The organism is Saccharothrix ecbatanensis (assembly GCF_014205015.1).
Lineage (GTDB): Bacteria > Actinomycetota > Actinomycetes > Mycobacteriales > Pseudonocardiaceae > Actinosynnema > Actinosynnema ecbatanense.
Map to the genome: position 1 here is coordinate 7,964,262 of NZ_JACHMO010000001.1, position 112,056 is coordinate 8,076,317.

The 112,056-nt window shown below is 70.7% G+C and carries 116 protein-coding genes and 1 pseudogene (2 of these 117 running past the window's edge); 62 read left to right on the plus strand and 55 right to left on the minus strand.

The window, feature by feature from the left end; translation table 11 throughout:
* The 4 genes from F4560_RS35035 to F4560_RS35050 all read left to right on the plus strand — a co-directional run.
* Window positions 1-1,189, plus strand: partial view of a xanthine dehydrogenase family protein molybdopterin-binding subunit gene (locus tag F4560_RS35035; RefSeq protein ID WP_184927388.1) — the 3' portion only. 1,256 nt of this gene lie to the left of the window's left edge; the window shows 1,189 of its 2,445 coding nt (coding positions 1,257-2,445); its start codon lies off the left edge, out of view; the stop codon is at window positions 1,187-1,189.
* Entirely contained in the window at window positions 1,186-2,040 is an 855-nt protein-coding gene (locus tag F4560_RS35040; RefSeq protein WP_184927389.1) for an FAD binding domain-containing protein, read from the plus strand. The genes F4560_RS35035 and F4560_RS35040 overlap by 4 nt, the downstream gene beginning before the upstream one ends.
* Window positions 2,037-2,675, plus strand: a complete 639-nt coding sequence (locus tag F4560_RS35045; RefSeq protein WP_184927390.1) for an SRPBCC family protein — start codon at window positions 2,037-2,039, stop codon at window positions 2,673-2,675. Before F4560_RS35040 ends, F4560_RS35045 begins: the two co-directional genes overlap by 4 nt.
* A gap of 74 nt (window positions 2,676-2,749) precedes the next feature.
* Entirely contained in the window at window positions 2,750-3,775 is a 1,026-nt protein-coding gene (locus tag F4560_RS35050; protein ID WP_312869656.1) for a CapA family protein, read from the plus strand.
* A 62-nt stretch (window positions 3,776-3,837) separates the two neighbouring features.
* On the opposite strand, the gene F4560_RS35055 is transcribed toward F4560_RS35050, so the two are convergent.
* The 6 genes from F4560_RS35055 to F4560_RS35080 all read right to left on the minus strand — a co-directional run bounded on the left by F4560_RS35055 (window position 3,838) and on the right by F4560_RS35080 (window position 10,485).
* On the minus strand, window positions 3,838-4,794 hold the full coding sequence (locus F4560_RS35055; protein WP_184927391.1) for an o-succinylbenzoate synthase: 957 nt from the start codon (window positions 4,792-4,794) through the stop codon (window positions 3,838-3,840).
* 32 nt (window positions 4,795-4,826) lie between these two features.
* A complete protein-coding gene (locus tag F4560_RS35060) occupies window positions 4,827-6,557 on the minus strand; it encodes an FAD-dependent oxidoreductase (protein ID WP_184927392.1) in 1,731 nt (576 codons plus the stop codon).
* A gap of 105 nt (window positions 6,558-6,662) precedes the next feature.
* The gene (locus F4560_RS35065) at window positions 6,663-8,573 is read right to left on the minus strand and encodes a thiamine pyrophosphate-binding protein (RefSeq protein WP_184927393.1); all 1,911 of its coding nucleotides are present in this window, start codon (window positions 8,571-8,573) and stop codon (window positions 6,663-6,665) included.
* A gap of 203 nt (window positions 8,574-8,776) precedes the next feature.
* Window positions 8,777-9,400 carry a hypothetical protein gene (locus F4560_RS35070; RefSeq protein WP_184927394.1) on the minus strand — a complete coding sequence of 208 codons (624 nt, stop codon included), beginning with the start codon at window positions 9,398-9,400 and terminating at the stop codon, window positions 8,777-8,779.
* A 42-nt stretch (window positions 9,401-9,442) separates the two neighbouring features.
* Complete coding sequence (locus F4560_RS35075; RefSeq protein ID WP_184929575.1) at window positions 9,443-9,610, minus strand: DUF397 domain-containing protein; 168 nt, start codon at window positions 9,608-9,610, stop codon at window positions 9,443-9,445.
* A gap of 5 nt (window positions 9,611-9,615) precedes the next feature.
* Window positions 9,616-10,485: a helix-turn-helix domain-containing protein gene (locus F4560_RS35080; RefSeq protein WP_312869657.1), complete on the minus strand. Its 870-nt coding sequence runs from the start codon at window positions 10,483-10,485 to the stop codon at window positions 9,616-9,618.
* Window positions 10,486-10,612: 127 nt separating this feature from the next.
* Between F4560_RS35080 and F4560_RS35085 the strand changes: the two genes are divergently transcribed.
* On the plus strand, window positions 10,613-10,870 hold the full coding sequence (locus F4560_RS35085; RefSeq protein ID WP_184927395.1) for a hypothetical protein: 258 nt from the start codon (window positions 10,613-10,615) through the stop codon (window positions 10,868-10,870).
* On the opposite strand, the gene F4560_RS35090 is transcribed toward F4560_RS35085, so the two are convergent.
* The gene (locus F4560_RS35090; RefSeq protein WP_184927396.1) at window positions 10,863-12,524 is read right to left on the minus strand and encodes a DNA repair helicase XPB; all 1,662 of its coding nucleotides are present in this window, start codon (window positions 12,522-12,524) and stop codon (window positions 10,863-10,865) included. The two genes, F4560_RS35085 and F4560_RS35090, sit on opposite strands and share 8 nt — an antisense overlap.
* 222 nt (window positions 12,525-12,746) lie before the next feature.
* Between F4560_RS35090 and F4560_RS35095 the strand changes: the two genes are divergently transcribed.
* From F4560_RS35095 to F4560_RS45800, 4 genes are all read left to right on the plus strand, one after another.
* Entirely contained in the window at window positions 12,747-13,322 is a 576-nt protein-coding gene (locus tag F4560_RS35095; protein ID WP_184927397.1) for an LppU/SCO3897 family protein, read from the plus strand.
* 82 nt (window positions 13,323-13,404) lie between these two features.
* Window positions 13,405-13,962, plus strand: a complete 558-nt coding sequence (locus F4560_RS35100; protein WP_184927398.1) for an LppU/SCO3897 family protein — start codon at window positions 13,405-13,407, stop codon at window positions 13,960-13,962.
* 83 nt (window positions 13,963-14,045) lie between these two features.
* Window positions 14,046-14,519, plus strand: coding sequence for an LppU/SCO3897 family protein (locus tag F4560_RS35105; protein ID WP_184927399.1), 474 nt, complete (start codon window positions 14,046-14,048; stop codon window positions 14,517-14,519).
* A gap of 63 nt (window positions 14,520-14,582) precedes the next feature.
* The gene (locus F4560_RS45800) at window positions 14,583-15,473 is read left to right on the plus strand and encodes an LppU/SCO3897 family protein (RefSeq protein ID WP_184927400.1); all 891 of its coding nucleotides are present in this window, start codon (window positions 14,583-14,585) and stop codon (window positions 15,471-15,473) included.
* 94 nt (window positions 15,474-15,567) lie between these two features.
* On the opposite strand, the gene F4560_RS35115 is transcribed toward F4560_RS45800, so the two are convergent.
* Window positions 15,568-16,434 (minus strand): ABC transporter substrate-binding protein, encoded by an 867-nt coding sequence (locus F4560_RS35115; protein WP_312869658.1) that lies wholly within the window; start codon window positions 16,432-16,434, stop codon window positions 15,568-15,570.
* Window positions 16,435-17,022: 588 nt separating this feature from the next.
* Here F4560_RS35115 and F4560_RS35120 point away from each other — a divergent pair.
* From F4560_RS35120 to F4560_RS35135, 4 genes are read left to right on the plus strand one after another with little or no spacing between them, the layout of a single operon-like run.
* The gene (locus F4560_RS35120) at window positions 17,023-20,331 is read left to right on the plus strand and encodes a sensor histidine kinase (protein WP_312869659.1); all 3,309 of its coding nucleotides are present in this window, start codon (window positions 17,023-17,025) and stop codon (window positions 20,329-20,331) included.
* Window positions 20,328-20,747: a roadblock/LC7 domain-containing protein gene (locus tag F4560_RS35125; protein ID WP_033442969.1), complete on the plus strand. Its 420-nt coding sequence runs from the start codon at window positions 20,328-20,330 to the stop codon at window positions 20,745-20,747. The genes F4560_RS35120 and F4560_RS35125 overlap by 4 nt, the downstream gene beginning before the upstream one ends.
* A 30-nt stretch (window positions 20,748-20,777) precedes the next feature.
* Window positions 20,778-21,536, plus strand: coding sequence for a DUF742 domain-containing protein (locus F4560_RS35130; protein ID WP_246477925.1), 759 nt, complete (start codon window positions 20,778-20,780; stop codon window positions 21,534-21,536).
* On the plus strand, window positions 21,517-22,122 hold the full coding sequence (locus F4560_RS35135) for a GTP-binding protein (RefSeq protein ID WP_033442971.1): 606 nt from the start codon (window positions 21,517-21,519) through the stop codon (window positions 22,120-22,122). The genes F4560_RS35130 and F4560_RS35135 overlap by 20 nt, the downstream gene beginning before the upstream one ends.
* Window positions 22,123-22,419: 297 nt before the next feature.
* On the opposite strand, the gene F4560_RS35140 is transcribed toward F4560_RS35135, so the two are convergent.
* The gene (locus F4560_RS35140) at window positions 22,420-24,666 is read right to left on the minus strand and encodes a helicase-associated domain-containing protein (RefSeq protein WP_184927404.1); all 2,247 of its coding nucleotides are present in this window, start codon (window positions 24,664-24,666) and stop codon (window positions 22,420-22,422) included.
* A 420-nt stretch (window positions 24,667-25,086) separates the two neighbouring features.
* Window positions 25,087-25,686, minus strand: coding sequence for a 3'-5' exonuclease (locus F4560_RS35145; RefSeq protein ID WP_184927405.1), 600 nt, complete (start codon window positions 25,684-25,686; stop codon window positions 25,087-25,089).
* A 61-nt stretch (window positions 25,687-25,747) separates the two neighbouring features.
* Between F4560_RS35145 and F4560_RS35150 the strand changes: the two genes are divergently transcribed.
* The 4 genes and pseudogenes from F4560_RS35150 to F4560_RS46750 all read left to right on the plus strand — a co-directional run bounded on the left by F4560_RS35150 (window position 25,748) and on the right by F4560_RS46750 (window position 28,914).
* Window positions 25,748-25,933 carry a hypothetical protein gene (locus F4560_RS35150; RefSeq protein ID WP_184927406.1) on the plus strand — a complete coding sequence of 62 codons (186 nt, stop codon included), beginning with the start codon at window positions 25,748-25,750 and terminating at the stop codon, window positions 25,931-25,933.
* Window positions 25,934-26,029: 96 nt separating this feature from the next.
* Window positions 26,030-27,418 (plus strand): NAD-dependent malic enzyme, encoded by a 1,389-nt coding sequence (locus tag F4560_RS35155; RefSeq protein ID WP_184927407.1) that lies wholly within the window; start codon window positions 26,030-26,032, stop codon window positions 27,416-27,418.
* 103 nt (window positions 27,419-27,521) lie between these two features.
* Window positions 27,522-27,992: a cyclic pyranopterin monophosphate synthase MoaC gene (gene moaC, locus F4560_RS35160; protein ID WP_184927408.1), complete on the plus strand. Its 471-nt coding sequence runs from the start codon at window positions 27,522-27,524 to the stop codon at window positions 27,990-27,992.
* Window positions 27,993-28,000: 8 nt separating this feature from the next.
* Window positions 28,001-28,914, plus strand: a pseudogene (locus F4560_RS46750) (molybdenum cofactor biosynthesis protein MoaE).
* Between the two features lie 138 nt (window positions 28,915-29,052).
* Here the strand turns inward: F4560_RS46750 and F4560_RS35175 are convergent.
* The 3 genes from F4560_RS35175 to moaA all read right to left on the minus strand — a co-directional run bounded on the left by F4560_RS35175 (window position 29,053) and on the right by moaA (window position 31,414).
* A complete protein-coding gene (locus F4560_RS35175; protein ID WP_184927410.1) occupies window positions 29,053-29,721 on the minus strand; it encodes a LysM peptidoglycan-binding domain-containing protein in 669 nt (222 codons plus the stop codon).
* Window positions 29,722-30,099: 378 nt separating this feature from the next.
* Entirely contained in the window at window positions 30,100-30,354 is a 255-nt protein-coding gene (locus F4560_RS35180) for a MoaD/ThiS family protein (protein ID WP_184927411.1), read from the minus strand.
* 1 nt (window position 30,355) lies between these two features.
* Complete coding sequence (gene moaA / locus F4560_RS35185; protein ID WP_184927412.1) at window positions 30,356-31,414, minus strand: GTP 3',8-cyclase MoaA; 1,059 nt, start codon at window positions 31,412-31,414, stop codon at window positions 30,356-30,358.
* A gap of 116 nt (window positions 31,415-31,530) precedes the next feature.
* On the opposite strand from moaA, the gene F4560_RS35190 reads away from it, so the two are divergent.
* Together F4560_RS35190 and F4560_RS35195 are read left to right on the plus strand one after the other, a co-directional pair.
* Complete coding sequence (locus F4560_RS35190; protein ID WP_184927413.1) at window positions 31,531-31,995, plus strand: MarR family winged helix-turn-helix transcriptional regulator; 465 nt, start codon at window positions 31,531-31,533, stop codon at window positions 31,993-31,995.
* Between the two features lie 18 nt (window positions 31,996-32,013).
* Window positions 32,014-32,808 carry an HAD-IIA family hydrolase gene (locus tag F4560_RS35195; RefSeq protein WP_184927414.1) on the plus strand — a complete coding sequence of 265 codons (795 nt, stop codon included), beginning with the start codon at window positions 32,014-32,016 and terminating at the stop codon, window positions 32,806-32,808.
* A 59-nt stretch (window positions 32,809-32,867) separates the two neighbouring features.
* Here the strand turns inward: F4560_RS35195 and F4560_RS35200 are convergent, their stop codons facing one another.
* Window positions 32,868-33,209, minus strand: coding sequence for a hypothetical protein (locus tag F4560_RS35200; RefSeq protein ID WP_184927415.1), 342 nt, complete (start codon window positions 33,207-33,209; stop codon window positions 32,868-32,870).
* Between the two features lie 152 nt (window positions 33,210-33,361).
* Here F4560_RS35200 and F4560_RS35205 point away from each other — a divergent pair, with 152 nt between their 5' ends.
* Window positions 33,362-34,147 (plus strand): metallophosphoesterase, encoded by a 786-nt coding sequence (locus F4560_RS35205; protein WP_184927416.1) that lies wholly within the window; start codon window positions 33,362-33,364, stop codon window positions 34,145-34,147.
* A gap of 7 nt (window positions 34,148-34,154) precedes the next feature.
* On the opposite strand, the gene F4560_RS35210 is transcribed toward F4560_RS35205, so the two are convergent.
* Window positions 34,155-34,529 (minus strand): YccF domain-containing protein, encoded by a 375-nt coding sequence (locus F4560_RS35210; protein ID WP_184927417.1) that lies wholly within the window; start codon window positions 34,527-34,529, stop codon window positions 34,155-34,157.
* 32 nt (window positions 34,530-34,561) lie between these two features.
* On the opposite strand from F4560_RS35210, the gene F4560_RS46350 reads away from it, so the two are divergent.
* Complete coding sequence (locus F4560_RS46350; RefSeq protein ID WP_184927418.1) at window positions 34,562-35,521, plus strand: Gfo/Idh/MocA family protein; 960 nt, start codon at window positions 34,562-34,564, stop codon at window positions 35,519-35,521.
* A 4-nt stretch (window positions 35,522-35,525) separates the two neighbouring features.
* Here the strand turns inward: F4560_RS46350 and F4560_RS35220 are convergent, their stop codons facing one another.
* Window positions 35,526-36,080 carry a TetR/AcrR family transcriptional regulator gene (locus F4560_RS35220; RefSeq protein WP_184927419.1) on the minus strand — a complete coding sequence of 185 codons (555 nt, stop codon included), beginning with the start codon at window positions 36,078-36,080 and terminating at the stop codon, window positions 35,526-35,528.
* A 35-nt stretch (window positions 36,081-36,115) separates the two neighbouring features.
* On the opposite strand from F4560_RS35220, the gene F4560_RS35225 reads away from it, so the two are divergent.
* Entirely contained in the window at window positions 36,116-36,760 is a 645-nt protein-coding gene (locus F4560_RS35225) for an HAD family hydrolase (protein WP_184927420.1), read from the plus strand.
* Here F4560_RS35225 and F4560_RS35230 read toward each other — a convergent pair.
* Window positions 36,726-36,920, minus strand: a complete 195-nt coding sequence (locus F4560_RS35230) for a hypothetical protein (RefSeq protein ID WP_184927421.1) — start codon at window positions 36,918-36,920, stop codon at window positions 36,726-36,728. The two genes, F4560_RS35225 and F4560_RS35230, sit on opposite strands and share 35 nt — an antisense overlap.
* 126 nt (window positions 36,921-37,046) lie before the next feature.
* Between F4560_RS35230 and F4560_RS35235 the strand changes: the two genes are divergently transcribed.
* The gene (locus F4560_RS35235) at window positions 37,047-37,433 is read left to right on the plus strand and encodes a cold-shock protein (RefSeq protein WP_184929578.1); all 387 of its coding nucleotides are present in this window, start codon (window positions 37,047-37,049) and stop codon (window positions 37,431-37,433) included.
* Window positions 37,434-37,588: 155 nt separating this feature from the next.
* Here F4560_RS35235 and F4560_RS35240 read toward each other — a convergent pair whose 3' ends face one another.
* From F4560_RS35240 to F4560_RS35250, 3 genes are all read right to left on the minus strand, one after another.
* Window positions 37,589-38,062, minus strand: coding sequence for a DUF2771 family protein (locus tag F4560_RS35240; protein WP_184927422.1), 474 nt, complete (start codon window positions 38,060-38,062; stop codon window positions 37,589-37,591).
* An 11-nt stretch (window positions 38,063-38,073) separates the two neighbouring features.
* Window positions 38,074-39,780 carry an MFS transporter gene (locus tag F4560_RS35245; protein ID WP_376775378.1) on the minus strand — a complete coding sequence of 569 codons (1,707 nt, stop codon included), beginning with the start codon at window positions 39,778-39,780 and terminating at the stop codon, window positions 38,074-38,076.
* A 104-nt stretch (window positions 39,781-39,884) separates the two neighbouring features.
* The gene (locus tag F4560_RS35250) at window positions 39,885-40,619 is read right to left on the minus strand and encodes a glutaminyl-peptide cyclotransferase (protein ID WP_184929579.1); all 735 of its coding nucleotides are present in this window, start codon (window positions 40,617-40,619) and stop codon (window positions 39,885-39,887) included.
* Window positions 40,620-40,691: 72 nt separating this feature from the next.
* Between F4560_RS35250 and F4560_RS35255 the strand changes: the two genes are divergently transcribed.
* Together F4560_RS35255 and F4560_RS35260 are read left to right on the plus strand one after the other, a co-directional pair.
* Window positions 40,692-41,483, plus strand: a complete 792-nt coding sequence (locus F4560_RS35255; protein ID WP_312869661.1) for a DUF3027 domain-containing protein — start codon at window positions 40,692-40,694, stop codon at window positions 41,481-41,483.
* Window positions 41,480-44,308, plus strand: coding sequence for a sacsin N-terminal ATP-binding-like domain-containing protein (locus tag F4560_RS35260; protein WP_184927425.1), 2,829 nt, complete (start codon window positions 41,480-41,482; stop codon window positions 44,306-44,308). The genes F4560_RS35255 and F4560_RS35260 overlap by 4 nt, the downstream gene beginning before the upstream one ends.
* A 295-nt stretch (window positions 44,309-44,603) precedes the next feature.
* On the opposite strand, the gene F4560_RS45815 is transcribed toward F4560_RS35260, so the two are convergent.
* Complete coding sequence (locus tag F4560_RS45815; RefSeq protein WP_312869662.1) at window positions 44,604-44,873, minus strand: DUF2530 domain-containing protein; 270 nt, start codon at window positions 44,871-44,873, stop codon at window positions 44,604-44,606.
* A gap of 295 nt (window positions 44,874-45,168) precedes the next feature.
* Between F4560_RS45815 and F4560_RS35270 the strand changes: the two genes are divergently transcribed.
* From F4560_RS35270 to F4560_RS35295, 6 genes are all read left to right on the plus strand, one after another.
* Window positions 45,169-46,662, plus strand: coding sequence for an NCS2 family permease (locus tag F4560_RS35270; protein ID WP_184927426.1), 1,494 nt, complete (start codon window positions 45,169-45,171; stop codon window positions 46,660-46,662).
* 50 nt (window positions 46,663-46,712) lie between these two features.
* Complete coding sequence (locus F4560_RS35275) at window positions 46,713-47,144, plus strand: MarR family winged helix-turn-helix transcriptional regulator (protein ID WP_312869663.1); 432 nt, start codon at window positions 46,713-46,715, stop codon at window positions 47,142-47,144.
* Window positions 47,145-47,148: 4 nt separating this feature from the next.
* On the plus strand, window positions 47,149-48,474 hold the full coding sequence (locus F4560_RS35280) for an MFS transporter (RefSeq protein ID WP_312869664.1): 1,326 nt from the start codon (window positions 47,149-47,151) through the stop codon (window positions 48,472-48,474).
* A 10-nt stretch (window positions 48,475-48,484) separates the two neighbouring features.
* Window positions 48,485-49,249: an ABC transporter permease gene (locus tag F4560_RS35285; protein WP_312869665.1), complete on the plus strand. Its 765-nt coding sequence runs from the start codon at window positions 48,485-48,487 to the stop codon at window positions 49,247-49,249.
* A gap of 156 nt (window positions 49,250-49,405) precedes the next feature.
* A complete protein-coding gene (locus tag F4560_RS35290; protein ID WP_184927428.1) occupies window positions 49,406-51,016 on the plus strand; it encodes an ABC-F family ATP-binding cassette domain-containing protein in 1,611 nt (536 codons plus the stop codon).
* A gap of 4 nt (window positions 51,017-51,020) precedes the next feature.
* On the plus strand, window positions 51,021-51,431 hold the full coding sequence (locus F4560_RS35295; RefSeq protein ID WP_184927429.1) for a hypothetical protein: 411 nt from the start codon (window positions 51,021-51,023) through the stop codon (window positions 51,429-51,431).
* Window positions 51,432-51,619: 188 nt separating this feature from the next.
* On the opposite strand, the gene F4560_RS35300 is transcribed toward F4560_RS35295, so the two are convergent.
* On the minus strand, window positions 51,620-52,150 hold the full coding sequence (locus tag F4560_RS35300) for a flavoprotein (protein WP_184927430.1): 531 nt from the start codon (window positions 52,148-52,150) through the stop codon (window positions 51,620-51,622).
* The gene (locus F4560_RS35305) at window positions 52,147-53,628 is read right to left on the minus strand and encodes a helix-turn-helix domain-containing protein (RefSeq protein ID WP_184927431.1); all 1,482 of its coding nucleotides are present in this window, start codon (window positions 53,626-53,628) and stop codon (window positions 52,147-52,149) included. Before F4560_RS35305 ends, F4560_RS35300 begins: the two co-directional genes overlap by 4 nt.
* Before the next feature lie 374 nt (window positions 53,629-54,002).
* On the opposite strand from F4560_RS35305, the gene F4560_RS35310 reads away from it, so the two are divergent.
* Window positions 54,003-54,578, plus strand: a complete 576-nt coding sequence (locus tag F4560_RS35310) for a bifunctional DNA primase/polymerase (protein WP_184927432.1) — start codon at window positions 54,003-54,005, stop codon at window positions 54,576-54,578.
* Window positions 54,575-54,892: a hypothetical protein gene (locus F4560_RS35315; RefSeq protein ID WP_184927433.1), complete on the plus strand. Its 318-nt coding sequence runs from the start codon at window positions 54,575-54,577 to the stop codon at window positions 54,890-54,892. The genes F4560_RS35310 and F4560_RS35315 overlap by 4 nt, the downstream gene beginning before the upstream one ends.
* 114 nt (window positions 54,893-55,006) lie before the next feature.
* Here F4560_RS35315 and F4560_RS35320 read toward each other — a convergent pair whose 3' ends face one another.
* Window positions 55,007-56,506 carry a glutamate-cysteine ligase family protein gene (locus tag F4560_RS35320; RefSeq protein ID WP_184927434.1) on the minus strand — a complete coding sequence of 500 codons (1,500 nt, stop codon included), beginning with the start codon at window positions 56,504-56,506 and terminating at the stop codon, window positions 55,007-55,009.
* Between the two features lie 162 nt (window positions 56,507-56,668).
* Here F4560_RS35320 and F4560_RS35325 point away from each other — a divergent pair, with 162 nt between their 5' ends.
* Window positions 56,669-57,445 carry a TrmH family RNA methyltransferase gene (locus F4560_RS35325; RefSeq protein WP_184927435.1) on the plus strand — a complete coding sequence of 259 codons (777 nt, stop codon included), beginning with the start codon at window positions 56,669-56,671 and terminating at the stop codon, window positions 57,443-57,445.
* 35 nt (window positions 57,446-57,480) lie between these two features.
* On the plus strand, window positions 57,481-58,098 hold the full coding sequence (locus F4560_RS35330) for a DUF2537 domain-containing protein (protein WP_184927436.1): 618 nt from the start codon (window positions 57,481-57,483) through the stop codon (window positions 58,096-58,098).
* Window positions 58,099-58,102: 4 nt separating this feature from the next.
* Here F4560_RS35330 and F4560_RS35335 read toward each other — a convergent pair whose 3' ends face one another.
* Window positions 58,103-59,953 carry an ABC transporter ATP-binding protein gene (locus F4560_RS35335; RefSeq protein WP_184927437.1) on the minus strand — a complete coding sequence of 617 codons (1,851 nt, stop codon included), beginning with the start codon at window positions 59,951-59,953 and terminating at the stop codon, window positions 58,103-58,105.
* Window positions 59,950-61,713: an ABC transporter ATP-binding protein gene (locus F4560_RS35340; protein WP_312869667.1), complete on the minus strand. Its 1,764-nt coding sequence runs from the start codon at window positions 61,711-61,713 to the stop codon at window positions 59,950-59,952. Before F4560_RS35340 ends, F4560_RS35335 begins: the two co-directional genes overlap by 4 nt.
* A 91-nt stretch (window positions 61,714-61,804) precedes the next feature.
* On the opposite strand from F4560_RS35340, the gene F4560_RS35345 reads away from it, so the two are divergent.
* Window positions 61,805-62,044: a hypothetical protein gene (locus F4560_RS35345; RefSeq protein ID WP_312869668.1), complete on the plus strand. Its 240-nt coding sequence runs from the start codon at window positions 61,805-61,807 to the stop codon at window positions 62,042-62,044.
* Here the strand turns inward: F4560_RS35345 and F4560_RS35350 are convergent, their stop codons facing one another.
* From F4560_RS35350 to F4560_RS35370, 5 genes are all read right to left on the minus strand, one after another.
* The gene (locus F4560_RS35350; protein ID WP_184927440.1) at window positions 62,045-62,473 is read right to left on the minus strand and encodes a hypothetical protein; all 429 of its coding nucleotides are present in this window, start codon (window positions 62,471-62,473) and stop codon (window positions 62,045-62,047) included.
* The gene (locus tag F4560_RS35355; RefSeq protein ID WP_184927441.1) at window positions 62,466-62,840 is read right to left on the minus strand and encodes a hypothetical protein; all 375 of its coding nucleotides are present in this window, start codon (window positions 62,838-62,840) and stop codon (window positions 62,466-62,468) included. The genes F4560_RS35350 and F4560_RS35355 overlap by 8 nt, the downstream gene beginning before the upstream one ends.
* Before the next feature lie 39 nt (window positions 62,841-62,879).
* Window positions 62,880-63,230, minus strand: coding sequence for a hypothetical protein (locus F4560_RS35360; RefSeq protein WP_184927442.1), 351 nt, complete (start codon window positions 63,228-63,230; stop codon window positions 62,880-62,882).
* A gap of 128 nt (window positions 63,231-63,358) precedes the next feature.
* Window positions 63,359-64,285, minus strand: coding sequence for a septation protein SepH (sepH, locus tag F4560_RS35365; RefSeq protein ID WP_184927443.1), 927 nt, complete (start codon window positions 64,283-64,285; stop codon window positions 63,359-63,361).
* Between the two features lie 145 nt (window positions 64,286-64,430).
* Window positions 64,431-64,730, minus strand: a complete 300-nt coding sequence (locus F4560_RS35370) for a sensor histidine kinase (protein WP_184927444.1) — start codon at window positions 64,728-64,730, stop codon at window positions 64,431-64,433.
* 59 nt (window positions 64,731-64,789) lie between these two features.
* Between F4560_RS35370 and F4560_RS35375 the strand changes: the two genes are divergently transcribed.
* On the plus strand, window positions 64,790-65,161 hold the full coding sequence (locus F4560_RS35375) for a hypothetical protein (protein ID WP_184927445.1): 372 nt from the start codon (window positions 64,790-64,792) through the stop codon (window positions 65,159-65,161).
* 95 nt (window positions 65,162-65,256) lie between these two features.
* On the opposite strand, the gene serC is transcribed toward F4560_RS35375, so the two are convergent.
* Both serC and F4560_RS35385 read right to left on the minus strand, forming a co-directional pair.
* Window positions 65,257-66,390: a phosphoserine transaminase gene (serC, locus tag F4560_RS35380; RefSeq protein WP_184927446.1), complete on the minus strand. Its 1,134-nt coding sequence runs from the start codon at window positions 66,388-66,390 to the stop codon at window positions 65,257-65,259.
* 138 nt (window positions 66,391-66,528) lie between these two features.
* Window positions 66,529-67,641, minus strand: a complete 1,113-nt coding sequence (locus F4560_RS35385) for a citrate synthase 2 (protein WP_184927447.1) — start codon at window positions 67,639-67,641, stop codon at window positions 66,529-66,531.
* A 184-nt stretch (window positions 67,642-67,825) separates the two neighbouring features.
* Between F4560_RS35385 and F4560_RS35390 the strand changes: the two genes are divergently transcribed.
* From F4560_RS35390 to pdxH, 7 genes are all read left to right on the plus strand, one after another.
* Entirely contained in the window at window positions 67,826-68,128 is a 303-nt protein-coding gene (locus F4560_RS35390) for an urease subunit gamma (protein WP_184927448.1), read from the plus strand.
* Between the two features lie 37 nt (window positions 68,129-68,165).
* Window positions 68,166-68,477 carry an urease subunit beta gene (locus tag F4560_RS35395; RefSeq protein WP_184929583.1) on the plus strand — a complete coding sequence of 104 codons (312 nt, stop codon included), beginning with the start codon at window positions 68,166-68,168 and terminating at the stop codon, window positions 68,475-68,477.
* The gene (locus F4560_RS35400) at window positions 68,474-70,171 is read left to right on the plus strand and encodes an urease subunit alpha (protein WP_184927449.1); all 1,698 of its coding nucleotides are present in this window, start codon (window positions 68,474-68,476) and stop codon (window positions 70,169-70,171) included. Before F4560_RS35395 ends, F4560_RS35400 begins: the two co-directional genes overlap by 4 nt.
* Window positions 70,171-70,821: an urease accessory protein UreF gene (locus tag F4560_RS35405; RefSeq protein ID WP_184927450.1), complete on the plus strand. Its 651-nt coding sequence runs from the start codon at window positions 70,171-70,173 to the stop codon at window positions 70,819-70,821. Before F4560_RS35400 ends, F4560_RS35405 begins: the two co-directional genes overlap by 1 nt.
* A 4-nt stretch (window positions 70,822-70,825) precedes the next feature.
* Window positions 70,826-71,503 (plus strand): urease accessory protein UreG, encoded by a 678-nt coding sequence (gene ureG / locus F4560_RS35410; protein ID WP_184929584.1) that lies wholly within the window; start codon window positions 70,826-70,828, stop codon window positions 71,501-71,503.
* Window positions 71,500-72,297 (plus strand): urease accessory protein UreD, encoded by a 798-nt coding sequence (locus tag F4560_RS35415; protein WP_184927451.1) that lies wholly within the window; start codon window positions 71,500-71,502, stop codon window positions 72,295-72,297. The genes ureG and F4560_RS35415 overlap by 4 nt, the downstream gene beginning before the upstream one ends.
* 127 nt (window positions 72,298-72,424) lie before the next feature.
* Complete coding sequence (pdxH, locus tag F4560_RS35420; RefSeq protein ID WP_184927452.1) at window positions 72,425-73,081, plus strand: pyridoxamine 5'-phosphate oxidase; 657 nt, start codon at window positions 72,425-72,427, stop codon at window positions 73,079-73,081.
* Between the two features lie 11 nt (window positions 73,082-73,092).
* Here pdxH and F4560_RS35425 read toward each other — a convergent pair whose 3' ends face one another.
* Genes F4560_RS35425 through F4560_RS35435 form a run of 3 tightly spaced genes read right to left on the minus strand, consistent with a single transcriptional unit; the run spans window position 73,093 to window position 76,332 of the window.
* Window positions 73,093-74,397: a DUF2079 domain-containing protein gene (locus F4560_RS35425; protein WP_221483751.1), complete on the minus strand. Its 1,305-nt coding sequence runs from the start codon at window positions 74,395-74,397 to the stop codon at window positions 73,093-73,095.
* 56 nt (window positions 74,398-74,453) lie between these two features.
* Complete coding sequence (locus F4560_RS35430) at window positions 74,454-75,680, minus strand: sensor histidine kinase (protein WP_184927453.1); 1,227 nt, start codon at window positions 75,678-75,680, stop codon at window positions 74,454-74,456.
* On the minus strand, window positions 75,673-76,332 hold the full coding sequence (locus tag F4560_RS35435) for a response regulator transcription factor (protein ID WP_184927454.1): 660 nt from the start codon (window positions 76,330-76,332) through the stop codon (window positions 75,673-75,675). The genes F4560_RS35430 and F4560_RS35435 overlap by 8 nt, the downstream gene beginning before the upstream one ends.
* Window positions 76,333-76,433: 101 nt before the next feature.
* Here F4560_RS35435 and F4560_RS35440 point away from each other — a divergent pair, with 101 nt between their 5' ends.
* Entirely contained in the window at window positions 76,434-77,672 is a 1,239-nt protein-coding gene (locus F4560_RS35440; protein ID WP_184929586.1) for an MFS transporter, read from the plus strand.
* The gene (locus F4560_RS35445) at window positions 77,669-78,178 is read left to right on the plus strand and encodes a hypothetical protein (protein WP_184927455.1); all 510 of its coding nucleotides are present in this window, start codon (window positions 77,669-77,671) and stop codon (window positions 78,176-78,178) included. Before F4560_RS35440 ends, F4560_RS35445 begins: the two co-directional genes overlap by 4 nt.
* Here the strand turns inward: F4560_RS35445 and F4560_RS35450 are convergent.
* Entirely contained in the window at window positions 78,172-78,330 is a 159-nt protein-coding gene (locus F4560_RS35450) for a DUF397 domain-containing protein (protein ID WP_184927456.1), read from the minus strand. The genes F4560_RS35445 and F4560_RS35450 overlap by 7 nt on opposite strands.
* A gap of 12 nt (window positions 78,331-78,342) precedes the next feature.
* Entirely contained in the window at window positions 78,343-79,182 is an 840-nt protein-coding gene (locus tag F4560_RS35455) for a helix-turn-helix domain-containing protein (protein WP_184927457.1), read from the minus strand.
* Between the two features lie 94 nt (window positions 79,183-79,276).
* On the opposite strand from F4560_RS35455, the gene F4560_RS35460 reads away from it, so the two are divergent.
* Both F4560_RS35460 and F4560_RS35465 read left to right on the plus strand, forming a co-directional pair.
* Window positions 79,277-79,513, plus strand: a complete 237-nt coding sequence (locus F4560_RS35460) for a hypothetical protein (protein ID WP_184927458.1) — start codon at window positions 79,277-79,279, stop codon at window positions 79,511-79,513.
* 82 nt (window positions 79,514-79,595) lie between these two features.
* Window positions 79,596-80,978 (plus strand): APC family permease, encoded by a 1,383-nt coding sequence (locus F4560_RS35465; RefSeq protein WP_184927459.1) that lies wholly within the window; start codon window positions 79,596-79,598, stop codon window positions 80,976-80,978.
* Between the two features lie 70 nt (window positions 80,979-81,048).
* Here F4560_RS35465 and F4560_RS35470 read toward each other — a convergent pair whose 3' ends face one another.
* Genes F4560_RS35470 through F4560_RS35485 form a run of 4 tightly spaced genes read right to left on the minus strand, consistent with a single transcriptional unit; the run spans window position 81,049 to window position 84,917 of the window.
* On the minus strand, window positions 81,049-83,184 hold the full coding sequence (locus F4560_RS35470) for a hypothetical protein (protein WP_184927460.1): 2,136 nt from the start codon (window positions 83,182-83,184) through the stop codon (window positions 81,049-81,051).
* 18 nt (window positions 83,185-83,202) lie between these two features.
* The gene (locus F4560_RS35475) at window positions 83,203-83,499 is read right to left on the minus strand and encodes a YiaA/YiaB family inner membrane protein (RefSeq protein ID WP_184927461.1); all 297 of its coding nucleotides are present in this window, start codon (window positions 83,497-83,499) and stop codon (window positions 83,203-83,205) included.
* 48 nt (window positions 83,500-83,547) lie between these two features.
* Entirely contained in the window at window positions 83,548-84,366 is an 819-nt protein-coding gene (locus F4560_RS35480; protein WP_184927462.1) for an MBL fold metallo-hydrolase, read from the minus strand.
* Window positions 84,363-84,917 carry a TetR/AcrR family transcriptional regulator gene (locus tag F4560_RS35485; protein WP_184927463.1) on the minus strand — a complete coding sequence of 185 codons (555 nt, stop codon included), beginning with the start codon at window positions 84,915-84,917 and terminating at the stop codon, window positions 84,363-84,365. The genes F4560_RS35480 and F4560_RS35485 overlap by 4 nt, the downstream gene beginning before the upstream one ends.
* Window positions 84,918-84,973: 56 nt before the next feature.
* Between F4560_RS35485 and F4560_RS35490 the strand changes: the two genes are divergently transcribed.
* Both F4560_RS35490 and F4560_RS35495 read left to right on the plus strand, forming a co-directional pair.
* Window positions 84,974-85,846: an aldose 1-epimerase family protein gene (locus tag F4560_RS35490; RefSeq protein ID WP_184927464.1), complete on the plus strand. Its 873-nt coding sequence runs from the start codon at window positions 84,974-84,976 to the stop codon at window positions 85,844-85,846.
* Between the two features lie 19 nt (window positions 85,847-85,865).
* A complete protein-coding gene (locus F4560_RS35495; RefSeq protein ID WP_184927465.1) occupies window positions 85,866-87,059 on the plus strand; it encodes an amidohydrolase in 1,194 nt (397 codons plus the stop codon).
* On the opposite strand, the gene F4560_RS35500 is transcribed toward F4560_RS35495, so the two are convergent.
* The 3 genes from F4560_RS35500 to F4560_RS35510 are packed head-to-tail and all read right to left on the minus strand — an operon-like array spanning window position 87,044 to window position 90,799.
* Window positions 87,044-87,352, minus strand: coding sequence for a hypothetical protein (locus F4560_RS35500; RefSeq protein WP_184927466.1), 309 nt, complete (start codon window positions 87,350-87,352; stop codon window positions 87,044-87,046). The two genes, F4560_RS35495 and F4560_RS35500, sit on opposite strands and share 16 nt — an antisense overlap.
* 21 nt (window positions 87,353-87,373) lie before the next feature.
* Window positions 87,374-89,611 carry a tetratricopeptide repeat protein gene (locus tag F4560_RS35505; RefSeq protein WP_184927467.1) on the minus strand — a complete coding sequence of 746 codons (2,238 nt, stop codon included), beginning with the start codon at window positions 89,609-89,611 and terminating at the stop codon, window positions 87,374-87,376.
* A gap of 45 nt (window positions 89,612-89,656) precedes the next feature.
* Window positions 89,657-90,799, minus strand: coding sequence for an acyl-CoA dehydrogenase family protein (locus F4560_RS35510; RefSeq protein ID WP_184927468.1), 1,143 nt, complete (start codon window positions 90,797-90,799; stop codon window positions 89,657-89,659).
* Between the two features lie 110 nt (window positions 90,800-90,909).
* Here F4560_RS35510 and F4560_RS35515 point away from each other — a divergent pair, with 110 nt between their 5' ends.
* The 4 genes from F4560_RS35515 to F4560_RS35530 all read left to right on the plus strand — a co-directional run bounded on the left by F4560_RS35515 (window position 90,910) and on the right by F4560_RS35530 (window position 95,426).
* Entirely contained in the window at window positions 90,910-91,506 is a 597-nt protein-coding gene (locus F4560_RS35515; protein ID WP_184927469.1) for a TetR/AcrR family transcriptional regulator, read from the plus strand.
* Window positions 91,503-92,441, plus strand: coding sequence for a carbohydrate kinase family protein (locus F4560_RS35520; RefSeq protein ID WP_184927470.1), 939 nt, complete (start codon window positions 91,503-91,505; stop codon window positions 92,439-92,441). Before F4560_RS35515 ends, F4560_RS35520 begins: the two co-directional genes overlap by 4 nt.
* Before the next feature lie 270 nt (window positions 92,442-92,711).
* A complete protein-coding gene (locus F4560_RS35525; protein ID WP_184927471.1) occupies window positions 92,712-94,022 on the plus strand; it encodes a citrate synthase in 1,311 nt (436 codons plus the stop codon).
* Window positions 94,023-94,136: 114 nt separating this feature from the next.
* A complete protein-coding gene (locus F4560_RS35530) occupies window positions 94,137-95,426 on the plus strand; it encodes a cryptochrome/photolyase family protein (protein WP_184927472.1) in 1,290 nt (429 codons plus the stop codon).
* Window positions 95,427-95,432: 6 nt separating this feature from the next.
* Here F4560_RS35530 and F4560_RS35535 read toward each other — a convergent pair whose 3' ends face one another.
* The 3 genes from F4560_RS35535 to F4560_RS35545 all read right to left on the minus strand — a co-directional run bounded on the left by F4560_RS35535 (window position 95,433) and on the right by F4560_RS35545 (window position 97,849).
* Window positions 95,433-96,620 carry an ABC transporter permease gene (locus F4560_RS35535; RefSeq protein WP_184927473.1) on the minus strand — a complete coding sequence of 396 codons (1,188 nt, stop codon included), beginning with the start codon at window positions 96,618-96,620 and terminating at the stop codon, window positions 95,433-95,435.
* Complete coding sequence (locus tag F4560_RS35540; RefSeq protein ID WP_184929587.1) at window positions 96,617-97,459, minus strand: ABC transporter ATP-binding protein; 843 nt, start codon at window positions 97,457-97,459, stop codon at window positions 96,617-96,619. Before F4560_RS35540 ends, F4560_RS35535 begins: the two co-directional genes overlap by 4 nt.
* Window positions 97,460-97,591: 132 nt before the next feature.
* Window positions 97,592-97,849: a helix-turn-helix transcriptional regulator gene (locus tag F4560_RS35545; protein WP_184927474.1), complete on the minus strand. Its 258-nt coding sequence runs from the start codon at window positions 97,847-97,849 to the stop codon at window positions 97,592-97,594.
* 193 nt (window positions 97,850-98,042) lie between these two features.
* Between F4560_RS35545 and F4560_RS35550 the strand changes: the two genes are divergently transcribed.
* The 3 genes from F4560_RS35550 to F4560_RS35560 are packed head-to-tail and all read left to right on the plus strand — an operon-like array spanning window position 98,043 to window position 100,464.
* A complete protein-coding gene (locus F4560_RS35550) occupies window positions 98,043-98,486 on the plus strand; it encodes a YbaB/EbfC family nucleoid-associated protein (RefSeq protein WP_184927475.1) in 444 nt (147 codons plus the stop codon).
* Between the two features lie 11 nt (window positions 98,487-98,497).
* Window positions 98,498-98,812, plus strand: coding sequence for a type VII secretion target (locus F4560_RS35555; protein ID WP_184927476.1), 315 nt, complete (start codon window positions 98,498-98,500; stop codon window positions 98,810-98,812).
* The gene (locus F4560_RS35560; RefSeq protein WP_184927477.1) at window positions 98,809-100,464 is read left to right on the plus strand and encodes a WXG100 family type VII secretion target; all 1,656 of its coding nucleotides are present in this window, start codon (window positions 98,809-98,811) and stop codon (window positions 100,462-100,464) included. Before F4560_RS35555 ends, F4560_RS35560 begins: the two co-directional genes overlap by 4 nt.
* A gap of 81 nt (window positions 100,465-100,545) precedes the next feature.
* On the opposite strand, the gene F4560_RS35565 is transcribed toward F4560_RS35560, so the two are convergent.
* Both F4560_RS35565 and F4560_RS35570 read right to left on the minus strand, forming a co-directional pair.
* Window positions 100,546-101,991 carry a glycerol-3-phosphate dehydrogenase/oxidase gene (locus tag F4560_RS35565; RefSeq protein ID WP_184927478.1) on the minus strand — a complete coding sequence of 482 codons (1,446 nt, stop codon included), beginning with the start codon at window positions 101,989-101,991 and terminating at the stop codon, window positions 100,546-100,548.
* The gene (locus tag F4560_RS35570) at window positions 101,988-102,554 is read right to left on the minus strand and encodes a TetR/AcrR family transcriptional regulator (protein ID WP_184927479.1); all 567 of its coding nucleotides are present in this window, start codon (window positions 102,552-102,554) and stop codon (window positions 101,988-101,990) included. The genes F4560_RS35565 and F4560_RS35570 overlap by 4 nt, the downstream gene beginning before the upstream one ends.
* Window positions 102,555-102,570: 16 nt before the next feature.
* On the opposite strand from F4560_RS35570, the gene F4560_RS35575 reads away from it, so the two are divergent.
* Together F4560_RS35575 and F4560_RS35580 are read left to right on the plus strand one after the other, a co-directional pair.
* Window positions 102,571-104,232 (plus strand): FAD-binding oxidoreductase, encoded by a 1,662-nt coding sequence (locus tag F4560_RS35575; RefSeq protein ID WP_184927480.1) that lies wholly within the window; start codon window positions 102,571-102,573, stop codon window positions 104,230-104,232.
* Complete coding sequence (locus tag F4560_RS35580; RefSeq protein WP_184927481.1) at window positions 104,222-105,418, plus strand: amidohydrolase; 1,197 nt, start codon at window positions 104,222-104,224, stop codon at window positions 105,416-105,418. The genes F4560_RS35575 and F4560_RS35580 overlap by 11 nt, the downstream gene beginning before the upstream one ends.
* Window positions 105,419-105,437: 19 nt before the next feature.
* On the opposite strand, the gene F4560_RS45100 is transcribed toward F4560_RS35580, so the two are convergent.
* A complete protein-coding gene (locus tag F4560_RS45100; RefSeq protein ID WP_184927482.1) occupies window positions 105,438-105,632 on the minus strand; it encodes a DUF397 domain-containing protein in 195 nt (64 codons plus the stop codon).
* Entirely contained in the window at window positions 105,629-106,699 is a 1,071-nt protein-coding gene (locus F4560_RS35590; RefSeq protein ID WP_184927483.1) for a helix-turn-helix domain-containing protein, read from the minus strand. Before F4560_RS35590 ends, F4560_RS45100 begins: the two co-directional genes overlap by 4 nt.
* Window positions 106,700-106,744: 45 nt before the next feature.
* Between F4560_RS35590 and F4560_RS35595 the strand changes: the two genes are divergently transcribed.
* Both F4560_RS35595 and F4560_RS35600 read left to right on the plus strand, forming a co-directional pair.
* Window positions 106,745-106,975, plus strand: coding sequence for a hypothetical protein (locus F4560_RS35595; RefSeq protein WP_184927484.1), 231 nt, complete (start codon window positions 106,745-106,747; stop codon window positions 106,973-106,975).
* Window positions 106,976-107,051: 76 nt separating this feature from the next.
* Window positions 107,052-107,702: a hypothetical protein gene (locus tag F4560_RS35600; protein WP_184927485.1), complete on the plus strand. Its 651-nt coding sequence runs from the start codon at window positions 107,052-107,054 to the stop codon at window positions 107,700-107,702.
* Here F4560_RS35600 and F4560_RS35605 read toward each other — a convergent pair.
* Window positions 107,699-108,709, minus strand: coding sequence for an NADP-dependent oxidoreductase (locus F4560_RS35605; protein ID WP_184927486.1), 1,011 nt, complete (start codon window positions 108,707-108,709; stop codon window positions 107,699-107,701). The genes F4560_RS35600 and F4560_RS35605 overlap by 4 nt on opposite strands.
* Before the next feature lie 54 nt (window positions 108,710-108,763).
* On the opposite strand from F4560_RS35605, the gene F4560_RS35610 reads away from it, so the two are divergent.
* Complete coding sequence (locus F4560_RS35610) at window positions 108,764-109,171, plus strand: GNAT family N-acetyltransferase (protein ID WP_184927487.1); 408 nt, start codon at window positions 108,764-108,766, stop codon at window positions 109,169-109,171.
* A gap of 5 nt (window positions 109,172-109,176) precedes the next feature.
* Here the strand turns inward: F4560_RS35610 and F4560_RS35615 are convergent, their stop codons facing one another.
* Both F4560_RS35615 and F4560_RS46355 read right to left on the minus strand, forming a co-directional pair.
* A complete protein-coding gene (locus tag F4560_RS35615) occupies window positions 109,177-109,608 on the minus strand; it encodes a hypothetical protein (RefSeq protein WP_184927488.1) in 432 nt (143 codons plus the stop codon).
* A protein-coding gene (locus F4560_RS46355) for an FtsK/SpoIIIE domain-containing protein (protein WP_184927489.1) crosses the window boundary here: on the minus strand, window positions 109,605-112,056 show its 3' portion. 314 nt of this gene lie beyond the right edge of the window; only the last 2,452 of its 2,766 coding nucleotides appear in the window; its start codon lies beyond the right edge, outside the window — the gene reads right to left on this strand; the stop codon is at window positions 109,605-109,607. The genes F4560_RS35615 and F4560_RS46355 overlap by 4 nt, the downstream gene beginning before the upstream one ends.

The window sequence follows — 112,056 nt, forward strand, 5'->3', positions numbered from 1 at the left end:
CGCCGGGCTCACCTACGACTCCGGCAACTACGAGGCCGCCACCGACAAGGCGAAGGAGCTGTTCGGCTACCCGGCGTTGCGCCGCGAGCAGTCCGAACGCCGCGCCAACGGCGACCCGGTGCAGCTCGGCATCGGCATCTCCACCTACACCGAGATGTGCGGGCTCGCCCCGTCACGCGTGCTCGGCGCCCTGCGCTACGCGGCGGGCGGCTGGGAGCACGCGGCCCTCCGGATGCTGCCCACCGGCAAGGTCGAGCTGATCACCGGCACGTCGCCGCACGGCCAAGGCCACGTGACGGCGTGGAGCCAGATCGTCGCCGACCGGCTCGGCGTGCCGTTCGAGGACGTCGAAGTGCTGCACGGCGACACCCGCGTCTCGCACAAGGGCATGGACAGCTACGGCTCCCGGTCGCTCGCGGTCGGCGGCGTGGCCGTCGTGCTCGCCGCCGAGAAGGTGCTGGCCAAGGCCCGCACGGTCGCCGCGCACCTGATGGAGGCCGGCGAGGGCGACATCGAGTTCACCTCGGGCAAGTTCACCGTCCGCGGCACGTCCACCGCCATGTCCCTCGGTGACGTCGTGGTCGCCGCGCACGTCGCGCACAACCTGCCCGACGGGATGGAACCCGGCCTGGACGCCGAGGCCACGTTCGACCCGGACAACTTCTCCTACCCGCACGGCACCCACCTGTGCGCCACCGAGGTCGACACGCGGACCGGCGCGGTGAAGATCCGTTCCTACGTGTGCGTGGACGACGTCGGCAAGGTGGTCAACCCGATGATCGTGGAAGGCCAGGTGCACGGCGGCCTGGCGCAGGGCATCGCCCAGGCCCTGTACGAGGAAGCGGTGCACGACGAGTTCGGCACCCTCACCACCGCCACCCTCGCCGACTACCTGCTGCCGTCCGCGGTGGACCTGCCGCACTTCACCACCGACCGCACCGAGACGCCCGCGTTGAGCAACCCGCTCGGCGTGAAGGGCGTCGGCGAGGCGGGGACCATCGCGTCCACTCCCGCCGTGGTCAACTCGATCGTGGACGCCGTGCGGCACATGGGCGTCGACGACGTGGAGATGCCGTGCACCCCGATGCGGGTGTGGAAAGCGATCCACCGCCGTGGTGACGGGGTGCCGACAACACCCGGCGCGGGCGGCGGGCTCGGTTCTCTTGACGCGCGGGGAGGTGCGGAATGATCCCGGCCGCTTTCGACTACATCGCGCCCACCACCGTGGACGAGGCGGTGCGCGCCCTCGCCGCCGGCGGTGAGGACGCCAAGGTGATGGCCGGCGGGCAGAGCCTCATCCCGGTGCTGCGGATGCGGCTGGCCGCGCCGACCCTGGTGGTCGACCTGTCCGGGCTGACCGAGCTGACCGGCGTGCACGACGACGGCGACTCGCTCCGGATCGGCGCCATGACCACGCACTACGAGGTGCAGCGCGACCCGTTGGTGCGCGAGCACGCCCGGTTGCTGTGCCTGGCCACGGACACCGTCGCCGACCCGCAGGTCCGGCACCGCGGCACGTTCGGCGGCTCGCTCGCCCACGCCGACCCGGCCGGTGACCTGCTCGCGCCCGCGTTGGCGCTGGACGCGGTGATGGTGTGCGCGGGGCCGTCCGGGACGCGGGAGGTGCCGGCGGCGCAGTTCTTCCTCGACTACTTCACCACCGCGCTCGCGCCCGACGAGCTGCTGACCCACGTGAAGGTGCCCAAGCTGACCGGTTGGGGCGCGCACTACGAGAAGTTCAACCGGGTCGCCCAGGCGTGGTCGATCGTCGCGGTCGCGGCGGCGGTGCAGGTGTCCGGCGGTCGGATCACCGCGGCGCGGGTCGGCCTGACCAACATGGCGTCCACGCCGGTTCGGGCACGTGGGGTGGAGGAGGCGCTGGTCGGGCAGGAAGCGACGGCCGAGGCGATCACCGCCGCCGCCACCCACGCGGCCGAGGGCGTCGACCCGCCCAGCGACAACAACGCCGACGCCGACTACCGGTCGCACCTGGCCCGGGTGCTCACCGAACGCGCGGTGACGGCCGCGGTGAGCGCATGAAGCTGGAACACAGGTTCACCGTTCCCGCGCCCGTGCCGGACGTGTGGGCGGCGCTGCTCGACCCGGAGAAGGTGGCGCCCTGCATGCCGGGCGCCACCCTCACCGGGGTGGACGGGCAGAAGTTCACCGGCACGGTCAAGGTCAAGCTCGGGCCGGTGACGCTGCTGTACAAGGGGACCGGCGAGTTCACGTCCGTCGACGAGCGGGTGCACGCGGCCGTGCTGAAGGCGTCCGGGAAGGACGCCAGGGGCAACGGCACCGCTTCCGCCACCGTGTCCGTGGCGCTGACCTCCACCGAAGGCGCTCCCGGCACCGAGGTGTACGTCGTCACGGACATGAACATCACCGGGCGTCCGGCCCAGCTCGGCCGGGGCCTGATCAACGACGTCAGCGGCCGGATCATCGGAGAGTTCGCGGAATGCCTGGCGACACGGCTCGCGCCGGCGGAAGCTGAACAGGTGACTACCGCGGAGACCGCCCCGCCCGCCCGGCCCAGGCTGCACGCCGTGCCGGACGAGCCGATCGACCTGCTCGACACCGCCGGTGTGCCCGTGCTCAAGCGGGTGCTGCCGGTCGTGGCCGGGCTGCTGGTGCTGGTGCTGCTGGTCCGCAGACTCCGCGGACGGCACCGCTGAACGGGCGTGGCGGGCGACCGGTCCTCGGGCTGGTCGCCTGCCTGGTCGTGCTGGCGGCCTGCACGGGGTCGCCGGTGGTGATCACCGCGCCGCGTGCGCCCGCGCCGACGACCACGTCTTCGGCGGTCCCCGAGCTGCCGTCGTTCACGCTGGCCGCGGGCGGGGACATTCTGATCCACCCGGCGTTGACCGAGCAGGCGGACCGCGACGGCGCCCGCGACTTCGTGCCGCTGCTGGAAGGCCTGCGCGAGGCGATCGCCGCCGACGTGTCGATCTGCCACCTGGAGACGCCGCTGTCCGCGCCCGGTGAGCCGACGTACGGGTACCCGGCGTTCAGCGCGCCGCACGAGGTGGCGTCCGCGTTGAAGGCGATCGGCTACGACAGCTGTTCCACCGCGTCCAACCACACGTTGGACCGGGGCGCGCCGGCGATCAAGACGACGCTGGACGTGATGGACGAGGCGGGGTTGAAGCACACCGGCTCGTTCCGTTCGCCGGAGGAGTCCGCGACACCGTTGCTGCTGGACGTGGGCGGGGTGAAGGTCGGGCACATCGCGTTCACGTACGGCTTCAACGGCATTCCGCTGCCGAAGCCGTGGATGGCGAACCAGCTGTCGACGGAGGGTGTGCTGGCGGCGGCGCGTGCGGCTCGGGAGGCCGGGGCGGAGGTCGTCGTGGCGAGCCTGCACTGGGGCAACGAGTACCAGCACGAGGCGACGCCGCAGCAGCGTGAGATGGCGCGGGCCGTGCTCGCCGACCCCGCCGTGGATTTGATCATCGGCACGCACGTGCACGCCGTGCAGCCGATCGAGCAGATCAACGGCAAGTGGGTCGTCTACGGCATGGGCAACGAGGTGGCCCGCCACTCCGAGCCCCGCGGCATCACGGAGGAAGGCATCATCACCCGCTTCAAGTTCGTCAAGGGCCCGTCCGGCTGGGCCGTCCAAGAGGCCACCTACATCCCGACGTTGGTCGAATTCGGCCCCCCGATCCGCGTGGTCGACCTGACCCGGGTCCCCGCCAACCCCCGCCGAACCGAAGCCCTGACCCGCACGGACACCATCGTCCACAGCCTCGGCTCCACCATCGCCCACCCCTGACCCCCGCGAGTCCTACGTTCAGAACGCGCGAGTCCTACGTTCAGGACCCCCGAGTTCAACGCTCAGAACGTGCGACCTGCGTGTTCGAGCACACCGCGGACCCGGTCCAGACGGGTGAGCCAACGGTCGGTTGTCTCGGGGTCCGCGGCGAAGTCGGCGAAACGGTCCGGTGCCGGGGCCTGCGCGGGCACGGGGAGCCAGCCGTCGACCGGACGCAGCGAGTCGACCGCCACGTCACCGTCCAGCAGCGCCAAAGTCCCCAACCCGCAGGCGAAGTCCAGCTCCGGCAACGCCCCCGCCAACGCCAGACCGGCCGCCATCCCCACCGACGTCTCCACCGCCGACGACACCACGCACGGCAGCCCGCACGCCTCGGCCACGGCCAACGCCCGACGCACCCCGCCCAACGGCGCCACCTTGATCACGGCCACGTCCGCCGCCCCCGCCACCGCCACCCGCAACGGGTCCTCCGCCCGCCGGATCGACTCGTCCGCCGCGATCCGCACGTCCACCCGACGCCGCACCGCCGCCAACTCCTCGATCGTCCGGCACGGCTGCTCCACGTACTCCAACCCCCGCGCCGCCCGCTCCAACGCGCGGATCGCCACCACGGCCTCGTCCACGTCCCACGCCATGTTCGCGTCCACCCGGATCGCCCCCGACGGCCCGAGAGCGTCCCGCACCGCCGCGACCCGCTCCAGGTCCGAGGCCAGCACCGACCCCGGATCGGCCACCTTCACCTTCGCCGTCGAACACCCCGACGCCGCCACGATCGCGTGCGCCCGCTCCGCCGACACCACCGGAACCGTGCAGTTGACCGGAATCCGCGACCGGACCGGCGCCGGCCACCCGTCCTGAGCCGACTCCAGGGCGCAAGCCAGCCAGGGCGCGGACTCGGCGTCCGAGTAGTCCTCGAACGCGCAGAACTCGCCCCACCCCGCCGACCCCTCCAACAACACCCCCTGACGAACGGTGATGCCGCGGAACCGGTTGCGCATCGGGATCGAGTAGACCAGCACCCGGTGATCGTAGAGGCGACCCGGATAGCCGATCAGGGACGCATCGCACGCGAATCCGGCACCCGGTGCACGACGGGCGGCTGCCGGCGTTCCGGGTCGGTCACCAGCCCCACCACGTACTCCGCCGACATCAGCGCGCCCTCCTGCCACCCCGGCAACGGCGACACCTGGTCCCCGACCACGTAGAACCGGCCCTTGTCCGGCGCGAGCAGCGTGCTGTAGACGATGGCCGCGCTCGGGTCGGCCGGGTTCCAGTGCGCCGAGACCCCCGCCTGGTAGGGGATGTGGTGCCACGCGATGGACAACCCGTTGGGCCGGACGATGTCCTTGTCCGCGAACTCGGGGTGCAGCCGGGCCGCCGACTCGCGGGCCACCTTCAACCGGTCCGCCGGCGCCATGTCGCCGAGCTTGATCGCGTCCGCGTCGAAGTTGTACGCGCCGGTCATCGTGCCCTTGTCGCCGAAGTAGTCGTTCGACGGGTACCAGACCTGGTTGATGATGTCATTCGTCCAGCTGATGCCGCCGTAGATCTGGTACTCGTCGTTCTCCCAGAACCGCTTGTCCGCCTGCCACCCCACCTTGCACGACGGATCGAACTGCACGTAGTCGATCGCCTTCAGGTAGGCCGTCGAGAACCCGCTCTTCTCCATGCCGCTGAGCACCGGCACCGGGATGTTGCTGACGACGTGTTGCACCTCCGCGGACGTGGTCTGGCCCTGCTGCCGCCACGTCACGCGCACCCCGTCGTCCAGGATGTCGATGGCGGTGACCGGCGCGTTGTAGGTGATCACGCCGTCCGGCAGCTCGGCGACCAGCGCGTCGACGATCTTGTCCATGCCGCCGACCGGCTGGAACATCGTGCCCTGCCACAGGTAGTCGATCGGGTTGTAGAACTGGTGGTCCCAGAACTTCGCGTCGACCAGTTCGGTGAGCGGCACGGGCGGTGGCGGCTCCGGGAAGATGTCCATGTCCAACGGCTTGCGGTAGCCGGCGCGGGTGGAGCCGGTGTACGCGTAGTCGTGGCCGCGGTCCAGGTCGCCGAACTTGACCAGCAGTTCCAGCAGGCGTCGCTGCTGGTCGGCGTCGAGCAGGGCGAGTTCGTTGACCAGCTTGCCCTTCTTGATCGCGTGGTGGAGCAGCGCGGCGAGGTGGCCGCGGATGTCGTTGGCCACGGTCCGATTGGTCTGCGCGGCGTCTTCGAAGCCGCCGGCCCACAGGTTGGCGCAGTTCTCCATGACGTACGGCTCCAGCTCCACACCCGTGCGCGTGCAGAACTCGATCACCCGCCGGTGGTGGTACGGGATCCGGCCGGGCCCGAGGTTGAGGTACAGGCCCTCGTCGAACGTGCACTCCTGCACGGTCGATCCGCCGCCCTTCAGCACCTCGACGACCTTGGTGCCCTTCCTGGCGGTGAAGTTCCGCCCACCCGGCCGGTCCAGCGCCTCCAGGACCTTGACGTCGTACCCCTCGTCCAGCAGCTGCCGAGCGGCACTCAGGCCGCCGATCCCCGCGCCGAGGACGAGCACGGTCTCGCCGTTGCGGGCCTTCCGCGGTGTGTCCCGCCGCCGAAGCGGCGCCGCCTCGACCGGCGCGGCGCCCGTCATGGACTGGAGCAGCGCGGACGACGCCGTCACCGCGCCCAGCGCGCCGAGGAAGCGGCGACGTGAGGTGCCGGCCTGCACCTCCGGCACGTCGTCCGGCGACGGGGTGACGGCGGTGCCGCCTGGCGTCGGGTCGTCGGAGGGTTTGTCAGTGGTGGGCACGATCGGATCTCCTCGCTGCGGTGCCGAACCTGGGTGCCGGACGTGGGATGCCGGACCGGGGTGCCGAAACGGACGCGGCGGTGGGGAGGGGGAGAACCGGTCGGGTCAGGCCGGGCCGATCCAGCCGAACGGGTCCTCGTCGCCGCCTCGCGCCGCGTAGAGGACGTCGATGCGCGGCATCTCCGCCGGTTCCGGCTCGGTCATCACTTCCAGCACGTAGGGCAGGCGTTCGTCCCGCACCACCCGCAGCGCCTTCACCAGCTCACCCGCGAGCGCCGACCGCGCGGACACCTGCGCACCCCGCTCCACCCCGAACGACGCGGCGATCCGCACGAAGTCGAGCTTCGGCGGCGGATCGATCCTCAGGTAGTCGGCGGGACCCGAGGGCTTCCAGCCGTACGTCGCCTCCACCACCTCCATCCCCTTGATCAACGTCTGGTACCGGTGGTTGTTGGTGATGATGTAGAGGATCGGCATCGAGAACTTCGCCGCCGTCCACCACGCGTGCGGGTAGAACAGCGCCGACCCGTCACCCACGATGTTGACCACGGTCGCGCCGTCGCCGAGCGCGAGGTGGGTGCCGAGGGCGGCCGGCATGGAGAACCCGAGCGACCCGCCCTGCGCCTCGAAGTAGTCGGTCGGCGCGCGGAAGTCGACGTACTGCTGCAACGCGGCCGAGTCCGAGACCGCCTCGTTGACCAGCACCAACCGGCCGATCACCTCGCCGTTCGCCCCGCTGTGGCCACGTTGCAGGTCACGCAGCGCGCGGGCGATGTCCGAACCGTGGATCACCTCGTCGGCCCGGTCCGACCGGCCCGCGTAGTCCTCGAAACGCTGCGTCCGGGCGTGCGACAACTGCCCGAGCTCTTCCCGCCGCTTCCGGGCACGATCCTCGTCGAACGTCCGGTCGCCGGGGATCTTCTCCAGGATCTTCGGCAACGTCACCTTGATGTCGCCGAGCACGGCCGCTTCGCCGAAGTGGTTCTTCCCGATCTGCCACGGGTCGTTGTGCAGGTACACCTGTCGGACGCCCTTGGGAATGAGCGGCCCGGTCGCCCAGTCGAACACCACGAGTTGTGCTTGGGCGTTGAACCCGCAGAAGAAAGCGACGTCGTGCACGCCCAGCTTGGCCCGCATCCCCTCCTGCGTGCCGGGCAATTCCCCCTGCCATTCCGGCCGGTCGTTGGGGTAGTTCATGTAACTGCTCAACTGTTCGGTGTAGACGGGCGCGCCGAGCTTCTTCGCCAGGGCTTCCACTTCGTCCCACGCGTTCGCGGCGCCGACACCGTCACCCGCGACGATCACCGGGGCGTTGGCGTCCGCGAGGATTTTCGCCAGTTTCGCCACTTCGTCCAGGTCGCCCAGGAATTTCCGCCCGATCCTGGTGAACCGGCCGTCGCCGCCGTCGGTCGGCTGCACGGGCCGGATCAGGAACTCCCACGGGATCGACAGGAACACAGGGCCCATCGGCGGCGCCATGGCGACCTTCAACGCCCGCTGCATCGCCATCGCCAACTCGTTCGGCCCACGCACCTCGTACGACCACTTGGTGTACTGCTCGGCCACCTTGACCAGGTCGGATGCCAGCAGCGGCTCCTGCAGCAGCAGGTTGCTGTGCTGCTGGCCGCAGAGCACCACGAGCGGAACGTGCGACTTCGCCGCGTTGAACAGGTTCCCGAGCGCGTGGCCGATGCCCGGCGTGACGTGCAGCTCCACGACGCCCGGGACGTCCTTCGCGCGGGCGTATCCCATGGCCGCGCCGAGCGCGATGTTCTCGTGCAGGCAGGGCACGTACTCGATGTTGTTCTCGGGCACGTCGGTGCCGTCGATCAGCGGGATCTCGTTCGTGCCCGGCACACCGAAGATGCGATCGACATTCGCATTCCGCAAATACCGGAATATCACATCCCGACCCAGCGTCAGTCCCGAGCCGACATCCCGGACGGCCTGCACGGGCACCGCCCCGTCGGGTGCCGCGGGCTCCTGGACGGACACCGGTTCTTCGAGTTGCGTCACAACGGATCCCTTTCACATCGGGGTGCTCCCTTTGTGGAAGGTATCCGGGAAGAACTGCCGCGAAAGTGCCGTCCCCCGCAAATCACGGCCTACCACCCGGTGGTGGAAACGGGATCGCGCTGGGTGTCCGGAATGCGGTGGCGTCGCCGCCGGAATTCACGACAGCCCAGTCAAGTGGACCCCTGGAGGTGACAGGCGGATCCCTAGTGCAACGGGTCGAGGGAGGCGACGCGGCGCAGCGCGCTGTCGGTCAGGTCCGGGTCGGACTCCTCCACGATCTCCTCCGCGACGATCCGCAACGCGTCCTCGAACTGGTCCAGCCGCCGGTCCAGTTCGGCGAGCTCACGGGTCGTCTCGGCGATCGCGGCGGCCAGACCGGGCCGGTTCTCGGCCCGCCGCAACGCGTCCCGCACGACCAGGCTGTCCCGCAACGCCACCAGCGCCCGCCACAGCAGCAGCTCCACCTGGGCGACCCGCCGTGCTTCCAGGCCGCGCAACGCGTCGAAGTGCACGCACAGCCGGCCGGCCCGACGGCGTTGGACCGGATCGGTGAACTGCCCGCAGTGCACGACATCCCGCGCGCTGCCCGCCAGCACCACGTCCCAGTCGGCTAATCGGACCGGTAGGACGGCGACCAACGCCAAGACGAGCAACGGCACGCAGGCCAGCCCGACCCACCACCACTTCGGCGCCGTCACCCCCAACACCCCGGCCAGCACGCCGGCCGACACGACCGCGAGAACGGCGACAGGCCGGATCCGGTCCCGTCTGGCACGGCGGGTGGCGGCACGTCGAGCCGGCCCCACCTCGGCTTCCGGACGCCACATCCACCAGCGGGGTAACGGCACCACCTGGTTCATGTCCACCAATCAGCGGGTCGCGAGGAACGCCCTGAACGCTTTGGGGGAGAAGGAAAGCACAGGGCTCGCGTCACCCAACTTGGAGTCCCGCACACCGACGACGGTGGGGGAGGACCCGATCTCGACACAGCCGTTCTGAGCTTCGCTGTAGGACGACTTACGCCACCGGTACTTCATCGAGATCACAAGTCCTTCGCAGTCTGCTTGACCCAGCGGGCGAAGTCTTCCGGCTTGTCCGCTTGGACCCGCAGGCGGGTCAACGCGTCCCGGTACAGCATTACCTGCGCGGGCTCCTCGTAGTAGACGCCCTTCGCCCTGGTTTCGGTGTACACGCAACCGGGGTCATGCTCAAGCTCGTTTGGGAACGTCAGCACTGTGAAGGCGCCTTCGGCGCCGGTGTGCGCACCGGCGGTCGCGGGCAGAACCTGCATCTCGATGTTCGGGTGCTCGCGCAGTTCCACCAGGTGTTCCAACTGAGCGTTGAGGATCGCCGGACTGCCGACCCGCAGGCGTAGCGCGGCCTCCGAGATCACCGCCCAGACCTGGGGAGCGTCTTCCTGGTCGAGCACCTCGTCCTGGCGCGCCATCCGCAGCTCTACCCGCTTCTCCACTTCGGTGGCGGGGAACTCGGGGCGGCCACCCCGGATGATCGCGCGGGCGTAGTCAGGTGTCTGGAACAGGCCGGGAACCACGATGGCGTCCCAGCTCTCGATCTTCACCGCCGACGACTCCAGCCCCAGGAAGAGCTTGAAGTACTCCGGCACCGCCGAGTCATCGAAGCCGATCCACCAGTCACGGCCCTTCTTCGCGCGCAGCCGCAAGTCGAGGAAGAATTCCGCCCGTTCCGGCACGCCGTACAGCTCCAGCAACCGCTCCAACTCCAGCGGTTTCGGCAGGGAGCGGCCGGTCTCCACATGGCCGATCGCGGGCACCGAGCCCTTGATCGCCGCTGCCGCCTCCTCCCGGCTGATGCTCCGGTCCTCGCGCAGTTTGCGCAGCTCGAAGGCGATCCAGCGCTTGAGCACGGTCGGGCTGCTGGACGAGGTCACCACGGACGTCTCCTCACTCGAATGAGCTATTTCAGACGTAGGATGCTCAGAACTATCGTCATCGACGATAGGTTGAGCGAACCGATGGTGATCAGATTACCGGCTCTACGGCTGAGGGAGAGGTGTCCACGTGTTCACGAATGGTGGAATCGCGGTCGACTCGTGGGTTCGAATCGAGAAGGGCTGCGCGATCGAGTGCGACGTGGTGGGTGACGAAGCCCAGTTCACCTTCGGCGGCCGGCGGGGCGGTGAGCTGAACATGATCGTCACCGAGGACGGCTTGGAGCAGGTGGTCGAGCACTTCCAGCGAGCGCTCGACCAGTTCCGGGCCAACCCGGCGCCAACGGCGGCGTCGACGCCGCCGTCGACCAACGGCAGCGTCAGCTGATCTCGGGCAGCTTCGGGCCTAGCAGGTCGTCCGCGTCCACGATCTTGTACGCGTACCCCTGCTCGGCGAGGAACCGCTGTCGGTGCGCCGCGTAGTCCGTGTCCAGCGTGTCCCTCGACACCACCGAGTAGAAGTGCGCCTGCCGCCCGTCACCCTTGGGCCGCAACAGCCGACCGAGCCGCTGCGCCTCCTCCTGCCGAGACCCGAACGTCCCCGACACCTGCACGGCCACCGACGCCTCGGGCAGGTCGATGGAGAAGTTCGCCACCTTCGACACCACCAACGTCCGCAGCTCACCGCGCCGGAACTGGTCGAACAGCGCCTCGCGCTCCTTGTTCTTGGTCGATCCCTGGATGATCGGCGCGTTCAGGGCCTCGCCCAGCGACTCCAACTGGTCCAGGTACGCCCCGATCACCAACGTCGGCTCGCCGGGGTGCCGGTCCAGGATCGCCTGCACCACGGGCAGCTTCGTCCGCGCCGTGGAGCACAGCTTGTACCGCTCCTCCGGCTCGGAGGTCGCGTACTCCAGGCGTTCGTTGTCGGTCAGCGTCACCCGGACCTCGGTGCACTCGGCCGGCGCGATCCAGCCCTGCGCCTCGATGTCCCGCCACGGGACGTCGTACCGCTTCGGCCCGATCAGCGAGAACACGTCGCCTTCCTGGCCGTCCTCGCGCACCAACGTCGCCGTGAGCCCGAGCCGACGCCGTGACTGGAGGTCCGCGGTCATCCGGAAGACCGGCGCGGGCAGCAGGTGCACCTCGTCGTAGACGATCAGGCCCCAGTCCCGCGAGTCGAACAGCTCCAGGTGCCGGTACTCGCCCTTCGACTTGCGGGTGATCACCTGGTACGTCGCGATGGTGACCGGGCGGATCTCCTTGCGCTCGCCCGAGTACTCGCCGATCTCGTCCTCGGTCAACGTCGTCCGCGCGACCAGCTCGCGCTTCCACTGGCGTCCGGCGACGGTGTTCGTCACCAGGATCAACGTGGTCGCGCCCGCCTCGGCCATCGCCGCCGCGCCGACCAGCGTCTTGCCCGCGCCGCACGGCAGCACGACCACGCCCGAACCGCCCGCCCAGAACGCCCGCGCGGCCAGCCGCTGGTAGTCGCGCAGCTGCCAGCCGTCCTCGACCAGCCCGATGGGGTGGGCCTCGCCGTCGACGTACCCGGCCAGGTCCTCCGCCGGCCACCCGATCTTGAGCAGCAGCTGCTTGAGCCGGCCGCGTTCGCTCGGGTGCACGACCACGGTGTCGGCGTCGAGCCGGTCGCCGAGCATCGGCTTGACCTTCTTGTGCCGGAGCACCTCCTCCAGCACCGCGCGGTCCAGTGAGTTCAGGACCAGGCCGTGGGTGGGGTGGTTGGCCAGCTGGAGCCGGCCGAACCGGCCCATCGTGTCGACCACGTCCACCAGCAGCGGCTGCGGGACGGGGTAGCGGGAGAACCGGACCAGCGCGTCGACCACCTGCTCGGCGTCGTGGCCGGCGGCGCGCGCGTTCCAGAGCGCCAGCGGCGTGACCCGGTAGGTGTGGATGTGCTCGGGGGCACGTTCGAGCTCGGCGAACGGCGCGATCGCGGTGCGCGCGTCGTCCGACAGCGGGTGCTCGACCTCCAGCAGCAGGGTCTTGTCCGACTGGACGATCAATGGGCCGTCGGTCACTGGTGCGCACTCCTGTCGCTTGGCGTTCCTCCAGTGTGCATACGGGGTGCAAGTCGGTAGCGGACGGTGCTCGCCCGGCTACCCACCGCGTACGGACTCGGTTCGGTAAAGCCCTACCCGAACGGATGATCGGCTTCCGGCCGGCCCGATAACTTCCCTGCGCCCCGCCACGCGACCATACGCGCGGACCTCCGGGGCTTCCCGGATGAAACGAAGGTCTTCATGAGCACGGACACGCCCGCGTCCGCCCCGCAGTACCAGAACGCCCCGCAGGGCGAGGCGATTCCCCAGGCTCCGAAGAAGCCGAGCGTCATGTCCCGCATCCTGCGGGCCGTCCTCGGCCTCATCGTGGCCGGCGCGGTGGTCTACGGCATCAACTACTTCACCAGCGACGCGGCCCAGTCCAAGGCCGGCGAGTGCGCCAGCGTGACCGGCACGACGTCGAAGCCGGAGTTCAAGGTCGTGGACTGCGGCGCGGCCGAGGCGAACTACACCATCGGCAAGGTGCTGGGCTCCACCACCGAGTCGTGCAACGGCGACTACGACGAGTACACCGAGTCCGCGCGTCGCGGCCCGGACTCGAAGCTCTGCCTCGTGCCGAACCTGGTCGAGGGCAAGTGCTACGAGGAGGGCACGGGGATGGGCTACCCGGCCGTCGACTGCGCCAAGTCCGGCGCGGTCAAGCTGGTCAAGCTGGTCAAGGGCGCCGTGGACGAGGCCGCGTGCGGCGAGGCGACTCCGATGACGTTCCCGGAGCCGAAGACGACGTTCTGCTTCGGGCTGCCCGACAGCGCCTGACCCGCCTCGCGGGTGCGCGTGCCGCGGCCGAAGTGCCGTACCTTTCGGGGCGGTCACGCGCACCCGTCAAGCGAGGATCACCATGAGCGACGAGTCGAGCCGGCCCTCCGGCGACGCGCCCCAGGCCCACTCCCGGTCCGGTGGCAGCGTGAAGAAGATCCTGGTCGGCGTGCTTGCCGTCGTGGTGATCGCCGCCGTCGCGTACGGGGTGCGCTATCTCACCAATGACGCCGCGACCGCCGAGGCCGGGGACTGCGTGGGCGTCGCGGCCGAGGCGGATGGCCGTGCGGACGTCACCACCCTGGACTGCGACGCGGACAAGGCGTCGTTCAAGGTCGGCAAGGTCCTCGAAGCGACCGACGACTCCTGCCCCGAAGAGGGCATCTACACCGAGATCGTGCCGAACGGCGCGGTCGGCGACGGCTACAAGCTGTGCCTGATCCCGAACATGGCCGAGGGCTCCTGCTACGGGCCGGCCGAGGCCAGCGGGTTCGACAAGATCGAGTGCACCGGGCCCGAGACGTTCAAGGTCACCAAGGTGATCCAGGGGTCCACCGACACGACGGCCTGTCCGAGCGGCTCCGGCATGGCCTACCCGGAACCGGCGGTCACGTACTGCCTGGCCGCCGCCGACAGCTGAACTCCGGTCCTGCCCCGCCGGTCCTGAACACGCGTGGGTGAACCTGCTCAACCGGGCGGGCGGGCGTGCCGATGCCCTGTTCCATGCGGAAGATCGGATGGGGCGTCGCGGCGGTCGGGGTGCTGGTGGCGGGGGCGTTCGCGTTCACGCTGCTCGACGGCGGCCCCAGGAGTCCCGAGCCGGGCGTCTGCGGGCATATCGAACGGGTGAACGACGCCGACGGCGCCAAGTACCGGGCCATCGACTGCGCGGCCGAGAGCGCCAACGTGCGGGTCGCCAAGGTCGTGGACGACGCCTCCCAGTGCCCCACCGGCGGTTCGCCGTACACGATCTTCACCCGCTCGGCGACGTTGTGCCTGATCCCCAACTTCGTCGAGGGCGCCTGCTACGAGGGCGACAAGACCGCGGGCATGCGGAAGGTCGACTGCACGAAGGCCGAGGCGGTCCGCGTGATGAGCGCCGCCAAGGGACCCACGGAGTGCGCGAACGGGCACAAGGTCACGTACCCGGAGCCGGCCGTCACGTTCTGCCTGGTCCGGGTGGCGGAGATGCGCTGAACCGCTGCGCCGCCGCCCCGCGCGCAGGTACGTTCCGCTCGTCTGACGCGAGAGGAACACCAGGTGACCACGCCCCCCAACCAGCCGCCCTACGGCCCGCCGCAGGGTTTCCCGCCACCTCAGCAGCCGGGCTGGGGGTCGTCGCCGCAGGGCTCGCCGGCGCAGGGCTTCCCGGCCCAGCCGCCCGTCCCGCCGCAGTACCAGCAGCCGGGTCAACAGTCGGGTCAACAGCCAGGTCAGCCCGGTTTCCCGCAGGACCCCGGCTACCAGGGGCAGCCGCAGTACCAGCAGCCGCAGTACCAGCAGCCAGGTCAGCCCGGCTTCGCGCAAGACCCCGGTCTCCAAGGCCAGCCGCAGTACCAGCCAGGCCAACCGGGTCAGCCCGGCTACCAGGGCCACTACCCGCCCGGTCAGCCCGCCTACCCCCAGGAGCCCGCCCCCACCAAGGGCACGTCACGCGGCGCGAAGACGTTGATCGCCGCGGTCGGTCTGGGCATCGTCGGCGTAGTCGTCGCCGGGATCATCGCGAGCACCTCCGCCCCGGCGGGCGCCGAGGTCGGCGACTGCATCAAGGTCGTCTCCTCCACCGCCACCTCGACCAAGGTGGACAAGATCGAGTGCTCCTCGATGGAAGCCACCTTCAAGGTCGGCGCCAACCTGGACCGCAGCACCGCCTCGTGCCCGTCCGGCGACTACGCCAAGTACAGCGACCGCGGCGGCCGGCGCAGTGACGGCTTCGCCCTCTGCCTGATGCTGAACGCCGCCGAGGGCGAGTGCTTCAAGCAGGAAGGCACGCGCTCGGCCGACGCCGTCAAGGTCACCTGCGATTCGAGTGCCACTCACAAGGTGGTGAAGGTCTCCGAAGGCCGGTCGGACGAGAACGAGTGCGCAAGTGGCGAAATCGTGTTCGTCTACTCACAGCCAGCGACCACGATCTGCTTGACCGAGGAGTGATCCGGTCCTAATCGATCCATAAAAGGGGAAAAATCAGGGGCCTTCCCGCAATGGGAAGGCCCCCTCTCGCAATGCTTTGGACGCTGACGGTGAGTCAGTTGGTGGTTCCGGGCGGCAACAATCCGCCGACGTCCAACCGCTCCGGAAGCACCTCTTCGGTGTCCATCATGTCCGCGACGCGCTGCAACCGGACCGGGTTGAGCGACAGCGGGAACGTGCCCACCGACACCAGCGCCGCGGTCTGCTGGTCGACGTCCATGTAGCCGGTCAGCGCGTTCTGCACGGACAGCTTGTCGTTCGACGCCGCTTCCTGCGCGTCCCGCAGGACCTGCCGGAACAGGGCCAGCGTGCGCGGGTTGGTGTCGGCGAACTTCTTGCTCGAGGAGTAACCCGACATGGGGAAATCCTTGGTCGGGCCGACCGCCGTGTCGGTGAGGATGCGGGCGCCGGCGTCGCGCTGGGCCTGCGTGATGTACGGCTCGGTCATCCACGCCGCGTCGACCTGCCCGGCCCGCAGCGCGTCCACCATCTGCGCGAACGGCATCTCCTCGGGCTTGATCCGCTGCTTCTCCACGCCCGCCGTCTTGAGCACGGCCTTCGTGGTCAGCGCGCCGACGTCGCTGCTGGACGGCACGGCGATGCGCGGGCTGGGCAGCTTGCCGGGGCTGTCGTACGCCTCGTCCAGCGTGACCAGCGCCATCGTGTTCGTGCCCGCCTGGTACGCCTCGCCCTGGAGCTGCAGCGCGGTGCCCTCGGCGAAGCTGCGGAACAGCGTGACGTGCGTGGACCACGTCAGGTCGAGCGTGGTGTCGAGCTGCTTGATGCCCTCGACCTCGCTGTTCAGCGGCACCAGCTGCACCTGGAGGCCGGCCTTCTCGAACAACTTGTTGTTGTAGGCGAGGCGGAGCGGTGCGACGTCCACCACTGGCAGCACACCGATGCGCAGAGTGTCGCGCTCCACATCGGGGCGGTCGTTCCCGTCGGTTCCGGGAAGGAGTCCGCATGCCGTCAAGGTGGCGGCACAAGCGAACAACGCTGCCGCACGTCGCAGAACACGTGCTGGGGTAGGCATGGCACCTCTCGCCGGGATGACCTAGAGAGCGGGGTCTATTTGATCAACGAATTCTCGACGCAGTTGTCGATGCGGGGGATCGTAACCACCCAGAGGTATGAAACGACAGCCCTGCTCCGATACGGTGAGTGCTTCCGGAGTCTTCCCCGACGCCGGGGTCGAGCACTACGCTCCCCGCCTGGTGGCACTGGTCGTCGCTGACCGTGGTGTCCCTGTGCGGGGTGGGGTGCCTAGCCGGCACCACCGCTCCTGTGCTGCAATTCGGCCCGATTTCGAGTCCATGCTTCGGTCCGCGGGGGAGAGGCCGGGGAACACTGCTGCCGGAAGAGGAAGCCCAGGGTGGCCCGTCGAGAGAGAGGTCCCAGCCAGACAGGCGTGGGGATTACACCGCGCTCCGAAAGGCCCGGAACGGGTGACGGACTGGCTGCGCAGAGTGATGGAATGGTGACCGAGTCAACGGGTGCCCGGCCGAGTCCGGTGAACAGGGCCGCGGCCGACCGCGAGGCGAAGGCCCGCGGCGGTGCGGGCTGGCGGCTGCGCAACTGGCGGCTGCCCACCAAGCTGACCGCCGTCCTGCTGATCCCCACCATCGCCGCGGTCGCCCTCGGCGGCCTGCGGGTGAACTCGGACCTCGCCGACGCGACCGACCTGAACCAGCTGGCGAACCAGGTCCAGCTGGAGTCGGCGGTCGCCGACCTGGTGCAGCAGCTCCAGCGTGAGCGCGACCTGAGCGCGAGCCACGTGGCGTCCGGCAAGAAACTCGACCGCGTCGTGCTGGACCGCCAGCTGCGCCGCGTGCAGGACACCGTGCAGGCGCTCAACGGCAAGATCGCCGAGCTCAGCGCGGACCTGGACGACGAGGTGGTGACCCGGTTCCGCCGGGCGTCCAGCCAGCTCGACCGGCTCAACAGCCTGCGCAACGCGGTCCGCGACACGCAGTACCCGTCCGAAGCCGTGATGCGCACCTACTCCGAGTCCGTGGAAAGCCTCCTGGACCTCGGTGAACAGGCCATCGCGGGCATCAACGAGCCCGAACTGGTGCGACTGCACCTGGCCACCAACGCGATCGCCCGGATCAAGGAGCAGGAGTCGCGCAAGCGCGGCATCATGCTCGACGTCTTCCAGGGCGGCGTGTTCGGACCGGGCCAGGAGCGCGCCCTGCTGGCGGCGAACGCCGAGCTGGACGCGGCCCGCAACGACTTCCGCAAGTCCGCGACCGCGGACCAGGCCAAGATCTACGACGACACGGTCACCGGTCTGATCGTCGACACCGCGAACGACATGCAGGAGACGGCGCTGAACCTGGCCGCGGCCGGGAAGCCGATGACGTCCCTGCGGCCGGAGAAGTGGGACATCGCGTCCACGCTGACGGTGAACCTCACCCGTGACGTGGAGAACCTGCTGCTGGAGCGGTTGCAGACCCGGACGGACGAGCTGACCGGCACGGCCCGTGCCGCCGCGTTCCGCGACTCCGGCATCGTGCTGGGCGCGTTGCTGCTGGCGTTGGTCATGGCGCTGTTCGTGGCCCGCTCGATCCTCAACCCGCTGCGCGTCCTGCGCCGCACCGCGCTGGAGGTGGCCGACCGCGGCCTGCCCGAGGCGGTCGGCCGGATCCTGGCGGACCCGAACCCGCACGAGGCGGCCAAGACGGCCATCGCGCCGGTGCCGATCACCACCCGCGAAGAGGTCGGCCAGGTGGCGCGGGCGTTCGACGCGGTGCACGGCGAGGCGGTGCGGCTGGCGGCCGAGCAGGCGCTGCTGCGCGACAACGTCAACTCGATGTTCGTCAACCTGTCCCGCCGTTCGCAGGCCCTGGTCGAGCGCCAGCTGAACCTGATCGACCGGCTGGAGCAGGACGAGCAGGACCCGGACCAGCTGGCCAGCCTGTTCGAGCTGGACCACCTCGCCACCCGCATGCGGCGCAACAGCGAGAACCTGCTGGTCCTGTCCGGCACGGACCTGTCCCGCCGGCTGACCCGCCCGGTCCCGGCCGCCGAGGTGCTCGGCGCCGCCGTGTCCGAGGTCGAGCAGTACGCCCGGGTGCAGGTCGGCCAGACCCCGGAGCTCACCGTCCAGGGCCGCGCGGTCAACGACCTCGTGCACCTGATCGCGGAGCTGCTGGACAACGCCACCGCGTTCTCCGACCCGGTGACGAAGGTCACTGTGCGGACCGCGCGCACCCGCAAGGGCGAGCTGGCGATCGAGATCCAGGACCGCGGCGTCGGCATGGGCGAGCAGGAGATCACCGACGCCAACGTCCGGCTGGCCGACCCGCCCGACGTGGACGTCGCGGTGTCCCGCCGGATGGGCCTGTACGTGGTCGCGCGGCTGGCCAAGCGGCACGACATCAAGGTGCGGCTGCGCGCCAACGAGGACATCGAGGGCGGCACCACCGCGCTCGTCGTCGTGCCCGAGAACCTGGTCCAGTCGCCCGGCGCGATGGGCTCCCCGATGGGCGCCGAGCCCAGCCCCGCGTTCGGGGACTCCGGTTTCGGCGGCTTCGGCGGCGAGCAGGCGTTCGGCGAGTCCGGTTCGGGCAACACGGCGCAGCGCGCGTCCGGCATCGCCGGGGCGTTCGGCACCGGCACCCTGTCCCGCCTGGACGACGACGTGAGCTTCCCGAGCATCCCGCGGGTCGAGGACGAGCCGGCGTTCCCGGTGAGCTTCGTGCAGGGCGAGGGCGACCACGACCCGGTGCGGATGCCGGCGTTCGGCGACACGCCGACGTTCGGCCAGGCGCCTTCGGAGACATCGGGCGAGCTGTCCCAGTGGCTGCCGATGGGCGAGGAACGCGACGTCGAACGCGAGCCCGAGGGCTCGTTCGGCGAACCGACCCTGTTCACCGCCTACGAGGACCGCGAAGAGCACGACACCGCGTACGAACACGGGTTCGAGACGACGCAGTTCACGCCGGCGCTGGACCAGGGCTTCCTGGTCGACCCGGAGCCCGAGCCGGCGCACCTCAACGGCTCGTCCGCCGAGCCCGTCGCCGAGCCCGCGCCACTGCGCCGGATCGAGCACGACGACGCGCCGACCGAGCGGTTGCCGATCTACGAGGCCGTCCTGTCGCAGTGGTTCCAGTCCGTGGGCAGCGAGACGTCGGCGGCCACCGCGCAGGCGGTGCCACCGGCGGCCGACCCGGAGCCGGTAGCCCGTGAGGAGTCGGTGCTGCCGACCCGCACGCGCCGTGCCGTGCCGCCGGTCGCGCCCACGACGTCCGAGGACGCGCTCCCTCAGCGCGGCTCGCTGGACCCGTTGGCGAACCGCCTTTCCCCGCGGGAGACCGAAAGCGGCCTCCCACAACGGGGCGAGGTCGCCGCCGCCCGCGCGGAGGGCACTAGTCTGACCGAGGGCGGGCTGCCCAAGCGGCAGCCTGGCTCATCCGACAACCTGCCCAAGCGCGCCGCGGAGGTGCACCGCGTGACCGAGCCCGAACCGGTCGCCGAACCCGAGCCGGCCGCGCTGCCCGCCGAGTCGGTGTGGGAGTCCCCCGCCGACGAAGGCTGGCACGCAGCGCAGGCCTTGCTCAGCAAGGAACCAGAGACCACGACACAGGCGGGGTTGCCCAAGCGGGTACCCAAGGCTCAGCTTGTGCCGGGATCCGCCGCACCGAAGCCGCAGGCCTCGGAGCGGCAACCGCAGCGGCCCCCGCTGCCACCACGATCGGCTGACGCGATCCGTGGACGCATGTCGAGTCTTCAGCAGGGCGTCCGTCGAGGGCGACACGCTTTGATCGACGCTTACGCTGGTGACATGTCGAGCCGGCAAGACGAGGAGCAGGAGTGACGACCGCAGCTCAGCCAGGCAGCTTTGGTTGGCTTATCACCGACTTCGTGCGCCGGGTTCCCGGTGTGGCACATTCCGTGGTCGTGTCGGCGGACGGGCTACTGCTCGCCGGCTCGCAGGGTCTGCCCCGCGACCGCGCCGAACAGCTGTCCGCCGTGGCATCCGGGCTCGTCAGCCTCACGGCGGGCGCGGCGCGGTGCTTCGAGGCGGGCACGGTGAACCAGACCGTGGTCGAGATGGAGCGGGGTTACCTGTTCCTGATGTCGATCAGCGACGGGTCGTGCCTCGCGGTGCTCGCGGCCCCGAACTGCGACATCGGCCTCGTCGCGTACGAGATGACGCTTCTGGTCGAGCGCGTGGGCCAGCAGCTCACCCCGGAGCTGCGCGCGCAGCTCCAGGGTGTGGTTCGGCGGTAGCTCCTCATGAGATCGTGGGGGTGAAGGCAGATGGCTGATCGATCTGGTGCCGGCGGCCGACGCTTCGGTAGGAACTTCAACTACCAGGAGTGGGCGGTCGGCGGCTTCCAATTCGCTGAGCCCGATGCCGACCCCGCACAGGACGAGGAAGCCGAGGACGCACCCAACTCGTGGTCGGGCCGCCGGGCGGAGCGGGCGCGGCGACCACGGGTCGAAGGCACAGGGCAGGGGCAAGACGATATGTCTCAGCGTGAGGTTGACGACTCGTCGTACGACTACGACGACGTTCCCAACCGGTTCGACATCGACGGGTACGGCAGCGGCCTGTTCGGCGGTCCGGGAGCCGATCTCTTCGGTGCCCACGGGCTGCCCGACAGCGTGCCGGAACAGGTGCCCTACGCGACCGGCCCGCAGCCGGTCGTGCGGCGCGAGGAGAACCCGGCGGCCGAGTCCGGGTCCCTGGTCCGCCCGTACACCCGGACCGGTGGCCGCACCCGGCCCGATTACGACCTCGCGATCGAGGCGCTGATCTCCACCAGCGAAAAGGGTCTCGAACGCGACGCGGCGGTGCTCCCCGAGCACCGGTCGATCTGCGGGCTGTGCACCGACACCAGGTCGGTGGCCGAGGTGGCCGCACACCTCAGGCTCCCGCTCGGTGTGGCACGGGTGCTGATCGGCGATATGGCGAGCATGGGTTTGGTTTTGATTCATCAGGGCGGCTTGATCGCGGGGGACAAGCCGTCCATTGATTTCCTTGAGAGGGTGCTCAGTGGGCTTCGCAGGCTCTAGCCCCAACGCGGCCGAAGGCGAACGGAAGCCGACGACCTCCGCGAAGATCGTGGTGGCCGGTGGCTTCGGCGTGGGCAAGACTACGTTCGTCGGTTCCGTGTCGGAGATCGTTCCGCTGACCACCGAAGCGGTGATGACCGAGGCCAGCGCCGGGGTCGACGACCTCTCGGCCACGCCGAACAAGGTCACGACCACGGTGGCCATGGACTTCGGCCGGGTGTCGCTGGACCAGGATCTGATCCTGTACCTGTTCGGCACACCGGGCCAGCACCGGTTCTGGTTCATGTGGGACGACTTGGTGCGGGGCGCCATCGGCGCGATCGTGCTGGTCGACACCCGCCGGTTGGCCGACGCGTTCGCGTCGATCGACTTCTTCGACGACCGGCAGCTGCCGTACGTCGTCGGCGTCAACTGCTTCGACGGCCTGCTGCACCACCGCATCGAGGACGTCCGCGACGCGCTCACCATCGACCAGTCCGTGCCGATAGTGACTTGCGACGCGCGCAACCGGCAGTCGACCAAGCAGACGCTCATCACGCTGGTCGAGCACGCCATGCGCCAATGGATGTCGGTCCGCGCGGGCTGATCGTCCCCTCGGGGTCGACGCTCTCGCTGATCTGACGACTTCACCGCGCCGAAGGGCGGTCTCCTCGCCGGAGGCCGCCCTTCGGCGTGCCCGGGGTCAGGCCCCGGCGGTGGTCGAGGATGTAGGCATGAGTCCGGTGACGCGCGTCCTCACGGGCCTGTGGCATGTCACGGCCGGCTGAACTGTCGCGGTCCGCCTTGTCCGCCTTGACGTCGTTCCACGAACGAGCCATTGGTCAGTCACTCCTGCTCACTCGGTCCGGCTACGACTTCGCGATCGAGGTGCCGGCCGCCAGTGCTACGCGCGGTCGTCTTCGACCAGGGCGGCGGACGTGATGCGGTGCAGGGGGAAGCGGCGGACTTCGCCGTAGCTGACGTCCACGCCCTCCAGGACGCCACCGCCCACGTACTGCGGCGTGATCACGCGGCGGGCGGCGGTGCCGTGGCTGTCCACGAAGTCGACCAGGACGCTGCGGCCGTCACGCGCCGCCTGTTGCAGCAACGCCAGAGTCGCCGACGGCCCGGCGCCCAGGTGCCCTGGAACGGAGACCCGTGCGCCGCCGGTGGTCGTCGCCGCACGGTCGCCCGCCTGGACCAGCCGGACCAGCTCGCCCAGCTGCTCGTCGGACGGCATGGTCGGCTGCACCCGCTGGCGGCGGCCCTTCCCGGCGATCCGGCGACCACTGACCCGCAGGTCCAGCACGTGACCGTCCGGACCCTCGGCGGCCGGCGCGAACCCGGCCGCGCGCAACCCGTCCAGCACCTCGGCCAGCGGCAACGGGCTCACCACCACGGTCGGCGCGATCTTGCGCAACGCCAACCGCTCCGCCGCCGCGTGCGACAGCACCTCCGTGATCAGCACCGGGTCGTCACAGCGCAGGAACGACCCGGCCGTCCCGCCCCGCAACCGGCCGTGCCGACGGGCCGCGTCGTCGATCAGGTACGTCAGCGACTGCGGAACCGGGGTGCGTGACCGGGTCTTGAACAGCTCGTGCAGGTCGGCGGCACTCCTACCGGCGTCGAACGCGCGCCGCACCGAACCCTCGCGCACCCGGTACACGGTGGCGCTGCCCGACGACTCGACGTCCGCCACCAACGCGATCTCGTCGGCCAGTTCCGGGTCCAGCCGACCGGGCGCGACGACCGTCAGGTCCGCCTGGACCAGCACGTGGTCGACCGGGGCAGGCAACGCGTCACCCAGCCGTTTCGCCGCCGGGCCAGGGCCTTCGGTGAGCAGCGTCCGACCCTGCGCGGTGATCGCGTTGTGCGCCAGGACACCCATCTTGGTGCCCTCTTCCACGGTCCAGCGCACCAACTCGTCACGCAGCCGCCCGCCACGCCTCGGCGCCCGCCACGCCAGCACGGCCGCCAACTCGTCTGGGTCGGTCACGACGGTGCCCGGCTCCAACGCCGCCATCGCTTCGAGGATCCGCCTGCGGTCCCTCGGCGCGCCCGGCCGGTTCAGCTCGGGGGCCAGCGGGTTGAGCAGGCGGTCGCGGTCGTCGCGCTGCCCGATCAGGCCGGGCAGGCGGGGCAGGTCGAGCCACGACTGGGCCAGCGTCGCCCACCGGTGCTCGGGCGCGGCGATCAGCCACGGGTCGGCCTGCGTGGTCGGCACCCACTCGGGTTCGACGCCCTCGGTGTCGGCGACCAGGCCCGCGTTCACCACCAGTTCGACCAGCAGCGCGGCCTGGCGGTCGTCCACGTCCAGGTCCTTGGCGAGCTTGCGCAGGTCCCGCACACCGAGACCGCCCGACCGCAGCACCGCCGGCGGGTCCTCCGACCAGCTCTTGAGCAACGTCTCGACGTGCCGCGACAGCTCCAACGCCTCACCGCCACCGGTGTGGTCGATGCCGGACGGGTCGCGGCGGGCGGTGGTGAGCGGCGGTTCGGTGGTCTGGATGACGCCCAGCGGCCGGTCGCCCCGGACCTTCAGACCGACCTCGCGGGGGAGTTCGACGGTCAGCGAGTCGCGGCGGACCAGCAGGCCGCGGGCGAGGAGCTTCTGGATCGGCGTGCGCGCGTTGGCGAGGGAGACGACTTGTGCGGCGTCCTTGGTCTGGCCGACGGGCGGGCCGGCGGCCAGCGTTCCGAGCACGCGGAGCTCGTCCGGTTCCAACGCCGTCAGGTCGACGTCGGCGAGACGCGGCACCGACCGGCCCAGACCGCAGGGGAACGGGTTGACCGCGTCCCTGGTGGCGGGCGGGGTGGAGATCGTGTCGTCGTCGCCCCACAGCAGGGCGCGGGCGCGGAGGTGCTCGACGGCGGGTCGGATGTCCGTTGAACCGAACAGCTCCTGCACCGCGGACCTGGGCACGGGGGCGAGGTCGGCGTCCAGCACGAGCAGCGCTTCCAGGACGGTCAACGTCAGCGTGTCGAGGTCTTCGCAAGCGCGTGCCACGGAAGCCCGCGACCCTATGCGGGTGGCGAGCACGGTCGTGTCGGCCGGTGGGGGCGTCGCCAGATCCGGACGGGCGCGCAGCAGAGCCACGAGCGCCGTGTCGTCCTGCGCCCGCAGCCACTCGGCGAGGGTGGTGCCGGACATCCCCACCACGGTATATGTCGACCACCCGGTCCGCGCTGACCAGCCCCTGAAACCTGCGTCCCGCAGGCCCCCGACCCAGCCCGGGAACCCCCTCGACTGCGCTCGACCCGACCCCCGACCCGACCCGACCCGACCCGACCCCCGACCCCTCGCCCGCCCGACCGACCGACCGCCCGACCGCGCCCGCCCGACCGACCGCCCGACCGCGCCCGCCCGACCGCGCCCGCCCGCCCGCGCCCGCCCGCCCGCGCCCGCCCTCGCCCGTCCGCGACCGACCGCCCGCCCGCGCTTGACCGGCCCCGACCGCGCTAACCGCCGGAATTGTCGTACCCCGCAGGTAGGCTGAAGATCAGGGTTCCCCTGGCCGGGGACCTCTGCGTGAGCCAGCCGTTCGTCAGCGGCAGCGCGGGGCCGTGTGCCCTAGAGGTACGCGTCGGCCGGCGTGGTGGGGGTGGACGGCCAGGCGTTGCGGGCGGCCAAGTGAAGTACAAGGGCGGCGATGTTCCAGGCGTCGTCCTCGCCCCGGTGGTGCCTGCCCTCCAACGGGAGGCCGGCGATGGTCAGGGCCTGCGCCATCCCCGGCCGTTTCCGCAGCCCGTGCGCCTGCGTGAACACGAGCTTCGCGTTCCAGTGCCGCCGCCCGAACGGGTACCGCACGCCCGTCGCCCGACACTGACGGGTGAACTGGTTCCGGTCGTAGTCGCCCCAGCTCGCCCACGCCCGCACGCCCGCCTGGTGCTCCACCTCCAGCAGTCGGCACGCCTCGGCGAACGTCACGCCGGTGTCGACCTCCGCCTGCGTCAGCCCCGTCAACTCCGTGCAGAACGACCCGACAGCGGACCGCTGCGGGCGCACCAGGATCCGGTGCCGCCCGACCCGCTCGCCCGCGGCCAGGTCGACCGTCGTCAACCCGATCTCGATGATCTCGCTCACCTCACCGGGAGGCGGCTCGCCGTCCCAGCACGTCGCCTCGATGTCGACCACGTTGACCACGTTGACCAGTGCCGCCGGAGTGCTCACCCGGACGAGGGTAGGGATGAGGCACACTTGTCCCGACCGCAGGCATCACCGAGGAGGAACCGTGGCCAAGGCCCGCCCCGAGCGCATCGACCCGCACTGGCCGGAGCCGCCGGTCGGCGAAGAGCACCCGGTCACCGAGCTCACCAGTCACCTCCAGGGCGCGCTGTCCCCGTTCGGCACGACCACCTTCCCGCTGCCGGTCGAAGAGCTGGGCTACCACCACCCTGTGACCGAGATCAACCGCTAGCACCCGGACGCGCGCGGCCGTCGAGCCGCGCGCGTTCCGTATTCCGGCGCGGACTACTCTCGAACCCTCTTGAGCTGTGCTGTTCTGGGAGGTTCGATGCCGGTCCCCGGCCCTGGTTACTCGATCACCGTCCGGCTGGAGGCCCCGCCGTCGGCGTCGGCCGCCGGTGACCTCACCTCGGCGGTGGGCCGGGCCGGCGGCGTGATCACCGCGTTCGACGTGGTGGAGTCGCACACCGACCAGGTGATCATCGACCTCACCTGCAACGCGCTGTCGGCGAACCACGCCAAGGACATCACCGACACCCTGGAGCTGCTGCCCGGGATCGTCGTCCGCAAGGTGTCCGACCGGACGTTCCTGGTCCACCTCGGCGGCAAGATCGAGGTCTCGTCCAAGGTTCCGCTGCGCAACCGCGACGACCTCTCCCGCGCCTACACGCCCGGCGTCGCCCGCGTCTGCATGGCCATCGCGGAGAACCCGGACGACGCCCGCCGGCTCACCATCAAGCGCAACACGGTCGCCGTGGTCACCGACGGCTCGGCCGTGCTCGGCCTGGGCAACATCGGCCCGGCCGCCGCGCTGCCCGTGATGGAGGGCAAGGCCGCGCTGTTCAAGAAGTTCGCCGGCGTCGACGCCTGGCCGGTCTGCCTGGACACCCAGGACACCGAGGAGATCATCCGCGCGGTGGAGTTGATCGCCCCGGTCTACGGCGGCATCAACCTGGAGGACATCGCCGCGCCGCGCTGCTTCGAGATCGAGGCACGGCTGCGGGAGAAGCTGGACATCCCGGTGTTCCACGACGACCAGCACGGCACCGCGATCGTGGTGGTCGGCGCGCTGCGCAACGCGTTGCGGGTGGTCGGCAAGAAGATCTCCGACTGCAAGGTCGTGGTGTGCGGGGTGGGCGCGGCGGGCTCGGCGATCATCCGGCTGCTGCTCAAGCAGGCGCCCGGTGACGTCGTCGCGGTCGACGTCGACGGCATCGTCCACCGCGACCGGCCCGGCCTGGACGACAACCTGAAGTCGGTCGCCGCGTCGACCAACAAGGAGAACGTCAGCGGCGGGCTGCACGACGCGCTGGTCGGCGCGGACGTCTTCATCGGAGTGTCCGCCCCGAACCTGTTCGGCGCCGAGCAGGTCGCCACGATGAACAGCGACGCGATCGTGTTCGCGCTGGCCAACCCGGACCCGGAGATCGACCCGATGGAGGCGCAGAAGCACGCCGCCGTCGTGGCCACCGGTCGCAGCGACTTCCCGAACCAGATCAACAACGTGCTGGCGTTCCCCGGCGTGTTCCGCGGCCTGCTCGACGCCCACGCCCGCACCATCACGGACTCGATGCTCATCGCCGCCGCCATGGCGATCGCCGACGTGGTGGACGGCGAACGCCTCAACGCGTCGTTCATCGTGCCCAGCGTCTTCGACTCGACGGTGGCCCCGGCAGTTGCCGAGGCGGTCAGGAAAGCAGCCACGGAGTCGGCTTAGCCCAGACCTCACCACCACGCGAGGTCGCGAGCGGTCGACTTCCCAGGCGACCGAGCCGCCGTCTGCGGAGCAGCGGCCATTGAGCACCGCCTAGCATCACAACATGACTCAGTTCACCCACTTGGACGCTTCCGGTGCGGCGCGGATGGTCGATGTGTCGGAGAAGGAGCCCACCGCGCGGACGGCGGTCGCTTCCGGTGTGCTGCGCACGACGGCCGAGGTGGTGGGGTTGTTGGGGAGCGACACCCTGCCGAAGGGTGACGCGCTGGCCACGGCCCGGATCGCCGGGATCATGGCGGCCAAGCGGACCTGGGAGTTGGTGCCGCTGTGTCACCCGATCGCGTTGTCCAGCGTGAAGGTGGACCTGGTGTTGGGCGACGCCGAGGTGCGCATCACGGCGACCGTCCGCACCACGGACCGCACGGGCGTGGAGATGGAAGCCCTGACGGCGGTCTCCGTGGCCGGGCTGACGCTGCACGACATGGTGAAGGCGGTCGATCCGGCGGCGTCCCTGGACGCGGTGCGGGTGGAGCGCAAGGAGGGCGGCAAGACCGGCCTCTGGGAGCGGAAGTGACCTCCGACGTGCGTCCCGAGGCCGCGTCGAGGACCGGCCGTGTGATCACGGCGTCGAACCGGGCGTCGGCGGGCGTGTACGCGGACCGCGGCGGGCCGATCATCGCCGACTGGCTGCGTGAACGCGGCTACGACGTGCCGGACCCGGTGGTCGTGCCGGACGGCGAGCCGGTCGCGGAGGCGTTGCGGGCGGCCGTCGCGGACGGTGTCGCGGTGGTCGTCACGACCGGTGGCACGGGCATCAGCCCCACCGACCGCACACCGGAGGCGACCCGGTCCGTGCTGGACTTCGAGGTGCCGGGTGTGGCGGACGCCATCCGCATGTCAGGCTGGCCACGGGTGCCCACCGCCGTGCTGTCGCGCGGGGTGGCGGGTGTCGCCGGCCGCACGTTCGTGGTGAACCTGCCCGGCTCGACCGGCGGGGTCCGGGACGGGCTGGACGTGCTGGCGACCCTGCTGGAGCACGCCGTCGACCAGGTTGCCGGAGGTGACCACTCATGACCGAGATCCTGCGCGCGACCGTCAGCGATCAGCCGCTGTCGGTGGAGGAGCACGCCAAGCTCGTGGAGCACGCGGCGGCGGGGGCGGTGGTGACGTTCGCCGGGGTGGTGCGCGACCACGACCACGGGCGTTCGGTTCGCGAACTGGAGTACGTCGGGCACCCGACGGCCGGCGCCGTGGTCGCCGAGGTGGTGGCGGACGTCGTGGCCCGGTTCGAGGGCGTCCGCGCGGTCGCCGTGTCGCACCGGGTCGGACCGCTGGCGATCGGGGACGTGGCGCTGGCGTGCGCGGTGTCCGCGGAGCACCGGGCCGAGGCCTTCGCGGTGTGCTCGGAACTCGTCGACGAGGTGAAGCGGCGGCTGCCCGTGTGGAAGCGGCAGGTCTTCGCCGACGGCACCGACGAGTGGGTCAACATGCCCTGAATCGGCATGCACTGAATCAAAGGGCGGCCGGGTTCAGGGAACCGAATCAGGCCTGGAACGGGTTGGGGACCCCGGACCGCCGAGGGGGGCGGTCCGAGGTCCCTGTTCCGTGGTGCGCCGGCTCTCGCCGACCGGAGATCACTTGGTGGCGATCTTGTGACCCGTCATGATCAGGTCGGCGTTCGGGATGAACTGCTTGTTCAGCTCGTGCAGCTTGGCCCAGCCGCCCTCGATCTTCAGCTCGTCCGCGATCTTCGACAGGCTGTCGCCCGACTTGATCTCGTAGTCGCCGTTCGGGTTGGAGGACGGCAGCGCCACGGTCACCGGAGCGGGCGCCTGCTGAACGGGCGCGGTCTGCTTCGGGGCCGGAGCCTGCTGCTGCGGCGCGGGGGCCGCCTGCCGGGGCGCGGGGGCCGGGGCCTGCCGCGCGGGCGCCGGAGCGCCGCCGAGGCCCTTGGGCCCGCAGACGGGCCAGGCGCCGATGCCCTGGGTCTTCATCACGTTCTCCGCGATGCGGATCTGCTCCTCGCGGGAAGCCTGGTGGGGCATGCCGGAGCCGCCGTGCGACGTCCACGTGGACGGCAGGAACTGCAATCCGCCGTAGTAGCCGTTACCGGTGTTGATGCTCCAGTTGCCGCCACTCTCGCACGCGGCGACCGCGTCCCAGTTGACGCCGGACTGCGCGTTGGCGGTGCCGGCGGCCATGGCCAGGGGTGCGCCCACGATGATGCCGGCGACGGCGACCTTCGCGATGCGACGGCTGGTGACGCTGGTGGTCGGACGGTGCTTGCCTCGGTAAGAAGCCATTTCCCTCTCTGCCACCCGCACCTGCCCAGGCGACTCGGGTTCGGGCCCGGTACGTCGTCTGGCTTGTCCTGTCCGGCGGTTGTCTCTCGCTCGGGGGTTGTTCCGGGACACCCTTGGACAGGTTCGGTGCGTGACGTCCCGGTCTTGCTCTAGTCGGTCGGGGCCGACCAGATAGCGACGGTACGTAACCGCAAGCGCCATGCCAAACCTTCTCGCATGTGATGCACGTCACTGTAACGCGTGCGGGTGACGCCACGAACGCGACGTTTATCGAGGTCAGGGCACCGTTATCGGTCTGTTTCCGTACCGAGATCCACCGAGATCAATCACGTTCGGTGAGGTATAGCTCACCCGTTAACCCGTAAGTGGAGGTCGCACTCATCCCCCGGCGAAGGGAGGCAACACGTCCAGTTGCGCCCCGGTCGACACGGGCGTGTCGTGATCGCGGACGGCCACCCCATCGAGAAGGAAGCTGCACGCGGGCAGAACGCGCCCCAACCGGTCACCGTGTCGCACCCGAAGAGCCTCGATCGCGGACGCCACGGTGGCGCCGTCACCGGACAGCTCGACGCTCTCGTCGGCGACGCCCGCCGCCGCCCGCGCACCCGCGAAGTACCGCACCGACAGCCGCAACTCAGCCTCCGATCGCGCTCATGGGACGGTCCGGCTGGCTGAACCCGGCCGTGTTGATGCCGTGCCCGGCCGCCTTGGCCCACGAGTTCCCGCGCCACTTCCCGGCGATCTCCTCGTCCGACGCGCCACCGCGCAGCAGGGACCGCAGATCGGTCTCCGACTGGCTGAACAGGCAGTTCCGCACCTGGCCGTCGGCGGTGAGCCGGGTCCGGTCGCAGGCCGCGCAGAACGGGCGGGTCACCGACGCGATCACGCCGACCACGGCCGGACCGCCGTCCACCAGCCACCGCTCGGCGGGCGCGCCGCCCCGGTCGCCCGGCTCGGGCGTCAGCGTGAAACCGGTGCGCAGGGCGGCCAGGATCTCCTCGGCGGTCACCATGTCGTCCCGGTTCCAGCCGTGCTGCGGGTCCAGCGGCATCTGCTCGATGAACCGCAGCTGGTAGCCGTTGTCCAGGCAGTACCGGAGCAGCGGCACGGCCTCGTCCTCGTTCACGCCGCGCATCAGCACAGTGTTCACCTTGACCGGCGTCAACCCGGCCTCCCGGGCCGCGGCCAGCCCCGCGAACACGTCCGACAGCCGGTTGCGCCTGGTCAGCTCGTGGAACCGGGCCGGGTCGAGGGTGTCCAGCGAGACGTTCACCCGGTCGAGGCCCGCGGCCACCAGCCCGGCGGCCCGCCGCGCCAACGTCAACCCGTTCGTGGTCATCGAGATGCGCGGTCGGGGCGTCAGCGCCGCGGTCGCCGCGATCACGTCGTCGAGGTCGGGTCTGAGCAGCGGCTCGCCGCCGGTGAACCGGATGTCGGTCACGCCGAGGCGGGTCACCGCGATGCCGATGAGCCTGGTCAGCTCGGCTCCGGTGAGGAGCTCGGGCTTCGGCAGCCAGTCGAGGCCCTCGGCGGGCATGCAGTATGTGCAACGCAGGTTGCACCGGTCGGTCAACGACACGCGCAGGTCGGTGGCGATCCGGCCGAACCGGTCCACCAGCAGTGGTGAGTCCGGCCGTCCGGACGTGTCCGGGTTGCCGCGCACGACGGGTAGCCCCAACTCGACAGCTGTCACCCCTACCAGGGTAATCGGCTCACACTTGTGGGTGCTGGGAGAAATGGGGGATGGCCGGGCGCGGCGAGGTGGACGAGGATGCCGATCCGCGCGCCGCGAACGCTAAATTGCCTGCCATGACCAGTGAGCACGACGTGCCCGCCGACGTGCTGGAGCGGTTCAGCGCCTACGCGCGCGAGAGCAGCGCGCTCACCGTCCTGTTCCACAGCCGGGTGGCCGAGCAGATGGGCCTGTCCCCGACCGACGAGAAGTGCCTGGACCTGGCGATGCGCGCGGACGGCCCGATCACGGCCGGCCGGATCGCCGAGCTGTCCGGCCTGTCCACCGGCGCGGTGACCGGCGTGATCGACCGGCTGGAACGCGCGGGGTACGTGCGGCGCGTGCGTGACCCGCACGACCGGCGGAAAGTGCTGGTAGAGGTCACGGTGGGGGACGAGGGGAAGTTCGAGCACCTCTTCGCGGGCGCCCAGGAGACCCTGCGCGAGGTGCTGTCCCGCTTCACCCCCGAGGAGCGGGACGTGCTGGAGCGGTACAACCAGATCCTCATCGAGACGTTCCGCCGGCACGTGATCGACCGCTGAGCCGGCAGCATTGCGCGCATGGCCGCTCAGTGGAACTACCTGATGGACATGGACGGCGTGCTCGTGCACGAGGAGCACCCGATCCCGGGCTCCGGCGAGTTCGTCGCCGAGCTGACCGCGAACGACATCCCGTTCATGGTGCTCACGAACAACTCCATCTACACCCAGCGCGACCTGCGCGCCCGGCTCGTCCGCACGGGCCTGGACGTGCCCGAGGCCGCGATCTGGACCTCCGCGCTGGCCACCGCGAAGTTCCTCGACTCGCAGCGGCCCGGCGGTTCGGCGTACGTGATCGGCGAGGCGGGCCTGACCACGGCGCTGCACGAGATCGGGTACGTGCTCACCGACCGCGACCCGGACTACGTGGTCCTCGGCGAGACCCGCACCTACAGCTTCACCGCGATCACGAAGGCGATCCGGCTGGTGGAGCAGGGCGCGAAGTTCATCGCGACGAACCCGGACGCCACCGGCCCGTCCCGCGAGGGCTCGCTGCCCGCCACGGGCTCGATCGCCGCGCTGATCGAACGCGCCACCGGCCGCGCGCCCTACTACGTGGGCAAGCCGAACCCGTTGATGATGAGGTCGGCGCTGCGCGCGCTCGGCGCCCACTCCGAGACGACGCTGATGATCGGCGACCGGATGGACACCGACGTGCGCGCCGGCCTGGAGGCGGGCCTGCGCACGATCCTGGTGCTCACCGGCATCTCGGCCGAGTCGACCGCCGAGCTGTACCCGTACCGGCCGACGCGGGTGCTCAAGTCCATCGCGGACCTGGTCGGTCACTCCGCCGACCCGTTCCCGGATGGGATCTGACACGGATGGGATCTGACACCGACGGGATCTGACACCTGACGGGGTCTGACGGCTCGCGGTTATTGCTGCGGCGCCTCGGGCTGGAGCGCGTGGTTGTGCTGGACGACGGCGCGCAGGTGGCTGCCGCGCTGCTCCGGCGGCCCGACCCGGCGTGACGGTGGACGGTCCGCGGCGGGCATGCGGTTGATCCGGTCGGCCAGGCGTTCGGCCCGGTCGCGCAGCAGCTCCGCACGGCCTGTGACCGGGCCGCCACAGGCCGCGCCCAGGCGGTCGAGCAGGTCCGCCTGGAGCCGCAGCCAGTCCACGTGCTGCCACGGGTGCCAGGCGTGCCCCGCTTCGGCGGCGATGGCCACCATCGCCTCGTCCAGTTCGCCCGCGACCTGTTCGAGTTGCTCTCTCATGGCGAGGAGATGCCGCCGCGCGCCCGTCATCACGGCATGGGGCCCAATCTCCCCCACACGGGGGAGGCGCGCGGGTGCGTGGCCGAAGCCGCCCGGCGCACGGCTGATCGACTTTTCCGCACCACACCGCCGCGTCGCTTATCGTCGCGGGTGTGGATAGACCGCTCTTCGTGGTCGGCGACGTGCACGGGCACCTCGCCGAGCTGACCCGCGCCCTGCACGCCTCGGATCTGGTCGACGCCGACGGCGACTGGTGCGGCGGGGACGCGGAGCTGTGGTTCCTCGGCGACTTCGTCGACCGGGGCCCGGACGGCATCGGCGTGATCGAGTTCGTGATGCGGCTGGCCGAGCAGAGCGAGGGCCGGGTGGACGCCCTCATCGGCAACCACGAGGTTCTGCTGCTGGGCATGCACCGGTTCGGCGACCGGAACGTTCCGGGTGCGCCGACCCCGCGCAGCTTCGCCCGCAGCTGGCTGCTCAACGGCGGCATGCGCAGCGACCAGGACCGCCTCACCGACGCCCACATCGACTGGCTGACCAGCCGTCAGGTGCTCACCGAGGTGGACGGCCACCTGCTGATGCACTCCGACACGCTCGCCTACCTGGAGTGGGGCGACACGATCGACGAGGTCAACGAGGCCGTGTGGGACGTCCTCAAGGGCGACGACCTGGACCACTGGTGGGAGTGCTGGCGGAAGATGACCACCCGCTACGCGTTCCGCGGCCCGGACGGCGCGGCGGTGGCGGACGAGCTGCTCGAAGTCCTCGGCGGCCGGGAGGTCGTGCACGGCCACAGCGTCATCGCCGACCAGCTCGGCGTGGCGCCGGAGCAGATCGACGGCCCGCTGCGGTACGCCGACGGCCGGGTGCTGGCCGTCGACGCGGGCCTCTACAGCGGCGGTCCGTGCCTGGTCGTGGAGCTGGACCACGACTACTAGGGGCGCTCTAGGGCGCGGGGACGATCTCCTTGCCCAGCGGCATCAGGGACACCGGCACCATCTTGAAGTTCGCGATGCCCAGCGGGATGCCGATGATCGTCACGCACAGCGCCAGGCCGGTGACGACGTGGCCGATGGCGAGCCAGATGCCCGCGACCACGATCCACACCACGTTGCCGATCAGCGACGCGCCGCCCGCGCCGGGCCGGTCCACCACCGTGCGACCGAACGGCCACAGCGCGTAGTTCGCGATCCGGAACGACGCCAGCCCCCACGGGATGGTGACGATCAGCACGCAGCAGATGATGCCGGCGACCGCGTACCCGACGGCCAGCCAGAAGCCGCTCAAGACCAGCCAGATCAGGTTCAAGATGATCCTCACGTGTCCATCTTGCCCGATTAAGCTCCGGTCCCGTGCCGAACAAACTCCGCTGGGGCGTTGTCGCGACGGGCGGCATCGCCGACGTCGTCACCGGCGACCTCCGCCTGCTGCCCGATGTCGAAGTGCTCGCGGTGTCGTCCCGCGCGCTGCCCAAGGCCGAAGCGTTCGCGGCCAAGCACGAGATCCCGCGTGCCTACGGCGACTACAAGGACCTCCTCGCCGACCCGGACGTGGACGTCGTCTACGTGGCGACGCCGCACGTCCAGCACCACGAGGTGACGCGTGCGGCGTTGGAGGCGGGCAAGCACGTGCTGTGCGAGAAGCCCGCCACGCTCACGCTGCCGCACCTCCAGGACGTGGTGGACCTCGCGCGCGAGCGCGGCCTGTTCTTCATGGAGGCCATCTGGAGCCGCTTCAACCCGCTCACCGTGAAGCTCCGCGAAGTGGTCGCGGAAGGCGCGATCGGCGAGATCCGATCGGTTCGGGCCGACTTCGGGTTCACCCTCGAGCACGACCCGGCCCACCGGCTGTGGAACCGGGCCCTCGGCGGCGGCTCGCTGTTCGACCTGGGCATCTACCCGGTGTCGTTCGCCCACATGCTGCTCGGCGAACCGGAGACCGTCGCCGCGCACGGTTCCCTGGTCGACGGCGTCGACGCCGAGGTCGGGATGCTCCTCGGCTACCCCGGCGGCGAGACCGCTCTGCTGGCGTCGTCGCTGGTCAGCCCGCTGCTGTCGAGGGCGGCCGTGTACGGGACGCGTGGCCTGGTGGAGCTGCCGGGCATGCACCACGCCCCGACCGCCATCCTCGTGAACGGGGTGGAGCACCGGGCGGAGATCGAGGGCGCCGGGTACGTGCCGCAGCTGCGCGAGGTCGTCGCGCGGGTGAAGGCCGGTGAGGTGGAGAGCCCGTCGATCTCGCACGCCGAGTCGCTGGCGATCCTGCGCACCATGACCAAGGTCGCCGACCAGGTCGGCCTCGGCTACGACTAGCCACTCACCCGTCCCGGCCCGCGGCCAGCAGCGCTTCCGTCACGTGCACGACCGCCTCGATCGGGCGGCTGCCCGGCGTGAGCAGGTGGCTCAACGCCATCCGCACGATCGTCTCGGCGATCAGGTGCACCCGCGGGTCGGGCAGGTCGGGCCAGTGCCGCCGGATGTGCCGGGCGAACACCGAGGTGGCGAGCTTGAGCACCGGCCGGCCCCTGGTGGTCAGGAACGGCAGCATGTCCTCGGCGTTCGCCCCGGACAGGACGGACTTCGCCAGGATGTCCTGCTCCGCCAGGTCGAAGGCGAACCGGATGCCCTCCCGCAGCCCTTCCAGCGGGTCCGGTGTGCTGTCCAGCCGTTCGCGCACGCCCTCCAGGAACTCGGAGGTCTTGTGCAGCGCCACGGCCTGCACCAGCCGTTCCTTGTTGCGGAACTCGTTGTAGACGCTCTGCCGGCTGACACCCGCCTTCGCCGCGACCTCGGCCATGCGCAGGCCGCGTGAACCATGCGCGGCGACCAACTCGGCCGCCGCGCCGAGCAGTGCCCGGGTGAGTTCCGTCACGCCGTAAAGCCTTCCACAGCGCCTAAAGTGCGGGCGTGCCGCTGACCGTCGGATTCGACCTCGACATGACCCTGATCGACCCCAGGCCCGGCATGGCGGCGGTGATGGACGCGGTCGCGGCGGAGAGCGGCTACCCGCTCGACGGCGCGCACTTCGCGGCGAACCTCGGCCCGCCCCTGGACATGATCTACCGCGAGTCCGGCGTGCCCGAGGCCGACATCCCGGAGCTGATCGCCCGGTTCCGCGCGCTGTACCCGGAGGTCGTCATCCCGGCCACGGTTCCCCTGCCCGGCGCGGCGCAATCGCTTGCCGTGGTGCGTGAGCTGGGCGGGACGACGATCGTGGTGACCGGCAAGTACCGGGCCAACGCCGCCCTGCACCTGGCCGCGTTCGACTGGGAGGTGGACCACCTGTTCGGCGAGCTGTGGTCGACCGGCAAGGCCGAGGCGTTGAAGATGCACGGCGCGGCCGTCTACGTCGGTGACCACGTGGGCGACGTGCGGGGTGCGAAGGCGGCCGGGGCGGTGGCCGTCGGCGTGGTGAGCGGGCCGTGCAGCGGCGAGGAGCTGGCCGCCGAGGGCGCGGACGTGGTGCTGCCGGACCTGACCGCGTTCCCGGACTGGCTGCGCGCGAACGCTTCCCGGCTCACCGCCGGGTCCGGGACTCCCGCACCGCGCTGAACACGCCCAGCGCGAGACCGGCGGGCGCGAGCAGCCAGCCGGCGGCGAACACCCAGACGGGCAGGCCGCGTTCGCCCGCGACGAACATCGCGACGATGGCCACCACGCCGAGCGCGAACAACGCCACGGCGAGCGGCATCAGCTTCGGTGTCGTCGACATGCGTGGGATCGTAGTCGCGCTTTCGGAGGTGCCCAGGCGGTGGTGTTCTGGATAGTCTGGTGGGACGCGCCCTGGGCACGCCCCGGGCGCGTTCGTCGTGTGATCGCTTAAGGATTGGTGAGAACGGTGCCGACCGGCAAGGTCAAGTGGTACGACTCGGAGAAGGGCTTCGGCTTCGTCACACAGGACGGTGGCGAGGACGTCTACGTGCGGAAGTCCGCGCTGCCCCCGGGTGTCGAGGGCTTGAAAGCCGGTCAGCGGATCGAGTTCGGCATGGCCGAGGGCAGGCGAGGTCCCCAGGCGCTGTCCGTGCGGCTGATCGACCCGGCGCCCTCGGTGGCGGAGGCCCGCCGCCGTCCCGCCGAGGAGCTGCACGGCCTGATCGACGACATGATCAAGCTGCTGGAGGTCAAGGTGCAGCCCGACCTGCGCCGCGGCCGTTACCCGGAGCGGAAGAACACCAAGTTGATCGCCGACGTGGTCCGCGCCGTCGCCCGGGAGCTGGACCCCTGAACACGCGGTTCAGGCCGGGGTCGACACACCCACGCGAGGTCGCGTCGATCTTTCGCGGCTGATTTTCCGGCGATCACGCTTTCCGATCGTCGGAAAATCGGGCGCGAGCGGTCGACTTCCAGGCGACCGAGCCGCCGTCTGCGGAGCAGCGGCCATCAAACACGGTCGTCCACGGACAACACCCAGGTGCCACGGGCGACGAAGTCGAACGCGCCCGTGGTGCTCGACTGGATGCGCGCGCCGTACTGCTGGACCTCGACGCTCTCCAACTGGTCGTCGGGGTTCGGCAGCACGAGCGTGTACGCGTACCTCGGGTCACGCTCGGTGAACAGCTTGCTGCGCAACGGTTCCTGCGGCTCGCCGCGCCCGTTGCGGTAGGTGAACTTCACCGACCAGGCGCTCTCCGCCAGGTCACCCGGCACGGAGATCTGCACCGGCTTGCCCGGCCGCACCCGCAGCACACCGGCGGCGTCCGCGTCCGCCTCGCAGTTCTCCGACTGGAGGTCGCAGTACTGCGACGGCCTGACGTTGATCGCCTCGCCATCCGCGTAGAACGTCACCTCGGGGTCGACGGGGGCCGCGCAACCGGCCAGGACCAGCAGCGACAGGGGAAGCAGAACTCGGCGCACGGCAGTCGAGCCTACGTGCCCGCCCGTGGCACGACGGGCGCGGCCCGCAGCGGGCGGTCGCCGCGCAGGCCCGGGATCAGCGTGGTGCCGCGCCGCGTCTGGATCGTCTGCGCCAACCCCACCGCGAGCAGCACCGACAGCACGGTGAACCCGATCCAGTACTCGGTCGGCAGCAGCACGCCCAGCGCCCCGCCGAACACCCAGCCGAGCTGGAGGATCGTCTCCGACCGGCCGAACGCCGACGCCCGCGACTCGTCCGGCACGTCGTCCTGGATCACCGCGTCCAGCGACACCTTGGCCAGCGAACTCGCCGTCGCGCCGATCAGCCCGACCGCCGCCGCCGTCACCAGGCCCGGCAGCACGGCCGCCAGGATCGCCGACGCCAGCGCCGCGATCAGGCACCCGATCACCACCTGGTCCGGCACGCCGAAGTGCAGCCGCGCGCCCACCGCGTTGCCCAGGAAACTGCCGACACCGGCCGCCGCCGCGATCACACCCAGCAGCAGCACCTGCATGAACGCGTCGCCCTCGGTCTGGGCGCGCACCACGAACGCGGCGAACAGCATCAGGAACCCGGTCAGCATCCGGATCGCGCCGTTGCCCCACAGCGCCACCACGACCGTGCGGCCCAACGGCTGCCGCTTCGGCTTCGGACTCGCCCGCAGCGACGCCGGCACCTCGCCCTCGGTCACCTCCACCCACGACGGGATGCGCAGGCAGTAGTAGGCGTTCGCCAGGCACAGCACGGCGGTGCACCACAGCGCGCCCGGTGACCCGAACAGGTTCGCGAACCCCGCCGCGACCGCGCCGAACACACCACCCGCGGCCAGGCCGAACACCGTCATCCGGGCGTTCGTCTTGGACAGCGTGATGTCCCGTGGCAGCACGCGCGGCGTGATCGCGGCCTTGAGCACGGTGAACGACTTGGACAGCACCATGCTGCCCAGCGCCGCCGGGTACAGGCCCCAGTTGTCGAAGTTCAGCGCCATCGCGATCGCCAGGAACACGCGCAGGATGCACGAGGCCGCCAGCGCCACCCGCCTGCCGTGCTGGATCCGGTCCAGCGCCGGGCCGATGACCGGGGCGACCAGCGCGAACGGCGCCACCGTGATCAGCAGGTAGAGGGCGACCTTGCCGCGGCTCTCGCCGGTGGCGGCGGAGAAGAACAGGGTGTTGGCCAGCGCGACCGCCATCGCCGCGTCGGCCGCGTAGTTCAGCATCACCGCGTAGGTCAGTGACGACAGCCCGGACTGCTTCGCGCCGTCGGCGTGCGCGGCCTTGCGGAACGCGGCCAGCGCCTGGCTGCTGAGCTGCTTCGAGCGGAACCACACGACGCGGGTGACGGTGAGCTTCTTCGGCAGCGTCGGCACGGTCGGCTTGTCACCGTCCGGCGGCGGCGCGAAACGGGCGGACTCCCGTTCACCGCGCGGCTGCTGGTTGCGGTGCTGGTCCGTGGGCCGGTCATGCGGCGGAGGTTGCTGACCCGGCGGTGGCTGTCGACCCGGTGGCGGTTGATGACGCGGCGGTGGTTGGCGACCCGGTGGCGGTTGATGGCCCGGCGGTGGTTGATGACCGGGCGGCGGCTCACCGGCTTGGCCGGGCGGCTGTCCCGGTACCGGGTACGGCCGGGTGCGCGGCTTGTACTCGTCGTCCTCCCACGGGTACCGCCGCGACGGGTCTTCCGGCCGAGGGGGTGTCACGCCCCAATCCTGCCTCACCGGGTGCGGGCTGTCTCACGGATTGGCCCGGCGGCGCGCGGTGGGTCCGGCACGTCGTTCCCCGTCAACCGGGTTCAACCGGGTCCAGCAGGGTCCGACCGGGTTCAGCCGGCGGGGAACCGCACCCGGAAGATCGTCGGCCAGTTCTTGCCGGTCACCAGGAACTCGTCGGTGCCCGGCACGGCCGCGATGCCGTTCAGCACATCGCTCTTCGGCACGTCGTCCGGCCGCAGCGAGCTCAGGTCGACGGTGGTCGTCACCAGACCGGTCGCCGGGTCGATCCGCACCACCTCGTCGGTGTGCCACACGTTCGCCCACACCTGCCCGTCGACGCACTCCAGCTCGTTGAGCCGGTCGAGCGGCTGCCCATCGCGCCGCACGCCCACCGTGCCCGTCTCGGCGAACGACTCGGGATCGCGGAACGTCAGCTCGGCCGTCCCGTCGCTCATCACCAGCCGGCCGCCGTCACGGCACAGCCCCCAGCCCTCACCCTCATAGGTGACGCGCCTCACTTCTTCGAGGGTGGTCCGGTCCCGCTCGATGGCCACACCGTTACGCCACGTGAGCTGCCAGATCCGGTCGTCGACCACCGTGATGCCCTCGCCGAACATCGTCTCCGGCAGGTCGACCCGCTGCTCCACTTCACCCGTTCGGGGGTCCACCCGGCGTAGTGACGACTGCCCCTCCAGGCCCGTTCCCTCGTACAGGACCCCGTCCACCAGCTCGAGGCCCTGTGTGAACGCGCCCGGGTCGTGCGGCACCGTGCCGAGCACTTCGAGCCCTGTCGGGCCGCTCGGCGCAGTCGAGCACGCCGCCGACAGGACCAACACGACCGCCATCAGGAGCCACCGCACGTCCGAAAGGGTGGCACGTGTGCACAGGGCTGCGAAGACGTGCGGCACAATTCACCTGTGACCGCCACGCCGACCCAGCAGCCCAACCCAGCGCTCGCCGATCCCGAGGCAGTCCGGCTCGCCCGGGCCGCCGCACAAGAGGAGGCGGGCGCGGACCGCGTCGGCGACCACGTGGGCACGGTCGCCGAGGACCAGGTGTCGGCCACCCACCTCTTCGAGGCCTACCACGCCGGCTACCGCGGCTGGAACTGGGCCGTCACGGTCGCCTTCGCGGGCCCCGGCACGCAGCCGTCGGTGAGCGAGGTCGTGCTCCTGCCCGGTGACGACGCGCTGGTCGCCCCCGAATGGGTGCCGTGGCACGAGCGGGTCCGCGCCGGCGACCTCGGTGTCGGCGACCTGCTGCCCACGCCCGAGGACGACCCGCGACTGGCGCCCGCGTACGTGGGCTCGGACGACCCGGCGATCGAAGAGACCGCCCTGGAGATCGGCCTCGGCCGCGTCCGGGTGCTGTCCCGCGAGGGCGTGCTCGACGCCGCCCAGCGCTGGCACGGCGGCGACTTCGGTCCGCGCAGCGAGATGGCCCGCAGCGCGCCCGCCACCTGCGGCACGTGCGGCTTCTACAGCCGGATCGCCGGTTCCCTCGGCGCCGCCTTCGGGGTGTGCGCGAACGAGATGACGCCGGCCGACGGCCACGTCGTGCACGTGGAGTTCGGGTGCGGCGCGCACTCCGAGGTCGAGGTCGAGGGCGGCCCGCTGGTGCCGGTCGCCGAGGTCGTCTACGACGACGCGCTGCTGGACGTGGAGCCCAACTCGTCTCGGGTGTCCCAGGCCGACGAGAGCGGGAAGTGAGCGCGGACCCGTTCGGCACCGAGGCGCTGCGCGAGTCGGTCCTGGCCGCGTGGCGCGGGTCGCCGACGCGGTTCCGGGAGGACGCCAACGCCGAGGAGGACCTGCGGCTCGGCGGCTACCGCGACCGGCTGCTGGTGGAGCTGGCGCAGAACGCCTCCGACGCGGCCGGCGACGCACCGGGCGTGCTGCGACTGTCCCTTGTGGACAACGAACTGCGTGCGGCGAACACCGGCGCGCCGCTGGACGCGGCCGGTGTGGCGGCGCTGGCCTCGCTGCGCGCGTCGTCGAAGGTCTCGGACACGGTCGGCCAGTTCGGTGTGGGTTTCGCCGCCGTGCTGGCCGTGACGGAAGAGCCGCGGGTGGTGTCGCGGACCGGTGCGGTGGCGTTCTCGGCCGCCCGCACGCGTGAGGCCGTGCCGACGCTGGCATCGGCCCGCGGCGGTGACGTGCCGGTGCTGCGGCTGGTGTGGCCGTCCGACGAGACGGACGTGCCGGACGGGTTCGACACCGAGGTGCGGCTGCCGCTGAAGGCGCACGCGGACGGGCTGCTGGCCGAGTTCGCCGCGCAGGCGCCGGACCTGCTGCTGGCGTTGCCCGGGTTGCGCCGGATCGAGGTCGGCGCCGAGGCGTGGGAGCGGTCCGAGTCCGACGGTGTCGTGGTGCTGACCGGGCCGTCCGGGGCGCAGCGGTGGCTGGTGCACCGCGTCGGCGGCGAACTGCCGTCCTCGCTGGTCGCGGGCGTGGAGTCACGTCCGCACTGGTCGGTGTGCTGGGCGTGGCCGATGGACGAGCCGCTGGCCGGCGACGTCCTGCACGCGCCGACGCCGACGGACGAGAAGCTGTCGCTGCCCGCGCGGCTGATCGCGACCCTGCCGGTGGAGCCGTCCCGGCGACGGGTCCTGGCGGGCTCGGCGGCGTCGTTCGTGCTGGACCAGGCCGCGTCGGCGTACCCGGCGCTGGTCGCCTCGCTGCCCGCGATCGAGCGGACGTCGTTGGTGCCGCTGCCCGGGTTCCCGCTGTCCGAAGTGGACGATCAGCTGCGGACCGGGATCCTCAAGGCGCTGCGGACGGCGGCCTGGCTGCCGCTGGCGGACGGCGAGTGGACCACCCCGTCGACCGCGAAGGTGCTGGACCTGGCGTCGTTCGAGCTGGTCGAGCTGCTGGAGGACGTGATCCCCGGCCTGCTCGACTACGAGCTGACCCTGCCGCCGCACGCGAAGGCGTTGGCGGCTCTCGAAGTGCCGCGTCTCGGTGTGGCCGAAGTGGTCTCGGCGCTGGCCGGCATCGGCGGCGACCCGGCGTGGTGGCACGAGGTGTACGACGCCCTGTCGCCCGTAGCCGACGTCGACTCGACCGCGCGCGAGGCGATGGGCTCCCTGCCCGTGCCGCTGGTGGACGGTCGGCTGGTGAGCAGCCCGCGCGGTGTGCTCGTGGGCACCGACTCGGAGCTGTTCTCGGTGCCCGGTCTGCGGATCGCGCACCCCGACGCCGCGCACCCGTTGCTGATGCGGCTCGGTGCGACCGAGGCCGGCGCGGACGAGCTGCTGGATTCCGACGCCGTGCGCGAGGCCGTGCACCGGAGCATGGACGACCCGGAGCTGGACGGGCCGGAGCTGGTGCGGACGGTGCTGCGGCTGGTGTCGCGGGCCGGTGGTCGGCCGTGGCTGGCGGAGCTGGCGCTGCCGTCGGCGGACGGTGAGTGGCGGCGTGCGGACGAGCTCGTGCTGCCGGACTCGGCGCTGCTGTCGGTGCTGGAGTCCGACGCGCCGTTCGGGGTGCTGGACGCGTCGGTGGCGGAGGAGTGGCCGCGTTCGGTGCTGACCGATGTCGGCGTGATCGACGGATTCGGCGTGGTCGAGGACGACTCGCCCACCGAGCCGGACCACGACCTGGCCGACGAGGGCTACTGGTGGGACACGTTCGACGTGCCGCCGACGCGGGTGCTCGGCATCCGTGACCTGGACCTGGTGGCGCGGGACAAGTGGCCCGAGGCGTTGGCGATGATGGCCGCCGACCCGGTCGCTTGGCGTGCCGTGGCGGAACCGGACGGCTACACGGGCTGGTGGCTGGCGCGGTACGCCACCCTCGAAGGCGTGCCGCTCGGGTCGTGGCGGTTGGCTGATGCCGACGGCTTGGCAGGCCTGTACGACGTGGTCCCGTCGGTCGACCTGCCTCCGCACGTGCTGGCGGCGGCCGGTGTGCGGACGTCGTTGAGCGTGGTGGACGAGGACGACGTCACTGATTTGTTGGCGCGGTTGGGTGACCCGGCGCGCAAGCTGTCCGACGCTTTGGTGCTGCGGGTGCACGCGTTGTTGGCGGAGGTGGCGGACTCGGTGAGCGTCGAGCCGCCGGACCGGGTGCGGGTGCTGACGGGTGCTGCTGAGCCGGCCGACGACGTGCTGGTCCCGGACCTGCCCTGGCTGCTGGGCGTGCTGCCGCCGTCGCAGGTGCTGGCGTCGGCGGGCGCCGCAGCGGACCTGGCCGAACTCCTAGCCCTGCCGCTCGCGTCGGAGGAGGTGTCCGGGGCGGTGGTCGGTGAGGGTGACGAGGTGATCTGGGCGGAGCTGGGTGCGGTGCGGCTGGCGTGCGACTTGCTCGGGGTCGAGCTGCCGGGCGGTTCGCTGATCGTGCACGACGACTTGGTCGTGGCGGCGGAGGACGCGGAGCACTCGGTGTCGTGGTGGGTGGACGACACGGTGGTGCACGCCGCTGACACTCCCGAGGGGCTGGCGCGAGCTCTGGCGTGGACGACCGGCCGCTGGGACGACCGGCACACGTTCGCCGCCTTGATCGCCGACCCGACGCCGTCCGTACTTCTGGGCTAACATGGCCCTGACCTGGCCTGACTCTCACGTCGGCTGATCTGTGAAGATCACCCGAACGTGCGAACCGGCCAGATCAGGGCATGAATGGTAAGCCAGGATTTGTTGCCGAAAAAATGAAGTCGCGGCGCCTCGGCCCCCACCATGAGCACTCGGGACCCGTGAGCACTCGGGACCGTGAGCACTCGGGACCGTGAGCACTCGGGACCGTGAGCACTCGGGACCGTGAGCACTCGGGACCGTGAGCACTCGGGCGCCGACCAAGCGCGGCGGGGCAGCACAGCGGTGGGGCGGTGGGTTAGTCCAGCCCTTGGCCGTGCTGGGCGGTGCGGCTGCCTCGGCGGGCGGCGGACCGTTGCCAGGTGAACACGCCGTAGCCGATGATCCCCAGCAGTCCGCCGGTCAGGCACGTCCACACCAGGACCGTGTCGCCCCCGCCGAACAGCAGCACGCCGACCAACGCCAGCAGCCACAGCGCCGTGCCCGCGACGATCGCGGGTACCGGGTCCGCCAGTTTGGGCGGTAGCGGCGGCGGGGGTGGGAGGGGTGTTGCGTCCTGTTCGGCCACGTCCGGCAGGCTACCTCGCCGAAACACGGGTGAGGCACGCTCTGTCAGCCAACACCGATCGACCAGCAACCCAGAACGACCAGCAACCCAGAACGACCAGCAAACACAGGTCGAGCTGCCGACACAGGTTGAGCTGCCCAAGCCACAGACCGAGCTGCCCAAGCCACAGACCGAGCTGCTCAAGCGCCACAGACCGAGCTGCTCAAGCAACAGGGCTGCTCAAGCCACTGAGCTGCTCAAGCTCCAGAGTCCTGCTCAAGCCACAGGGTTCAGCCACACAGATCCAGGAGACGCGATGGCCACCGCCGAAACACCCGCCGCCGACACGCCCGCCGGTGGCCCGGCCCGCTCCAAACTGGACGGGTTCTTCAAGATCTCCGAACGCGGCTCGTCGGTCGGCCGCGAGGTGCGAGGCGGGCTCGTCACGTTCGTGACCATGGCCTACATCGTCGTGCTGAACCCGCTGATCCTGGGCAGTTTCGCCGCCGACGACCCCGCCGCCAAGGTCGACGTGCTCGGCAACATCCTCACCATCCCGCAGGTCGCGGCGGTCACCGCGCTGGTCGCCGGGGTCATGACGATCCTCTTCGGCCTCGTCGCCAACTACCCGTTCGCGCTGGCCACCGGCCTCGGCATCAACTCGTTCGTCGCCGTCACGATCGTCCCGCAGGTGTCCTGGCCCGAAGCCATGGGCCTGGTCATGGTCAACGGGCTCGTGGTGCTCCTCCTGGTCGTCACCGGCGTCCGCACCGCCGTGTTCAACGCCGTCCCTGCCGAACTCAAGGCCGCCATCGCGGTCGGTATCGGGTTGTTCATCTGCTTCATCGGCCTGGTCGACGCCGGTTTCGTGCGCCGACTGCCGGACGCGGCGGGCACCACGGTGCCGGTCGGGCTCGGCATCAACGGCTCGATCGCCTCCTGGCCGACGCTCGTCTTCGTGGTCGGCCTCGTCCTCACCGGCATCCTCGTCGCCCGCAAGGTCAAGGGCGCGATCCTCATCGGCGTGCTCGCGGCGGCCGTGCTGTCCATCGTGATCGAAGCCATCGTCCAAGTCGGGCCGTCGAAGGGCGTCAACCCGTCCGGCTGGAACCTCGGCTACCCCGCCCTCCCCGACCAGGTGTTCGGCCTCCCCGACCTCTCCCTCCTCGGTGACGTCTCGTTCGGCGCCTGGACCCGGATCCCCGCGCTCGCCGCCGCACTGCTCGTCTTCACGCTCGTGCTCACCGACTTCTTCGACACCGTCGGCACTATGACCGGCCTCGGCAAGGAAGCCGGGCTCATCGGCAAGGACGGCCAGCTGCCGGGCGTCTCGAAGGCCCTGTTCGTCGACGGCCTGGGCGCGGTCGCGGGTGGGGCGGCGTCTTCGTCGTCCAACACCGTCTACATCGAGTCGGCGTCCGGTATCGCGGAGGGCGCGCGGACCGGGCTGGCGAACGTCGTCACCGGCGTGCTCTTCCTCGCCGCCATGTTCCTCACCCCGCTGTACGCGGTCGTGCCGATCGAGGCGGCGGCGCCGGCTCTGGTCATCGTCGGCGCGTTGATGATCATCCAGATCAAGGAGATCGACTTCAGCGACTTCTCCGTCGGCCTGCCCGCGTTCTTGACCATCGTGGTCATGCCGTTCACCTACTCCATCGCGAACGGCATCGGCGCGGGGTTCGTCAGCTACGTGGTCCTGCGCGCGCTCACCGGACGGGCGCGCAGCGTGCACCCGCTGATGTGGATCGTCGCGGCGGCGTTCGTCGTCTACTTCGGGATCGGGCCCATCCAGGCCCTTCTCGCCGGCTGAATGCGAGATTTCACATCCTGGGCGGCGAGATCGTGAGGTATGCTAACTACGTGGTGGAGACCGAGGCGGAAGTGGGACTGGCGAGCCGGCTGCGGCTGGCCGTGGTCCGGCTGACCCGTCGGCTCCGCGCGCAGCGGGTGAACTCCGCGATCTCGCTCACCCAGGTGTCCGCGCTGTCCACGCTGCACAAGTGCGGACCGCTGACGCCGGGCGAGCTGGCCGCGAAGGAAGGCGTCCAGCCGCCGTCGATGACCAGGGTGATAGCCGCCCTGGAGGAGTACGGGTTCGCCACGCGCCGCCCGCACCCCACCGACGGCCGCCAGGCCATCGTGGAGCTGAGCCCGTCGGGGCTCGACTACATCAACGAAGAGGTGTCCGCCCGGGAAGCCTGGCTGGACAAGCGGCTGGCCGAGCTGACACCGGAGGAACGGGGCGTGCTCTCGCGCGCCGCCGAGATAATCGACAGGATGGCGGGGCAGTAACGACGTGCCGGCGTACGCGGGTGGGGCAGAGACCGATCAGCTCGATCGCAACACAGCCGCACCCCCGCCCAAGCGCCCGAAGATGTTCGGCTCGCTGCGCGTCCGCAACTACCGCCTGTACGCGTCCGGCCAGGTCGTCTCGCTCATCGGCCTGTGGATGCAGCGCGTCGCGCAGGACTGGCTGGTGCTGGAGCTGTCCGACGGTTCGGCCGTCGCGCTCGGTGTCGCCGCCGCGCTCCAGTTCGCGCCCACGCTGTTCCTCTCCCTGTGGGCCGGCGTGCTGGCCGACCGGATGGACAAGCGCAAGCTGCTGCTGTTCCTGGAGAGCGCGTTCGCGCTGTGCGCCCTCGCCCTCGGCCTGATCGACGTCACCGGGGTCGCGGAGCTGTGGCACGTCTACGCGCTGTGCCTGCTGATGGGCACGGTCAGCGCGATCGAGACGCCGATCCGGCAGAGCTTCGTGGTCGAGATGGTCGGCCGCGACCAGCTCACCAACGCGGTCGCGCTGAACTCGATGACGTTCAACCTGGCCCGGATGGTCGGCCCGGCGGTCGCCGGTGTGCTGATCATCGTGATCGGCACCGGCTGGGTGTCCATCATCAACGCCGTCACGTTCGCCGGCGTGATCCTCGGCCTGCTGCTGATGAACCCGTCCAAGCTCTACCGGGCCGGTCCGGTGCCGCGCGAGAAGGGCCAGCTGCGGGAGGGCCTGCGGTACGTGCGGCAGCGGCCGGACCTGGTGATCCTGCTGGTCCTGGTGTTCTTCATCAGCACGTTCGGGCTCAACTTCTTCGTCACGCTCGCCGTCCTGGCCCGCAACACGTTCGGCGGTGACGCCGCCGCGTACGGGCTGCTGTCCACGATGCTGGCCATCGGCACGTTCGCCGGTGCGACGCTCGCCGCCCGGCGCAGCACGCGGGGCAAGCCGCGGCTGCGGTTGCTGATCATCGGCGCGCTGGCGTTCGGCGTGCTGGAGGTCGCGGCGGGCCTGATGCCCACGATGTGGCTGACGGGCGCGATGCTGATCCCGGTCGGCATCGGCATGATGACGTTCACGACCACCGCGAACGCGACCGTGCAGCTGGCCGTCTCACCCGAGATGCGAGGCCGGGTCATGGGCCTCTACATGCTGGTCTTCCTGGGTGGCACGCCCTTGGGCGGCCCGGTCATGGGCTGGCTCGCGGAGCACTTCACCGCCCGTGCGCCGATCGTCTTCGGCGGTGCGGTGTCGATCGTGGCGGCCGTGGTGGGCGGGATCGTGCTGGCCCGACGGGGTGGCTTCACCCTGCCGACGCGCCGCCTGGGTCTGCGCCGCCGCTCACGGGTCTGACAATGTCCGGGTGGTCATCGCGACGGACTGGGTCCGGCTGCTCGTCGTCTGTCTGATCTTCACCGCGGTCGCCGGCGCGGTGGTGTGGTGGGCCGGGTTGGCGTCACCCCGGCCGGTCGTCCGGGCCGCGGTGCGGGCGACGACGCAGCTCGCGGCGGTGTCGGCGGTGATCACCGTGGTGTTGGCGTCGCTGCCGCTCACGGCCGGTTTCCTGGTGCTGATGGCCGCCGGCGCCACGGGCACGTCGGCCGCGCGCACGAAGACCGGCCGTCGTGGCGTGTGGGTGGCCGCCGCGATCCTCGCCGGGACGCTGCCCGCGATCGCGGTGCTGGTGGCGAGCGGCCTGGTGCCGGTGCGGGGGATCGCGCTGGTGCCGGTGGGCGGCATCCTCATCGGTGGCGCGATGACCGCGACCACGCTGTCCGTCCGCCGTGTGCTCGACACGCTGCGGGACCGGCACGGCGAGTACGAGGCCGCGTTGGCGCTCGGCTTCACCGAACCGGTCGCGGTGCGGGAGCTGATCCGCCGGCCGGCCGCCGAAGCCCTGATCCCGGCGCTGGACCAGACCCGGACGGTCGGCCTGGTGACGTTGCCGGGCGCGTTCGTCGGGATGTTGCTCGGCGGTGCGCCGGTGTGGCAGGCGGGCGCGTTGCAGCTCGTCGTGCTGCTGGGCCTGTTGGCGGTCGAAGCGGTGGCGATCGCGGTGGTGGTGGAGCTGGTCGCGCGCGGTTTCGTGCGCAGGACTGGTGCACCGACCGAAGTTAGGCTAACCTAAGTCTCGTCGCTTCGTGGTGGGAGCGGCAGTCAGTTCGGGAACAGACGAGGCCCCGCCTCCCGGCCGTACCACCGGGAGACGGGGCCTTGTCGTACGCGAAACTGTCGTACCCGAAACTCGGGTGCCGACGGCGGGCGTTCCTGTCACGATCGGACCGTGTTGACAGCCAGGAACGTGACGCTGTCGTTCGGTCCCCGGATCGTGCTCTCGGAGGTGGATCTCGATGTTCCCGCAGGTGAACGTGTAGGCCTCGTCGCGCCGAACGGCGTCGGCAAATCGACCCTGCTGCGAGTCCTGGCGGGTGAGCTGACCCCGGACACGGGCACCGTCACCGCGCGCGGGGCGGTCGCCTACCTGACCCAGGAGACCGACATCCGGCCCGGCGAGTCGCTGCGGGACCACCTGGCCCGTCGGACCGGCGTCGCCTCCGCCGTCCACGAGTTCGAGGTCGCCACACAGGCCCTGACCGACGGCACGCCGGGAGCCGACGACGCCTACGCGCGGGCGTTCGACCGGTGGACCGCGTCCGGCGCGGCCGACTTCGCCGAACGCGCCGACGAGGTGTGCGACCGGCTCGGCCTGCCCGCGACCCTGCTGGACGAACGCGGCTCGGGTGAGCTGTCCGGCGGGCAGTCGGCCCGGCTGCGGCTGGCCGCCGTCCTGCTGACCACGGCCGACGTGCTGCTGCTGGACGAGCCGACGAACGACCTCGACCTGGCCGGGCTGGACCTGCTCGAATCGCACGTCCTGCGCAGCCGGGCCGGCATGGTCCTGGTCAGCCACGACCGCGAGTTCCTGGCCCGCACCGCGACCGCGATCGCCGAGCTGGACGAGTTCAGCCACGGGGTGACGGTGTTCGGCGGCGGGTGGGACGCATACCTCCAGGAACAGGCCAACGCGCGGCGGCGGGCGCAGGAGGAGTACGAGGCGTACGCGGCCAAGCGCGACACGCTGACGCAGCGATCGCGGCAGACGCGGGAGTGGTCGCGGCAGGGCGTGCGGCGCAACGCGAAGTCGGACGAGAGCGACAAGTTCATCAAGTTCTTCCGCAAGCAGGGCGCGGAGAACCTGAGCGCGAAGGCGTCCATTGTGGACCGTCAGCTGGCGCGGCTGGAGGAGGTCGAGGAGCCGCGCGAGCCGTGGGAGCTGCGGTTGACGCTGCCGACGGCGGGGCGTGGCAGCCAGGTCGCGTTCACGTTGCGCGGCGCGGTGGTGAGTCGTGGTGACGTGACGCTCGGGCCGATCGACCTCACCATCGGCGCGGGGGAGCGGTGGCGGATCACCGGTCCCAACGGTTCCGGCAAGTCCACGCTGCTCGGAGCCCTGCTGGGACGTCTGCCGCTCGACGCGGGCGATCGCAGCCAGGGGCCTGCGGTGGTGGTGGGCGAGGTGGACCAGGTGCGTGCCGACTTCGCCGTGTCCGAGTCCGTGCTGGACGTCGTCACCGCCCAGACCGGGCTGGCGAAGGTGGAGGCGCGGACGTTGCTGGCGAAGTTCCGGGTCGGTGCGGACGCCGTGCTGCGGCCCGCGCGTTCGCTGTCGCCGGGTGAGCGGACCAGGGCGGGGCTGGCCGTGCTCCAGGCCAGGGGCACGACGTGCCTGGTGCTGGACGAGCCGACCAACCACCTCGACCTGGCCGCGATCGAACAACTCGAACAGGCGCTGGAGGACTACGAGGGCACGCTGCTGCTGGTGACCCACGACCGGCGGCTGGCTGCGGCCGTGGGGGTTGACCACACCTTGGACGTGCGGAGCCTGGCAAGATAGGCGCATGGGCACCGAGGAGGACTGGCCGATCGAGCAGACGTGGTCACTGCGCAACACACATTGGCACGCCTATGTGGAGCACACCTCTCTCGACCACGCCTCCCCGCGCCAGGAGCGCTTGGAGCGGACGCCGGAAGAGGTCCTGACCACGCCGACCGAGGTCGCGGCGTGGCTGGAGGTCAACCTGCGGAGCGCGACGAAGCCCGAGGAGGCCGGGAAGAAGCGGGCCAAGGACGAGCGGGACTTCTCCGACTCGAACCGGGTGCACGCCTCCATCGCGTCGGCGGGCGAGAGCATCTACACCGGCGTGAAGGGCATGTTGACCCTCGCGGTGGAGGCGGTGACGCCCGACGAGTGCCGCAGTTCGCACGACGGCGCCGACGTCGCGCCGCTGAAAGCCGGCCGCCGCCGCTGACCCGCTGCTGACGGCCGGGCCTGTCGCGCCAAGATCACCCAAAGGCGTGACGGTTGCCGGGGATGAATGGTAATGCCGGAAGCGTTGCGAGAGAAATGAGGTGCGGCACTCAGCTCGGCCTCTGCCTGGCACCCGACGGCCTGGTACCCGGAAGCTTGGTACCGAAGCTTGGTACCCGGAAGCCTGGATCAAGGAGGGCTTGGCATCGACAGTCGCAGCACCTCGGGCCAATCGAACGCGGCAAGCCCGTCATCCCCGCGAGACGCCACGGAGTGAGGGTCCAGGAACACGGCCCCGGCGCCGGAGAGCCGCTCGACGCTCCCGGCGTAAGCCGGGTGCTTTCGCAGCGACGCCTTCACACACGGAACGACGGTGATCGGCACGCCGACACCCAACAGCTCGTTCAGCACCCCGAGCGCTGTCGTGTCGTTGATTCCCGCCGCCCACTTGTTGATCGTGTTGAACGTCGCCGGAGCGACCACCACCGCGTCGGCTTCCGGTAGTGAGTCGGCCTCACGTGGCAGCCGGGGACGTGTCCGCACCAGGCATCCGGTACTCGCTCCGAGCTGATCGAGATCTATCCACGATGCGGCGGTCGGCGTGGCGATCAGGCACACCTGCCGGCGGAGGTCGTGGAGGAGACCGACGAACTCGGCGATGTTCAGCACTGGTGGCGCAGCCGAAACGACGACGTAGACACAGCGGCCGGCCTCGATCACGGCAGGACCCCCGCGCGTTGAGCGAGGCTCCTCAGCCCAGGCATCTGAACCCGGCGCTCACGGTTCATCAGCTCGGAGATCAGCGACCGAGCTGCTGTACCGCCAAGCACCAACTCGGGCGCGATCCGTTCGGTGTCGAGGAGATGGATCAGGGCAGGCATGTCCTCGTTGAGCTGGTGGTGCGCCCAGGCGCTGTCGAGGTGGTATTGCGCTTGGCGTCCACGGAGACCACTCGCCATTGACCCGACGTCGATCTGCTCGGCGATCGACAGCGTGGCGCGCGGGTCGGTCAACGCCACAGCGGCCGACATGCGGTGGATGCGGACGTTCGTCGGGCCGAAAGCCGTCCAACCTATGTTGCGGTCGCCGCCAAGCCGTTCCGCGAGGCTCTCGGCATGATCGAGCCGTCTGGTGGCCTCGGCGCGGTCGTTCCGCCGGGCGGCGATGATCGAGCTGATGAGCGTCAATGCTCCCCGCCAGGTAAGGCTCTCGGGATCTGTCCCCGTGATCGATTCGGCGCAGTCCACGGCCGTCGATTCGGCTTCGTCGTGCTGACCGAGTTTCAGCAGCGCGCAAGCCAACTGGTAGCCGGCCGCGGCTTGTCCGAATGAATCACCGGCCTTGAGGGCTGCCTTTCCGGCTCGATGCGCGGAGCCCAAGGCGGCAGCGCCGTTCCCGGCCTTGGTCTCCAGCTTGGCGGCGGCTATCGACGCGCTGCACTCCAGGTGGAGTGCCTGACGCCGGTGAGTTGCCGGACCTTCGTCGGCCAAGGCGTGAATGGCCGCCATCAGCGGCGGCAGAGCCAGCGTGACCTCTTGGTAACGGGCCGCCTGATATGAGTGGTGTGCCTGCCTCACGAGGGTGTTGGCGTTCTCGATCGTCGGTTTCTGCCGGAGTTGGGCCAACAAAGTTGTGGTGCGGCAGGCGGGATCAAGCATCGGCATGGCGGCTGCGGCGATGCCACCGCCGAGGAGTGAGCGTCGAGTCAGTGGGCTCATGGTCTCCCATTCGGCAGCGGGCGTGGCATTACCGGCTGTCGGAGCCATCATGCCGGACTCGTCCAAGAGCGGGCCGAGGCCACAGGCCCTCATCCTCTCCGCGTCGACCGGTACCAAGATCTGGCGACCGTCGACGATCACGGGCAGCAATGCGCCAGACGTCGATAGGGCGGTGTTCGGCGGTCCGACCTCGCTTTCGAAGTATTGCCGCGACCCTTCCCGCTGCACATCGGACGTTGGCGACCTGGCCGGCATCCGGAACCACAGCAGGTCGGACGGGATGCCGAGCGCACGGGCCCAGCGCATGAGCTTGTTCAGGTTGGCGATCCGTTCACCGTTCTCGATCCGGCTCAATCTCGTCTGGGTGATGCCGACCCACCCGGCCGCGACCTCTTGGGAGATGTCCCGGCCGTGGAACGGATGGGTCCGGAAGGCCCGCATCACAGTTCCCATGTCGTAGGTGGCCAGGGCCTCCAGCATCTGCGGGGTTCGCCAGAACGAAGGTGCGACGCGAGGCGGTTCGGCCAGGTGATCGCGGGCGGCTCTTGTGCAGGTGTGGCACAGCGCGCCGCGGTTGTCACGCGCCAGCCGCGTACCGCAACGGCACAGCCGTACCCGTTCGTGCGTTCCCATTCGCCTCGATCCCGCTTTGTTGTGTGGTGACGCTTAGCATCGGTCGGACGACGCTACGTGTGTCGATGGACTGGCGCCATGCCCTGCAACGCATATCGATCATGTGGTTTCGCGTCAGATCACGCGCGCCGCTACAGCGGAAGCTTCTGTCCGCTCCCACCGCCTGGTGCTGCGAGCCACTCGCCTTCACTCCGCAGAGGTCTCCCAAGAAGGGCAAGGCAATGCCGAGCATCACACCGGGTACCCCCGCACCCACGACTTCGCAGGCCGCCCTGAGCTACGCCGAACTGGGCTGGCCCGTCCTACCGGGAGCCGTCTGGCACGACGGACACTTCGCCGACCCTGTGAGCGGACTGCCCGTCACCAACCCCTGCCTCAGGCCCAGTGAGGAGGCGACCACCGACGTCGCGCTGGTGCGGGAGTGGTGGGCGACTCCAGGATGGCGCGAGGTCAACGTCCTCACCGTGACCTGTTCGACCCTGGGTGCGTTCGCGGTGGCAGAGCCGCTTGTCATGGCCTTGGCCGACGATCCCTGGTTCACGGCCCTGCCGACGCCGGTGTTGGCCTTCCCGAACATGCCCATCGCCTACTTCCTCGTTCGGCCACCGATGCCTGCGGTGCTGGTGAGCAACAACGCATGGGTGGTGGATGCGGGGATGCCGGTGCCGCTGCCGCCCAGTCACATCGACACCACACCGGTGATCTGGCTGGTCATCCCGCAGCAAGCGGGCAACGTGCTGATTCCCGGTGACGCGTTGGCCGACCTCATCCAGAGCTACGAGAGGCAGAGCGCGTGAACGAGCCGGCAGACGTCGTGCAGAACACGGGCACGGACGCAGTCTTCGCCGCGCTGCTGTGCGAAGCGGCACATGAGGATGCGCCACGGCCATTCGCCATCGTGGAGGAGTACGGCGAACGGGAACGGACCCGGGTGGCCGGCTACGGCTTGGCCTACGACGACCGTGCCGAAGTCAACTCTGTGGAGGGTGACTTCCGGCTGGACTCAGCCAGCGCGGAGCACGCGCGGACGCTGTTCGAGATCAGCTCCCGATCGGCTGGGGTACGGCGTACTCATGTGGTGTGGTTGGGCGACACGACCCACAGGCGGTAGGACGACCTGAGCCTGAGCGTCGACCGCGACAGGCGGCCAAGCGTGGGTGGTGGCCCAAGCCCGAACCCAGGCAGTAGCCCGCCGCGCTCGACACGCGGCGGGCTGGTGAGCTGACTACAAGCCGACGGGCCAGGTGTGCACGGGCTCGCCCGCGTGCGACAGCTCGACGTAACGCCCGAGCATCGCGCTCAGCGCGGCGTCCCGGTCGGCCCCGCGCTCCTCCAGCAGCGCCACGGTGTCGCGCTGCCACTGCGACCCCGTGCGCCGCGCCAGGCACCGCGCCTCGATCACCCCGAGGTAGCGTTCGCGTGCCGCGTCGGACACGCCGCACGCCCGCAGCCCTTCGTGCGCGAGGGGCAGCAGCCGGCGCAGGACGAGTTCGTCCGGCGGCACCCAGCCGATGCCCGGCCAGTAGAGCTGCGCGCCCATGCCGTGCCGTGACCCGGCGTACAGGTTCTCCTCCGCCGCGTGGAACGACATCTGCGTCCACAAAGGACGTTCCAGGGTGGTGAGGGCGCGCTGGGCGCCGTAGAAGAACGCGGCGTTGGCCATCGTGTCGAGCACGGTCGGCCCGGCCGGCAGCACCCGGTTCTCCACCCGCAGGTGCGGCACGCCGTCGACCACGTCGTACACCGGCCGGTTCCACCGCCACACGGTCCCGTTGTGCAGCCGCAGCTCCGTCAACGACGGCGTGCCGCCCGACCCGAGCACGTCCAACGGGTCCTCGTCGCCGGTCTCCGGCAGCAACGCCGGGAAGTAGCGCACGTTCTCCTCGAACAAGTCGAAGATCGACGTGATCCACCGCTCCCCGAACCACACCCGCGGCCGCACGCCCTGGTTCTTCAGCTCCTGCGTGCGCGTGTCCGTGGCCTGGAGGAACAGCGGTATCCGGGTTTCGTGCCACAGCGCCCGCCCGAGCAGGAACGGCGAGTTCGCCGCGATCGCCACCTGCACCCCGGCCAACGCCTGCGCCACGTTCCAGTGCGCCGCGAAATCGTCCGGCGCGACCTGCAAGTGCAGCTGCACGGACGTGCAGGCGGCCTCCGGCATGATGGATTCCGCGTAGCTGGACAGCTTCTCGCCCGCCCGGCCCGGCAGCGGCGAGCCTTCCATGGACAGCACGACCTCTTCCCCGCGCGCCGCGAGGATCTGGTCGTTCAACGTGGTGTACCGCGCCTGCTGCGACAGCCACCGCCGTTCGAAGTGCTCCTGCCGCAACGTCGGCAGCACCCCGATCATCACGATCGACGTCCCGGCGTCGTGCGCCTTGTCGTCGGCCGACGCCAGCGTGGAGACGAGTTCCCGCTCCAGGTCCAGCGTCTCGTTCCCGGCCAGCTCGCGCGGCGGGACGTTGACTTCGAGGTTGTGCTGACCCAGTTCCAGCGTGAACGACGGGTCGTCGATCTTCTCCAGCACCTCGGAGTTGGCCATCGCGGGCCGGCAGGCGGCGTCGACGAGGTTCAGCTCGATCTCCAGCCCCATCTGCTGTCGGGGGAAGGAAAAGCTCTCCTCCACCAGCATGGTTCCCAGAGCGTCCATGCACCGCTGCATGCGCTCGCGGTAGCGCTGGCGGTCCTCCCTGGTGAACGTCCGACTGGACACATCCGTACCCATGCCGCCTCCCAATCGGTAAGGGCTGCTCCGGCGGGCTTAGCGGAGGCCAACCGTGACACAGCAATTACCTGCCCGCCAGCGTCCAAATCGGTGCTCTCTGTCACATGCTGGTAACAATCAGCGAGAACGTGCTGGTTATCGCGGGTGTGGGACACTTCCACCGTGATCGAGATCGACGATCCGGCCGACCCCCGGCTGGACGACTTCCGGGACCTGTCGACGGCCGACCGCCGGCCGGACCGCCCCGGCGGCCGGGGACTGGTGATCGCCGAGGGCGTGGTGGTCGTCGAACGCCTCCTCGACTCGCCCTACCCGGTCCGCGCGCTGCTCGGCGTGCGCCGCCGCGTGGAAGCGCTGGGCGCACTCCCGGCCCCCGCGTACGTCACGTCCGCCGAGGTCATGGCCGAGGTGGTCGGGTTCCACCTCAACCGGGGCGTGCTGGCCGTCGCCGACCGCGCGCCCCAGTCGGACCTCGCCGGGCTCGTCGCGTCGTCCCGCCGGCTGGCCGTGCTGGAAGGCGTCGGCGACCACGAGAACCTCGGCTCGCTGTTCCGCAACGCCGCCGCGCTCGGCATCGACGGCGTGCTGCTCGGCCCGGGGTGCAGCGACCCGTTGTACCGGCGCAGCGTGCGCGTCTCGATGGGGCACGTGCTGCGCGTGCCGTTCGCGTCGTTGCCAGACCTCGCCGAAGGCTTCGACCTGCTGCGCCACAACGGTTTCACGGTCGCCGCCCTGACCCCGCGTGCCGACGCGACCGGCCTGGCCGACGCCGGGCTGCGCGGGCGCAAGGTGGCCGTGCTGCTCGGTTCGGAGGGTCCCGGCCTCACCGAAGAGACCATCGCGGCGGCCGACGTGGCCGTCCGCATCCCCATGGCGGGCGGTGTCGACTCGCTGAACGTGGCGACGGCGGCCGCGATCGCCTTCTACGCGATCGCGTGAACCGCTAGGTTCTGACCGACCAGAGGAGGACGTTGGTGGAACTGCGGGTCCAGGACGGCAAGGCCGTGGTCGCGGGCCGCGACGACGCGGGCGAGCGGGAAGTCGACCCCCACGCCCTCCCGCTCGGCGCGGGCCTCGCCGACGCGTTGCACGAGTGGGCGAAGGTGGCCGACGCGGTGGCGCGCACCGACGCGCCGTCCGACGGCGCCGCGAGCGCCCTCGTGACCAGGCGCGGACGCCAGTTGGCCGGCCGGTTGGCCGCGGACATGCGCACAGCGGTCGAGTACACCGACCCGGTGACCGGTGAACTGGTCGTCGTCGACGCGCCCGCCGAGACCGACGCCGAACCCGAGTCGGTCGAGGAACCGGAGGCGGAAGCGCCGGCACCCCAGGAGGAGACCCCCTGGGGCACCGGCCTGACCGTCACGCTGATCGTCGCCGCCGTGGTGACGTTCACCGTGTACACCCTGTCCGTCGGCCTGGGTGAGACCAGCCAGTGGCTCGCGCTGCTGGCGAACGCCCTGGTGGTCGGCGGCATCGCCCCGTCCGTGTGGCTGGCCCGCAAGACGCCGGTGTGGCGGTGGGTCGCCTACGGCGTCGTCGCGGGTGTCCTCGCCGCCTGGCTCTCCCTCCTGCTGACCACCCTTCTCTAGCCCGTTACGCCAGGGACTCCCGCCAGGCGGTGTGCAGGGCGGCGAACCGACCACGCCCGTCGATCAGCTCCTCCGGCGTGCCGTCCTCCACCACCCGGCCGTCGGCGAGCACCAGCACCCGGTCGGCGATCATCACCGTCGACAGCCGGTGGGCGATGATGAACGCCGTCCGGTCGGCCAGCACGGTCTCCAGGGCGCGCTGCACCGCCCGCTCGGTCGGCACGTCCAGGCTGGACGTGGCCTCGTCCAGCACCAGCACCGCCGGGTCGGCCAGGAACGCCCGCGCGAACGCCACCATCTGCCGCTGCCCGGCCGAGAGCCGCCCGCCGCGCTTGCGCACGTCGGTGTCGTAGCCCTCGGGCAGCGCCCGGACGAACCGGTCCGCGCCGACCGCCAGCGCCGCCGCCTCGATCTCCTCCCGCGTCGCCGACGGCCGGCCCAGCGCGATGTTGTCCAGCACCGACCCGTCGAACAGGAAGTTCTCCTGCGTCACCATGACGACCGCGCGCCGCAGGTCCACGTCGGCCACGGACCGCAGGTCGACGCCGTCCAGCAGCACCGCGCCGGACGTCGGGTCGTAGAACCGGGCCACCAGCTTGGCCAGCGTGGTCTTGCCCGCGCCGGTCGCGCCGACCAGCGCCACGGTCTGCCCGGCGGGCACCGTCAGGTCGAACGCCGGCAGCACCACCGGCGTCGTGTCCGAGTACCGGAACCCGACCCGGTCGAACCGCACCGACCCGCGCACGTCGCCGAGCGGCGTCGGCTCGTCCGGTTCGGCCACCTCGGGCCGTTCCTCCAGCAGGCCGGAGATCTTCTCCAGCGCCGCCGTCGCCGACGCGTAGGCGTTGGCGAACATCGCGAGCTGGTCGAACGGGTCGTAGAACCGCCGCACGTACAGCGTGAACGCGGCCAGCACGCCCAGCTCCAGCTGCCCGTCCGCGACCCGCAGCGCGCCCCAGGCGAGGATCACCGCCAGCGACAGGTTGCCGATCACCCGCACCAGCGACGTGAACGCGGCCATCACGCCCATCGCGTCGGTGTTGGCGTCGCGGAACTTCCCGTTCAGCTCGCCCATGATCTTCTCGTTGCGGCGCTCCCGGCGGAACGCCTGCACCGCGCGGATGCCGTTCATGGTCTCCACGAACTGCACGATGATCTTCGCGATCGCGCCGCGGGTGCCCCGGTAGGCGCGGCCGGAGCGGCGGTTGAACCAGCGGGTGAGCAGGATCAGCGGCAGGAACCCGGACAGCACCACCAGCGCCAGCGGCACGTCCAGGTACAGCAGCACCACCGAGATGCCCAGCAGCGACAGGATCGAGGTGAAGAACCCGTCCAGGCCCTCCTCCACGAGGTCCTGCAACGAGTCGACGTCGCTGGTCAGCCGGGAGATCACCTTGCCGGACGTGTACTTCTCGTGGAACGACACGGACAGCCGCTGCACGTGCCGGAACACGCGTTCCCGCAGCACCAGCAGCATGTCCTGGCCGATCCGGCCGGTGAGCCGGACGAACGACCAGCGCAGCAGCGTCGCGGAGATCGCCACCGCCACGTACCCGCCCACGCACCACGCCAGGATGTCCGGCCGGCCGTCCAGCGCGGCCGGCACCCCGGCGTCGATGGCCACCGCGATCAGCAGCGGACCGGCCAGGTTGACCAGGTTCTCCGCCACCACGATCACCAGCGCGAGGATCGCCGCCCTGGTGTGCGGGCGGACCAGCTCGCCGAGCAGCCGCCGCGACCGGGCCTGCAACTTCACCCCGGTCGCGTAGTCCACGTCGACGTCTTCGGCGGCGACGCCCCGCCACGCTTCCTCGCCGCGCTCTTCGCCTTGCGCCGTCGGTTCGGTGGTCGTCACGCCGCCACCTCCTCATCCTCCATAGTGGACAGCAGATTCCGGTAGTCCTCGTTGTCCGCCAACAGTTGCGTGTGCGTGCCGGTGGCCGCGATCTTGCCGTCGACCAGCATCGCCACCCGGTCGGCCAGCTGCACCGTGCTCGGCCGGTGCGCGACGACCAGCGCCGTTACGCCCTTGAGCACGCGGCGCAGCGCGGCCTCCACCTCGGCCTCGGTGTGCACGTCCAAAGCGGACAGCGGGTCGTCCAGCACCAGCACCGCCGGGTGTCCGACGACCGCCCGCGCCAACGCCAGCCGCTGCCGCTGACCGCCGGACAGGGACAGGCCCTGCTCGCCGATCCGGGTGTCCAGGCCCCACGGCAGGGCGTCCACGAACTCCTCGGCCCGCGCCACCTTCAACGCCTCGCGGACCCGTTCCTCGCTGACGTCCTTCGCGCCCAGCGCCACGTTCTCGGTGACGCTCGCGGAGAACAGGATCGGCTCCTCGAACGCCGTGCCGACGACCCGGCGCAGCTCTTCGAGGTCCAGCTCGCGCACGTCCACGCCGTCGAGCGTGACGCGCCCGCCCGTGACGTCCGCCAGGCGCGGCACCAGCGCGGTGACCGTCGTCTTGCCCGAGCCGGTCGCGCCGACCAGCGCCACCGTCTCGCCCGGCCGGATGTCCAGGTCGACGCCGCGCAGCACCTCGTGCTCCGAGCCGGGGTGCCGGTAGCGGACGCCCTCGAACCGCACGTGCCCGCGCACCGGGGTGGTGGCGGGCCTGGGGTTCGCCGGGCTGGTCACGGTCACCTCGGCGTCGATCACCTCGAAGTACCGCTCCAACGCCGAGGCGGTCGAGTTCGTCTCCGCCAACAACCACCCGATCGAGTCGATCGGCCAGCGCAGGTAGGCGCTTACCGTGACGGCCGCGACAAGCGTGCCGACGGTGACCGTGCCGTTCGCGATGCCGACCGAGCCGAACGCCAGCTGACCCGCGATGCCCAGCTCGGGCAGCACGATCAGCACCGCCCACAGCCCGGCGAAGATCCGCACCTTGGCCAGCTCCGTGTCCCGCAGCTCGCGGGCCTGCCGGAGGAACCGCTTGGTCAGGTGCGGTCCGCGGCCGAACGCCTTCAGCACCCGGATGCCCAGCACCGACTCCTCGACCACGGTGGTCAGGTCGCCGGACTGGTCCTGCGCCCGGCGGGCGACGACCTTGAACTTCGACTCGAACAGGTACGACAGCGCGACCAGCGGCAGCGTGCTGGCCAGCACGATCAGGCCGAGCACCGGCGAGAGCCAGAACAGCACGCCGAGCCCGACCACCACGACCAGGCTGTTGACGACAAGGAAGATGACGGCGAAGCCGACGAACCGCCGCACCTGGGTCAGGTCGGTGGTGCCGCGGGACAGCAGCTGCCCCGATTGGTATCGGTCGTGGAAGGCCACTTGCAGATCTTGCAAGTGGTGGTACAGCTCGGCCCGCATCCGCGCCTCGACGTCCGACGCCGGTCCGGCGATCAGCTTGCGGCGGGCGTAGAACAGCGCCGCCTCGGCGCAGCCGAGCAGCACGATGACGCCGATGAGCAGCGGCAACGCGTCCAGGTCGCGGCCGGCGATCGGGCCGTCCACGATCTGTTGGGTGATCAGCGGGATCCCCAGCCCGCACATCATCGCGAGCATGGTGGCGACCATCCCGAGCACCACCGGTGTGCGCACGGGTTTGAGGTACGGCCACAGCCTGCGCAGTGTCGCGGCTGTGGAAGTACGTTCTTCCGACACGAGTCCCCCTCCGGTCCACCATGACGGTACGAAGGTGGACCGACAATCGGCATCCGGTTTTCCCTCGTCCGACCCTGCAAGCTCGACATAGGTGGAGGTCAAGATGGAGGTGCGGTTCCTGCGCGCCGAGCCGACCATGGCGTTCCCGCGCGGCAGGCTCCTGGCGGTGCGCGGAGGGCGGTTGCACGTGCTCGCGCCGGACGGCTGGGACGTGCTGGGCGGCGTCCGGCCCGAAGGCGCGCGGCCGGTCAGCCGGGACGACGCGGCCGAGTGGTGCCGGTTCGAGGGGTTCGACGAAGCGGTGCTGGACGCCGTCCCGTCACCCGAATAGCTACTTCTTGCGCAGCATGGTCGGCGCGGTGATCAGCCCGGCCGCGCCGTAGCTGACGCCCGCGAACAGGGTAAGCACGGTCCACTGGTCGCCGAGGTCGGCGAACTGCTCGGGCAGCTTGAAGTAGTGCGCGAGGCCCAGCAGGATCGGCCCGGTCAGGATGATCGGCCACACCGGGCGGACCTTCAGCAGCCACAGCACCGGCCCGGCCAGCAGCGCGCTGAGCAGCAGCGCGACCGGCAGCCCGATCACGATCAGCAGGATGAACGCGCCCAGGCTGGTCTCGTTGACGACCCGGTCCAGCAGCCCGGCGCGGTAGGCCCAGATCCAGGCGATGAGCAGCCCGGACCCGACGGCGGCCGACACCAGGACGCGCACGAGCACCTTGAACGCGAAGCCGCCTGCGGTGGTCCCCGGGGTGTCAGTCACGGGCAGAAGTGTGGCCGACCGGGTGCCGTGCTGTCACCGGGGCTGCCAGCACGAACCCGATGACACCGGCCGCGACCGCCCCGGCGGGCACCGACACCCACACGGTCAGCAAGGTGAGCACGGCGGTGAACGTCACGCCGACCGCCGCGAACCCGAGCGGCCGGTCCTGACGGGCGGCCTTCAGCACGATCCAGCCGATCAGCACGCCCACCACCAGGCTGATCGGCATCGCGAACAGGCCCATCGCCAGGCAGTCCCAGTCGTCCTTCGAGCAGATCGCCCCGGACGCGATCAGCTCCCGCAGCCCCCACCAGGCCGCGCCCAACCCGGCGCCCAGCACCGCCCCGACGATCACCCGTCCCAGCATGACGCCCGGTTACCCCCTTGATCACTCCCGGTAAACCGCTCACGCCGCGAGCAGTGCGGCCAGCAGGAACGACACCGCGCCCAGCAGCACCGCCCAGGGTGAGAACGGGATGTCCCGCAGTGCCGTGATCACGCCGAGCACCAACGCCACCACGACGCCCGCAGCCGCCGTGACGCCCGGCCGGTCGATCTGCCGCTGGTCCAGCACGAACCAGGCCGCGAGCCAGCTCACCATCGCCCACACCGGCGCGAGCAGCACTACGGCGATCTCGCAGCCGAGGAAGCTGGGGTCGCAGCTGGGCGTCAGGGCGAGGTAGAGGAGCCACCAGCCGAGGCCGAGGACCGCGCCCAGGCCGGTGACCCAGACGACCCGCCGCGTCAGTTCCCCCATGCGAGTGATGTTCGAGCACGGCCCGGGGCGGTGTCTTGAGTACTCCTACGCAAACAGGGCCCCCGCTTCGGCGGAGGCCCTGCCCTGCGATCCGTGCTGCGATCCGTGCTGCCGCGATCTCTCCCGGCTCAGCCGCGGTTGGAGCGGACGCCCAGCAGGACGTCTTCCCACGACGGCACGATCGGGTGGTTCTTCTTGCCGCGCTTGGGCGGCGCTTCCTTGCGGGCCGGCTGCTTGGCCCCGGCTCCGGCCCCGGTCCCGGCAGCGGGCTGCTGCTGCTGGGGCGGCGCCGTCGGCTCCTCGGCCACCGGTGCGGGTTCCGGCTCCACCACGGGCAGCGGCTCCGGAGCGGGGGGAGGCTGCGGCGCCGGCTCCTGCGCGAGGATCTCCGGCTCGTCCAGCTTCTCCAACCTCTCCAGCTCCAGCGCCTGGCGGGCCAGCTGGGTCACCGGCCGGACCGTGCGCAGCGTCCGGTTGGGGTTCGGGTCCATGAGTTCCATGGCGCCGTCGTCCAACGCGGTCACCGTGCCGCCCTGCGCGCCGGGGTGGAACGCCCAGTGCGCCAGGTTGTCCGACCTGCCCGCGGTCCAGTGCAGCTGGACGACCCACCGGCCGTCCTCACCGCGCCACGAGTCCCAGCTCACGTCGGCGTACTCCTGGCCGCGCAGGCCGAAGGAGTGCGCGACGACCTCGCCGAGCGTCTGCACGTCAGGCCCGTCCTCGCGGACGGGGTGCGCGCGCTGCGCCAGCTCCGCCGTGCGCGACCGCTCCAGCAGCACCGGGTACGCGTACCGCTCCACCCGGTGGGCCGGAATGCCCGCCGCCGCCGCGACTTGCGCGACGGATTCGCCGGCGCGGATCCGCGCCTGGATCTCCCGTGGCCGCATCTGGCTCTCCACCTCGATCTCGATCTGGCCGAGTCGGGTGAGGTCGCCGCGCGCCGCCGCGCGCAGCCGTTCATCAGCCGGGAGCGCGAAGCGCTCGCCGCGATCCGGGTCCTCTAGGATGACGGTCTTGCCGTCGTCTTCGAGCCCGATGACTCGCAACGCTCGCATCATGGCCTCCCGGATGACTCACCTCGCCAGGTACTGACGTTAATGCGGCGCGCCGCCTTGACGCGGGAGACTCGCCGTGTTCACCGATATCTTCATGTGATCTTGCCGTATGTCGGCGGTGTCCGCACGTCCGTTACCGGAAGGTTCACCTCGACCGCCGGCCCGCCGTCCGGATGGCCTGCGCGGTGACGGCGCCCTGGTGGGCGTGCGCGATGGACCGGACGACGGACAGGCCGAGGCCCGCGCCGGGCGTGCCGGCGCCGCGCAGCCGCCGGAACGGCTCGAACAGGCCCGGCACCACGTCATCGGGCAGGACGGGGCCGGTGTCGGCCACGATGAGCGCGGGCCGGCCGTGCGCGCGAACCTGGACCGACACGTTGCCTCCCGGGTAGTCGTGCAGGACCGCGTCGCGCACGAGGTTGACCACCATGTGCATGAGCAGCACGTGGTCGCCGGGGACCTCCAGCGGCTCCAGGTCGCTGCCGAAGTACAGGCCCTCGCCGAGTGCGGCTTCCCGAAGTGCCTGGTCGACCAGCAGGGTCGAACCGCACCGGGTCGCGCCGGGACAGGCAGCGGTCGCTGCGGGCGAGCAGCAGCAGGCCGTCGATCAGCCGTTCGGAGCGGGCGTTGGTGGCGAGCAGGTGCGCGGTCGCGGTGATCTCGTGCAGCGGCTCCAGCACCCGGCCGGCCATCAGCCGGCCGACGACCCCGGCGAGCCAGTCCTGGCCCGCCGTGGTGCCACTGCCCGCCCTGCTCGGCGGGGTGGGGTGGGGTGGCGATGGTGGTCGGGGCCGTCGCCGGCGCCTACCCCGCCATGCCGGCGCCTACCCCGCCATGCGGGCGGCCCGCCTGTCACTCACCGAAGCGCTCGCGTAGCACCCGCCTGAAAAACACTGCGGGCCTGAAAAACACTGCGGGGCCCGCCAACCGGCAGGCCCCGCAGTGGGAAACACAGCAGTACGAGACAGAGCTCAGAGCTTCGACACGACCCAGTCGACGGCCTTGGTCAGCGTGCTCACGTCGGTCGGCTCGACCGCCGGGAACATCGCCACCCGCAGCTGGTTGCGGCCCAGCTTGCGGTACGGCTCGACGTCCACGATCCCGTTGGCGCGCAACACCTTCGCCACCGCGGCGGCGTCCACCGAGTCGTCGAAGTCGATGGTGCCGACGACCTGCGAGCGGTGCGCCGGGTCCGCCACGTACGGCGACGTGTACGAAGTGGACTCGGCCCACGAGTACAGCCGCGACGACGAGTCGGCGGTGCGCTCCACGGCCCACGACAGGCCGCCGTTGCCGAGCATCCACTCGATCTGGTTGTTCATCAGGAACAGCGTGGCCAGCGACGGCGTGTTGTACGTCTGGTCCTTCGTGGAGTTGTCCAGCGCCGTGGTCAGCGACAGGAACTCCGGCACCCAGCGGCCCGACGCGCCGATCTCCGCGACGCGCTCCAGCGCGGCCGGCGACATGAGCGCGATCCACAGCCCGCCGTCGGAGGCGAAGCACTTCTGCGGCGCGAAGTAGTAGACGTCGAAGTCCGACGCGTCGACCGGCAGGCCGCCCGCGCCGGAGGTGGCGTCGATGGCGACGAGCGCGCCGTCGGACCCGGCGGGCCGGGCCACGGGCACCGCGACACCGGTCGACGTCTCGTTGTGCGCCCAGCCGACCAGGTCGGCGCCCTCGGCGTAGGCGATCTCGGGCGCGCTGCCCGGGTCGGCCTTGACCACGATCGAGTCACCCAGGAACGGCGCGTCCGAGGTGACCTTCGCGAACTTCGACGAGAACTCGCCGTACGTGAAGTGCTGGGCGCGCTCACGCACGAGACCGAACGCGGCGGCGTCCCAGAACGCGGTCGTGCCGCCGTTGCCCAGGACCACCTCGTAGCCCTCGGGCAGCGAGAACAGCTCCCGCAGCCCGGCGCGCACCGAGCCGACCAGGGACTTCACCGGCTTCTGCCGGTGGGACGTGCCCATCAGCGCGGCGCCGTCGGCCGCGAGGGCCGCCAGGGCCTCGGGACGGACCTTGGAGGGCCCGCAGCCGAACCTGCCGTCGGACGGCAGCAGGTCGGAGGGCAGGACCAACGTGGTCGGGTCGGCGGTCTGGGTCATCGCGAAGCCTCCGGTTACCGGGGAGGGGGACGGCACGACCGGCGCCGTTGCCGGGCCTTCAGTGTTGCAGCCGAGTGGCCGGGCGGTGACAGCCGGGTGTCGCTGGTCACGCCACGCGGGGTGGAAACAACCTGCTTGTCAGGCGATCTCGTCCCAACCCTCCACCTCGGACGGCTTGCGCGGGCCCGGTCCGATGTACTTCGCGGCCGGTCGGACCAGCCGGCCGGTGCGCTTCTGCTCCAGGATGTGCGCCGACCACCCGGCGGTCCGGGCGCAGGTGAACATCGCGGGCATCATGTGCGGCGGCACCTCGGCGAAGTCCAGGATCACCGCGGCCCAGAACTCGACGTTCGTCTCGATCGCCCGGTCCGGCCGGCGTTCCCGCAGCTCGGCCAGCGCGGCCTGCTCCAGCGCGTCGGCCGCCTCGTAGCGGGTCGCGCCCAGCTCCAGGCACGTCCGCCGCAGCACCCGCGCCCGCGGGTCCTCCGCCCGGTACACCCGGTGGCCGAAGCCCATCAGCCGCTCGCCCCGGTCGAGGATGCCCTTCACGAACCCGCGCGCGTCGCCGGTCCGCTCGACCTCCTCGATCATCGGCAGCACCCGCGCCGGGGCGCCGCCGTGCAGCGGGCCGGACATGGCGCCGATCGCGCCCGACATGGCCGCCGCGACGTCCGCCCCGGTGGAGGCGATCACCCGGGCGGTGAACGTGGAGGCGTTCAGCCCGTGCTCGGCGGCCGACACCCAGTAGGAGTCCAGTGCCTTGACGTGCGCCGGGTCCGGCTCGCCGCGCCACCGGGTCAGGAACCGCTCGGTGACGGTGGCGCACTCGTCGATCCGGCGCTGCGGCACGGCGGGCCGGCCGATGCCCCGCGCGGACTGCGCCGCGTACGACAGGGCCATCACGGACGCCCGCGCCAGCTCTTCGCGCGCCTGCTCGTCGGTGATGTCCAGCAGCGGCTGGTAGCCCCAGATCGGCGCCACCATCGCCAGCGCGGCCTGCACGTCCACCCGCACGTCACCGGTGTGCACCGGGATGGGGAACGGCTCGGCCGGCGGCAGGCCGGGGCCGAACCGCCCGTCGACCAGCAGCGCCCACACGTTGCCGAAAGTGACCTGACCGGCCAGGTCCTCGATGTCCACGCCCCGGTAGCGCAGGGCGCCACCGTCGCGGTCCGGTTCGGCGATCTCGGTGCGGAAGGCGACCACGCCCTCTAGACCTGGTCGGAAGCCGTCGTCCTCGGTCTGCACCACGCTGTGCGCTCCTTCTCCGCGAAAGTGAAGAGTTGGAGAAACCTTGCTCCCCAAGAGACTCCCTGGCAATCGCGGGTGCGCGTGTCGTCGGTCACGATCAAGGAACCGATTCAGAGCGAAAGTGATCGTTAAGGCCTTGTTTCGGCTCGGCGATCCCGGGGGTTTCCCGTGGTAGACCACCGCCATGCACCTGACGCCGCACGAGCGGGACAAGTTGCTGGTCCACGTCGCGGCCGACGTCGCCCGCAGGCGGCTGGAGCGCGGCGTCACGCTGAACTACCCGGAAGCGGTGGCCCTCATCACCGACCACGTGCTCGAAGGCGCCCGGGACGGACGCACGGTGAGCGAGCTGATGGACAGCGGGCGGCACGTCCTCACGCGCGCCCAGGTGCTCGACGGCGTGCCCGAGATGATCGAGTCCGTGCAGGTCGAGGCGACCTTCCCGGACGGAACGAAACTGGTGACCGTGCACCACCCGATCGTGTGAACCCGGTCGGCGGAGCGGAGGAGGTCGGATGAGCACGATCGTGCCGGGCGAGATCGTCACCGGTGACGAGCCGGTCGAGCTGAACCCGGGCCGCCCGCGCACCACGCTGGTCGTGGTCAACGCCGCGGACCGCCCGGTGCAGGTCGGCTCGCACTACCACTTCGCCGCGGCCAACCCCGGGCTGGAGTTCGACCGCGAGGCCGCGTGGGGCAAGCGGCTGGACATCCCGGCGGGCACGGCGGTCCGGTTCGAGCCGGGCGTCGAACGCGAGGTCACCCTGGTCCCGCTGGCCGGCGCGCGCCGGGTGCCCGGTCTGCGCCCCGAGTGGGCGGGAGAGCTGGACAGATGACCCACATCAGCCGCAGCCGCTACGCCGAACTGCTCGGCCCGACCACCGGCGACAAGATCCGGCTCGCCGACACCGACATCCTGATCGAGGTCACCGAGGACCGCAGCCGCGGCGCGGGCGCCGGCGACGAGGTGATCTTCGGCGGCGGCAAGGTGGTCCGCGAGTCGATGGGCCAGGGCGTCGCCACCAGGGCGGAGGGCGCGCCGGACCTCGTCATCACGGGCGCGGTCGTGCTCGACCACTGGGGCGTGGTGAAGGCGGACATCGGCGTGCGCGACGGCCGGATCGTCGGCATCGGCAAGGCCGGCAACCCGGACACCATGGACGGCGTCGACCCGGAGCTGGTCATCGGCCCCGGCACGGAGATCGTCTCCGGCAACGGGAAGATCCTCACCGCCGGCGGCATCGACTGCCACGTGCACTTCATCTGCCCGCAGATCGTGGACACCGCGATCGCGTCCGGCCTGACCACGCTGATCGGCGGCGGCACCGGCCCGGCGGAGGGCACGAAGGCCACCACGGTCACGCCCGGCTCGTGGAACCTGGGCCGGATGCTCGCGTCGATGGACCACATGCCGGTGAACGTCCTGCTGCTGGGCAAGGGCAACACGACCCGCGAGGACGCGCTGCGCGAACAGCTCCGGGGCGGGGCGGGCGGTTTCAAGCTGCACGAGGACTGGGGCACCACGCCCGCCGCGATCGACGCCTGCCTGCGCGTCGCCGACGAGTCCGGCGTGCAGGTCGCCATCCACACCGACACGCTGAACGAGGCCGGTTTCGTCGAGTCCACCCTGGACGCCATCGCCGGCCGGTCGATCAACGCCTACCACTCCGAGGGCGCGGGCGGCGGGCACGCGCCGGACATCATCCAGGTGGTGTCCGAGCCGAACGTGCTGCCGTCCTCGACCAACCCGACCCGCCCGCACACCGTCAACACGCTCGAAGAACACCTCGACATGCTGATGGTCTGCCACCACCTCAACCCGTCCGTGCCCGAGGACCTGGCGTTCGCGGAGAGCCGCATCCGGCCGACCACGATCGCGGCCGAGGACATCCTGCATGACATGGGCGCGATCTCCATGATCAGCTCGGACGCGCAGGCGATGGGCCGGGTCGGCGAGGTCATCATCCGCACCTGGCAGACCGCGCACGTGATGCAGCGGCAGCGCGGCGAAATGGCGGACAACCTGCGCGCCCGCCGTTACGTGGCCAAGTACACGATCAACCCCGCCATCGCGCACGGCATCGACCACGAGGTCGGCTCGGTGGAGGTCGGCAAGCTGGCCGACCTGGTGCTGTGGGAGCCCAAGTTCTTCGGCGTCCGGCCGGCGCTCGTGCTCAAGGGCGGGTTCATCGCGCACGCCGCGATGGGTGACGCGAACGCGTCCATCCCCACCCCGCAGCCCGTCTTCGCCCGACCGATGTTCGGCGCGTACTCGGCGGCGCGCAGCAGCGTGCACTTCGTTTCGCAGCAAGCGATCGACGCGGATCTGGCGGACATGCTGCGGTTGGCCCGGCCGCTTGCGCCGGTGGGCAACACGCGCGGCGTGACCAAAGCGGACATGGTGCTCAACGACGCGATGCCCCACGTCAAAGTGGACCCGGACAGCTTCGCCGTGCGCATCGACGGCGACCTGGTCGAGCCGCGGCCGGTGGCGGAACTGCCGATGGCCCAACGCTACTTCCTGTTCTGATGAACCTCGTGGCGCTGATGCTCGCGGACTCCCGCTACCCCGGCGGCGGGCACGTCCACTCGGGCGGGCTGGAGGAGGCCGTCGCACGGCGGGCGGTCACCGACGAGAAGTCGTTGCGGTCGTTCCTGATCGGCAGGCTGCGCACGGCGGGGGCGTTGAGCGCGGTGTTCGCGTCCGCCGCCACCCGCGGCCGGTACGCGGAGCTGGATGCCGAGTTGGACGCCCGCACGCCGTCGCCCGCCCAGCGGAACGCGTCCCGCGTGCAGGGGCGCGGGATCGCCCGTGCGGCGCGGAAAGCGTGGCCGTCACCCGCGTTGGCCGAACTGCTCGCCGGCACGCCACGGCCGCACCACCCGGTGATCGTCGGCGTGCTCGTGGGCGACCCGTTCCAGGCCGCGCAGGTCGTTGCGTACCACGCGGTGACCGGGCCGGCGACGGGCGCGGTCCGGCTGCTCGGCCTGGACCCGTTCGGGGTGAACGCGGTCCTGGCCCACCTCGCGCCCGACATCGACGCGGTGGCGGGCATGGCGGCCGACCACGCCGACACCCCGCCCGAAGACCTGCCCGCGCCGAGCGCTCCCGGCCTCGACCTGCTGGCCGAGGCGCACGACCGCCACCACTCGGAAGAGGTGCGTCTCTTTGTCAGCTGACCACGTGCACCCGGTGAACTTCGACCCCGCCGACGCCGGCCACGACCCGCACCACGCGCACGACCACGAGCACCGCGCGATCCGGTTGGGCATCGGCGGCCCGGTCGGCAGTGGCAAGACCGCGTTGACCGCCGCGCTGTGCCGCGCGCTGACCGATCCGTCCCGGGGCGACAGCGTCAACCTCGCCGTCGTCACCAACGACATCTACACCACCGAGGACGCCGACTTCCTGCGTGCCGCGGGTGTGCTCGACGCCGACCGGATCGAGGCCGTGCAGACCGGCGCGTGCCCGCACACCGCGATCCGTGACGACATCACCGCCAACCTGGACGCGGTGGAGCTGCTGGAACACCGGTTCCCCGGCCTGGAACTGGTGATCATCGAGAGTGGCGGCGACAACCTGACCGCGGTGTTCAGCCGCGGCCTGGTGGACCGGCAGGTGTTCGTGGTGGACGTGGCCGGCGGCGACAAGGTGCCTCGCAAGGGCGGCCCCGGCGTCACCACGGCCGACCTGCTGGTGATCAACAAGACCGACCTCGCGCCGTTCGTCGGAGCCGACCTCGGCGTCATGACGGCCGACGCCCACCGGATGCGCGGCGACCTGCCGGTGATCAGTCAGTCCCTTGTGGACACACCGGACGCGCCCGAGGTGGCCGACTGGGTCCGCGCGCAGCTCCGGTGAGAGCACGGGCCCACCTCACGGTGGAACGCGATCCGCGAGGGCGAACCGTCGTGCGGGAGATGCGGTCGATGGCGCCGCTGCGCCTGGTGCCGACCCGGTCGAGCCGTCAGGGGCCGGCCCTCGTCCACCTGGTCAGCGCGGTCACCGCTCCGCTGGGCGGTGACGACCTGGAACTGCACGTCCGCGTCGGACCGGGCGCGGCGCTGGAGCTGCGCGGGGTCGCCGCGACGCTCGCGCTGCCCGGCCAACACCCCGGCCGCAGCCGTGCGCTCGTCCACGTCGAACTCGCCGAGGGCGCGTCGCTGGCCTACCTGCCGGAGCCGACCGTCGTCACCGCGCGTGCGTGCCATGAAGCGGTGTTCCGCGCACGGATGGCTGAAGACGCACGACTGCGCATGCGCGAGATCCTCGTCCTGGGCAGGGTGAACGAGCGGTCCGGTTCGCTCGACACCACGGTGGACGTCCGCCGCGGAGGTGCGGTGAAGACCCCGGTGATAAAGCAGACAACTCGCCTTGGAACGCCCGAAGTGGACGAAAGCCCGGCCGGTCTTGCGGGACGGCGGGTGCTCGGCACCGAGCTCCTGTGCTGGGGCGACGACCTGCCGGGAGCGGTCTCAGGCGACTGGTGGTCGCTGGTCCCGCTGGCGAACGGCGGCAGCCTGACGACCGCCGTGGCCGACGACGCGGTGACCGTCGAACACGCGCTCGACGCGGCGTTCGCCCGCCATCCCGGATCGGGTGACCCATCTGACTCGATCTCGTATTCGATTCCGAGCGACGGGTCACACGGATAGTCACGGATCGGGTGGCGGTCATCACCGTGCGGGCGGTTTCGCACCGGGCGGGAAACCCGTACGGTCGCTGGATCGCTAGGTGCCACAAGTGCCTTGGCCAGGCCGAAGTACGCTCCGGGAGGTCGGGATGTCGGAGACGACGAACATCGCGTTGCCGTCGATGCGCGTGTCCTACGAACATGGCTCGCTCACAGAGAGCGACCTGGCGGCCAATTGGCACGAACAGCTACAGCTGTGGTTGGACCAGGCGGCGGGCGCGGGTCTGCCCGAGCCGAACGCGATGGTCCTCGCGACCGCCGACCCCGAGGGTCGCCCGTCGTCCCGCACCGTGCTCGCGAAGGCGCTGGACGAGCGGGGCGTGGTGTTCTTCACCAACTACACGTCGGCGAAGAGCCACGACCTGATGGCCACCCGGTACGCGTCGGCCACGTTCCCGTGGTTCGCGATGCAGCGGCAGGCGCACGTGCGCGGCACGGTCGAGAAGGTCGGTCCCGCCGAGACCGCGCGGTACTGGGAGAGCCGGCCGCGTGGCTCGCAGATCGGCGCCTGGGCGTCACCGCAGTCCAGGGTGGTCGGCGGACGGTCTACTTTGGACAGTGCGCTGCACAAGATCGAGCGGCAGTTCGCCGACTCGGAGCGGGTACCCGTGCCGCCCCACTGGGGTGGCTGGCGGATCCGGCCCGAGGAGGTCGAGTTCTGGCAGGGCCGGCGCGACCGGATGCACGACCGCCTCCGCTTCCGCCTCGGCCGGGACGGCTGGGAGATCCAGCGGATCGCCCCCTAGAGGAATGCCGGCTAGCCGCGGCGCAACAGGATGACGTGATCGGCCTCCGCCACCACTCGATGCGTGGCGGAGGCCGTTTTCACGAGCCGGGCTTCCTCGTCGGCCCGGACCGGCCAGCCGGTGGGTTGGGACACGACCAGCCACTCGGCGTCGAGCACGCGAGGGAACAGGGACACCCGGCACCGGCCGGTGAGGTGCGGAGCGAGGCGGTTCGACGCGGCGACGTGGGCGTTGTCGGGGATCATCGCCAGGATCTCCGTCGTCCTCGCGCGCTGGGCCTCGTTCCAGGTGGGCTGGTGCGCGGGCCGCAGGAGCAGGACGAGCGTGAAGGCCGCCGTCACCACGGCGGAAACCCGGACTCGGCGCGGGTTCGCGGTCACGAACGCGATGAAGACCACGGGCATGAGCACGGCGCTGTAGTGGTGCTCGATGCCCCAGTGCGCCGGGTTGCCGGACGCGAACCGCCAGGCCAGCGTGGGCAGCGCCACGACGAGCAGCGGCGACCGCGCGGCCAGGAAGCCGGTCGGCGCGAGCAGCGCGAACACCGTGAGCAGGCGCAGCCAGCCCAGGCCGCTCGTCTCCGCCAACTGTCCCCAGTACGGGTAGTCGCCCGCCGGGTTGACCGCCGGCAGCACCGCGAACACGACCACGGCGAACGCCGAGACCCCGAATGCCGCGACCGCCCAGCCGTGCCGGACACCGCGCCACACCAGGTAGAGGCCGATCGCGGCGACCGTCAGGCCGAGGTCTTCCTTGACCAGCACGAGGGGCAGCGCCCAGGCGATCGACCGGCGCCATTGCTCACGGGCCAGGGCCTCCAGCGAGAACGCCAGCAGCGGCACGGCGAACGCCACCTCGTGGAAGTCGAACGCCACGGTGTTGTGCAGGCCCCACGACAGCCCGTACGCCACGCCGACGACGACGCCACGGCGACCGAGCCGGTCCACCGCGAACCGCGTCACCGGGATCGCCGACGCGGCCAGCAGCAGCGCCTGTGCGACCAGCAACGTCTCCGCGCGCGGTGCGATGGCGTAAGGCAAGGCGAGCAAGGCGAGGACGGGGTGGAAGTGGTCGCCGAGGAGGGGGAAGTCGGGGCCTTTCAGGTCGGCCGTCGGCCACCGCCCGGCGTTGTAGGAGCGCACCGCCTGCTCGAAGATGCCCAGGTCGAACCCGGTGGTCTGGAACGAGTGGTGCCGCACGAGCGCGTACGAGGTGTAGAGGACGGCCAAGCCGAGCGCGACCGCGTACGCCGGTCGGACGGTGGTCCTGGTTCGGGTGTCGAGCGTTCGCGTGTTCAGCGTTCGGGTGTCGAGCACGGCCGCAGCGTCGGCCGGTCACGCTGAACCAGACCTGAAGCCACCTGAAGAACCCTTCAGGCGAGGGGCAGCCGGACGGCAACCACCGTGCCCCGGTCGCTGCCCTCGATCACGACCGTGCCGCCGTGGGCACGTGCGCCGTCGCGCACGATCGCCAACCCGAGCCCGGCGCCGCCCTCGTCCCGCGCACGGCCCTCGTCGAGCCGCACGAACGGCTCGAAGACCCGTTCGCGGTCGGCTTCGGGGATGCCCGGCCCGTCGTCCGCGACGCGCAGCACGGCCGTTTCGCCTTCGACCGTCACGGACACGTCCACCTGCGACGACGCGTGCCGTTCGGCGTTGGAGAGCAGGTTGCGCAGCACCCGTTCCAGGTGCGTCCGGTCGCCGGTCACCTCGATCGGTCCCGGCACGCCGGCCAGTCCCGCCAGGTCGACGCGTTCGACGGCGCGGTGTTCGACGGCGCGGTGTTCGGCGGCACGGTGTTCGAGGCGGGCGAGGAACAGCAGGTCGGTGACGACGGACTGCATCCGGTCGAGGTCGAGCACGGTGTTCTCGGCGGTGCGCCGCCAGTCGATCCGGTCGGGGTGGGCGAGCAGCACTTCGAGTTGGGTGCGTGCCGAGGCGAGCGGTGTGCGCAACTCGTGCGAGGCGTCCGAGGTGAACCGCCGCTGCCGGTCGAGCGCGGCGTTGAGCCGGACGAACGTGTCGCTCGTGGTGGTCGTGAGCCAGGCCAGCGCGCCGATCAGCAGCGCGGCGGCCGGGACCAAGGTCTGGAACAGCTCCCGGACGCCGTCCACAGCGGTCCGGTCGACGTCGCCGATCGGCGCGGCCACGCGGACGTCGTAGTGCTCGGTGACGACGGTGGCGACCCGGACCTCCAGCACGTTGCCGTCACGCCGGAGGGACGGCGGCACGCAGTCGTGCGGGGTGTCGGGCAGGTAGACCAGGGTCGTGTTCTGCTTCAGCACCCGCGATGGACCCGACAGGCTGCCTAGGTGGACGGGGGACTGGGTCGGAGGACAGCTCGCGACCACGTTGTACTGCCGGTCCGCCACCTCGAACGGCCCGATGGCGGCGCCCGTCGACCGCACCGCCGCGAGGTCGCCGGTGGCCACGACCACCCCGGCCAGCCGGTCGGCGCCCTCCTTCGCGCGTGCGTCGGCGTCGGCGATGATCTGCCGTTCGACCTGGAGCTCCATCTGCTGGACCAGCCACGCCGCGCCGGCCGCCAGCAACGCGCCGGCGACCACGGCGGCGGCGACCGCGATCCGGACCCTATCCACGGGCCACCACGTACCCCGCGCCGCGGACCGTGCGGATGACGTCGCGGCCCAGCTTGCGCCTGATCGAGCTGACGTAGACCTCGACCAGGTTGGGGTCCGGCGTGGACGCGAAGTCCCACAGCCCTTCCAGCAGCGCGGCCTTGCTCACCACCTCGCCCGGCCGGGACAGCAGGAACGACAGGACGCTGAACTCCTTGACCGACAACGGCACCGGCACGCCGCCCGACCGGCACTCGCGCCGGCCCAGGTCCAGCTCGACGTCCCCGGCCCGCAGCACGCTCGGCCGGGACGACCCGCCACGCCGGATCAGCGCCCGCAGCCGGGCCAGGAAGACGACGTAGGAGAACGGCTTGGAGAGGAAGTCGTCGGCGCCGGTGTCCAACGCCTCGGCCTCGTCCAGCTCGCCGTCCTTGGCGGTGAGCATGAGGATCGGCGTCGAGTCGCCGGCCGTCCGTAATCGGCGGCACACGCGGTAGCCGTTCAGGCCGGGCAGCAGGATGTCCAGCACGATCGCCGCGTAGGCGTGCTCGGAGGCCATCCACAGCCCGTCCGTCCCGCTGAACGCGAGGTCGACCGCGTACCCCTCGGCCTCCAGCCCGGCTTTCAGGGACTCGGCCAACCGAACCTCGTCCTCGACCACGAGCAGTCGCACACCGTGCACCTTACGGGCGTGCCCTGTTCCACGTCTCGGGAAAGCAGGTTGTTAGTTGCCGTACGCTAACGACCGTGCGGAGAGTGCTGGGGAAGATCGCCATGGACACCCGTCCGCTGAAGGTCGTGGCGTTCCGGCGGCTGTGGCTGTCGACCGTGGTCACCGCCATCGGCAGCCAGCTGACCGCGGTGGCCGTGCCGAAGCAGGTGTACGACCTGACCGGGTCGTCGGCGTGGGTCGGTGTGTCGGCGGGTGTGGCGCTGGTGCCGTTGCTGATCTTCGGCCTGTACGGCGGCGCGATCGCGGACGTCGTGGACCGGCGCAAGCTGCTGGTCGTCACCAACACCGGTATCGCGGTGACGTCGGTGCTGCTGTGGGTGCAGGCGGCGCTGCACGTGGACTCGGTGTGGCTGGTGATCGCCCTGCTCGGTCTGCAACAGGTCTTCTTCGCCGTGAACGCCCCCGCCCGCACCGCGTCCATCGCCCGCCTCGTGCCCGCGGACCAGATCCCGGCCGCCGTGGCGCTGGGTGCGACGGTGATGATGTTCGGCGGCGTCTTCGGCCCCATGCTCGCCGGCATGCTGATGCCGGTGGTCGGCCTGTCGACGCTGTACCTGGCTGATGCGATCGCCCTGACGTTGACGATCTGGGCGGTCTGGAAACTCCCGCCGCTGCCGCCGTTGAGCGGCACGATTCGGCGTGCGGGCGTGCGGGACGTCGTCGACGGGTTCAAGTACCTGGCGTTGCAGAAGATCGTGATGGCGAGCTTCCTGCTGGACATCATCGCGATGGTGTTCGGCATGCCGCGGGCGCTGTTCCCGGAGATGGCGGAGACCACGTTCGGCGACCCGGCGGGCGGCGGCCTGGCACTGGGACTCCTGTTCGCCGCCATGCCGCTGGGCGCGATGCTGTTCGGCCTGACCTCGGGCTGGACGTCCCGCGTGCGACGGCACGGCATGGGCGTGGTCTACGCGATCGTGGCGTGGGGCCTGGCGGTGATCGGGTTCGGCCTGTCGAACGCCCTGTGGCTGGCCGTGGTGTTCATGGCCATCGGCGGCGCGGCGGACATGACCAGCATGGTGTTCCGCAGCGCGATCCTCCAGACTGCCGCGCCGGACGACATGCGCGGCCGGATGCAGGGCGTGTTCATCGTGGTGGTGGCGGGCGGGCCGCGGTTGGCGGACCTCCTCCACGGCACCACGGGCGCGCTGATCGGCCCCGGCACCGCCACCGTGCTCGGCGGTGTCCTGGTGGTCGTGGCCACGGGTCTGGCCGTCGCGATGATCCCGGCGATCCGGCGTTACCGCTTCAAGCCGGAAGGTGCTGAACTGGCGGGGTGATCACCTACGACCGCCGGGCGTTCGCCAAGGCGTTCCTCGACGCGCATCCGGACGCCAAGGACGGCTACTACTACAGCCAGCCGTACAACACTGCGCTGCGGGAGCACCGGCAACGGGTGTTGGACGGCTTGCAGAACCTGTTCGGCGTCACGCTCGACTTCGACGGCGTGCCCGACCACAAGCCCCTGTTCATGCTGTTCCGCAGCACCGCCAACTCCTACCTCAAGATCACCGCGCCGGGTGACGGGTTCGGGGAGGCGGGGCTGATCTACCGGCAGTTGGCCGAGGCCGGGGTGGAGCAGCGGGTCGACGGCGCGCTGGGAGAGATCCGCGCGTGCAACGACCGTTCGCGCGAGGCCCACCTCGACGTCCTGGAGACGCTGATCGCGGCGTTCCTGGGCGACCGCGCCGGGACGACCGTGACGTCGGCCGACCTGGCCGCCATCGGCGTGGACGACACCGCCGCGCCGAACTCGTCGGGCTACGACCTGTGGGAGGACTACTGAGCCCGCAGGAACCGCGCCCAGGAGGCGACGGGGAACGCGATGATCGGCGCGGGGTTCTTGGAATCCCGCGCCGCCACCCGCTTGCCGACCAGTGCCACCTCGACACAGTTGGCACTGCTGGCACTGCGAGAACTCTTACGCCACAGGGTCATGCGCCCATGGTTTCACGCGAGGCCCTTCAAGTAAGCCGCCGTTTCGTCGACGCTGAAGGCCACGTCGCGGAGGACGCCCCAGGTGTCCTCGAACAGCGCGATCTGGTCGGGCTCGTCCAGGAAGTGGCTGGCGATCTTGTTCTCCAGCAGCACGAGACTGGGGTCGTCGTCGTACTTGAGGATCACGAACGCGCCGTTCAGCCCGGGGTGCAATCCGGCCTCGGCAGGCATCACCTGGACCGTGATGTTCGGCATTTCCGCCATGTCGATGATGTGGCGGATCTGCCGGCCGTAGACATGCGGGTCACCGAGCGGGCGTTCAAGAGCGCTCTGCTCGATGACCACGTGCAGTCGGAGTGGGTTGCGACGGGTGAGGAGCCCTTGGCGGGCCATCCGGCTTGAGACGAGGGTTTCGATCTGGTCGTCGTCAAGGCCGTGGCCGGTCGCCCAGATGATCTTCCGCGCGTACTCGGCGGTCTGGAGCAGGCCCGGGATCATCAACGGCTCGTAGAAGAGAAGGGCATTGGCCTCTTCCTCGAAATCCGCCCAGGTCTGCCAGTCCTCCGGGAAATGGGCGTTGTTCACACGCAACAGGCCACGCTGCTCGGAGTGGCGGGCCAGATCCAGCAGGTGCACTCGTTGCGTTTTGGCGACGCCGTAGAAGTCGAGCAGCTTCTCGATGTCATCCGGGTAGATGCCGCTGTCGGCGCTCTCCACCCGGCTGATCTTGCTCGCCGACATCCCGACCGCCTTGGCGACATCAGCGCCGGTCATGCCGGTGGTGCGGCGCAGTTTGCGCAGGGTGATCGCCAGGCGGCGAGAGCGGACAGATGCTTCGGAACGGCGTGGCATGTGATCAACGGTAGGGGCGTGTGGCAGTCGCGGGAAGGTTGCTCACTCGATTGTGTAATTGAGTGGAGAAGCGCAAGCTTGCATGATCTCGGGCATGGCTGAACCGTTGATCAAGGTGACTTCGCCGAAGCGTGAGTGGTTGTTGCGGTGCTATTCCGACCGTGAAGACGTGTTCACGGTCGAAGTGCAGGACGGCGGGATCGATCTGTTCCTGCCCGCGGGGTCCGACGGCATCCGACTGGAGGCGGCGCAGATCGCGGCGTTCCGGGAGGCGTTGGAGGAGGCCGTCGCGCAGGCCGAAGCCGATCTTCGGGCGGGCGCGCGGGCCTGAACGTCACCCGAACATCAAGACTTGCCGACGGTGCGGCAGTTCGACTATCCGGACCCGGTGTGATCCGGCACACTCAGGCGGCATGGCGGAAGCGACGAGCGCACCGGCGCAACCGGAACTCAAACGGGCCATCGGCCCCAAGTTGCTGCTGTTCTTCGTGGTCGGTGACATCCTCGGCACCGGCATCTACGCCCTCACGGGCAACGTCGCGGGCAAGATCGGCGGCGCGTTGTGGCTGCCGTTCCTGGTCGCGTTCGTGGTGGCCTTCCTGACCGCGTTCAGCTACCTCGAACTCGTCGGCAAGTACCCCAGGGCAGCCGGCGCCGCCCTCTACACCAACCGCGCGTTCAAGATCCAGTTCCTCACCTTCATGGTGGCGTTCGCGGTGATGAGCTCCGGTATCACCTCGGCGTCCTCCGCCGCGCTCGCGTTCGGGCGCACCTACCTCCAGTCCGTCATCAAGGAGTTCTTCTCGGACACGTTCACGGTGTCCGCGACCTTGGTGGCGATCCTGTTCATCATCGGCCTCGCCCTGATCAACTTCCGGGGCGTCTCGGAGTCGGTCAAGGCGAACGTCGTCCTGACCTGCATCGAGCTGTCCGGCCTGGTCATCATCATCGCCATCGGCGTCTACGCGGTGCTGGCCGGCGACGGCGACCCGAGCCGGCTGACGCAGATCGACCCGGCGCCCAACCAGCACGCGCTGGTGGCCATCACGTCCGCCACCGCGTTGGCGTTCTTCGCGATGGTCGGCTTCGAGGACTCGGTGAACATGGCGGAGGAGACCCGCGACCCGGTCCGCATCTTCCCCCGGGCGATGCTGTGGGGCATGGTGATCGCGGCGATCATCTACGTGCTCGTCGCCATCACGTCGTCGCTGCTCATCCCGGCCGACGAGCTGTCCAAGGCGGGGTCGTCGGCGTTGCTGAGGGTCGTCACGGTGGGCGCGCCCGGCTTCCCGCTGTGGATCTTCTCGCTGATCGGCCTGTTCGCGGTCATCAACTCGGCGCTGATCAACATGCTGATGGCCAGCCGGCTGATCTACGGCATGTCGAACGAGCGGATCATCCCGAAGGTCTTCGGCACCGTGCACCCGTTCCGCCGCACGCCGTGGATCTCGATCGTCTTCACGTCGGGCGTCGCGATCATCCTGGTCTCGACCACGGACATCGCGAAGCTGGGCGGCACCACGGCGCTCCTGCTGCTGATCGTCTTCACCATCGTCAACGTCGCCGTTCTGGTGCTGCGCAAGGAGAAAGCGGACCACAAGCACTTCCGGGCGCCGACGTGGGTGCCGGTGCTGGGCGCGATCACCTGCGCGTACCTGGCCAGCCCGCTCTCGGGCCGTCCGGGCGCCGACTACGAGATCGCGCTCTACCTGCTCGCGGCCGGCGTGGTGCTGTGGGGCATCAACCGGATCGTGCACGGCAAGGTCGTCTTCGACCCGGAGAAGCTGGTCAAGTAACCCGCTGAGTCAAGTAACCCCGCTGAACGGTGGTGGGGCTGTCGTCGCGGCAGCCCCACCACCGTTCGCGTCAGTTCTGGAGTTCGTCGAGCACGGCAACGAGTTGGCGGCGCTGTTCCTCGTCCCGCTGGACTTGCCGGCCGTCGATGCCGATGCCGGGGATGGCGGCGTCGCCATCGACCAGTTCACGCAACGTGGGCAGCAGCGGGGCGGTGTCGGCGGCCAGTTCCCGTAGCGACTCCATGAGCCACGGCCCGGCTCCGAAAGTCGGGAGCCGCCTCCGCACGGCGTTGACGAGCGGTTCGGGGTCGCCGGTCACGCGGCGGATTGCCAGCGCGGCGGCGTGGAACTGGTGCCGGTCGTCCAGCAGGGTCCGCAGTCGGGGTACCAGTTCGGTGGCGGCCGGTCCCATCAGGCCCGCGAGCTCGGCCGCGTCCGCCGTGTACCTGCGACTGTCCAACGCGTCGGCGGCGGCGCTGAGGGGCGGCGTGGTGTCTCCTGTTTGCAGCAGTAGTCGGGCGGCCTCAAGCCGGACGCGGATGGCGGCCGGTTCGTCGGCGGTGGCGGTCGTGGCGATGTCGCGTAGCGCGGGAACGGCGCCGTTCAGGGGAAGTCCGTGGTGCAGCGCCATCTTTGCCGCCGGTACGGGTTCACCTGCCGCCGTGGCCTCCGCGATGCAGGCGCTCAACTGACCGATGTCCCCGGTGAGCGCGGTCAAGGCCTGTGCGCAGTCCAGGCGATGGGGCCAGGCTGCCGTCGCGTCGTCACGGACTTGGGTCAGCACGGGCACCGCCGCCGACGCTGCCGAGCCGATCGCGGCGAGTGCGCGGACCGCCCACCACTGGTCGTGCGGGACGAAGCGGACCAGTTCCGGGATGGCTTCGGCGGCGGCCGGGCCCCAGTGGTGCAGCATCCTGGTCAGGGTGCTGATCTCGTTGTGCCACAGCATCCGGCCCTGCATCGCGCCGTACCCACCGCGTTCCGTCGACCACTCGGGAGGCAGCGCCGCGAGCCGTTCTCGCACGGCGGTCAGCAGAACGGGATCGCACGGCACGTCGGTGTCGATCAGCATCGCCGGCACGTCGGAGGTCAGCCGGCCCGCGACGAGAGCGGTGTTGAACGGTGTGCGCCAGCGTGGATCGCCCAGTGCGATCAGGATTTCCAGCGCCATGCCGAACAGTCGAGCCTCAAGGGAGTTCGCGTCCTCCGCGCACGGGTCGGCGACGAAGGCAGCGAGCGAATCGGCGGCCAGGGGAGCGGCAGCGGGCACGTCCCGGACGGCGGTGGCGGCGGCGAAGCGGACCCGGATGTCGGGGTGGTCGATCCCGGCGGCCAGCAGCGGCGCGAAGTCGTCGCGGGCGGAGCGCGATCGCACGCACCGCTGGTACACCGCGTCGATCGCGTTGCGGGCGGTGTCGGCCGTGCCGCGCTCGAACAACGTCCGGCAGAGGTCGGCGAAAGGCGCGCTGTCGATCCGGGCGACGATGTCGGCGAACGGATCGTCCGCCCAGATCCAGCTCGTCAACGGGTCGCCGTTCAGCCAGAGGTCGACCACGGCTTCGGAGGCGGCGTCCGACCACGGGAGCCCGGCGTCGGCGATAGCCCACAACGCGCCGGCCCGGGCGGCGGCTGGTCGCCCCTGCGCCAGTTCACCGGTCAGCCACTCGGCGCTGTCGGACGGGGCGAGACGACCGGCCGCCGCGAGCAGCCCCGCCAGGACGCGCGGCGACCTCTCGCGCTCGCGTCGAGCCCTGAGCGCGGGCACCACTTCGGCCGCCTCCGACTGCGGGAGGTTGCCGAGCAGGCGGGTGGCGAGGTGCCGGACGTCGACGTCCGGATCGTCCAGCAGCGGCACCAGGCGCGTGGTCTCGCGGGCCAACGCCGTCCGCACGTCCGCCAGCACCTCGGGCTTTGCGTCGTCGGACGCGGCGATCGCGCCGAGCAGGTTCACCAAGTGGGCGCGGCGCGGAGTGCGGGGATCGGCGGCGAGTTCGGCGACGAACGGGACCGCCCACGGCGTCGCCGTGTACAGCGTGCCCTGGTGGTAGATGCTGCCGTACAGGTGCCCGATCGCCTCGCCGGCCACTTCCTCGTCCGCGCCCACCGCCTCGCGCAACGTCTGCGGCACGTCCTCCGCCGAGCCGTACGCGTGATTGAGCGAGGCCCAGTCGATGTCGTCGATGTCTTCGAGAGCGACGGTCGTCATGGGCCGCAAGCCTAGGAGTCAGACCGCCTCCACCCGGTACGGGTCGTGCTCGGCGAGCAACTTCTCCAGTCTGGCCTGGTCGACCCGGCTCACCACGTACGTCTCCTCCTGCCGGTCGCGGACGCACTTGGCCAGGGTGAAGGCGGACGTGACGGTGAACAGCAGGCCCAGGGCGAGGAACGCGCGCACCCAGCCGTTCACCGGCAGGTAGGCGACGCCCAGGCCGACGGCGATCAGCGAGATGACGAACGACGCCACCGCCTGGGCGTAGAAGGCGGTCGTGGTCGGCGAGTGCGGCTTCGCGGTGGTGGTCATGGACGAAGAGTCCACGCCACCGTGGCCCGATGTCATGAGTACCGCTACTCAAATCAAGCTGTGCCGGCGCAGTTCCGTGGCGTCGTGTGCGCTGAAGACATCCACCGTGTCACCGTGGTCGCGCACCAGTTCGCGCAGCCGGTCCTGGTTGGCCAGGCGCAAGTCGCGCGCCACCTCCATCCGGTTCTGCATGAACGTCAACGCCGGCGGGCAGTGCCTGGTTGCCTCCATCTCCCCGTGGAAGAAGTACGAGTCGCCGGCGTGCAGCAGCCACCGGTCGCCGTCCCGCACCGCCACCCCCGTGTGCCCGTGGGTGTGGCCGAACAGCGGCACGAGCAGCACGTCCTGCCGCACCTCGCGCACTCCGGAGAAGCCGAACCACGTCTCGCCGGTCGTCTCGTGCGCCACCCACTTCGGCCCGTGTCGCCACTGGTTGTCGGGGTACCGGACGCGGTCGTTGCCGGACTTGCCGGGCCGCGTCGCCGCCGCCAGCTCCTCCGCCGACAGGTGCACCCGCGCCTGCGGGAAGTCGCGCAGGCCGCCGCCGTGGTCCAGGTCCAGGTGCGTCAGCACGACGTCCCGCACGTCCGACGCGGTGAACCCGAGCGCTTCCACCTGGCGCAGCGCGGTTTCCGGCTCCTCCAGCGCCGGCCGGCACATGAGCCGCCAGTGCTTGGCCAGCGTCTCGCCGGGCGTGCGGACGTCGTCCACGCCGAGACCGGTGTCGACCAGCACCAGGCCGTCGTCGGTCTCCAGCAGCAGGACGTGGCAGACGAGTTCGGCGGCACCGAAGTAGGAACCCTTGCCGGTGACCAGCTTCCCGCCGAACGGGCGCATGGTGCCGCAGTTGAGGTGGTGCACCTTCATGAGCTGGGCCTTCCGAGGAGGACGCCCATGCGGGCGCCGACGGTGTGCAGGGGTTCGAGCGAACGGCGGGTGCGGGCGAGCAGGAGCGCGCCCTCGATGGCTGCCAGCACGACCGTGGCGAGGTCGTCGTCGCCGATGCGGGCGGTGATGACCGAGTGCCAGGACGCGTAGGCCTCCTCGCACGCCAAGCGGATCGGCTCGCTGTCCGCCGCGGCGTCGAGCGCGACCGTGGCGATGGGGCACCCCCTGCGGAACTCCGAAGCCAGGAGGTCCTTCCCCAGTAGTTCCAAGGCGTGGGAAAGGGCTTTCGCGGGGTCGGGCTCGGCGTCGAGGGCGGCGGCCAGCGCGTCGCGGAGGTCGTTGCCCGCCAACGCGACCGCCTCGACCGCCAGCTGCTCCTTCCCGCCCGGGAAGTGGAAGTAGAGCGACCCCTTCGGGGCGGCGCCCTCGGCGAGGACCTGGTTCAGGCCGGTGGCGTGGTAGCCCTGCGACCGGAAGAGCTCGGCGGCGGTGCGGATCATGCGCTGCCGCGTGTCGGTGCGTTTCGGCATGGTTTTACTATAGAGACCGGTCTACTGGGAAAGTCAAGCCGATACGCTCTTGTCCCATGCTGGAGATCTCCCACGGCGCGGCACGCGCCGTCATCGCACCCGAGGGTGCGGGACTGAAGTCCTACGAGGTCGGCGGCGTGCCGTACGTGGAGACGTACGAGGACGAACCGCCCATGGGCAGCGGCGCGGTGCTCGTGCCGTGGCCCAACCGCACGGCGGGCGGCAGGTGGACGCTCGACGGTGTCGAGCAGCAGCTCGAAGTGAACGAACCGGCCCGCGGCAACGCCATCCACGGCCTGGTGCGCCGCGTGGTGTGGGACGTGGTGGAGCACACCGGCGGCCTGCTGTCGCTGGAGGCCCCGGTCGCCGGTTTCGGCTGGCCCGTGGCGCTGCGCACGACCATCACCTACGCGCTGGACGAGAACGGGCTGAGCGTCTCGCACGGCGTCACGAACGTCGGTGACGCGCGCACGCCGTTCGGTGTCGGCACCCACCCGTACCCGCGGGCGGGCGCTTCGGCGACCGACGAGACGTCCATGTCCCTGGCCGCGACCACGGTGCTGCCGGTCGACGCCGACACGATGATCCCGAACGGCCCGGCCGAGCCGGTGTCCGGCGACTACGACTTCCGCGTCGCCCGGCTGCTGGAGGGCGTGAAGCTGGACACCGCGTTCGGCGGGTGCGAGCCGGTGGACGGGCTGGTGCGGCACGTGCTGAAGGGGCCGGGCGGCGGCGTCGAGATGTGGGCGGACCCGGACTTCAAGTGGGTGCAGGTGTACACGCCGGGCAACTTCCCCGGTCGGGGGCGTGCGGTGGCGATCGAGCCGATGACGTGCCCGCCGGACGCGTTGAACAGCGGTGTCGACCTGCTGTGGCTGGCACCGGGCGAGTCGTGGGCCGGTCGCTGGGGTTTGCGCCCGTTGTCGTAGACCGTTAGCGTCGCTAACTATGAACGTCGCAATCACGGGTGGGTACGTCGTCCCGGTGGCCGGTGAGCCGATCGAGGGCGGCACGGTCCTGATCCAGGACGGGAAGATCGTCGCGGTCGGCGTCGACGTCGAGGTGCCGGACGGCGTCCCGGTCGTGGACGCGGCGGGCGGCTGGGTGCTGCCCGGGTTCGTGGAGGCCCACGGCCACCTCGGCGTGTTCGAGGAGGGCGAGGGCTGGGCCGGGCAGGACACCAACGAGATGACCGACCCGAACGGCGCCCGGCTGCGGGCGTTGGACGGGCTCAACGCCGCCGACCAGGGTTTCGCCGACGCCCTGGCCGGCGGCGTCACGACCGCGGTGGTCAAGCCGGGGTCGGGCAACGTGATCGGCGGCCAGACCGTGGCCGTGAAGTGCTGGGGGCGCACGGCGGACGAGATGCTGGTGCGCAACCCGGTGAGCGTGAAGAGCGCGCTGGGTGAGAACCCGAAGCGGGTGTACGGGGAGCAGAAGAAGCTGCCGTCCACCCGCCAGGGCGTGGCCGCGGTGATCCGGGACGCGTTCGTCAAGGCTCAGGACTACGTGGCGAAGCGTGACGCGGCGGACGGGCCGTTCGAGCGGAACACCACGTCCGAGGTGCTGGCCCGGGTGCTGTCCGGTGAGCTGCCGTGGTGCCAGCACTGCCACCGTGCGGACGACATCGCGACGGCGTTGCGGCTGGCGGAGGAGTTCGGCTACCGGCTCATCGTCAACCACGGCACCGAGGGTCACCTGATCGCGGACCTGTTGGCGGAGCGTGACATCCCGGTGATCATCGGGCCGCTGTTCACGTCGCGGTCCAAGGTCGAGGTGCGCAACCGTTCGCTGCGCAACCCCGGCATCCTGGCGCGGGCGGGGGTGCGGATCGCGATCACCACGGACCACCCGGTGGTGCCGATCCACTTCCTGGTGCACCAGGTGACGCTGGCGGTGAAGGAAGGCCTGGACCCGCGCGTCGGCCTGGAGTCGATCACGGTGAACCCGGCCGCGATCATGGGGCTGGACGACCGGGTCGGGTCGCTGCGGCCGGGTCTGGACGGTGACGTGGTGATCTGGTCGGGTGACCCGCTGGACGTGATGAGCCGGGCGCTCAAGGTGTTCGTGGAAGGCCGCGAGGTGTACCGGTTCGAGGACGGCGAGGAAGTCGTCGTGAACCCGTTCTACGCGGAGTCCTGACCGCCGTCGGGTCGGTACGCGGGCGGTAGTTGGACATTGCCGCCCACGCTGCCGATCTGGGTGTTCGGGCCCAGGATGACCGATCCGCTGACCGTGTTGTCATTCCTTCCCCCTGCGGGCGGGGACGACGAGAGGACCGCGCGGAGGCCGTGGATGGACGCCGCCAGACCTACCACGCCGGCTGACCCGCCGATCACGCTGAAGAGTTGGTCCGCCTTCTCCAGGCCGATCCACAGCACGACGACGGCAGCGGCGACCAGGACGAGCCCGCCGATCAGCCAGAGCCACCTCATAGCACCAGTATGGCCCCGTCCTCAGCGATGGTGGTCCGGGAGCAGTTCATCCAGCGTCGCCAGGACCGTCCCCCGGTCACTGCTCATCGCGGCCGCTCGGAGCACGTCGGCGGCTGTGCTCAGCGCGGAGAGCAACTGACCCGCGAACGCATGCTCCGAAACCTCCGCCAGCACCCGATACGCGTGCAGCGCCGTGTGCGCGGCTCGCCACGCCTCGGGCAGCGAGGCGGAAGCCGCGCCGTTGTCCAGCGCCTGCCCCCACGCGAGCACGATGCAGTCCTTGGCGTAATCCGCCATGTGGACGGCTGGCTCGGCGCTGACCAGCTCGGAGCGGATCGCGATCGCTTCCCGGGCGGCCTCCAACGCGCCGGGCTTGTCCCCCGCCTGAGCGAGTTGGATGCCCAGATTCGTGCAGGCACCGGCAAGCCGGGGGAGCAGGCGCCGGTCGTGCTCGACGAGCCCTCGGAGCAGTTCGACAGCTTCGCGGGCGGGTTCGTGGGCGTCGGTCCAGTTGTTGTCGCTGCAGAGCCGGTTGCTCAGGTTGGTCAGACTTTCGGCCAGGTTGATGGCATGCGCGGGCTCGATGTCCGCCAGTTCGCGGAAGATCTCCACGGCTCGGCGGGAGGGCTCCACAGCACCCGCGTCGTCGCCGGTCTGGGCGAGGTACCCGCCGAGATTGCTCAGACTGCCGGCGTAGTCAGGCAGGTGTCGGGGATCGTGCTCGACCAGGACCTCGTACACCTCGGTGCTCTCGCGTGCGGCGGCCAGGGCGGGCTCCACCAGCAGGAGGTCGGCCCGGCGCTTGCTGAGGTGGTTGAGCATGTACGCGCGCCGCCAGTCCGGAGGGGTGGCGGGCAGTGCGTCGACCAGGTGCTCGGCCAGGGCCAAACCCGAGTACAGGTGCGCGATGTGGAACTCCGGCAGCCCGCCGAAGACGGCCCAGCACGTCTCGAACGGCGCGTGGGCGATCAGCACCTCGAAGACCGGCAGGGCCGCTTCGACGACCAGCGAGCGGTGCTCGTCGAGCAATCCCCAGAGAACCGGCCGGACGTGCTCGTGCCGGTCGGCGGTCGCGGCGAGCACGACCAGTGCCTGCCGTGCCAAGGCCGGTTGCTCTTGGGCGAGCAGGTTCGAGAGCAGTTCCGCCGCGTGGCGGTCCGCCGCGAGGTGGGCCGCCACGAAGTCCTCACCGAGCAGGTCGGGGCGCAGCGGTTCCAAGGTGGTCGGGCCGTTCCCGCTCGGGTAGAGGCGGTCGTGCCGCACGACGGCTTCGTTCGCCTCGGCGCCCGTCGCGATGTGTGCGCGCTCTAGCAACTCACGCGCGGTTTCGAGGTCGGACACCGGGCCGAACAGGGTCGCCACGAACACGGCGGCGTTGATCCGGTTGTAGTCGTCGACAGGCCAGAACCGGCGTTCGTGGCTGAGCAGGTAGCCGGAGAGCTCAGCCAGGCCGGGGCGCGGCTGCTCGTCGCGGTCCGCGCACACGGCGGCCAGCGCGGCCATGTGCAGGGTGAGCGCCGAGCCGTACGCGTCGTCCGCGAGGTCGATCGGCGCGGTCGGGCCCGGCGGCAGGGCCAACGCCCGCCGGAACGCGTCCGCGGCATCGCGGAACGCCTGTTCCCGTTCACGTGGATCAGACGTCAGATGACCCAGTTCCATCGGCTCCGGCAGATCGGTCGGGACGCGGTCGAGCTGGGTGGTGAGCTGCGGCCAAGCCGAGGGCGACCGGGCGAGCACCAACACCCTGAGCGTGCTGCCCGCGAAGTCGGTGGGCAGGGCGGAGATCATCGCCACCAGCGCGTCGGGGTGCCAGCGCTCGGCGTAGTCCACCACCACCAGGACGTGGCCGGGTGCGGAACCGGCCATACCCGCCGGTGTGGAGGCGCGCTGGTCGAGCGCCCGTGCGACACCCCAGCCCCGTTGGTGGGCGAACCCGGCGAAGGCGTTGGCCAACCGGGTCTTGCCCAGGCCGCCCGGACCGTGCACCAGCAGCACAGACATCGGCGCGTCGGGATCGTCCAGCCACTCCTCCAGTCGCTGTTGGACGTCCGGTCGGGGCCGGTACGGCACCGTCTCGCGGCGTGCGTCGAGCAGGTAGCCGGGGGTCCGCTGGTGCCGTGGCACCCACGTCCCTCGCGGCATGGGTGAGAGCCAGTCCAAGCGGTAGTCGGCGCGTTCCAGCGCGATGGTGACGTCGCCACCCGCCGAGCCGATCTGGATGTTCGGCCCGTTAATCCACGAGTTGACCACGCTCGCCATCGCCGTCTCCGTTCGACGCCACCACGCCGGGTGGTCGCGTCGATGCTAGCGGCGGAGGTCTCGGGCGATCACTACTCGTTGGATCTGGTTGGTGCCCTCGAAGATCTGGAGCACCTTGGCCTCACGCATGTAGCGCTCCACCGGGAAGTCGCGCGTGTAGCCGGCGCCGCCGAGCACCTGGACGGCGTCGGTGGTCACCTTCATCGCGGTGTCGGTGCAGATCAGTTTGGCGATCGCGGCCTGGCGGCGGAACGGGAGGCCGCGGTCGCGGCGGCGGGCGGCTTCGAGGTAGGTGGCGCGGGCGGATTCGACCGCGGCGGCCATGTCGGCCAGCAGGAACTCGAGGCCCTGGAAGTCGATGATCGGGCGGCCGAACTGCTTGCGCTGCTTGGCGTACGCGACGGCCTCGTCCAGGGCCGCTTGGGCGAGACCCACACCGCAAGCGGCGATGCCCAGGCGGCCGGAGTCCAAAGCGGACAGTGCGATCTTCAGGCCGTCGCCTTCCGCCCCGATCAGGCGGTCGGCGTCCACCCGCACGCCGTCGAACTGGAGTTGCGCGGTGATCGAGCCGGTGAGGCCCATCTTGCGCTCCGGCTTCGCCGCCGTCAGGCCGTCCACGTGGCCCGGCGTGAGGAAGCAGCTGATGCCCTTGCCGCCGTCGTCGGACGTGCGGGCCATCAACGTGTAGAAGTCCGCCACACCCGCGTGCGTGATCCACGCCTTGGTGCCGTTGACGGTGTAGTGGTCGCCCTCGCGGACCGCCCGGGTGGACAGCGCGGCGGCGTCCGAACCGGCGTGCGACTCCGACAGCGCGTACCCGCCGAGCTGGTCACCCGCGACGACCTCCGGCAGCCGGCGCGCCTTCTGCTCCTCGCTCCCGAACGTCGCCAGCCCGTAGCTGGACATCACGTGCACCGACAGCCCGACGGCGACCGACATCCACGCCGACGCCACCTCCTCCAACGCCTGGAGGTACACCTCGTACGGCTGCTCGGCGCCCCCGAACCGCTCCGGGTACGGCAGCCCGAGCAGGCCCACCTTGCCCAGCAGCCGGAACTTGTCGCGCGGGAAGACCTCGTGCTCCTCGGCCTCGGCGGCGTGCGGCGCGAGGTCGTCACGGGCGATCTCGCGGACGAGGGCGAGCAGGTCCTCGGCCTCGGTGGTAGGTAGCAGGCGCTCGGCGGGCATCTTCGACCTCCGGTACGGGACGGCTTGTGGCCGCGTTGCGAAGTACTGGTACCAGTACTGTAGGACGTACTCCAGTACTGCCGCCAGGCGCTGTGACAGAGTTGAGGACTATGACCTCGATCGTGCGCCGGCCGCTGACACCACGTCAGGTGGAGCTGCTCGGCCGGCTTGAGGCATTGGTGCTCGCCGAAGGTTTCGCGCACTTCACCCTTGACGACCTGGCCTCCCGTCTGCACTGCTCGAAGTCCACGCTGTACGTGCTCGCGTCGAGCAAGGAACAGCTCGCCGTGCGGGTCGTCGGCCGGTACTTCAAGGGCGCGTCGGAGCGGATCGAACAGCGGATCGCCGGCGTCGAGGACGTGCGCGTCCGCGTCGGCACGTACCTCGCGGGCGCGGCGGAGGAGCTGCGGCGGGCGTCGGCGCAGTTCATCACCGATGTGGCCGCGTTCGGGCCCACGCGCCGCACTTACGAGCGCAATGCGCGCGCGGCGGCCGAACGGATCCGCGAATTCATCCAGGAGGGCGTCCGCGACGGCGTCTTCCGGGACGTGCATGCGACGCTGATCGCCGAGATGGCCGGTCTGCTCATCGAGAGCATCCAGACCGGTGTGCTGCCCCGGCGCGCGGGCGTGTCGGACGCCGAGGCGTTCACCGCGCTGGGTGAACTGCTGCTGGACGGGTTGCGGAGAGAACGGAGCCGGTCGTGATCGTCGTTGCTGGTGAGGCGCTGGTCGACCTGGTGCCCACGCCCGAGGGGACCTTGGCGCCCAGGCTCGGTGGCGGGCCGTACAACGTGGCCGTGGCCGCCGGACGGCTCGAAGCGCCCGTTGGCTTCCTGTCCCGGGTGTCGTCCGACCTGTTCGGCGACCGGCTGATCGAACGGCTGCACGCGTCCGGCGTGCGCACCGACCTGGTGCAACGCGGCGACCAACCCACCACGTTGGCCGTGGTCGGCCTGACGGACGACGGGTCGGCGCGGTACTCGTTCTACGTCGAGGGCACGGCGGACCGCCAGGTCACCGATCCGGGACCGCTGCCCGCCGGCACCAAGGCCGTCTCGTTCGGCACGCTGTCGATGGTGCTGGAGCCGGGCGCGAGCACGTACGAGCGGGTGCTGTGGCGTGAGGCCGAGCGCGGCGCGCTGACCGTGCTGGACCCGAACATCCGTGCGAGCCTCATCCACGACCCGATGGCCTACCGCGACCGGTACGACTCGTGGCTGCCGCACGTGGGCCTGCTGAAGGTGTCCGTGGACGACGCCCGGTGGCTGGCCGAGCTGCCCGACGACGCCCCCGAGGACGAGGTGCTGGACGTCGTGCGGGACTGGCAGGGCGCCGGGCCGGCCGCCGTCGTGCTCACCCGCGGCGGCGACGGGCTGGGCGTGCTGACGGCCACAGGCGACGTGATTCGCGTCCCACCGACGCCCGTGGACGTGGTCGACACCATCGGCGCGGGCGACACCGTGCAGGGCGCACTGCTGGCCTGGCTGCACGACCACGACGCGCTCTCCGTCGAGGCCGTCCGAGGTCTGGACGCCGGGAAGTGGCGTGAAGCGCTTGCCTACGCGGGCGCCGCGGCGGCCGTCACGTGCTCCAGGGCGGGTGCGGAGCCGCCGTTCAAACGCGAGCTGGAGATGACCTAGCTCTCACCCCGCGTGAGGTGGAGGAACAGCCCTAAAGGGCTACGGTGGTCGGACGCACGCTAGCCACCCATGCATCCGGATGTGATGCCGGTCCCACTCGCAGAATCGGTTCACACCGCGACTGTGGGGCGGGTCGTCCGCTGACTAGCGTGGGAGAACTGACAGGACCCCAACGGGGTGGTGCTGCGGCGCGAGGCGGTCCTACGCCCGCGCGCGCAGGCGTGCGAGACCCGCACTGGCCGCCCCGTTCTAGCGTGAGAGGGACTCTGCATGCCCGACGCGACGACTGCGCCGAACGACACCACCGTCGCGCTGCGCCATCCGGGCGGAGAGCACGAGATGAAGGTAGTACCGGCCACCGAGGGTGCGTCCGGTGTCGATCTCGGCAAGCTGCTGGCCACCACCGGCTTGGTCACCCTGGACAGCGGGTTCGTCAACACCGCGTCCTGCTCCTCCGAGATCACCTACATCGACGGTGACGCGGGCATCCTGCGCTACCGCGGCTACCCGATCGAGCAGCTCGCCCAGAAGTCGAACTTCACCGAGGTCAGCTACCTGCTGATCTACGGTGAGCTGCCGACCCAGGCCCAGCTGGAGGAGTTCTCCTCCAAGATCAACCGGCACACGCTGCTGCACGAGGACCTGAAACGGTTCTTCGACGGCTTCCCGCGTGACGCCCACCCCATGCCCGTGCTGTCCTCGGCGGTCTCCGCGCTGTCGACGTTCTACCAGGACAGCCTGAGTCCGTTCGACGCCAACCAGGTGGAGATCTCCACGATCCGCCTGCTGGCCAAGGTGCCCACCATCGCGGCGTACGCCTACAAGAAGTCCGTGGGCCAGCCGTTCCTGTACCCGGACAACTCCCTGGGTCTGGTGGACAACTTCCTGCGCATGACGTTCGGCTTCCCGGCCGAGCCGTACGACGTCGACCCGGACCTGGTGAAGGCGCTCGACCTGCTGTTCGTGCTGCACGCCGACCACGAGCAGAACTGCTCCACGTCGACCGTGCGGCTGGTCGGGTCGTCCGAGGCGAACCTGTTCGCGTCCATCTCGGCCGGTATCAACGCGCTGTTCGGCCCGCTGCACGGCGGCGCGAACTCCGCGGTGCTGGAGATGCTGGAGAAGATCCGGCGCGAGGGCGGTGACGTCGCCGCGTTCGTGAACAAGGTCAAGAACAAGGAGGACGGCGTCCGCCTGATGGGCTTCGGCCACCGGGTCTACAAGAACTACGACCCGCGTGCCGCGATCATCAAGACCACGGCGGACGAGATCCTGGGCAAGCTCGGCGCCTCGGACGAGCTGCTGGACATCGCGAAGAAGCTGGAGGAGACGGCGCTCGCCGACGACTACTTCGTCGAGCGGAAGCTGTACCCGAACGTCGACTTCTACACCGGTCTGATCTACCGGGCGATGGGCTTCCCGACGAAGTTCTTCACCGTGCTGTTCGCGCTCGGCCGGCTGCCCGGCTGGATCGCGCACTGGCGCGAGATGATCGAGGACCCGGCCACCAAGATCGGCCGCCCGCGGCAGGTCTACACCGGCGCCCCCGAGCGCAACTTCGTGCCGCTCGACCAGCGCTGACCCACCCGCTCCACGCACCTTCGAGAAAGCCCGCACCCGTCACGGTGCGGGCTTTCCGTCGTGCGGGGCCCCGTCCGTCGTGCGGGGCTCCGGTGGCGCTCCTAGGGTCGATCCGTGGACTCCTCGACCGTGGTGTGGTTCCGGCGCGACCTGCGGACCCACGACCACCCGGCGATCCGGGCCGCGTCCGGAAGGGCGTCGCGGGCGCTGGCGCTGTTCGTGCTCGACCCGGTGCTGCTGACCGCCTCGGGCCGGCTGCGGGTCGAGTTCCTGCACCGGTGCCTGCGGTCGCTGGACCGGGAGCTCGGCGGGCGGCTCGTCGTCGTCGAGGGCGACCCTGTGGACGTCGTGCCCCGGGTCGCCGCAGCGGTCGGGGCGTCCTCGGTGCACGTCTCCGCCGACACGGGTCCGTACGGGCGGGTGCGTGACGCGGCGGTGGCGGAGCGGGTCGAGCTGGTGCGGGCCGGGTCGCCGTACGCGGTGACGCCGGGCCGGGTCACCAAGTCCGACGGGACTCCGTACCGGGTGTTCACGCCGTTCGCCAAGGCTTGGCTGGACCACGGGTGGCGCCCGCCCGCCGACACCGACGCGTCCACCGTGGACTGGGTGCGGCCGGACATCGGGGAAGGGCTGCCTGCCGGCGAAGGGTTGCCCGCAGGGGAAGGGTTGCCGGACGTCCGCGCGTTGTGGCAGGCGTTCCGGGACGAGAAGCTGCCCGACTACGCCGCCCGCCGGGACCGGCCCGACCTGGACGGCACCAGCAGGTTCTCCGCGTTCCTGAAGTGGGGCGTGGTGCACCCCCGGACGCTGCTCGCCGACCTGGGCCGCGGCGAGGGCGCGAAGGCGTTCCGCACCGAACTCGCGTGGCGCGACTTCTACGCGGACGTCCTGTGGCACCAGCCGGAGTCCGCCCGCCGCAACTACAACCGCAAGTTCGACCGGATGAGGCTGGACGACGACCGCGAGCGGTTCGAGGCTTGGTGCGAGGGCCGGACCGGCTACCCGCTGGTGGACGCGGGGATGCGCCAGCTCCTGCGCGAGGGCTGGATGCACAACCGCGTCCGCATGGTCGTGGCGAGCTTCCTGGTGAAGGACCTGCACCTGCCGTGGTGGTGGGGCGCGCGGCACTTCATGCGCCACCTGGTGGACGGCGACCTCGCCTCCAACCAGCACGGCTGGCAGTGGGCCGCCGGCACCGGCACGGACGCCGCGCCGTACTTCCGCGTCTTCAACCCCGTCGCGCAGGGCGAGAAGTTCGACCCGAACGGCGACTACGTGCGCGAGTACGTCCCCGAACTGCGCGGCATCCCCGGCAAGGCCGTGCACCGGCCACGCGATCCGATCGTGGACCACGCGCACGAGCGCCAAGAAGCACTCGCGCGCTACGAGACCATCAAGGACTAGCGCGCGTCAGCGGAGCACGTCCCGCAGGCGGACGCGGGCGCCGGTGCGGAGGACCGCGTTCGAGTAGACCTTGCCCGCCAGCCAGGTGATCGCGGCGACGGCGGCGAGGGCCAGCACGATGGCCAGCAGCACCTGCCACGTCGGCGCGGCGCCCATCGCCATCCGGCCCGGCATCAGGATCGGCGCGAACGGCGGCAGCAGCGACAGCACCGTCACCGTGGTCCCCGTCGGGTCGGTGATCATCAGGTTGATGCCGACCACGAACGCCACCACGATCGACATGCTGATCGGCGTCAGAACCGACTGGAGCTCCTCCTGCCGCGACACCAGCGACGCCGCCGCCGCGAAGATGGTGGCGTACAGGAAGAACCCGAGCAGGTACCACAGCAGACCGGTGGCCAGCGCCCCTCCGGCGACGCCCGCGACGTCGATCACCCCGGACACCGACGACAGCGCCAGGCCGATGCCGCCGATCAGCACGAGTTGCAGCAACCCCACCGCGCCCAGCCCGATGACCTTGCCCAGCAGCAGCTGCCACGGCCGCAGCGTGGCCAGCAGGATCTCCACCACCCGGCTGGACTTCTCCTCCACCACGCCCTGCGCGACCATCGTCCCGTAGACCAGCAGCGAGTAGTACAGCAGCGCCGCGATCACCAGGCCGATCACCAGCCGTTGGCCCTTGCGGTCGTCCTCCGGCTCCAGCGCCACCACGTCCACGCCCGCGCGCTCGACGTTCCGCGCCACCACAGCGGGATCCAGACCGGCCTCGGCCAACTGCGCGTTCAGCACCTGCTGCTTGACGATCAGGTCGATGGAGTTGCGCAGGTCGTCGCCCAGGGACTCCTTCACCACCACGCGCAACGCGTCCGGCGCGCCGGTGATCAAGGCGTCCAGGTCACCGGACCGCACCCGCTCCTCGGCCGCCGCCGCGTCGGGGACGTCGACCGTCTCCACCTCGCGGCCGAACGACCGGGCGGTCTGCTTCAACGGCTCCGCCAGCACGGTCGCCTGACCGCTCAACGCGATCCGGTCGCGGCCCGCGTCGTCGAACAGCACGGCCTGCAACAGCACGTACCCCGCCATCACGGCGACGATCACCAGGGTGCCCAACAGGAACGACTTCGTGCGCACCTTGCCCAGGAACTCCCGGCGCGCCACCAGGAACACCGCCCGGCCGGGGGTGAGGCTGCTCATGCCGCGGACTCCTCGGTCACCACGCTGCGGAACAACTCGGTCAGCGACGGCCGCTGCCGGGAGAACTCGTGCACCGGCCCCGTTTCCAGGGCGGCGCGCAACACCACCTGGTCGTCGGCCTCCGCGTCCAGGTCCACGACCGTGCGGCCGGAGGACGTGTGCGCGGACCGCACGCCGGGCAGGTGGTCGGCCCAGCCGAGGGGCGCTCTGGGTGCGTCCACCACCAGCCGCGTCCGGCCGCCGGCACGCAGCTCGTCCACCGAACCGCAGGCGACGAGCGTGCCGCTGCGGACGATGCCGACCCGGTCGCACAACCGTTCCACCAGGTCGAGCTGGTGGCTGGAGAACACCACCGGGACGCCGCTCGCGGCCTTCTCGCGCAGCACCTGGCTCATCACGTCCACCGCCACCGGGTCCAGGCCGGAGAACGGCTCGTCCAGCACCAGCACGTCCGGCTCGTGCACCAGGGCCGCGGCCAGCTGCACGCGCTGCTGGTTGCCCAGGCTGAGCTTCTGCACCTCGTCGTGCCTGCGGTCGCGCAGGCCGAGGCGGGCGATCCAGTTGTCCGCCGAGCGGTGCGCGGCGTTGGTGGACAGGCCGTGCAGCTCCGCCAGGTAGACCAACTGGTCGTGCACCTTCATCTTCGGGTACAGGCCGCGCTCCTCGGGCATGTAGCCGATCCGGCGGCGGGTCTCGAACGTGATCGGCGCGCCGTTCCAGCGGACCTCGCCCGAGTCGGCGGCGAGCACGCCCAGCGCGATGCGCATCGTGGTCGTCTTGCCCGCGCCGTTGCTGCCGACGAACCCGAACAGCTCGCCCGCCCGCACGTCGAAGGTCATCCCGTCCAGCGCGACGACCTCCCCGTAGCGCTTGGAGACCCGGTCGATCTCCAGCACGCCCGAAAAGGTGCGGCCCTGTGCCACGGTGCTCTCCTCCTGTCGCGACCTGCGGTTCCCGGCGTGCACCCCGGCCTAGCGGTAGACCTGGGTGGACAGCGGCTCGAACGGCGCGCGGCTGAACACCGCCTCGACGGGCAGGTCGAACACGTCGCAGATCCGCATCGCCAGGTCGAGGCTGGGGTAGTGGTCGCCCCGCTCCAACGCGCCGATCGTCTGCGGGTTGACCTCCACCGCCTCGGCCAGTGCCGCCCTCGTCATTCCCCGCTCGACCCGGAGCACCCCGATCCTGTTGTGGATGGGCTGACCGGGACCCCGGCGTACCGGACTCATGCTACGAAGTGTTGCGAAAACCCAACAGAACGGCAAGTAAACAATTCACGGAATAGGCCGGATGGTGGTATCCGCAGGTCGCGGTCACGGAAATCGCGTTTCGGTGAAACGATACGTCGCCGGGAACCGAATCGACTGTCGACGGGTCGGATGCGCAGTAGGGCCGCAAGCCCCGTTGCCGTGAGGGGTGAACATGGAGCCGGACCAGTGGCTCGCGCAGTACGGAGAGAAGATCGAGCAGGCCAAGCGGAACGCCGCCCAGGCCGAGTCGCAGCTGGGCGGTGTCGGCGGCAGCGCCACGTCGCCGGACGGCCTGATCACGGTCAGCGTCAACGCCGCGGGCGCGTTGACCGACCTGATCCTGCGGCCACAGCTGCGCGGTGAGGACCCGGAGCGGATCTCCGGCGCGATCATGACCGCGGTGGCGCAGGCGCAACGGGCCGCCGCGGGCAAGGTCGTCGAGATCATGACGGAGTTCGTCGGCGACAGCCCGGCGCTGGAGTTCGTGAAGTCCAAGATGCCGAACGGCTATTCGGGTGATGACACGGACGTGGTGGAACCGGAGCCTGAGATCCAGCGTCGAGACACCAGGCCCGACGACGACTACTTCACCAACCCACCAGATGTCATGGCCTGAGCAAGGGGTAGATGACCATGTTCGAATCGTTCAACGTGAACCCGGCGGAGGTCCGGGCGCACGCAGGCACGGTCGACCAGTTGACGCAGCGGATGCTCGCGGCCACGAACACCGCCGACCCGTCGCTGTCGACCGACGCGTTCGGCGTGTTCGGCTCGTTCCTGGCCGAGTTCCTGCTCAAGGCCGCCGGTTCGTCCCAGGACATCCTCGGCCAGGCCACTGAGACCGTCGCCGACATGTGCCAGGGCCTCCGGGAGGTCGCCGACCTCTACGAGAACGTCGACCTCGACAACGCGTTCGGATTCACCGGAAAGGCACGCGGATGAACGCTCAAGCCACCACCGGGAACTCCGCCGGACAAGGCCGTGACCCGGCGCACCTGATCGGGGACGTGCAGGGCACCGTCGCCGCGGTCGAGCGCGGCGACTGGGTGCAGGCCGGGCTGGGCATGGCGAACACCGCCATGGGCATCGTGGGCATGGCGAGCAACCCGTTGTCGGGCTTCCTGTCCGCCGGGTTCAGCTGGGCCATGCAGCACGTCGACTTCCTGCGCGAGCCGTTCGACGCGCTGCTCGGCAACCCGCAGGCGATCCAGAAGATGTCCGACAGCTGGTCGTCGTCGGCCAAGCAGATCCAGGGCATCGTCGCCGACTACCGGCGCACGTCGGTGGAGGAGACCCGGACCTGGCAGGGCCGTTCGGCCGACGGCTACCGCGCGGCGAGCAAGAAGCACGCCTCCGGGCTGGAGACGCTGGCCAAGGCGTCACAGGGGATCTCGCGCGCGGCCAAGGGCGCGGGCGAGCTGGTGGCGACCGTGCGCAAGACCATCATGGACCTGATCAGCCAGGCCGTGTCGGACATGGTCATGAAGATCATCCAGTGGCTCGCCGCGTCGTTCCTGACGTTCGGCGCGGCCATCGGGGCGGCGATCGCGGACATCGTGCAGATGGCGTGCAACTACGCCAAGAAGCTCGCGGACTTCCTCCAGAAGCTCGGCAACTCGCTCAAGAAGCTGATCGACCTGATCAAGTCGGTCGCGCAGATCGCCCAGACCGCCAAGCAGATCCTCCAGGCGATCACCGCGATGACGTCGTCCAACAAGGGCGGGTCCGGCGGCGGCGGTTCGGGGCCGCGGTTGACGCAGGGCGGTGTGGGGCTGACGGAGCAGCAGTTGGCCGACATGCGCCGTGACGCGGACCGGCGTTACACGGCGCCTCCGGGCGGCACGACGAACCCGTCCGGCTCGGGCGGTGGCGGCGGCACGGGTGGACCCGTGGTGAGCCGTCCGCCGACGTTGGGCGGCGGGGGTTACGGGGGCGACACGAACGACTCCGGCTTCTACGCCGGTGGTCCGAGCGGGCCGGTGGTCAGCCGGCCGCCGACGGTCGGCGGTGGGTCCGGCGGTTCCGGCGGGTCCGGTGGCGGTGGCCACTGGGAGCCGGGTCGTTGGGTGGCGGACGGTGGTTCGACCGGTGGCCGCGTCTCCCCGCTGCCCGCGCTGGACGGGACGACCTACGCGACGGGTGGTGAGGCGCGGCCCGTGCCGGGTGTGCCGACGATGCCGACCGTTCCGCCGGTGCGTCCGATGGGCGACATGCCTCCCATGCCCGGTGGTGGCGGCGGCGGCGGTGGCGGCTTCGCCGGTGGTGGCGGTGGTGGTGGCTTCGCGGGTGGCGGTGCCGCCGCCGCCGGTGGCGGCGGCGCCGGTGGCGGGTCGACGCTCCAGGCCGGCGGCTCGTCCGGCGTGCTCGGTGCGGCGGGCAACCCGGCCGGTGGCGCGGGCGCCGGCGCGCCCGGTGGCGCCGGTGGCCGTCCCGGTGGTGCTGCCGGCGGCATGGGCATGATGGGCGGCGCGCCGATGATGGGCGCACCGGGCCAGGGTGGCGAAGGCAAGGACCACCAGCGCAAGGTGCGGCTCGAAGGCGAGCCTTTGATCGAGGAGCCGCCGAGGGCGGCGAAGCCGACCATCGGCGAATGACCTGAACGCCAAGGGGGACCTCCACGTCGGAGGTCCCCTTTCGCATGTGCCGGTGCTGTCAGGACGGTCAGGTGAGGGCGGTCAGGTGAGGGCGGACAGTTCTTCGGTGACCTGACGGGTGACGGCGGGTTCCGCGTCGGCGCGGTCGGTGGGGACCAGGCCGATGCGGGTGCGGCGGTCCAGGACGTCGTCGGCGTCCAGGGCGCCTTCGTGGCGGACGGCCCAGGCGACTTCGCCGATCTCGGCCACCTGGAGGGCTTCGGTGCCGTAGCGGGCGACGAGGTGTTCGGGACCGGTGGCCAGGCCCGCGCCTATCAGCGGGAGGTGGGCGGTGCGGGAGCGGACGGTGGTGAGGGCGGTGGCGTCCACGGCGTCGGCGGCCATGCGGCGGTAAGTGGTGAGCTTGCCGCCGACGATGGTGGTGACGCGGTCCCGGGTGAGCACGGCGTGGCGGCGGGAGAGGTCGGCGCTGGGGCCGTCGCCGGTGTCGAGCAGGGGCCGCAGGCCGGCGAACGAGCCCAGGACGTCGGCTTGGGTGAGCGGGCGTTCCAGGACGGTCGAGGCGACTCCGAGCAAGAAGTCCACATCGGACTGGGGAACCGTTGGGACGTCCGGGATCGGGCCGTCCACCGGTTCGTCCGTCAGTCCTATGTAGACGCGGCCGTCCTGTTGCGGCAGCACGAGGGCGAAGCGGTTGAAGGAGCCGGGCACGGGGACGGTCAGGGCGGTGTTGGCCAGGCCCACGGTGGACGCCGCCACGACCAGGTGCGAGCCGCGGGACGGGCGGAGCTTCACGTCCACCAGGTCGCCCGCCCAGACGCCGGTCGCGTTCACCACCGCCCGCGCCTTGATGCGCAGCGAAGCGCCGGTCAGGCCGTCCACGACGTGTGCGCCGTCGCCGGTCAACGACGTGACGCGGGCACGGGTGATGACGCGTGCGCCCAGGCCGGCGGCGGTGCGGGCCAGCGCGACCACCAGCCGGACGTCGTCGATCACCTGACCGTCGAAGCTCAGCAGCCCGCCGCGCAGGTCGTCGCGTCGCAGGCCGGGCGCCAGGGCCAGGGACTCGACGGCGGACACGTGCCGGGGGCCGGGGAGGACGCGGGACGGGGTGCGGGCCATGCGGCGCAGCGCGTCACCGGCGCGCAGGCCCGTCATGACGATCAGGTCGCGCGACTTGCCGTGCAGGGGCACCAGTTGTGGCAGCGCGCGGACCAGGTGCGGCGCGGTGCGGGTCATCAGGATGCCGCGCTCCACCGCGCTCTCGTACGCCAGGCCGATCTCGCCTTGGGCGAGGTAGCGCAGGCCGCCGTGGATGAGCTTGCTGGACCAGCGTGACGTGCCGAACGCCAGGTCGTGGGCTTCCACCAGGCAGACGGACAGGCCGCGCGACGCGGCGTCCAAGGCCACGCCGACACCGGTCACGCCACCGCCGATGACCAGCAGGTCCACTTCGGACGAGGCCAGGTGGTCGAGGTCGGCGCGGCGGCGGGATGCGTTGAGTGAAGTGTTCGGGGCTGTCGTCATGTGAGGGCCGCGTTCAGGTAGGCGGCGAGTTCGGTCAGGAGCTCGTCGAAGTCGAGGTCGGTGGTGGCCGGTCGGATCGACAGCACCAGCGACTGGGTGGTGAGCAGGATCAGGCGGGCCTGGGCGGCGGTGGAGCCGGGGCGGATGGAGCCGTCCGCGTGACCGGCCTCGATCTGCGCCACCAGGAACGTCTCGACCAGCCGTTGCGTGCTGCCCAGCCGCTGCACCAGGTACGGCAGCATCAGCTCGGCGTCCAGGTCGAGCACGCGCCGCATCAACGGGTCGGCGGCGAGCAGCCGGATGCCCGCGATGGCCTGCGTCACGAGCCGCTGCCTGGCGTTGTCGCCACTCGGCGGGATGCGCCCGAGGAGCTTGGTGAACTCCCTGGTCATCAGGGCCCTGACCAGCGTGCCGACGTCCGGGAACCGGCGGTAGAGGGTCATCCGGCTCACGCCGGCGCGTTTGGCGATGTCCGTCAGCGTGGTGCGGCGGACCCCGACTTCGACCACGCAGTCGCGGGCGGCGTCGAGGAGGGCGTCATCACTGTGACGTTGAGACGTCATGTGTCACACTGTAGCGGTGACCGAGCGCATCGACCACACCCTCCGGGGCAGTTGGACCACGACCACGGGCTCGATCCCGCCGCACGCGCTGAAGTGGCTGCGTGCGCGTACCGGGCTCGCGGACAGCCGAGCGGACAGCCGAGACGACCGGGTGGCGGAGGTGCGTGCGCCCGGGAGCCCGGAGTCGGCCTTGTCGGAGGCCGCGCACGCGGCGCTGGACGCCGTCGTCGGGCCGGGGTACGTCCGGGTGGACCGTGATTCGCGGCTCGGGCGCGCGGGCGGTTTGTCCTATGTGGACCTGCTGAGGCAGCGCGGCGCCGGTGACCTGGCAGTGCCGGACGCGGTGGTGCTGCCCGCGTCACCCGATCAGGTCACCGAGGTGCTGAAGGTGTGCGTCGAGCACGACGTGGCGGTGGTGCCGTTCGGCGGCGGCACGTCCGTGGTCGGCGGGGTGAACGCGTTGCGCGGCGACAAGGCGGCCGTGATCGCGCTGGACCTGCACCGGCTGGACAAGCTGGTCTCGGTCGACCCGGTGTCCCGCACGGCCGTGCTCCAAGCCGGTCTGCCCGCGCCTCAGGCCGACCAGCTGCTCGCCCCGCACGGGCTGACGATCGGGCACGTCCCGCAGTCCTACGAGCGCGCCACCATCGGCGGGTTCGCCGCGACCAGGTCGGCCGGTCAGGCGTCCTCCGGCTACGGCCGGTTCGAGGACATGGTGGAAGGCCTGCGGCTGGCCACGCCGGTGGGTGAGTGGCGGTTGGGCCGCGCGCCCGCGTCGGCCGCCGGACCGGACCTGAAGCAGCTGGTGGTGGGCAGTGAGGGCGCGTTCGGCGTCATCACCGAGGTGACGCTCCGGGTCCGGCCGCTGCCGGAGGTCGAGCGGTACGAGGGTTTCGTGGTCGACGGCTGGGCGCGCGGCTCGGCGGTGGTGCGCGAGCTGGCGCAGCGGCGGGTGTTGGCCGACGTGACGCGCCTGTCCGATGTGGACGAGACCGAGGTGTCGCTGGCGCTGGCCGGCGGCTGGAAGATCGACGCGTTGAAGGCGTACCTGAGGGCTCGTGGCGTCCGGCAGCCGTGCCTGCTGATCCTCGGCTGGCACGGCGGCAGCAAGGGCGAGGTCAAGCGCAAGCGGGCGGAGACGTTGCGCGGGGTCAAGGCGGTGTCGCTCGGCACGGCGCTCGGCGAGGCGTGGCGGCACGGCCGGTTCAACGGGCCTCGGCAGCGGGACGCGCTGATGGGGATCGGCGTGTGCGTGGAGACGCTGGAGACGGCCACGCACTGGTCGAAGGTCTCCGAGCTGCGCACCGCGGTGCGCGAGGCGTTGGTCGACGCGCTCGGCGAGTGCGTGGTCATGTGCCACATCTCGCACGCCTACGAGACCGGCGCGTCGCTGTACTTCACCGCCTTGGCGGCACGGGACGCGGCCGATCCGATCGGACAGTGGCAGGTCGCCAAGGCCGCCGCGAGCGAGGCCATCACTGGCCTCGGCACGATCAGCCACCACCACGCGGTGGGCGCGGACCACGCGCCGTACCTGGAAGCCGAGATCGGCGGGCTGGGGCTGGACGTGCTGGCGTCGGTCAAGCGGACGCTCGACCCGACCGGGGTGCTCAATCCGGGCAAGCTCATCGCTGGCGACTTCAATCCGGCGGGGCTAGCGTCGCCTGGTGACCGGTGACCTCCTGATCCGTTCCGTGCGGCCGTGGCCAAACCTCCCCGGCGCACCCCTGGTCGACGTGCTCTGCGAGGGCGGGCACGTCGCGGCGTTCGCCCCGGACCTCGACCCGCCGCCCGCCGTGCCGGTGGTCGACGGCCGGGGCGGCGTGCTGCTGCCCGCGTTCACCGACGCCCACGCGCACCTGGACTCCACCCGGCTCGGCCTGCCGTTCCGGCCGCACAGCGCGGGCGCCGGGCTGGCCGACCTGATCGAGAACGACCGGCGCAACTGGCGGTCCGCCGAGGCTTCGGTCGCGCAACGGGCCACGTACACGCTCGCCCGCACGATCGCCGGCGGCGCTACGCATGTCCGCAGCCACGCGCAGGTGGACGTCGACTCGGGGCTGGAGAAGCTGGAAGGCGTGCTCGCCGCGCGCGAGGAGCACCGCGGCCGGGCGCACGTCGAGGTGGTGGCGTTCCCGCAGTGCGGCATCCTGCGGGAGAAGGGCACGGCGGAGCTGCTGGAGGCGGCGCTGCGCGCGGGCGCGGACCTGGTCGGCGGGCTAGACCCGGCGGGCTACGACCGTGACCCGGTGGGGCACCTGGACGTGGTGTTCGGGTTGGCCGAGAAGCACCAGCGCGGGGTGGACGTGCACCTGCACGACGGCGGGACGCTCGGCGCGTTCCAGGTGGAGTTGATCTGCGAGCGCGTGCGGGCGCTCGGGATGCAGGGGCAGGCGACCGTCAGCCACGCGTTCGCGCTGTCCACTGTGGATGGTGAGCGGCAGCGGGAACTGGTGGAGCTGCTGGCGGAGCACGACATCGCGGTGACGACGGTCGCGCCGGGCGTGCGGGAACCGTTGCCGCTGCGGGAGCTGCGGCGCGCGGGCGTTCGGGTCGGCCTCGGGCAGGACGGCATCCGCGACTACTGGTCCCCGTACGGCAACGGCGACATGCTGGACCGGGCCTGGCAACTGGCCTACCGCAACGGGTTCCGCCGCGATGACCTGGTGGAGATGTGCGTGGACATCGCCACTAGGGGCGGCGCGGCCGTCATGGGGCGCACGCTGGGCCTCACCGAGGGTTCGCCGGCCGACCTGGTCGTGGTGCCGGGCGACACGGTGACCGCCGCCGTCATGGACCGGGCCCCGCGCACACTGGTCGTGCACGCGGGACGCGTCGTGGCCGCCGAAGGCGAGATCGTCTGAACCGGGTGAACCCGTCGGATCAGCGGGTCGATGACTTGATCATGGTCAGGAACGCGTGGGCCGCGCCCTTGCCGAACGTCAGCGTCGGCCGTTCGTCGCCGGGAAGCGCGGCCTGCTTGGTGTCGCGGTAGCCGACCACATCGCCGGTCCACCCCGTCTCCACGCACGTCCCGTTGTTGGCGGTGTACGTGGAAGTCCGCCAGTTCTCGATCACTGGATCTCCTTCCTCAACTTGGCGACGAGCGCCCGCGACCGCTTCGGGTTGAGGGCCAGGTGACGAAGGTGGTTCATCACCTTCCCGTAGTCTTCTACGGCCTCGGGGCTGTCGTAGTAGTGTGCCGATCGCCGTGCTTCCTCATACGCTACCCGCCAGTCGTCATCGAACCTGAGCAGGTAGAACGCGCCCGTGAGTGACGGATGCACGCCCACCTCATGCGGGATGACCTGGAAATTGACGTTCGGGCGTGAGGTCGTCTCCAGCAGGTGATCGAGTTGGCCGGCCATCACGGCGGGACCGCCCACCGGTCGCCGCAGCGTCTGCTCCTCGACGACGCACCACAACTCAGCCGGGCCGGCCTCACGCGTGATCACGGACTGCCGTCGCAGTCGCAGCGCGATGCTGTCCTCGACGTTGACGCCAAGGGTGATCGAGGCGTGGTAAGCGATCAGCTCGCGCGCATAGGCCTCGGTCTGCAACAGCCCGCTGACCAACATGGGGTCGAAGACCTCGATACCGGTGGCGACCGCTTCCAACCCGATGGCGAGTTCGAAGTCCTTCACCGTTGACGACGAGTCGATGTCCTGTCGCACGGTGCCGTGCTGGTCGGGCTTGAGCTTCGCCACGGCCAGCAGTTCCAACATCATCGGCAGGCGATCCGGCCGACCGAAGAAGTCCATCAGGACCTCCAGCGCGGGCTTCGACGGGAGGTTCTTGCCGGTGATCAAGTGGCCGAACCCGACCCGCGACATGCCCAACCGCTCACCGGCCTGCGCCTGGGTCTTCCCGGCCTGCTCGCACAGGCGGTCGAGCTCGTAGCGCAGCACTCGCCGGGCCACCTGGGGGCCGAAGGTCACCTGCACGTCGTCATCCCTTCCCGCTCGGAACCGGTGGCCGCCGCCGAGTCGCATCAGTACACGAAAGTAGCAGTGTTCGTTCCGGATGGAGCGCAATCCGCACGCTATCGTCTCTGCACGGAGCGCGCTCCCGTCATGGCGAGTTGCTGTCCGAGCACTGTGCGTAATGGTTTCACACGGGAAGAGAGGTACGGCGATGAGGCCCACCAGGAAGGTGTTTCCGCCCTCGGGCGTCAGCGTGGGGGCACGCCGATGATCTTCACGGAGCGTGACGTCGTGCCCTCGTTCGGCCTGCTGGTGGGCCGTGATGTGAAAGTCCGCTTCCTGGTGGACACGGACTGCCCGAACTCGATCACGCTGGTGATCGGCGATTCGGTCGCCGAGATCAGTTTCGACCCGGCCACGGTCGAGCTGTTGGGCGACAAGGCCCGTGACGCCGTGCGCGAGTTGCGGGCAGGGGGCGTGGGCGACAGGACCTCCTGATCCACGTCGCGTGGTGTCACGGCGCCGAAGGCGAGATCGTCTGAGTTTTGTCGGTGGTGGCCGCTAGCCTGCGCGCATGAGTCAGGACACCTGGGACGCCCTCAAAGCGACCCCTCTCGCCGAGGTGCGGCGGCGCGCGGCGATCGTCGGCGAGCTGACCGAAGTCCGGCCGATGGTGGTGGACGACGCGGAGCGGTTCGCGTGGAACGACAGCGGCGGGCAGTCGGCCGTCTGGTACTTCACGCCGGACGGCCTCGCGCTGCTGCTGGTCTTCGACCACGAGTCGGAGCTGAACCTGTACGCCGAAGGCGACTACGCCCTCCAGGAGTCGCTGTACCGAGGGGTGCCCGAGTCACTGGTGCGGCTGGTGCGCGACCGTCCCGAGAACTACGAGTCCCTGAACCTCGTCGACTCGGAAACCGGGCGGGCGATCCACTACGCCGGCGGCGTCTTCTGGTTCGACGGCGAGCGGTGGCGGGCCGCCGAGGGCTTCCTGGACCACTGCGAGCGGGAAGGGCTGGCTCCGCTGATCGAATCGGGGTTCGGCTACTGCCTCGGGGACTACGCGTTCGGCCGGGAGTTCACCGCCGAGACGGTGATCGCGCTCAGGGACTTCGACGGCCGGTACGAGGAGGCCTCCGAGCGCGACGCCGCGCTGGTCGAGGCGCAGGAGGTCATCGACCGGCACGCGGCGTCGCGGCGAGAGGTGGGAGTGTCCGAGCGTTAGAGGGTGACGAGGGCCTTGCCGGTGTTCTCGCCGTTCAGCATGCCGATGAACGCCTCCGGCGCCCGGTCCAGGCCGCCCTCGGTCACGGTCTCCCGGTAGCGCAGCTTGCCCTCGGCGATCCAGCCGGCGACCTCGCGCACGAACTGGTCGCGCAGGTGCTCCAGGTCGAACACCAGCATCCCGCGCAACGTCAGCCGCTTGCCGACGGCCAGGCCGAGGTTGCGCACACCAGCCGGGGTCGTGGTGTTGTAGTTCGAGATCGAGCCGCAGAGAGTGACGCGACCGAACAGGGTCAGCGCGTCGATCGCCGCTTCCAGGTGCTCGCCGCCGACGTTGTCGAAGTACACGTCGATGCCGTCCGGGGCGGCCTTCGCGAGCTGTTCCCCGACCGGGCCGTCCTTGTAGTTGAACGCCGCGTCGAAGCCCAGCTCCTCGACCAGGTACTTCACCTTCGCGTCGCTGCCCGCGCTGCCGATGACGCGCTTCGCGCCCCGCAGCCGGGCCACCTGACCGACGACCTGCCCGACCGCGCCCGCCGCGCCGGACACGAACACCGTGTCGCCCTCCTTGAACGAGGCGATCTCCAGCAGGCCCGCGTAGGCGGTCAGGCCGGGCATGCCGAGCACGCCCAGGTACGCGCCGAGCGGGGCGGCGTCCGGGTCGACCTTCGCCGCGCCGGCCGCGTCCACCGCGCTGTACTCGCGCCAGCCCAGGAAGTGCCGCACCTTGTCGCCGACCGCGAATCCGGGCGCGTTCGAGGCCACGACCTCGCCCACGGCCTCACCGGAGAGGGCCTGGCCGACCTCGAACGGCGGGATGTACGACTTGCCCTCGTTCATCCGGCCGCGCATGTACGGGTCCACGCTCATCACGATGTTGCGGACCAGCAGCTGGCCGTCGCCGATGGTCGGCACGGGCACTTCGACCAGGTCGAAGTTGTCGCCGGTCGGGAAGCCTTCGGGACGGGAGGCGAGGTGGACCTCGCGCGCGGTGCTCGGAAGCGTCATATGGATCACGACGTTCCGAGGGCTCGCCGCTATTCCCGGGCGTACCGTCACGTCGTGGACATCCGCCTGATCACGTCACTCGAAGCGGTCATGGCCGCCGGTCACCTGTTCGACGACCTGCCGCGGGAGGACGCGACGCGAGCGTTCCTCGCCGACGACCGGCACCACCTGCTGATCGCGTACGTCGACGGCGAGCCCGCCGGGTTCGTGTCCGGCGTCGAGACCATCCACCCCGACAAGGGCGTGGAGATGTTCCTCTACGAGCTGGGCGTGGACGACGCCTACCAGCGCCGGGGCATCGCCACCGCGCTGATCGAGCGGCTGATCGGGCTGGCCAGGGAACGCGGCTGCACCGGCGCGTGGACCGGCACGGAGAAGGACAACGCCGCCGCCCTGGCCACCTACCGCCGGACCGGCGCCGAACTCGACTTCGACACCGTCGCCGTGTCCTGGGGCTTTTAAGAGCGTCAGGAACCCTTGCGGCGCAAGAGGGTGCGTTTCTGCAACGACTCCTCCAACGCCTGGTAGGCCAGGTCCATCGCGGTGTTGTACTCGCGCTGGTCGCGCGGCGGGACCGACTCGTCCGGGTCGGGCACCGTGGTCATCTTCATCCACCGCTCGTCCCACAGCAGCTCGACCGCGGCCTCCCAGTGCACCGCGACGATCAGCTTGACCACCTGTTCCTGCTCGATCACCTCGGCCATCCGGTCCTGCGACGCGGCCAGCCGGGCCAGCAGGTCACGCACCCGGGCGCGATCCGTCGCACGCATCCGCTCGACCGACTCGGCGGCCAGCGCGACGATCTCCTTGTACCGCTCGACCGCGGAAACCGTCCCGATCTCCGGCACGCCTTCCCCACTGGTGCGCTGCGCGGGCACTACGGAGATCTGGCTGGTCATGATTCCTCCCCGGTGTCGAACGGGATGACGACCTGCGGCCGTGAGTGCTCGAACCGGTCGAAGAACAGGCCCCGGCGCGGTCGCGGTGACCACGCCATGACCTGCTCCGGTCCGAACGACAGCAGCTCCTTGCCCTGGATGTCGAACGCGACCCACGCGCCGATGTCGTCGTAGACACCGGGCGAAAGGGTGTTCTTCAGCCGCTGCGCGCCACGCCACCAGCCCAGCACGTGGGTGCGGTTCTCCGGGCCGTGTTTGAGCACTGTTCGCAGGTTGTCCACCCCGGAGACACGCGTCGTCGGGTTCTTCGCCTCCAACAGGGTGTGCGCCGCGTCCACCGCGTAAACCACCACGTAGTGCGGTTGCAATGGCGCGCCCGTCTCACCGGTGATGCTCGCGGTGATCCGACCGGCCACGCCCTCGACCAGCGTCCTGATGCCGTCGAGGCCCAGCAGGTCCACCGCGTGGCCCGCGTCGCGCAGCTGCTTGGCCAGCTTCTCCGCGTGCGGCCAGGCGTCCTCGGCCAGGCACGCCAGGGTGAACTGCGCGTCGTTCGGCTCGTGCTGCCGGGCCAGCGACAGCGCCGCGCCGGCCAGCACGTCCGCCGCGTCCTCGGCCAGCGACCCGAGCACGGCGATGTTCCGGCCCGGCGTGCGGGCGAAGCGCACCTTGGCCGCGCTGCCCGCCACGTCGATCACCTGGCCGAGCAGCACGGTCGGGTTGCCCGCGCCCGGCGCCAGCGCCCGGAAGTCCGGCAGCGCCTGGAGCGCGGGCACCTTGCTGCCGTCGAACAGGATCGGCTCGGCCAGGTCCGGCGGCCGACGCCGGTGCAGCTCCGCTTGCAGCTTGTCGAACGTGCCCTTGGCGGTGGCGTCCGGGATGCGCGCGACCTCGTTGCCCGGCCGGACGCCCGACTCGTGGTTGACCACCGCGTGCCAGCGGGGCAGCTCCACCGCGGCGTCGTTCTGCGGCTCGGCCAGCACCCGCCGTGCCTTCGGCAGCGCGATGCGCACGGTGAACTGCTCGAAGATCGCCGACTTGCCCCAGAAGCCCTCGATGCCGGACACGTCCTGGCTGGACAGCACCAGGTGGATGCCCTGCGACCGGCCGCGCCGGGCCACGTCCTCCAGCAGTTGGGTGGCCTGCGCGGTGACCTGGTCGCGTTCGCCGAACAGGTACTGGAACTCGTCGATCACCGCGACGACCCGCGGCCAGTGGCCGAGCGGGTCCTCCTCGCGCAGCTGCTCCAGCTTGGTGACCTCGTGCCGCTTCGCCGCGTCCGCGCGCCGGCGCATCTCGTCGGCCAGGAACGCCAGCAGCGCCACGCCGAACTCGCGGTCGGTGTTGACGTTCACGCCGACCAGCCGCGCGTGCGGCAGCCACGTCGGGTCCTTGCGGCCCGGCGCGAACTGGGCGAACGACACGCCCTCCTTGAAGTCCAGCAGGTACAGCTCAAGCTCGTCCGGCTCGTACCGGGCGGCCAGGCTGCCGAGCATGGCGTAGAGGAAGTTCGTCTTGCCCGAACCGCTCGGCCCGCCGATCAACGCGTGCGGCGACGTGTCGCCCAGCGCCACGTGCACCGGCTCGCCCTCCAGGAAGCCCACCGGCGCGACGACGCCCGCCGACGAGTCCTCCCGCCACAGCTGCTCCGGCAGCAGGTCGGCGAACGTGCTCAGCCGGTTCCGGCGCTCGTCCCGCTTGTCGGCGATCGCCGCGCACGCGCGGGGCACCAGCGCGCGGGGGAACGGCGGGTCGAGCGCGACCGTCACGTGCTTGCCGGTCATCGTGCAGGTCGCGGTCTGGTCGGCGGCGATCGTGACGGTCTCGATCGGCGAGTTGACGGTGACCGGGATGTCGACGACGACGAGCTGGATGCCGGCCGCCAAACCGTTGCGCGCCACCCGTTGCAGCTGCTGCTGGTGCTCTTCCCGCAACGCCTGCCGGTTGCCGAACAGCACCGCCACCCGCCACGGCTCGGTCCGCCGCCCGCCCGCCGCCGTCACCGACTGGTGGCCCTCGACCAGCACGCCGGTGTGCACCCGGCGGATGTGGTCGGACAGCTCGTCCAGCAGCTCGTGCAGCCGGGCCGGGTCGTGCACGGTCAGCAGGCCCGCGCGGGTCAGCGGGTAGAGGCCGGGCAGCGCGCCGGTGAGCTGGCCGACGTCCCACACGTGGACGTGCACCAGACCGGGCTGGAAGTGGCTCAACAGGCGCAGCAGCAGGTTCTCCACCAGGCCTTCGGCCGCGGGCCTGCTCTCGTACGTGGAGGACACGTGCAGGTGCGCGTGGTCGAGCAGCGGCACCGCCACCGGGAACCGCTGCGGCTCGGGCGCGCTGCGGACCGTGCCGGTGCCGATGCGCCACAGCTCGGGCACGCCTTCGGTCGCGTCGGCCGTGCCCGGTGTGCCGAGCCACCTCTCGTGCGGCCACGACGCCGGGCCGTCCGCC

What these genes read in the sequence shown, in the direction of transcription:
- F4560_RS35100 (WP_184927398.1), top strand. Translation starts at nt 13,405, where the DNA reads ATGAGCGACGAGTCGAGCCGGCCCTCCGGCGACGCGCCCCAGGCCCAC.
- F4560_RS35390 (WP_184927448.1), top strand. Translation starts at nt 67,826, where the DNA reads ATGCACCTGACGCCGCACGAGCGGGACAAGTTGCTGGTCCACGTCGCG.
- F4560_RS35500 (WP_184927466.1), bottom strand. Translation starts at nt 87,352, where the DNA reads ATGAGGTGGCTCTGGCTGATCGGCGGGCTCGTCCTGGTCGCCGCTGCC.
- F4560_RS35250 (WP_184929579.1), bottom strand. Translation starts at nt 40,619, where the DNA reads ATGGCGGTCGTGTTGGTCCTGTCGGCGGCGTGCTCGACTGCGCCGAGC.
- F4560_RS35505 (WP_184927467.1), bottom strand. Translation starts at nt 89,611, where the DNA reads ATGGCGAGCGTGGTCAACTCGTGGATTAACGGGCCGAACATCCAGATC.
- F4560_RS35495 (WP_184927465.1), top strand. Translation starts at nt 85,866, where the DNA reads ATGAACGTCGCAATCACGGGTGGGTACGTCGTCCCGGTGGCCGGTGAG.
- F4560_RS35605 (WP_184927486.1), bottom strand. Translation starts at nt 108,709, where the DNA reads ATGACGCTTCCGAGCACCGCGCGCGAGGTCCACCTCGCCTCCCGTCCC.
- F4560_RS35540 (WP_184929587.1), bottom strand. Translation starts at nt 97,459, where the DNA reads ATGACCTTCGACGTGCGGGCGGGCGAGCTGTTCGGGTTCGTCGGCAGC.
- F4560_RS35040 (WP_184927389.1), top strand. Translation starts at nt 1,186, where the DNA reads ATGATCCCGGCCGCTTTCGACTACATCGCGCCCACCACCGTGGACGAG.
- F4560_RS35305 (WP_184927431.1), bottom strand. Translation starts at nt 53,628, where the DNA reads ATGCTGGAGGCCCTGGCCACCTACGACATGGGAACTGTGATGCGGGCC.
- F4560_RS35175 (WP_184927410.1), bottom strand. Translation starts at nt 29,721, where the DNA reads ATGGCTTCTTACCGAGGCAAGCACCGTCCGACCACCAGCGTCACCAGC.
- sepH (WP_184927443.1), bottom strand. Translation starts at nt 64,285, where the DNA reads ATGCGAGCGTTGCGAGTCATCGGGCTCGAAGACGACGGCAAGACCGTC.
- F4560_RS35310 (WP_184927432.1), top strand. Translation starts at nt 54,003, where the DNA reads ATGCCGAGCATCACACCGGGTACCCCCGCACCCACGACTTCGCAGGCC.
- pdxH (WP_184927452.1), top strand. Translation starts at nt 72,425, where the DNA reads ATGTCGGAGACGACGAACATCGCGTTGCCGTCGATGCGCGTGTCCTAC.
- F4560_RS35485 (WP_184927463.1), bottom strand. Translation starts at nt 84,917, where the DNA reads ATGCCGAAACGCACCGACACGCGGCAGCGCATGATCCGCACCGCCGCC.
- F4560_RS35070 (WP_184927394.1), bottom strand. Translation starts at nt 9,400, where the DNA reads ATGTGGCGTCCGGAAGCCGAGGTGGGGCCGGCTCGACGTGCCGCCACC.
- F4560_RS35195 (WP_184927414.1), top strand. Translation starts at nt 32,014, where the DNA reads ATGGCCGCTCAGTGGAACTACCTGATGGACATGGACGGCGTGCTCGTG.
- F4560_RS35475 (WP_184927461.1), bottom strand. Translation starts at nt 83,499, where the DNA reads ATGACCACCACCGCGAAGCCGCACTCGCCGACCACGACCGCCTTCTAC.
- F4560_RS35450 (WP_184927456.1), bottom strand. Translation starts at nt 78,330, where the DNA reads ATGACCCTGTGGCGTAAGAGTTCTCGCAGTGCCAGCAGTGCCAACTGT.
- F4560_RS35555 (WP_184927476.1), top strand. Translation starts at nt 98,498, where the DNA reads ATGACCATGTTCGAATCGTTCAACGTGAACCCGGCGGAGGTCCGGGCG.
- moaC (WP_184927408.1), top strand. Translation starts at nt 27,522, where the DNA reads ATGACTCAGTTCACCCACTTGGACGCTTCCGGTGCGGCGCGGATGGTC.
- F4560_RS35295 (WP_184927429.1), top strand. Translation starts at nt 51,021, where the DNA reads ATGGGCACCGAGGAGGACTGGCCGATCGAGCAGACGTGGTCACTGCGC.
- F4560_RS35515 (WP_184927469.1), top strand. Translation starts at nt 90,910, where the DNA reads ATGACCTCGATCGTGCGCCGGCCGCTGACACCACGTCAGGTGGAGCTG.
- F4560_RS35360 (WP_184927442.1), bottom strand. Translation starts at nt 63,230, where the DNA reads ATGGGGGAACTGACGCGGCGGGTCGTCTGGGTCACCGGCCTGGGCGCG.
- F4560_RS35560 (WP_184927477.1), top strand. Translation starts at nt 98,809, where the DNA reads ATGAACGCTCAAGCCACCACCGGGAACTCCGCCGGACAAGGCCGTGAC.
- F4560_RS35550 (WP_184927475.1), top strand. Translation starts at nt 98,043, where the DNA reads ATGGAGCCGGACCAGTGGCTCGCGCAGTACGGAGAGAAGATCGAGCAG.
- F4560_RS35615 (WP_184927488.1), bottom strand. Translation starts at nt 109,608, where the DNA reads ATGACCAGCCAGATCTCCGTAGTGCCCGCGCAGCGCACCAGTGGGGAA.
- F4560_RS35075 (WP_184929575.1), bottom strand. Translation starts at nt 9,610, where the DNA reads ATGAAGTACCGGTGGCGTAAGTCGTCCTACAGCGAAGCTCAGAACGGC.
- F4560_RS35455 (WP_184927457.1), bottom strand. Translation starts at nt 79,182, where the DNA reads ATGCCACGCCGTTCCGAAGCATCTGTCCGCTCTCGCCGCCTGGCGATC.
- F4560_RS35565 (WP_184927478.1), bottom strand. Translation starts at nt 101,991, where the DNA reads ATGACGACAGCCCCGAACACTTCACTCAACGCATCCCGCCGCCGCGCC.
- F4560_RS35570 (WP_184927479.1), bottom strand. Translation starts at nt 102,554, where the DNA reads ATGACGTCTCAACGTCACAGTGATGACGCCCTCCTCGACGCCGCCCGC.
- F4560_RS35130 (WP_246477925.1), top strand. Translation starts at nt 20,778, where the DNA reads ATGGCTGATCGATCTGGTGCCGGCGGCCGACGCTTCGGTAGGAACTTC.
- F4560_RS35190 (WP_184927413.1), top strand. Translation starts at nt 31,531, where the DNA reads ATGACCAGTGAGCACGACGTGCCCGCCGACGTGCTGGAGCGGTTCAGC.
- F4560_RS35480 (WP_184927462.1), bottom strand. Translation starts at nt 84,366, where the DNA reads ATGAAGGTGCACCACCTCAACTGCGGCACCATGCGCCCGTTCGGCGGG.
- serC (WP_184927446.1), bottom strand. Translation starts at nt 66,390, where the DNA reads ATGACCCAGACCGCCGACCCGACCACGTTGGTCCTGCCCTCCGACCTG.
- F4560_RS35405 (WP_184927450.1), top strand. Translation starts at nt 70,171, where the DNA reads ATGAACCTCGTGGCGCTGATGCTCGCGGACTCCCGCTACCCCGGCGGC.
- F4560_RS35355 (WP_184927441.1), bottom strand. Translation starts at nt 62,840, where the DNA reads ATGCTGGGACGGGTGATCGTCGGGGCGGTGCTGGGCGCCGGGTTGGGC.
- F4560_RS35545 (WP_184927474.1), bottom strand. Translation starts at nt 97,849, where the DNA reads ATGAGTCCGGTACGCCGGGGTCCCGGTCAGCCCATCCACAACAGGATC.
- F4560_RS35525 (WP_184927471.1), top strand. Translation starts at nt 92,712, where the DNA reads ATGCCCGACGCGACGACTGCGCCGAACGACACCACCGTCGCGCTGCGC.
- F4560_RS35470 (WP_184927460.1), bottom strand. Translation starts at nt 83,184, where the DNA reads ATGACGACCGTCGCTCTCGAAGACATCGACGACATCGACTGGGCCTCG.
- F4560_RS35465 (WP_184927459.1), top strand. Translation starts at nt 79,596, where the DNA reads ATGGCGGAAGCGACGAGCGCACCGGCGCAACCGGAACTCAAACGGGCC.
- F4560_RS35320 (WP_184927434.1), bottom strand. Translation starts at nt 56,506, where the DNA reads ATGGGTACGGATGTGTCCAGTCGGACGTTCACCAGGGAGGACCGCCAG.
- F4560_RS35270 (WP_184927426.1), top strand. Translation starts at nt 45,169, where the DNA reads ATGGCCACCGCCGAAACACCCGCCGCCGACACGCCCGCCGGTGGCCCG.
- F4560_RS35510 (WP_184927468.1), bottom strand. Translation starts at nt 90,799, where the DNA reads ATGCCCGCCGAGCGCCTGCTACCTACCACCGAGGCCGAGGACCTGCTC.
- F4560_RS35200 (WP_184927415.1), bottom strand. Translation starts at nt 33,209, where the DNA reads ATGAGAGAGCAACTCGAACAGGTCGCGGGCGAACTGGACGAGGCGATG.
- F4560_RS35095 (WP_184927397.1), top strand. Translation starts at nt 12,747, where the DNA reads ATGAGCACGGACACGCCCGCGTCCGCCCCGCAGTACCAGAACGCCCCG.
- F4560_RS35400 (WP_184927449.1), top strand. Translation starts at nt 68,474, where the DNA reads ATGACCCACATCAGCCGCAGCCGCTACGCCGAACTGCTCGGCCCGACC.
- F4560_RS35600 (WP_184927485.1), top strand. Translation starts at nt 107,052, where the DNA reads ATGAGTCAGGACACCTGGGACGCCCTCAAAGCGACCCCTCTCGCCGAG.
- F4560_RS35105 (WP_184927399.1), top strand. Translation starts at nt 14,046, where the DNA reads ATGCGGAAGATCGGATGGGGCGTCGCGGCGGTCGGGGTGCTGGTGGCG.
- F4560_RS35230 (WP_184927421.1), bottom strand. Translation starts at nt 36,920, where the DNA reads ATGTCGACGACACCGAAGCTGATGCCGCTCGCCGTGGCGTTGTTCGCG.
- F4560_RS35045 (WP_184927390.1), top strand. Translation starts at nt 2,037, where the DNA reads ATGAAGCTGGAACACAGGTTCACCGTTCCCGCGCCCGTGCCGGACGTG.
- F4560_RS35155 (WP_184927407.1), top strand. Translation starts at nt 26,030, where the DNA reads ATGCCGGTCCCCGGCCCTGGTTACTCGATCACCGTCCGGCTGGAGGCC.
- F4560_RS35140 (WP_184927404.1), bottom strand. Translation starts at nt 24,666, where the DNA reads ATGTCCGGCACCACCCTCGCCGAGTGGCTGCGGGCGCAGGACGACACG.
- F4560_RS35440 (WP_184929586.1), top strand. Translation starts at nt 76,434, where the DNA reads ATGGACACCCGTCCGCTGAAGGTCGTGGCGTTCCGGCGGCTGTGGCTG.
- F4560_RS35595 (WP_184927484.1), top strand. Translation starts at nt 106,745, where the DNA reads ATGATCTTCACGGAGCGTGACGTCGTGCCCTCGTTCGGCCTGCTGGTG.
- F4560_RS35490 (WP_184927464.1), top strand. Translation starts at nt 84,974, where the DNA reads ATGCTGGAGATCTCCCACGGCGCGGCACGCGCCGTCATCGCACCCGAG.
- F4560_RS35535 (WP_184927473.1), bottom strand. Translation starts at nt 96,620, where the DNA reads ATGAGCAGCCTCACCCCCGGCCGGGCGGTGTTCCTGGTGGCGCGCCGG.
- F4560_RS35460 (WP_184927458.1), top strand. Translation starts at nt 79,277, where the DNA reads ATGGCTGAACCGTTGATCAAGGTGACTTCGCCGAAGCGTGAGTGGTTG.